The 115,343-nt window shown below is 51.5% G+C and carries 104 protein-coding genes and 1 pseudogene (1 of these 105 running past the window's edge); 26 read left to right on the top strand and 79 right to left on the bottom strand.

Annotation, left to right across the window (positions count from 1 at the left end):
- The 7 genes from GOM71_RS13115 to GOM71_RS13085 form a co-directional block, all read right to left on the bottom strand.
- Positions 1 to 901 carry the 5' portion of an ABC transporter permease gene (locus GOM71_RS13115; RefSeq protein WP_156281740.1) on the bottom strand. It extends 53 nt beyond the left edge of the window, so only the first 901 of its 954 coding nucleotides appear in the window; the start codon lies at positions 899 to 901; the stop codon falls past the left edge of the window.
- Between the two features lie 21 nt (positions 902 to 922).
- Positions 923 to 1,894, bottom strand: coding sequence for an ABC transporter ATP-binding protein (locus GOM71_RS13110; RefSeq protein ID WP_156281738.1), 972 nt, complete (start codon positions 1,892 to 1,894; stop codon positions 923 to 925).
- The gene (locus tag GOM71_RS13105) at positions 1,891 to 2,901 is read right to left on the bottom strand and encodes an ABC transporter ATP-binding protein (RefSeq protein ID WP_367649589.1); all 1,011 of its coding nucleotides are present in this window, start codon (positions 2,899 to 2,901) and stop codon (positions 1,891 to 1,893) included. The genes GOM71_RS13110 and GOM71_RS13105 overlap by 4 nt, the downstream gene beginning before the upstream one ends.
- Positions 2,902 to 2,933: 32 nt before the next feature.
- A complete protein-coding gene (locus GOM71_RS13100; RefSeq protein WP_156281736.1) occupies positions 2,934 to 3,644 on the bottom strand; it encodes an amino acid ABC transporter permease in 711 nt (236 codons plus the stop codon).
- Positions 3,641 to 4,417, bottom strand: coding sequence for an amino acid ABC transporter permease (locus GOM71_RS13095; protein ID WP_156281734.1), 777 nt, complete (start codon positions 4,415 to 4,417; stop codon positions 3,641 to 3,643). The genes GOM71_RS13100 and GOM71_RS13095 overlap by 4 nt, the downstream gene beginning before the upstream one ends.
- 67 nt (positions 4,418 to 4,484) lie before the next feature.
- Positions 4,485 to 5,297: a transporter substrate-binding domain-containing protein gene (locus tag GOM71_RS13090; RefSeq protein WP_156281792.1), complete on the bottom strand. Its 813-nt coding sequence runs from the start codon at positions 5,295 to 5,297 to the stop codon at positions 4,485 to 4,487.
- 462 nt (positions 5,298 to 5,759) lie between these two features.
- Complete coding sequence (locus GOM71_RS13085; protein ID WP_156281732.1) at positions 5,760 to 6,782, bottom strand: NADH:flavin oxidoreductase/NADH oxidase; 1,023 nt, start codon at positions 6,780 to 6,782, stop codon at positions 5,760 to 5,762.
- A gap of 309 nt (positions 6,783 to 7,091) precedes the next feature.
- On the opposite strand from GOM71_RS13085, the gene GOM71_RS13080 reads away from it, so the two are divergent.
- The 4 genes from GOM71_RS13080 (at position 7,092) to GOM71_RS13065 (ending at position 9,147) form a co-directional block, all read left to right on the top strand.
- Positions 7,092 to 7,514, top strand: a complete 423-nt coding sequence (locus GOM71_RS13080; RefSeq protein ID WP_156281730.1) for a hypothetical protein — start codon at positions 7,092 to 7,094, stop codon at positions 7,512 to 7,514.
- A gap of 148 nt (positions 7,515 to 7,662) precedes the next feature.
- Positions 7,663 to 8,139, top strand: coding sequence for a DUF2975 domain-containing protein (locus GOM71_RS13075; protein WP_156281728.1), 477 nt, complete (start codon positions 7,663 to 7,665; stop codon positions 8,137 to 8,139).
- A 10-nt stretch (positions 8,140 to 8,149) separates the two neighbouring features.
- On the top strand, positions 8,150 to 8,371 hold the full coding sequence (locus GOM71_RS13070; protein WP_156281726.1) for a helix-turn-helix domain-containing protein: 222 nt from the start codon (positions 8,150 to 8,152) through the stop codon (positions 8,369 to 8,371).
- Positions 8,371 to 9,147, top strand: a complete 777-nt coding sequence (locus GOM71_RS13065; protein WP_156281724.1) for a DUF817 domain-containing protein — start codon at positions 8,371 to 8,373, stop codon at positions 9,145 to 9,147. Before GOM71_RS13070 ends, GOM71_RS13065 begins: the two co-directional genes overlap by 1 nt.
- A 64-nt stretch (positions 9,148 to 9,211) precedes the next feature.
- Here the strand turns inward: GOM71_RS13065 and GOM71_RS13060 are convergent, their stop codons facing one another.
- Positions 9,212 to 13,786 (bottom strand): nSTAND1 domain-containing NTPase, encoded by a 4,575-nt coding sequence (locus GOM71_RS13060; protein WP_173275573.1) that lies wholly within the window; start codon positions 13,784 to 13,786, stop codon positions 9,212 to 9,214.
- A gap of 31 nt (positions 13,787 to 13,817) precedes the next feature.
- Complete coding sequence (locus tag GOM71_RS13055; RefSeq protein ID WP_156281720.1) at positions 13,818 to 14,279, bottom strand: DUF6985 domain-containing protein; 462 nt, start codon at positions 14,277 to 14,279, stop codon at positions 13,818 to 13,820.
- Between the two features lie 183 nt (positions 14,280 to 14,462).
- On the opposite strand from GOM71_RS13055, the gene GOM71_RS13050 reads away from it, so the two are divergent.
- Entirely contained in the window at positions 14,463 to 15,989 is a 1,527-nt protein-coding gene (locus GOM71_RS13050) for an ABC transporter substrate-binding protein/permease (RefSeq protein WP_253944824.1), read from the top strand.
- Positions 15,982 to 16,704, top strand: a complete 723-nt coding sequence (locus GOM71_RS13045) for an amino acid ABC transporter ATP-binding protein (protein ID WP_367649588.1) — start codon at positions 15,982 to 15,984, stop codon at positions 16,702 to 16,704. Before GOM71_RS13050 ends, GOM71_RS13045 begins: the two co-directional genes overlap by 8 nt.
- A gap of 72 nt (positions 16,705 to 16,776) precedes the next feature.
- Here GOM71_RS13045 and GOM71_RS13040 read toward each other — a convergent pair whose 3' ends face one another.
- Positions 16,777 to 17,361: a TetR/AcrR family transcriptional regulator gene (locus GOM71_RS13040; RefSeq protein WP_156281716.1), complete on the bottom strand. Its 585-nt coding sequence runs from the start codon at positions 17,359 to 17,361 to the stop codon at positions 16,777 to 16,779.
- A gap of 204 nt (positions 17,362 to 17,565) precedes the next feature.
- Here GOM71_RS13040 and GOM71_RS13035 point away from each other — a divergent pair, with 204 nt between their 5' ends.
- Positions 17,566 to 19,059 carry a DHA2 family efflux MFS transporter permease subunit gene (locus GOM71_RS13035; RefSeq protein ID WP_156281714.1) on the top strand — a complete coding sequence of 498 codons (1,494 nt, stop codon included), beginning with the start codon at positions 17,566 to 17,568 and terminating at the stop codon, positions 19,057 to 19,059.
- A 195-nt stretch (positions 19,060 to 19,254) separates the two neighbouring features.
- On the opposite strand, the gene GOM71_RS13030 is transcribed toward GOM71_RS13035, so the two are convergent.
- The 7 genes from GOM71_RS13030 to GOM71_RS13005 all read right to left on the bottom strand — a co-directional run bounded on the left by GOM71_RS13030 (position 19,255) and on the right by GOM71_RS13005 (position 28,418).
- Entirely contained in the window at positions 19,255 to 24,054 is a 4,800-nt protein-coding gene (locus GOM71_RS13030; RefSeq protein WP_156281712.1) for an AAA family ATPase, read from the bottom strand.
- Positions 24,055 to 24,180: 126 nt separating this feature from the next.
- On the bottom strand, positions 24,181 to 24,393 hold the full coding sequence (locus GOM71_RS23895) for a hypothetical protein (protein WP_173275570.1): 213 nt from the start codon (positions 24,391 to 24,393) through the stop codon (positions 24,181 to 24,183).
- Between the two features lie 169 nt (positions 24,394 to 24,562).
- Positions 24,563 to 25,330 carry an ABC transporter permease gene (locus GOM71_RS13025; protein WP_156281710.1) on the bottom strand — a complete coding sequence of 256 codons (768 nt, stop codon included), beginning with the start codon at positions 25,328 to 25,330 and terminating at the stop codon, positions 24,563 to 24,565.
- The gene (locus GOM71_RS13020) at positions 25,327 to 26,100 is read right to left on the bottom strand and encodes an ABC transporter ATP-binding protein (protein ID WP_156281708.1); all 774 of its coding nucleotides are present in this window, start codon (positions 26,098 to 26,100) and stop codon (positions 25,327 to 25,329) included. The genes GOM71_RS13025 and GOM71_RS13020 overlap by 4 nt, the downstream gene beginning before the upstream one ends.
- 20 nt (positions 26,101 to 26,120) lie before the next feature.
- A complete protein-coding gene (locus tag GOM71_RS13015) occupies positions 26,121 to 26,987 on the bottom strand; it encodes a pentapeptide repeat-containing protein (RefSeq protein ID WP_156281788.1) in 867 nt (288 codons plus the stop codon).
- A gap of 14 nt (positions 26,988 to 27,001) precedes the next feature.
- Positions 27,002 to 27,331 carry a PadR family transcriptional regulator gene (locus GOM71_RS13010; protein ID WP_156281704.1) on the bottom strand — a complete coding sequence of 110 codons (330 nt, stop codon included), beginning with the start codon at positions 27,329 to 27,331 and terminating at the stop codon, positions 27,002 to 27,004.
- Between the two features lie 376 nt (positions 27,332 to 27,707).
- Positions 27,708 to 28,418 (bottom strand): YHYH domain-containing protein, encoded by a 711-nt coding sequence (locus GOM71_RS13005; RefSeq protein WP_156281702.1) that lies wholly within the window; start codon positions 28,416 to 28,418, stop codon positions 27,708 to 27,710.
- A 161-nt stretch (positions 28,419 to 28,579) separates the two neighbouring features.
- On the opposite strand from GOM71_RS13005, the gene GOM71_RS13000 reads away from it, so the two are divergent.
- The 3 genes from GOM71_RS13000 to GOM71_RS12990 all read left to right on the top strand — a co-directional run bounded on the left by GOM71_RS13000 (position 28,580) and on the right by GOM71_RS12990 (position 32,490).
- Complete coding sequence (locus tag GOM71_RS13000) at positions 28,580 to 30,040, top strand: stalk domain-containing protein (RefSeq protein ID WP_156281700.1); 1,461 nt, start codon at positions 28,580 to 28,582, stop codon at positions 30,038 to 30,040.
- Positions 30,041 to 30,766: 726 nt separating this feature from the next.
- The gene (locus GOM71_RS12995) at positions 30,767 to 32,020 is read left to right on the top strand and encodes a DNA polymerase IV (protein WP_367649587.1); all 1,254 of its coding nucleotides are present in this window, start codon (positions 30,767 to 30,769) and stop codon (positions 32,018 to 32,020) included.
- Entirely contained in the window at positions 32,017 to 32,490 is a 474-nt protein-coding gene (locus GOM71_RS12990; RefSeq protein WP_156281698.1) for a YhjD family protein, read from the top strand. Before GOM71_RS12995 ends, GOM71_RS12990 begins: the two co-directional genes overlap by 4 nt.
- A gap of 3 nt (positions 32,491 to 32,493) precedes the next feature.
- Here GOM71_RS12990 and GOM71_RS12985 read toward each other — a convergent pair whose 3' ends face one another.
- Positions 32,494 to 33,783: a DUF2515 domain-containing protein gene (locus tag GOM71_RS12985; RefSeq protein ID WP_253944823.1), complete on the bottom strand. Its 1,290-nt coding sequence runs from the start codon at positions 33,781 to 33,783 to the stop codon at positions 32,494 to 32,496.
- Positions 33,784 to 34,089: 306 nt separating this feature from the next.
- Between GOM71_RS12985 and GOM71_RS12980 the strand changes: the two genes are divergently transcribed.
- A complete protein-coding gene (locus tag GOM71_RS12980) occupies positions 34,090 to 34,812 on the top strand; it encodes an SOS response-associated peptidase (protein WP_156281696.1) in 723 nt (240 codons plus the stop codon).
- A 527-nt stretch (positions 34,813 to 35,339) separates the two neighbouring features.
- Here GOM71_RS12980 and GOM71_RS12975 read toward each other — a convergent pair.
- From GOM71_RS12975 to GOM71_RS12955, 5 genes are all read right to left on the bottom strand, one after another.
- On the bottom strand, positions 35,340 to 35,627 hold the full coding sequence (locus GOM71_RS12975) for a stage VI sporulation protein F (protein WP_156281694.1): 288 nt from the start codon (positions 35,625 to 35,627) through the stop codon (positions 35,340 to 35,342).
- Between the two features lie 69 nt (positions 35,628 to 35,696).
- A complete protein-coding gene (gene recG, locus GOM71_RS12970; protein WP_156281692.1) occupies positions 35,697 to 37,757 on the bottom strand; it encodes an ATP-dependent DNA helicase RecG in 2,061 nt (686 codons plus the stop codon).
- An 11-nt stretch (positions 37,758 to 37,768) separates the two neighbouring features.
- Positions 37,769 to 38,623: a DegV family protein gene (locus GOM71_RS12965; RefSeq protein ID WP_156281690.1), complete on the bottom strand. Its 855-nt coding sequence runs from the start codon at positions 38,621 to 38,623 to the stop codon at positions 37,769 to 37,771.
- Between the two features lie 39 nt (positions 38,624 to 38,662).
- On the bottom strand, positions 38,663 to 40,465 hold the full coding sequence (locus GOM71_RS12960) for a DAK2 domain-containing protein (protein WP_156281688.1): 1,803 nt from the start codon (positions 40,463 to 40,465) through the stop codon (positions 38,663 to 38,665).
- 27 nt (positions 40,466 to 40,492) lie between these two features.
- Positions 40,493 to 40,849, bottom strand: a complete 357-nt coding sequence (locus tag GOM71_RS12955; RefSeq protein ID WP_156281686.1) for an Asp23/Gls24 family envelope stress response protein — start codon at positions 40,847 to 40,849, stop codon at positions 40,493 to 40,495.
- Positions 40,850 to 41,267: 418 nt separating this feature from the next.
- Between GOM71_RS12955 and rpmB the strand changes: the two genes are divergently transcribed.
- A complete protein-coding gene (rpmB, locus tag GOM71_RS12950) occupies positions 41,268 to 41,456 on the top strand; it encodes a 50S ribosomal protein L28 (protein ID WP_015845317.1) in 189 nt (62 codons plus the stop codon).
- A 119-nt stretch (positions 41,457 to 41,575) separates the two neighbouring features.
- Here rpmB and spoVM read toward each other — a convergent pair whose 3' ends face one another.
- The 12 genes from spoVM to coaBC form a co-directional block, all read right to left on the bottom strand.
- Complete coding sequence (spoVM, locus tag GOM71_RS12945) at positions 41,576 to 41,656, bottom strand: stage V sporulation protein SpoVM (RefSeq protein WP_010345573.1); 81 nt, start codon at positions 41,654 to 41,656, stop codon at positions 41,576 to 41,578.
- A gap of 204 nt (positions 41,657 to 41,860) precedes the next feature.
- On the bottom strand, positions 41,861 to 42,172 hold the full coding sequence (locus GOM71_RS12940) for a hypothetical protein (RefSeq protein WP_483311042.1): 312 nt from the start codon (positions 42,170 to 42,172) through the stop codon (positions 41,861 to 41,863).
- 12 nt (positions 42,173 to 42,184) lie between these two features.
- Complete coding sequence (gene rpe, locus GOM71_RS12935) at positions 42,185 to 42,829, bottom strand: ribulose-phosphate 3-epimerase (RefSeq protein ID WP_156281684.1); 645 nt, start codon at positions 42,827 to 42,829, stop codon at positions 42,185 to 42,187.
- 5 nt (positions 42,830 to 42,834) lie between these two features.
- Positions 42,835 to 43,776 carry a ribosome small subunit-dependent GTPase A gene (gene rsgA, locus GOM71_RS12930; RefSeq protein ID WP_156281682.1) on the bottom strand — a complete coding sequence of 314 codons (942 nt, stop codon included), beginning with the start codon at positions 43,774 to 43,776 and terminating at the stop codon, positions 42,835 to 42,837.
- Positions 43,763 to 45,922 carry a Stk1 family PASTA domain-containing Ser/Thr kinase gene (gene pknB / locus GOM71_RS12925; protein ID WP_156281680.1) on the bottom strand — a complete coding sequence of 720 codons (2,160 nt, stop codon included), beginning with the start codon at positions 45,920 to 45,922 and terminating at the stop codon, positions 43,763 to 43,765. The genes rsgA and pknB overlap by 14 nt, the downstream gene beginning before the upstream one ends.
- Complete coding sequence (locus tag GOM71_RS12920; RefSeq protein WP_156281678.1) at positions 45,909 to 46,691, bottom strand: Stp1/IreP family PP2C-type Ser/Thr phosphatase; 783 nt, start codon at positions 46,689 to 46,691, stop codon at positions 45,909 to 45,911. Before GOM71_RS12920 ends, pknB begins: the two co-directional genes overlap by 14 nt.
- 6 nt (positions 46,692 to 46,697) lie before the next feature.
- Complete coding sequence (rlmN, locus tag GOM71_RS12915) at positions 46,698 to 47,744, bottom strand: dual-specificity RNA methyltransferase RlmN (protein WP_156281676.1); 1,047 nt, start codon at positions 47,742 to 47,744, stop codon at positions 46,698 to 46,700.
- A gap of 94 nt (positions 47,745 to 47,838) precedes the next feature.
- Positions 47,839 to 49,356 (bottom strand): 16S rRNA (cytosine(967)-C(5))-methyltransferase RsmB, encoded by a 1,518-nt coding sequence (gene rsmB, locus GOM71_RS12910; RefSeq protein WP_156281674.1) that lies wholly within the window; start codon positions 49,354 to 49,356, stop codon positions 47,839 to 47,841.
- Positions 49,353 to 50,309 (bottom strand): methionyl-tRNA formyltransferase, encoded by a 957-nt coding sequence (gene fmt, locus GOM71_RS12905; RefSeq protein WP_156281672.1) that lies wholly within the window; start codon positions 50,307 to 50,309, stop codon positions 49,353 to 49,355. Before fmt ends, rsmB begins: the two co-directional genes overlap by 4 nt.
- A 4-nt stretch (positions 50,310 to 50,313) precedes the next feature.
- Positions 50,314 to 50,799 carry a peptide deformylase gene (gene def, locus GOM71_RS12900; protein WP_156281670.1) on the bottom strand — a complete coding sequence of 162 codons (486 nt, stop codon included), beginning with the start codon at positions 50,797 to 50,799 and terminating at the stop codon, positions 50,314 to 50,316.
- A 338-nt stretch (positions 50,800 to 51,137) separates the two neighbouring features.
- A complete protein-coding gene (gene priA / locus GOM71_RS12895) occupies positions 51,138 to 53,642 on the bottom strand; it encodes a primosomal protein N' (RefSeq protein ID WP_156281668.1) in 2,505 nt (834 codons plus the stop codon).
- A complete protein-coding gene (coaBC, locus tag GOM71_RS12890; protein ID WP_156281666.1) occupies positions 53,639 to 54,859 on the bottom strand; it encodes a bifunctional phosphopantothenoylcysteine decarboxylase/phosphopantothenate--cysteine ligase CoaBC in 1,221 nt (406 codons plus the stop codon). Before coaBC ends, priA begins: the two co-directional genes overlap by 4 nt.
- Before the next feature lie 231 nt (positions 54,860 to 55,090).
- Between coaBC and GOM71_RS12885 the strand changes: the two genes are divergently transcribed.
- On the top strand, positions 55,091 to 56,014 hold the full coding sequence (locus GOM71_RS12885; RefSeq protein WP_156281664.1) for a J domain-containing protein: 924 nt from the start codon (positions 55,091 to 55,093) through the stop codon (positions 56,012 to 56,014).
- 206 nt (positions 56,015 to 56,220) lie between these two features.
- Here the strand turns inward: GOM71_RS12885 and GOM71_RS12880 are convergent, their stop codons facing one another.
- From GOM71_RS12880 to GOM71_RS12840, 9 genes are all read right to left on the bottom strand, one after another.
- Positions 56,221 to 56,928: a FadR/GntR family transcriptional regulator gene (locus tag GOM71_RS12880; protein WP_156281662.1), complete on the bottom strand. Its 708-nt coding sequence runs from the start codon at positions 56,926 to 56,928 to the stop codon at positions 56,221 to 56,223.
- Positions 56,929 to 56,942: 14 nt separating this feature from the next.
- A complete protein-coding gene (locus GOM71_RS12875; protein ID WP_156281660.1) occupies positions 56,943 to 57,668 on the bottom strand; it encodes a LutC/YkgG family protein in 726 nt (241 codons plus the stop codon).
- Complete coding sequence (locus GOM71_RS12870) at positions 57,661 to 59,184, bottom strand: LutB/LldF family L-lactate oxidation iron-sulfur protein (protein ID WP_156281658.1); 1,524 nt, start codon at positions 59,182 to 59,184, stop codon at positions 57,661 to 57,663. Before GOM71_RS12870 ends, GOM71_RS12875 begins: the two co-directional genes overlap by 8 nt.
- On the bottom strand, positions 59,181 to 59,909 hold the full coding sequence (locus GOM71_RS12865; protein WP_367649586.1) for a (Fe-S)-binding protein: 729 nt from the start codon (positions 59,907 to 59,909) through the stop codon (positions 59,181 to 59,183). The genes GOM71_RS12870 and GOM71_RS12865 overlap by 4 nt, the downstream gene beginning before the upstream one ends.
- A gap of 142 nt (positions 59,910 to 60,051) precedes the next feature.
- Positions 60,052 to 60,813 (bottom strand): DeoR/GlpR family DNA-binding transcription regulator, encoded by a 762-nt coding sequence (locus tag GOM71_RS12860; protein WP_156281656.1) that lies wholly within the window; start codon positions 60,811 to 60,813, stop codon positions 60,052 to 60,054.
- 26 nt (positions 60,814 to 60,839) lie between these two features.
- Positions 60,840 to 62,312: a rhamnulokinase gene (locus GOM71_RS12855; RefSeq protein ID WP_367649585.1), complete on the bottom strand. Its 1,473-nt coding sequence runs from the start codon at positions 62,310 to 62,312 to the stop codon at positions 60,840 to 60,842.
- Positions 62,309 to 63,529 (bottom strand): L-rhamnose isomerase, encoded by a 1,221-nt coding sequence (rhaI, locus tag GOM71_RS12850; RefSeq protein WP_367649593.1) that lies wholly within the window; start codon positions 63,527 to 63,529, stop codon positions 62,309 to 62,311. The genes GOM71_RS12855 and rhaI overlap by 4 nt, the downstream gene beginning before the upstream one ends.
- Positions 63,530 to 63,555: 26 nt before the next feature.
- Positions 63,556 to 63,927 carry a sensory rhodopsin transducer gene (locus GOM71_RS12845; protein WP_156281650.1) on the bottom strand — a complete coding sequence of 124 codons (372 nt, stop codon included), beginning with the start codon at positions 63,925 to 63,927 and terminating at the stop codon, positions 63,556 to 63,558.
- Between the two features lie 63 nt (positions 63,928 to 63,990).
- Positions 63,991 to 66,060, bottom strand: a complete 2,070-nt coding sequence (locus tag GOM71_RS12840) for a bifunctional aldolase/short-chain dehydrogenase (protein WP_156281648.1) — start codon at positions 66,058 to 66,060, stop codon at positions 63,991 to 63,993.
- A gap of 486 nt (positions 66,061 to 66,546) precedes the next feature.
- Between GOM71_RS12840 and GOM71_RS12835 the strand changes: the two genes are divergently transcribed.
- Both GOM71_RS12835 and GOM71_RS12830 read left to right on the top strand, forming a co-directional pair.
- Positions 66,547 to 67,644 (top strand): glycosyltransferase family 2 protein, encoded by a 1,098-nt coding sequence (locus GOM71_RS12835; RefSeq protein ID WP_156281646.1) that lies wholly within the window; start codon positions 66,547 to 66,549, stop codon positions 67,642 to 67,644.
- A gap of 86 nt (positions 67,645 to 67,730) precedes the next feature.
- Positions 67,731 to 68,336 carry a hypothetical protein gene (locus GOM71_RS12830; protein ID WP_156281644.1) on the top strand — a complete coding sequence of 202 codons (606 nt, stop codon included), beginning with the start codon at positions 67,731 to 67,733 and terminating at the stop codon, positions 68,334 to 68,336.
- A 199-nt stretch (positions 68,337 to 68,535) separates the two neighbouring features.
- On the opposite strand, the gene GOM71_RS24970 is transcribed toward GOM71_RS12830, so the two are convergent.
- The 4 genes from GOM71_RS24970 to remA form a co-directional block, all read right to left on the bottom strand.
- Complete coding sequence (locus GOM71_RS24970; protein WP_367649592.1) at positions 68,536 to 68,619, bottom strand: putative holin-like toxin; 84 nt, start codon at positions 68,617 to 68,619, stop codon at positions 68,536 to 68,538.
- 169 nt (positions 68,620 to 68,788) lie between these two features.
- Positions 68,789 to 68,995, bottom strand: coding sequence for a DNA-directed RNA polymerase subunit omega (rpoZ, locus tag GOM71_RS12825; protein ID WP_156281642.1), 207 nt, complete (start codon positions 68,993 to 68,995; stop codon positions 68,789 to 68,791).
- Positions 68,996 to 69,010: 15 nt separating this feature from the next.
- Complete coding sequence (gmk, locus tag GOM71_RS12820) at positions 69,011 to 69,628, bottom strand: guanylate kinase (RefSeq protein ID WP_156281640.1); 618 nt, start codon at positions 69,626 to 69,628, stop codon at positions 69,011 to 69,013.
- 13 nt (positions 69,629 to 69,641) lie between these two features.
- Entirely contained in the window at positions 69,642 to 69,902 is a 261-nt protein-coding gene (remA, locus tag GOM71_RS12815; protein WP_005548256.1) for an extracellular matrix/biofilm regulator RemA, read from the bottom strand.
- Between the two features lie 50 nt (positions 69,903 to 69,952).
- Here remA and GOM71_RS23890 point away from each other — a divergent pair, with 50 nt between their 5' ends.
- Positions 69,953 to 70,225, top strand: coding sequence for a hypothetical protein (locus tag GOM71_RS23890; RefSeq protein ID WP_173275567.1), 273 nt, complete (start codon positions 69,953 to 69,955; stop codon positions 70,223 to 70,225).
- 7 nt (positions 70,226 to 70,232) lie between these two features.
- Here the strand turns inward: GOM71_RS23890 and GOM71_RS12810 are convergent, their stop codons facing one another.
- The 3 genes from GOM71_RS12810 to GOM71_RS12800 form a co-directional block, all read right to left on the bottom strand.
- Positions 70,233 to 72,167, bottom strand: coding sequence for a bifunctional homocysteine S-methyltransferase/methylenetetrahydrofolate reductase (locus GOM71_RS12810; RefSeq protein WP_156281638.1), 1,935 nt, complete (start codon positions 72,165 to 72,167; stop codon positions 70,233 to 70,235).
- 13 nt (positions 72,168 to 72,180) lie between these two features.
- Positions 72,181 to 73,011, bottom strand: a complete 831-nt coding sequence (dapF, locus tag GOM71_RS12805) for a diaminopimelate epimerase (RefSeq protein WP_156281636.1) — start codon at positions 73,009 to 73,011, stop codon at positions 72,181 to 72,183.
- 221 nt (positions 73,012 to 73,232) lie between these two features.
- Positions 73,233 to 76,025, bottom strand: a complete 2,793-nt coding sequence (locus GOM71_RS12800; RefSeq protein ID WP_156281634.1) for a calcium-translocating P-type ATPase, SERCA-type — start codon at positions 76,023 to 76,025, stop codon at positions 73,233 to 73,235.
- A 214-nt stretch (positions 76,026 to 76,239) separates the two neighbouring features.
- Here GOM71_RS12800 and GOM71_RS12795 point away from each other — a divergent pair, with 214 nt between their 5' ends.
- Positions 76,240 to 77,994, top strand: a complete 1,755-nt coding sequence (locus tag GOM71_RS12795) for an Rqc2 family fibronectin-binding protein (RefSeq protein ID WP_156281632.1) — start codon at positions 76,240 to 76,242, stop codon at positions 77,992 to 77,994.
- Positions 77,995 to 78,164: 170 nt separating this feature from the next.
- Here the strand turns inward: GOM71_RS12795 and GOM71_RS12790 are convergent, their stop codons facing one another.
- The 11 genes from GOM71_RS12790 to GOM71_RS12740 all read right to left on the bottom strand — a co-directional run bounded on the left by GOM71_RS12790 (position 78,165) and on the right by GOM71_RS12740 (position 88,194).
- Positions 78,165 to 78,704, bottom strand: a complete 540-nt coding sequence (locus GOM71_RS12790) for a YfiT family bacillithiol transferase (protein WP_173275564.1) — start codon at positions 78,702 to 78,704, stop codon at positions 78,165 to 78,167.
- A 111-nt stretch (positions 78,705 to 78,815) separates the two neighbouring features.
- Positions 78,816 to 79,406, bottom strand: a complete 591-nt coding sequence (locus tag GOM71_RS12785) for a kinase (RefSeq protein WP_253944822.1) — start codon at positions 79,404 to 79,406, stop codon at positions 78,816 to 78,818.
- A 21-nt stretch (positions 79,407 to 79,427) separates the two neighbouring features.
- Positions 79,428 to 80,300, bottom strand: a complete 873-nt coding sequence (locus GOM71_RS12780) for a PHP domain-containing protein (protein ID WP_156281630.1) — start codon at positions 80,298 to 80,300, stop codon at positions 79,428 to 79,430.
- Entirely contained in the window at positions 80,291 to 81,202 is a 912-nt protein-coding gene (locus tag GOM71_RS12775) for a selenium metabolism-associated LysR family transcriptional regulator (protein ID WP_156281628.1), read from the bottom strand. Before GOM71_RS12775 ends, GOM71_RS12780 begins: the two co-directional genes overlap by 10 nt.
- Positions 81,203 to 81,307: 105 nt before the next feature.
- The gene (locus GOM71_RS12770) at positions 81,308 to 81,745 is read right to left on the bottom strand and encodes a hypothetical protein (protein ID WP_156281777.1); all 438 of its coding nucleotides are present in this window, start codon (positions 81,743 to 81,745) and stop codon (positions 81,308 to 81,310) included.
- A 198-nt stretch (positions 81,746 to 81,943) separates the two neighbouring features.
- Positions 81,944 to 82,207 (bottom strand): YlbG family protein, encoded by a 264-nt coding sequence (locus GOM71_RS12765; protein WP_156281775.1) that lies wholly within the window; start codon positions 82,205 to 82,207, stop codon positions 81,944 to 81,946.
- 32 nt (positions 82,208 to 82,239) lie between these two features.
- Positions 82,240 to 82,662, bottom strand: a complete 423-nt coding sequence (locus tag GOM71_RS12760; protein ID WP_253944828.1) for a YlbF/YmcA family competence regulator — start codon at positions 82,660 to 82,662, stop codon at positions 82,240 to 82,242.
- A gap of 167 nt (positions 82,663 to 82,829) precedes the next feature.
- Positions 82,830 to 84,659, bottom strand: coding sequence for a helicase-associated domain-containing protein (locus GOM71_RS24965; protein WP_156281624.1), 1,830 nt, complete (start codon positions 84,657 to 84,659; stop codon positions 82,830 to 82,832).
- Positions 84,660 to 84,682: 23 nt separating this feature from the next.
- Positions 84,683 to 86,356 (bottom strand): DNA repair helicase XPB, encoded by a 1,674-nt coding sequence (locus GOM71_RS12750; RefSeq protein WP_156281622.1) that lies wholly within the window; start codon positions 86,354 to 86,356, stop codon positions 84,683 to 84,685.
- A 148-nt stretch (positions 86,357 to 86,504) separates the two neighbouring features.
- A complete protein-coding gene (locus GOM71_RS12745) occupies positions 86,505 to 86,927 on the bottom strand; it encodes a CBS domain-containing protein (protein WP_253944826.1) in 423 nt (140 codons plus the stop codon).
- Positions 86,928 to 87,003: 76 nt separating this feature from the next.
- The gene (locus GOM71_RS12740; RefSeq protein WP_156281620.1) at positions 87,004 to 88,194 is read right to left on the bottom strand and encodes an amidohydrolase; all 1,191 of its coding nucleotides are present in this window, start codon (positions 88,192 to 88,194) and stop codon (positions 87,004 to 87,006) included.
- Positions 88,195 to 88,469: 275 nt separating this feature from the next.
- On the opposite strand from GOM71_RS12740, the gene GOM71_RS12735 reads away from it, so the two are divergent.
- Positions 88,470 to 88,814, top strand: coding sequence for a YugN family protein (locus GOM71_RS12735; RefSeq protein WP_156281618.1), 345 nt, complete (start codon positions 88,470 to 88,472; stop codon positions 88,812 to 88,814).
- A 1-nt stretch (position 88,815) separates the two neighbouring features.
- Entirely contained in the window at positions 88,816 to 89,976 is a 1,161-nt protein-coding gene (ftsW, locus tag GOM71_RS12730; protein WP_156281616.1) for a putative lipid II flippase FtsW, read from the top strand.
- Between the two features lie 59 nt (positions 89,977 to 90,035).
- Here ftsW and GOM71_RS12725 read toward each other — a convergent pair whose 3' ends face one another.
- Positions 90,036 to 90,416, bottom strand: coding sequence for an Asp23/Gls24 family envelope stress response protein (locus GOM71_RS12725; protein ID WP_156281614.1), 381 nt, complete (start codon positions 90,414 to 90,416; stop codon positions 90,036 to 90,038).
- Between the two features lie 170 nt (positions 90,417 to 90,586).
- Here GOM71_RS12725 and cax point away from each other — a divergent pair, with 170 nt between their 5' ends.
- Positions 90,587 to 91,645, top strand: coding sequence for a calcium/proton exchanger (gene cax / locus GOM71_RS12720; protein WP_367649584.1), 1,059 nt, complete (start codon positions 90,587 to 90,589; stop codon positions 91,643 to 91,645).
- Between the two features lie 53 nt (positions 91,646 to 91,698).
- On the opposite strand, the gene GOM71_RS12715 is transcribed toward cax, so the two are convergent.
- The 5 genes from GOM71_RS12715 to GOM71_RS12695 form a co-directional block, all read right to left on the bottom strand.
- Entirely contained in the window at positions 91,699 to 91,986 is a 288-nt protein-coding gene (locus GOM71_RS12715; RefSeq protein ID WP_156281612.1) for an Fpa/YlaN family protein, read from the bottom strand.
- A gap of 168 nt (positions 91,987 to 92,154) precedes the next feature.
- On the bottom strand, positions 92,155 to 92,397 hold the full coding sequence (locus GOM71_RS12710; protein WP_156281610.1) for an HPr family phosphocarrier protein: 243 nt from the start codon (positions 92,395 to 92,397) through the stop codon (positions 92,155 to 92,157).
- A gap of 103 nt (positions 92,398 to 92,500) precedes the next feature.
- Positions 92,501 to 93,616 carry an aminopeptidase gene (locus tag GOM71_RS12705; protein WP_156281608.1) on the bottom strand — a complete coding sequence of 372 codons (1,116 nt, stop codon included), beginning with the start codon at positions 93,614 to 93,616 and terminating at the stop codon, positions 92,501 to 92,503.
- Positions 93,617 to 93,675: 59 nt separating this feature from the next.
- Positions 93,676 to 94,413, bottom strand: a complete 738-nt coding sequence (locus GOM71_RS12700; protein ID WP_156281606.1) for a hypothetical protein — start codon at positions 94,411 to 94,413, stop codon at positions 93,676 to 93,678.
- A 125-nt stretch (positions 94,414 to 94,538) separates the two neighbouring features.
- Entirely contained in the window at positions 94,539 to 96,482 is a 1,944-nt protein-coding gene (locus GOM71_RS12695; RefSeq protein WP_156281604.1) for a sensor domain-containing diguanylate cyclase, read from the bottom strand.
- Positions 96,483 to 96,858: 376 nt separating this feature from the next.
- On the opposite strand from GOM71_RS12695, the gene rpsD reads away from it, so the two are divergent.
- The gene (rpsD, locus tag GOM71_RS12690; RefSeq protein ID WP_156281602.1) at positions 96,859 to 97,461 is read left to right on the top strand and encodes a 30S ribosomal protein S4; all 603 of its coding nucleotides are present in this window, start codon (positions 96,859 to 96,861) and stop codon (positions 97,459 to 97,461) included.
- Between the two features lie 304 nt (positions 97,462 to 97,765).
- Positions 97,766 to 100,882, top strand: a complete 3,117-nt coding sequence (locus GOM71_RS12685) for a transglycosylase domain-containing protein (RefSeq protein WP_156281600.1) — start codon at positions 97,766 to 97,768, stop codon at positions 100,880 to 100,882.
- Positions 100,883 to 100,982: 100 nt separating this feature from the next.
- Here the strand turns inward: GOM71_RS12685 and acsA are convergent, their stop codons facing one another.
- Entirely contained in the window at positions 100,983 to 102,707 is a 1,725-nt protein-coding gene (gene acsA / locus GOM71_RS12680) for an acetate--CoA ligase (RefSeq protein ID WP_156281598.1), read from the bottom strand.
- 247 nt (positions 102,708 to 102,954) lie between these two features.
- Here acsA and GOM71_RS12675 point away from each other — a divergent pair, with 247 nt between their 5' ends.
- Together GOM71_RS12675 and GOM71_RS12670 are read left to right on the top strand one after the other, a co-directional pair.
- A complete protein-coding gene (locus GOM71_RS12675; protein ID WP_301539628.1) occupies positions 102,955 to 103,590 on the top strand; it encodes a GNAT family N-acetyltransferase in 636 nt (211 codons plus the stop codon).
- A 64-nt stretch (positions 103,591 to 103,654) separates the two neighbouring features.
- The gene (locus GOM71_RS12670) at positions 103,655 to 104,842 is read left to right on the top strand and encodes an acetoin utilization protein AcuC (protein ID WP_156281596.1); all 1,188 of its coding nucleotides are present in this window, start codon (positions 103,655 to 103,657) and stop codon (positions 104,840 to 104,842) included.
- Positions 104,843 to 104,925: 83 nt separating this feature from the next.
- Here GOM71_RS12670 and GOM71_RS12665 read toward each other — a convergent pair whose 3' ends face one another.
- The 4 genes from GOM71_RS12665 to GOM71_RS12650 form a co-directional block, all read right to left on the bottom strand.
- Positions 104,926 to 105,624 (bottom strand): 5'-methylthioadenosine/adenosylhomocysteine nucleosidase, encoded by a 699-nt coding sequence (locus tag GOM71_RS12665; RefSeq protein WP_156281594.1) that lies wholly within the window; start codon positions 105,622 to 105,624, stop codon positions 104,926 to 104,928.
- Between the two features lie 5 nt (positions 105,625 to 105,629).
- Positions 105,630 to 106,634, bottom strand: coding sequence for a catabolite control protein A (gene ccpA, locus GOM71_RS12660; RefSeq protein ID WP_367649583.1), 1,005 nt, complete (start codon positions 106,632 to 106,634; stop codon positions 105,630 to 105,632).
- A gap of 174 nt (positions 106,635 to 106,808) precedes the next feature.
- Entirely contained in the window at positions 106,809 to 107,183 is a 375-nt protein-coding gene (locus GOM71_RS12655) for a hypothetical protein (protein ID WP_483311041.1), read from the bottom strand.
- A 159-nt stretch (positions 107,184 to 107,342) separates the two neighbouring features.
- A complete protein-coding gene (locus GOM71_RS12650; RefSeq protein ID WP_156281588.1) occupies positions 107,343 to 107,765 on the bottom strand; it encodes a VanZ family protein in 423 nt (140 codons plus the stop codon).
- A gap of 78 nt (positions 107,766 to 107,843) precedes the next feature.
- On the opposite strand from GOM71_RS12650, the gene GOM71_RS12645 reads away from it, so the two are divergent.
- Positions 107,844 to 108,371: a type 1 glutamine amidotransferase domain-containing protein gene (locus GOM71_RS12645; protein ID WP_156281586.1), complete on the top strand. Its 528-nt coding sequence runs from the start codon at positions 107,844 to 107,846 to the stop codon at positions 108,369 to 108,371.
- Between the two features lie 6 nt (positions 108,372 to 108,377).
- Here the strand turns inward: GOM71_RS12645 and ptsP are convergent, their stop codons facing one another.
- The 5 genes from ptsP to GOM71_RS12620 all read right to left on the bottom strand — a co-directional run bounded on the left by ptsP (position 108,378) and on the right by GOM71_RS12620 (position 114,638).
- Positions 108,378 to 110,126: a phosphoenolpyruvate--protein phosphotransferase gene (gene ptsP, locus GOM71_RS12640; RefSeq protein WP_156281584.1), complete on the bottom strand. Its 1,749-nt coding sequence runs from the start codon at positions 110,124 to 110,126 to the stop codon at positions 108,378 to 108,380.
- Entirely contained in the window at positions 110,123 to 112,009 is a 1,887-nt protein-coding gene (locus GOM71_RS12635; protein ID WP_156281582.1) for a glucose PTS transporter subunit IIA, read from the bottom strand. The genes ptsP and GOM71_RS12635 overlap by 4 nt, the downstream gene beginning before the upstream one ends.
- Positions 112,010 to 112,276: 267 nt before the next feature.
- On the bottom strand, positions 112,277 to 112,708 hold the full coding sequence (locus tag GOM71_RS12630) for a CoA-binding protein (protein WP_156281580.1): 432 nt from the start codon (positions 112,706 to 112,708) through the stop codon (positions 112,277 to 112,279).
- A 46-nt stretch (positions 112,709 to 112,754) separates the two neighbouring features.
- Entirely contained in the window at positions 112,755 to 114,047 is a 1,293-nt protein-coding gene (aroA, locus tag GOM71_RS12625; RefSeq protein WP_156281578.1) for a 3-phosphoshikimate 1-carboxyvinyltransferase, read from the bottom strand.
- Between the two features lie 63 nt (positions 114,048 to 114,110).
- A complete protein-coding gene (locus tag GOM71_RS12620; protein WP_301539627.1) occupies positions 114,111 to 114,638 on the bottom strand; it encodes a shikimate kinase in 528 nt (175 codons plus the stop codon).
- A 224-nt stretch (positions 114,639 to 114,862) separates the two neighbouring features.
- Between GOM71_RS12620 and GOM71_RS12615 the strand changes: the two genes are divergently transcribed.
- Positions 114,863 to 115,201 carry a hypothetical protein gene (locus GOM71_RS12615; protein ID WP_156281576.1) on the top strand — a complete coding sequence of 113 codons (339 nt, stop codon included), beginning with the start codon at positions 114,863 to 114,865 and terminating at the stop codon, positions 115,199 to 115,201.
- Here the strand turns inward: GOM71_RS12615 and GOM71_RS12610 are convergent.
- Positions 115,198 to 115,343, bottom strand: a pseudogene (locus GOM71_RS12610) (NADP-dependent phosphogluconate dehydrogenase); the annotation flags it as partial. The gene GOM71_RS12615 and the pseudogene GOM71_RS12610 sit on opposite strands and share 4 nt — an antisense overlap.

Raw genomic sequence — 115,343 nt, 5'->3', positions numbered from 1 at the left:
GCATAGTGGTCATCAGAACGACGCAAGCGGCAACCAGATTCAAGCCCATTAAGGTCGGATAGTCCCTCGCCAGTATCGCTTCCATCGTCAATTGCCCGATTCCCGGCCATTGAAACACTTGCTCGATAATGATGCTTCCGCCCAGCAGAAGCGGGATCTCCGTCCCGACAATCGTAATAATCGGGATTAACGCATTGCGCAGCGCATGCTTATACGTGACAACATGTCGTTTTAGCCCCTTAGCCCTGGCCGTCCGCAAATAATCATGCTGCAGCACATCCAGCATGCTCGCCCGAACATACCTCACCTTCTTGCCCGCAATCGTTACGCCTAGCACCGTCACCGGAAGAATGAGATGCCGGATAACGTCTGCTGCTCCTCCGTTTCCGCCTAGCGTGGACATGCCTCCGGTAGGCAGCCATTTCAACTCGATGCCGGCAATGTAAATCAAGCCGAGACCGAGAAAAAACGGCGGAATCGACGTACCGAGAAAAGAAAGCCCCGTCAGCGCATAATCCAGCTTCGAGTTCTGATGAATCGCGCTAATAACCCCGGCTGGAATAGCGATCAGCAATCCGACCGCAAGCGCCAGCGAGGCAAGCAGCAGCGTCGGCCCGATTCGTTCGCCGATCATATGAGCGACGGGAGCATAGGTGCTGTAGGAATAGCCGAGGTCCCCCTGCAGCAGACCAAGCAGCCACTTTCCATACTGGATATACAGCGGATCGTTAAGTCCCAGCAGTTCCTTTCTCAGATCCAGCATTTCTTTCGGGATATTCGGATTGATCATCATATCGACCGGGTTGCCCGGGGCCATGTTCATCAGGAGAAAGCTCAATACCGTAATGCCGAAAAAGACCGGAATCGCGATAATCAGCCTCCGTAAAATGAAGCGGCTCATGAAACCCTCCTTTTCCCGCTTTTAATCCAGCGGATAATGACATGCGGCTGCATGCAAGCCTTCCGTTAATTGAGGCTCTTCCTTGCGGCATCTTTCCTGAGCAAAAGGACACCTCGTATGAAAGCGGCAGCCGTCCGGCGGATTGGCGGGACTTGGCACATCGCCGTGAACGATGAGCTTTTTCTCTGCGCGAAGCGTCGGATCAGGCGGAGGATATGCGTTCAGCAGCAGCCTCGTATACGGATGCTTCGGTTTGCGCAGCAATGCTTCGGAAGGCGCAATCTCCACGATTTTGCCTAAATACATAACTGCAATGCGGCTGCTGATCTGCTTGACCGCTCCCATGCCGTGTGAAATGAACAAATAAGTCAGCTTCAGCTCATCCTGAAGGTCCTGAAGCAGACCGATAATTTGCGCTTGTATTGATACGTCGAGCGCAGATACAGGCTCATCGCATACGATCAGCTTCGGCCGGAAAGCGATCGCCCTGGCGATGCCGATTCGCTGCCGCTGTCCTCCGGAAAATTCATGCGGCAGCCGCTGGCCGGCCGAACGCGGCAGCCCGACCAAATGAAGCAGTCGTTCAACCTCGCGCTGAACCTCGCTGCGACTGACACGTTTATGTACGATAAGCGGTTCCGCCAGCGCGTCGTAAATGCGAAGCTTCGGGTTCAAAGAGGCATATGGATCTTGAAAAATGATTTGCATGTTAGACCGTACTCGCCGAAGCTTTCGCTGGGAGTGGTCTGTAATGTCCTCATCCTGAAACAGAATGCGTCCCTCTTGCGCTTTCTCCAGCCTTAGAATCGTCCGGCCAATCGTTGATTTGCCGCAGCCCGACTCGCCGACCAGCCCGACGGTTTCTCCTTCATGAAGCGTGAAGCTGACGCCGTCCACGGCCTTAACACTTCCCGATGACCGCGAGAAAATACCGCTTCGCGTCGGATAGTAAGTTTTAAGCCGTTCAACCCGAAGCAAAGGCTGCTGCGTCATACGCTAACCTCCTCCTTACGGACCGCTATGGAAGCGCCAATATCGCCGGCCAGCCAACATCGAACCCGTTGGCCGTCTCCTGCAGCTTCCAGTTCCGGCTGCTCTTTCCTGCACCGATCCACCGCATACGTGCAGCGGGGGTGAAAGCGGCAGCCTGCAGGCATTTCATGCGGCGAGGGCACCGCTCCTGGAATGGCAGGCAATCGCTCGCGCTTCCATTCGTCAAGAAGCGGAACGGATTTCAACAATCCTTGCGTATAGGGGTGCTTCGGCGCTCGGAATAACGCGAATACGTCGCCTTCCTCTACAACTTGCCCCGCATACATAACAAGCACTTGATCCGCCATTTGGGCGACAACTCCCAAATCATGAGTGACAAGCAAAATCGCAGCTCCGCTCTCCGCCTGCAACTCCTTCATCAGGTCCAAAATTTGCGCCTGTATCGTCACATCAAGAGCCGTCGTAGGCTCATCTGCAATGAGCAGTTTTGGGCCGCAAGCCAGCGCCATCGCGATCATGACCCGCTGGCGCATGCCTCCCGACAAAGCATGCGGATATTCTTTAACGATCGCTTCCGGCCGAGGGATGCCCGCTTTCTTCAGCATGCCGACCGTTAGCTCTCTCGCTTCCTTGCGTGTCTTTCCCAAATGCAGCCGAATCGCTTCTTCGATCTGCTCGCCGATCGGCAGGACCGGATTCAGCGAAGTCATCGGCTCTTGAAAAATCATCGCGATCTCGCTGCCTCTCAGCTTTCGAAGCTGTTCCTCGGAAAGCTCGCTCAACACGGTTTCCTCAAATCGGATTTGTCCATGCGTGACAGCCCCGTTCGCTCCTAGCAATCCTATAATGGACAGGGAGGTTACGCTTTTTCCGCAGCCCGACTCTCCTACAATCGCGACCGTGCGCCCGGAATCGATTTTAAAGCTTACATCGTCTACCGCGATCAGCCCGTTTCCGCCGCTCCGAAAGGCAATTCGCAGTCTTTCGATTTCCAACAACGATCCCACTCGTTCACCCGCTTCCTGTTCGCCGCGGTCTCTTAAGAGACGCCGCCTCGGCTATGCACTTGCATCCGTTTCTCCATCACGGAAGCCAGCCGTTCGATTACGATCGTAAGTCCCCAATACAAAATCGCAGCCGCTATGTAGGATTCAAGAAACTTCCAATTCGCTGAAGCTACGATCTGAGACTTGGCATTCATATCGACTACCGATACGGTGAATGCCAGCGTCGATCCGTGCAGCATGCTGATCGTACTGTTCGATAAATTCGGCAAAACGATAGCGAATGCTTGCGGGAATACGATTCTGAGCATCGCTTGCCTCGTCGTCATCCCGATCGAGTACGCCGCCTCCAGTTGCCCCTTGTTTACCGCCAGCAAGCCTGCCCGAACCACTTCCGACAAATAAGCGCCGGCTGTAATGGAGAACGCCGTATAAGCAAAGCCAATCATCGGAATGGACACCGAGTTGAATGACCACCCGTATCGTGAAGATAAACTGTCGAGCACGAATGATAGGCCGAAGTAGATAAGCAGCAAATGGGTAAGCATCGGCGTGCCTCGAATGAAGGTGACATAAGCATTAGCCGCTCTGTGCAGCACCGGCACCTTGTAAATTCGGATTAACGCGACAGCCGTTCCGATAACCAAACCGCAAAGCATAGATACAGCGGTAATCGCTAGCGTTGTCGGGATAGCGGACAGCAGCATCGTCAGCGCAGTCCATATAAAGGTCGGATCGAGCCTCATTGCCCCGTCTCCTCCTTTCGAATCGCCGCGTCAAGGCGGAATTTCGACGCACGCCTGCGCGGAGCTTTACGGACCGCTGTTGTTACCGACTCTCCCCACATCAGTCTTCGTTCAATGAAGGCAAACAGCTTTTGAAGCCCGTAGCTCAACAAGAAATAAATAAGTGTAAGCGCGATATAAATTTCCACGAACTGCTGTGTGAGAGCGCCGACTGTCCGAGCTTTGCCCGTAATATCCATAATGCCGACCGAGAACGCTAAGGAAGTATCCTTTAGATTGCCGGTAACAACATTGGCAAAGACTGGGATAGAGATCGCCAGCGCCTGAGGCAGCACGATCCGGACAAAAGCCTGATAGCTGTTCATCCCGATCGCATACGCCGCTTCCACTTGCCCGCGGTCGACAGCCTCCACCGCGCCTCTGATTACTTCCGAGATGTAGGCTCCGCTGTGCAGAGCATACGTTAAAATAACGAAATAAATGGCTGATGTCCGCGAGGCGTCAATCTGAAACAGTTTTAAAAACTCAGGCACGCCATAATAGAATAGAAAAAGCTGAATGAGAATCGGCGTGCCTCTGAAAAAGGATACATAGATTTGCGACAGCTGCTTGAGCAATGGAATGCGATAGAGCCGCGGCAAGGCGACAATGAGTCCGATGAACAATCCGATTAGAATGGAACCGCCAACGATCAGCAAAGTCATTCGAAGGAACGGAAGCAGTTGTATGATATAACCGAATATGGCGGTAGGATCAAACGCTTGTTGCCCCATTAATTGCTCCGCTCCTCCCGTTTTTCGTTTCCATTCCGGCAGCCATTCGACCGGCTGCTTCTAGCGTCTATTTGGAAAAATCCAGTCCGAGCCATTCTTCACTCAACTTTTTAAGCGTGCCGTCCGCCTTCAGTTCTTTAATCGTTTGGTCCACCGCATCCGCCAGCTTTTTCGATTCCGGATCGTCCTTGCGGAATACATACTGAATATGGCCTTCGTTCAGCGCATCGCCGACCGTCTTCAGCTTCCCTTGCGGATCTTTAATCGGAAGCAGGAAATCCGCGCCTAGCGTTGCGTCTACGCGGCCCGAAGAAACTTGCTGCACTTCGTCGTTTGCGTCATCCTGCTGGTACACGATTTTGATGGCGTCATTATGATCCTTATTATAGTTTTCAAGAATTTGTGCTTGTGCGCTTGTCGGTCCGATCAGCACCTTTTTCCCTTTCAAATCATCCAGTGACTTAATCGGGTCATTGTTGGACGAAGCGACAATAATTTTATTTCTCCAGTAAGCGTAAGGCTCTTGGTTAAAATAAAACTTTTGCTCTCTCTCCGGATTTTTCTCGAACAGGTGTGCGGCAAGATCGATTTTTCCCGCTTCCAGACTGAGCAAAATATTCGAGAAGTCAAATGTTTGGAACTCGAATTCATACTCTTCCAAGCGCCTGTCAATCTCGCGGATGACCTCAACGTCGTAGCCTGTCAGCTTTCCGTCCTTATCCAGGAACGCGACTTGCTCGAAATCGCTGCCTGTACCTACGATCACTTTCTTAACATCCTTGCTGGATGCTCCATTCGCCCCTGTCGAAGCTTCCTTCTCCCCTCCGTTGCCGCAAGCAGTAACGAGGAGCGTTAAAATAAAAATAGATGCAATACTCATTTTTTTGTTCAAATTAATCAAGACCTCCGTTTGTTCACTATTAAACTCATAATTCCTAGCGGTTAAGTTAGGATTAAGAATTGAGTTTACTTTAGCATCTGTTTTACTTTCAGTCAATTACTTCCATAATAGATAAATTTTATAAGTATATAGTGTTTTCAATACAAACGCTTCCAACATCGATTTAAAAGGGAGCTATACGAATTTCGTATCTAGAGGAATACTTCATGAAACGAGGAATGGGGAAGAGAAAATCCGCCTAATAAAAAAGAGACCTCCAATCTTATCGAAAGATTAGAAGTCTCCGGTGTTCCGGCGAACTTGTATAGCCGGGACCGCACGCATAAATCGATGCGATCGCCGGATATTGCTATCACTTGCTTCTGATTGCATATATTACCATTAGTTTCTTTTTATTGTCAATCGAAATTATATACGCAAATCGTTGCTTGTCTGTTCCGCTTAAAACGCTCTCGAATATGGTTTAGGAATCGCCGTTTCTTTCTTCAGCTTCACTGCGGCATCCAGCGCCCAATATGGATTTCTTAACAGCTCTCTTCCGATTGCTGCAAGATCCGCATCCTCGTTGCCGATCACAGCATTTGCTAAAACTGGATCTTCGAGTCTGCCTACGGCTATGACCGGAACATCAAGCGCTTGCTTGATTTCGCGAGCGAGCGGCACCTGATACCCAGCATGACTTCCTGGTCCGCCGTCTGCCGGAAAATGTCCTTCGCCGCCCGAAGAAACATCAAACAGATCCACGCCTGCTTGCTGATATTGTCTAGCGAAGACTAAGCTTTCTTCAATTCCATAGCCGCCTTCAACGTATTCTTTCGCGGAAATGCGCATCATTAGCGGCATATCCTCAGGCATTTCCGCTTTCACCGCTTCAATAACCTCCCGGCCAAATTTGGTGAGGTCCTTTCCGTACTCATCTTCCCTTTTGTTGGTTAGCGGCGAATGGAATTGATGAAGCAAGTATCCATGGGCGCCATGAAGTTCAATCGCATCAAACCCCGCTTTGACAGCTCGCGCCGCTGCGCTGCGGAATTTTTCAACCAGACTTTTTACTTCTTCCGTTGAAAGCGCTCTTGGCTGCTTGTATTGATTGCTAAAGGCGATGGACGATGGAGCCACAGGCACTTCTGCATCCTCCGCCTTGCGTCCGGCATGGGCAATTTGAATGCCTACTTTTGCGCCATAGCTATGGCAGGCGTCTACAATTTTTTTCAATGGAGCAATTTGCTCATCCGACCATAAGCCAAGATCGAAGTTGGATATGCGTCCGTCCGGCTCTACGTCCGTCATTTCGATAATAATAAATCCAGTCCCGCCGATTGCGCGGCTAACGTAATGCAAATAATGCCAATCGGCAGCTATGCCGTCCTGATTTGCAACCGAGTATTGGCACATCGGAGACATCACGATCCGGTTTTTCAGTTCCAAACCTTTTATTTTAAAAGGGCTAAACAGATCTTTCATGCAGAAAGACTCCTTTCGATTTTAAAAATTTATTGCATGCGCAACTCGTGCATTTAAATTGCATGCGCATGCATATATCCGCTCCAGCTCGTCGTTTATTCTCGACTGGATATGGGTCAAGGACAGCCATAGCTCCAGCAGCTCATTTCCATTATGTTTTCCCATTGAATTCACCTGATCTATTGTAAGGTAGAAGTAAATTTGCAGTGTTGTGTTAGGCTCATTTTATCAAGGTTCAGTTGAAGGGTCAAAATAAATTACGCGTGTAACCTTTGAGACATCACTTCCGTCTATTTTGAAGAATTTCAATTGATTACTAAGGCGGGAATTGAAAATGAACAAATATTTCAGACCCATTCTAATTATCGTTGTCCTAACTTGCCCTTGCGTTATGAACTTATAAAGGCAAAATCGTATTCGGATATTATCGATCAGGCAACTGACACTAATTTTGCAGAATCAATTACTGATGATTTTATAACGGCATCAGACAAGCTCATAAGCAGATATAACGAAAATCAATCTTTCAATGACGCGGATTATAATGTGTACAAACAGTTATTAATGTTTATCTCTAAAACACAAGGCCTCTTAACTGATACATATTACAAACATGAGGCCAACCCGCATAAAGAACATCAAGTCGAATTAAAGCCAAAACTAAGCGATCGGCAGAAACTGTTCGAGCTTCAAAAAGATATCAAAAACTTCTTAGAAAATTTGGGTATCTAGCTGCTTAAAAGCATTGCCAGCCTGGCTTACAACTATTTACACTATCTTTCAAAACAATCTATATTGATCTTAAAACAATTAAAATTTATTGCAAAACGATAAATCATATGATAAATTCATATTGACACTAACGAAGTGAGGTGCTTCAATGGAACGCGGAACAACACTCTTTCTAAAGCTGACTGTCATTCTGATGGCGATCCCGGTTGTGGCATTATGCGTAATTGGGCTGCCTTCGATTGCCAAAGAAGGCGCAGCATACTTTTCGGGCTATTTGTTTTATCCGGCTTTGATATGCCTGTATGCATCAGCGATCCCCTATTTCATCGCTTTGTATCAATCGTGGAAACTGCTAAGCTACATCGATAACAATATCGCCTTCTCGGATCTCTCCGTCAGCGCTTTAAAGAAGATCAAGCTTTGCGCGATTACAATCAGCGCTTTATTTGCGGCGTGCTCACCGGTCTTCTACATCATGGCGGAGAATGACGATGCCCCGGGTCTTTTAGCAATCGTACTGGTTATTGTTTTTGCTTCTATGGTCATTGCCTTCTTTGCTGCTGTGCTCCAAAGGCTATTGAAACAAGCCATAGAAATTAAAACAGAAAATGACTTAACGGTCTGAGGTGAATGATATGGCGATTATTATTAATATTGACGTCATGCTGGCTAAGCGGAAAATGAGCGTTACCGAGCTGACGGAGAAGGTTGGCATAACGATGGCTAATCTATCCATATTGAAAAACGGAAAGGCGAAAGCCGTCCGTCTATCGACTTTAGATGCGATTTGCAAAGCTTTAGATTGCCAGCCCGGAGATATTCTGGAATACAAGCTGGACGAAGACGGTCCGCAATAATGAAATCCGTCATTCAACTGCTTCACTTCGGCTATCATCAGGCGATGAGCTGCATCTTTCCTGTCGCCATCTTTGGCACTTTAGCTCTTTCAAGCGCAATTGAAATACCGTTCATTTACCGGTATGACGCCATTCTGCTCATCCTGCTTGCCGTACAGTACCTCATGTACCGATGCGGGTTAGAGACGATCGATGAAATTAAAGTCATCTGCGTGTTTCATATCATCGGCTTGCTGCTGGAAATTTATAAAGTCAGCATGGGCTCATGGGCATACCCGGAGCCCGGTTATACGAAGGTGCTCGGCGTCCCGCTGTACAGCGGATTTATGTACGCAAGCGTAGCGAGCTTTATGTGCCAAATATGGCGAAGGCTGCGGATGGATATGACAGGCTGGCCGGGGCTTGTTCCTGCGGGGCTGCTGGGAGGCGCCATTTATTTGAACTTCTTCACCCACCACTTCATTCCTGATTTTCGCTGGTGGCTGAAAGCGCTTGTGCTTATCGTCTTCTGGAGAACGTGGATCATCTATCGGGTTCGGGGTACTACTTATCGAATGCCTTTGACGCTTGCTTTTTTCATTGTCGGTTTTTTTATATGGCTGGCCGAAAATATAGCTACGTTTTTCAACGCCTGGAAATATCCAGACCAGCATCAGGCCTGGCAGCTGGTTGGCTTCAGCAAGATCAGCTCATGGTTTCTTCTGGTCATCATTAGCGTCATTATTGTCGCTCAGCTCAAGCATGTAAAGGCCGGACGGATCGAACAGGCCCGATAAACAAAGCAGAAGGGTCCGCAGATGGTGATAACCGATCTGCGGACCCTTTCTGGCTGCCTGACATTTAATATCGCGCTGCAATTTGTTCAAATTCTTCACGTGATAATTTTTGCTTCTCTACCTGGCGCTTCAACAGCAGCAAATATTCCTTGTCATCTTCATCGTCAATGGAAGCAATCCATTGTTCAAATTGGTCATACCTGGACTGTTGAGCCGGCTTTATCGAGCTGATAAGCATGCCGATCTGCTCCGTTCCTCCCCGTTCGCCGTCTTCCAGATGAGCAAAGATTGCAAGCGTATATTGAAGCAGCATTTTATCGCCCATAACCGCTTTTAGAATCTGCTTAATTAGCATTGTATCCGGCATTTCGGCAACGATTCTCATGTAAAACTTTCGATGATCGGCGTGATAGGCTAGCAGCGGTTCCAGCGCTTGCAGAAAGGCGAGGCGAGCCGCCGGCTCAATCGTTTCCCATACGCCAAAAAGCAGGAAGCGAAACTCCGATTTCCCTGAAAACGCGCGAACCTTCTCCATCCATTGTTCATAGGTGAATCGGTTAACGATATGCTGACCATAGGCATAAAAAATGCCCTGACGCAGCCGTGCATTTTCAATATGACGCGTTACCGTTGTTTCTCCCTCTTTTAACATTTCAAACTGAATTTTTGCGATCGCTTCCTGCGGTTGATTACACGCTGTCGCATACCGTAAGCTAGCTCCCAGATCGCCTTGCTGAAAATAGGCGAGCACCATTTCCGATTCCAATTGATCCGCCAGAGCAAACCGCAGCGTTGAGCCGCTTCGGTTAAATTTATTGCCTCTTAGAGCAGCGATAAGCTTTTGTGCGGCAGAAACTTCAAATTGGATTAAATAGGCTTTCGCCACAAGATAGATCGCGGCCGCTTTATAATCCGAAAGCGACAATCGAACGGCAAGCGCCCTTGCCCGCTCCAGGTCTCCCGATTGGATAAAGTACTGCACAATTTTGTACAAATATTTCATCCGCATTTCTAAAGCGTGCAACTCCGCAGTGTTCAGACGGCTATCGTCATAGCTTTCTCTATACTGGAACACTTTCAGCACCTTCGTTGAATTTCGGATAACGCTTAATCCCAATTCGATATTTCCTTGTAAAAACAGCTGGTATCCATATTGAGAGATTTGGGAAATGGGATCCTTCGATTGACTGCTCAAAGCGCTGACCTGTTCCCGAGCTTCCTTCTCCGTAACCGGAACGGCCTCCGCCATTTCAATTTTTTCATTAGGCACGATGTCGCTCTGTATATCAAGATATGGCGCCAATGAATCGGCAAACGCAGGAAGCTTGGACAGGTCGTCCATTCCGCCTCTTGCCTTCGCCTGAAAAGCTTCCAATGTATCATCGTTAATGTCTTGATAATTCAGAAGCGCAACAGCCTTTCCTGTCGCGGACGGCGTTTGCAGAAATACCTCTTCTTCCACATTGTCTTCCAAGGAAAGGTCTGGAGGCGCGATTAAATCTCGCGACAGCCGGTACTTTAGTATCCTCAAGAAATGGTTCGGCACCTTTCTGATTTCCTCATGCGCTCTGCTGCTTGCCGCTCTGCATAAGGAAAAATACTGGCGCCCATAGGCCAACTGCGCGATCCGATTCAAATAATACGGGCGTGCAATCTCATAGCTCACAGAACCGCTGGATGTGCCGACAAAAAAGACGTGGCTCTTGTCTTGCGATAAATACATATTGGGCAGACGATCCGCCCAATAAAACGCTTCATCCAACAGATTTTTAATCAGACTGCCTTCGACCTGCCGTTCATGAAGCAATTCCATTATTCCGCGCAAAAATGCCGTAATGACCGGTACGGACGGCTTCGCATTCATTGCAAACGAATAAGCCAGCTTGGCCGTCTCCGTGCAGCCTTGCATCAACAAATCCGCTATGATGTCGCATAAATATTCATAACGCGCTCCGTCATAACGCAAGTTCCGCAACAGCGCGGCAAATTGTTTTCGAGCGCTTACGGTCCATACGGTCGTTTGCTCCATCATTGCCGCGCATTGCGGCTCAGGGACAAGAATGCGCGATAGCAGCGGACCGCTGTCTGCTCCGCTCTCCTCCAGCGCAAACACGAATTGGCTCAAATCGGCTAAGTCATAGAAGTCCAGCAGATTCACTTCCGTGCCTCGGGGAATTTGCCTGTCCAAAGCGATGATCAGCTCGGAAGCCTCCTCCGGCGAAGCAAGCGCTCTCCGAATCGCTTCCATGTACACCTGAATCCGGCTGGCAACCGACAGTCCATTTACCGTATCCGCCAGAACTCGCTCGGACAGCGGAAGGGATGCGAGAATATCCTCAATTTTCCCCTCAACGCGTTCATGCAGCGCGAGTACATGAAATGCCATATCAAGCGCTGCAGCCTCATCCATTAGCAGATACGTCCGGATCATTTCCAGGCTATACTTGATAGATACCTTATCGATTTGTTCATTGCTGAAAGATTTGTCTTGAATGAATGCTTTCAGCGTTTCTGCATCCGTTAATTCGTATAAATGCAAATGCGCATAGCGAAACGCATAAGTCGCAAGCGGTCCTTCATAACGCGTGAAGTTGTGCCACTGTTTACAAACCGCTATGATTCGCAGCTGCATTTCCAGACAGCGGTTCGAATAAGTCGCCTTCATATAGGTGCGGAAGGAGTCGTGGAACAATTGAAAATGTCCGGCATATTCATCGCTTTCCACCAGATACGCGCTTAAGCGCCGGATACACTGCTGCGCCGATTCATAGGAAATCTCCAGCATAGGATGAAGCATTTCCGGGCTGACAACATCCTTCAAACTCGCAATCAGAATCAAACTGTCAACTAGCGGCAGCTCTTTCGCTTCCAATGACAACTGGCTGACAATGCCCTCGTAAAATTCCTCGATCTTCTTCTTCGGCAGCTGTTCAACCGTCTGCTCGTCCCACGGCTTTTCCTCAAGCGTCAAGCAAAACAGTTTGATATATAGCGGATTGCCCTCCGACTTGTCCATGATTCGATCGATAAGCGGATCTTCACGGCTAAGCTCATATTTGTTGATCGTTCCGTACAGCATCGAACGCAAGTAAGCCTTGTTTAAGCCTTCCAGCTTCAACAGCTTTCGCTTCGTAATTTCCAGTGCGTAATAAAACGACTGAGACGCAATGCTCTGGCGGGCTCCATATACAAAAATAATATTGGCGATCGTTTCCGCAAACAATAGATCGCCCAGATTGTTATGAAGATGGATCTCTTCAAATTCATCGATGCCGTCGATAATGATGACGCATTTTTTCTGCTGCTTCGCAAGCGACGCCGAAACGAACAACAGCCTCGTTTGCAGCAGCTGGACTTGCTCCCCTAACGTAGGGCCGGCGTTTATTTTGGTATGGAAAATTTCCTCGATTTGAGCATTCAGCTGATGGACGAAGCAGCTGTAGTCGGCGAGGCGCGTTCCGCTTCGCACAAAGTAAGGAATGCAATAAAGAGACTCTTCCTTGCTCAGCCTAACGGAAGCAGCTGCCAGCAACGCCGACTTTCCGATTCCCGCAATTCCCGTCACATAATAAAAACCGTTATTATGGTTCTCAATATAGGCATAGAGCTCTTCGAGCTCTTCTTTCCGTCCATGAAAGTTTGACGTTAGCTCTTGAATTCGTTCATTAAAAATCGAGCTCTTAAACCTCTTCCAGTTGTCATAGTCAATGACCGACAGGAAATCATGATAGATCGAGTCCGTATGGATATGTTCGGCATAAGGGTAGTTTAGGTACGATATTTTGGATTCGTGATACTTCTTCAAATCATTGAAAAAGATGAGATGATACTCCGGCTCATCCTGCTTCTGCTTCGTATAGAGCAGCGGGAAAAGCGAGTAAGCCCCGCCCTCTTTCGTCGCAATATACGGATGATACGGAATCAACGTCATATCCATTGGGTTCGCTTCCGCGCCAAATATCGCATTGCCTTCTGCATCGGCCGCTGCAATTTTCGTTTCATGGAGCCATTGTTCTTCCAACCAGCTTGTTAAAATTTGCTCAAGCTTCGCAATATCCTTTAAACACTCTTCATCATTTGGCGTAGCCCCGTGCGCATATTGATTTCGGGTGCCGATGACCGCTTGAACCGTATTTTCCCATTCAATAAAAGTATCGAGGAACGATGGCACGATATAGGGATTCAGGAACAACGGATGCCCCTCTTTTATTTGCTTGACCATCAAGGTCTTCAAAAAGCCATGCAGTTTTTTGCGTGCCGTCCCCTTCCGAATGACATAATACTGCTCATGCTTTTCGTAAATATCGGCTAGTCCCTGCTTCTGATCCGCGCTTAAAGCTGCTTGCATCAAATGCTCGTACTGCTGCTCCGTTAAAAAGTTAAACAGGAGATCATCCGCAATGACCCGGCTAAATTCATGCCAATGTCCAAGAGAAGGGGTTCGCAGGCAGCCCGCTATTAAACTTTTAATATCGTCCGATAGTGCTTTGCGATGCAAAAAATTCGAAACCAAAACGACCGTGTGCGTCTTAATGATCGTCTCAAGCAAGTCAATAAGCCGGTGAACCTTGCGGAACGGCTCCGATTCGCTCTCATATAAAGCAATCATTTGATTAATATGAATATGACCCGTTTTCAATAGCTTACCCCTATGAATGTTCTTATTTATTTTACGCATAATTCCAATTCTTCTTTACCGCATAATCGCCCCAAGGATTTTCTCCATAGTACGGACCAACATATAACACTTCATTTTCTCTTACAATCCACTCCATGCCATGTTCGATTTCCCACTCACAATTTAATTCCAAATCAAGCACGGGAATATCCCTTCCTTCTGGATCTGGAACACACAACATAATAGGCTCTATTTTAGAAAGGACATCCATTGGTTTGAGAAAAACGAGTTGCTCCTCCCCTACCTCCTCAAGAAATTCATTGCAATATCGAATGGAGGCTTCGCAAAGTTTTACAATGACTGACTCACTCAACGAATTTATATATGTAACACATTGCTCGACATAACTGATTCCTACATTATCTTCCACCGTAAATCGTATATCCCTTTTGAACAATTCAAAATAAAATTCACCTTCAATAGAATTTCCTGTTTGGATGATGTTTTTTAACAACGATAATAACCTCCTTTTGCTTCTGCCTAGTTCGCTCGTAATAAGGAAAATATATCCTTTAGTATAACATAGGACAAAAGCATTATCCGCAGAAGGAAACATTTCCCCATTGAGAAATCGGTTGGATTTGGGTATGCTAAGATGCGCATATTTTACACTTTATAAGGAAGAGGACAACTAGAGATGCACAAATGGTTCAAATGGGCGCTCTCGTCGCTCGCTGCGCTCCTGATCCTGCTTGGCATTGCGAATGGAACAGGCACAAGCCTGCTTTCAGCCTGGACCGGTCAGACCGGTATCGCAATTGCTGCTGGCGAAGGCGGCGCAGAATCAATAGGCGGCGGGAAGACGATTGTGATGGGGACATCGCCCGACTACCCCCCTTATGAAAATACGGATGCGAAGAACGGCGGAAAGATCGTCGGGATTGACATCGATATCGCACGAGCCATAGCGGATAAGCTCGGCTATAAGCTGGAGATATCAGGCATGGATTTTAACGGCTTGGTTGCCGCCTTGCAGACACAACGGGTCGATTTCGTCATGTCGTCGATGTCGATTACCGATGAGCGCAAGCAAAGCATCGATTTCACAGAGCCTTATTATGCAGCCCGCAATACGATCGTAGCCAAGAAAGACAGCGGCCTTGAGACGATGGAGCAGCTTGAAGGCAAGCATGTCGGCGTTCAGTTGGGCTCCACACAAGAGGCAGCGGTCGAAGGGCTGCAAAGCAGCTCCAAGATTACGAAGCTCGACAAAATTCCGAATCTTATTCAAGAGATCAAATCGGGCCGCATGGACGCTGCAATCGTCGAGGATGCCGTCGCTTGGGGCTATACGGACGCCAATCCGGATCTGCAATTCACGCTCCTCGAAGCGAGTCCCGACGATCAAGGGTTAGGCATTGCCTTCCCGAAAGGCTCCGAGCTGACCGAACAGTTCAATGCCGAGCTGCAGAAGATGAAGGAAAGCGGCGAGCTGCAAGCGATCATCGACAAATGGTTCGGCGCTATGTCTACCGGCGGCGGAGCGGATAGCGGCCGGTCGAAGTCCGGTCTTGATTTTAGCGTGCTGGATGGCTATATGGGCTATATCTTCCGCGGCATCTTCGTGACGCTGCTGTTCACGCTCGTATCGGCTTTATTCGGCTTTATCTGGGGCGGCATTCTGTCCCTGTTTAAAATTTCAAACATCGCGCCGCTGCGCTGGTTCGCGACCGTCTACACCTCGGTGTTCCGCGGTACGCCGCTCCTGCTGCAGCTGCTCTTGATTTATTACGCTACGCCGCAGCTGTTCAACTATGATATCCCGGCGCTGCTCGCAGCAGGCCTTGCCTTCGGCTTGAACTCGGCCGCCTACTTGTCCGAGACGATCCGCGGCGGCATTATGGCTGTCGACAAAGGCCAGCGTGAAGCTGCCTTGTCGCTAGGCATTCCGTACAAAACGATGATGATCCGCATCATCCTGCCGCAAGCGATCAAGAACATTCTGCCTGCCCTCGTCAACGAATGCGTAGCGCTCGTGAAGGAATCCTCGCTCGTATCGGTCATCGGCGTCGCCGATCTGATGCGCCGGGCAAGCGTTGTCCAAGCGAACACGTTCAAAGCGTTCGAGGCGCTGCTCATTGTCGGCGCCATCTACTATGTGCTTGTTCTGCTGCTGACCTCGCTGGCTGGACTGCTCGAAAGGAGGATGCGTCGCAGTGATTAAAGTTGAACACTTAAACAAATCATTCGGCAAGCTGGACGTTTTGCATGACATATCGACAACGGTCGAGCGCGGCGAGGTTGTCGCGATTATCGGTCCATCGGGCTCCGGGAAGTCCACCTTCCTGCGCTGCCTCAACCTGCTGGAGGTGCCGACGAGCGGCACGATTACAATCGACGGCACGGAGCTGACTCATCCGAAGACGGATATGATGCAGGTCCGCCAGCGGATAGGCATGGTGTTCCAGCATTTTCACCTGTTCCCGCATATGACGGTCATCGACAACATTACGTTTGCTCCGATGCAGGTGAAAGGCCTCTCCAAGGAAGCGGCGCGCGCCAAAGGCTTGCAGCTGCTTGAGCGTGTCGGCCTTGCGGCGAAAGCCGATGTGTATCCGTCCAAGCTGTCCGGCGGCCAGAAACAGCGTGTCGCCATTGCACGGTCGCTTGCTATGGACCCGGAGATTATGCTGTTCGACGAGCCTACATCGGCGCTTGACCCGGAGATGGTTAAAGAGGTGCTCGCGGTTATCCGTGACCTCGCCTCCTCCGGCATGACGATGCTGATTGTGACGCACGAGATGAAGTTCGCCCGCGAAGCAGCGGACACAATCTATTTCCTGGACGGCGGCCGCTTGATCGAGCGCGCTGCTCCGGAAGCCTTCTTCGCCAGCCCGCAGAGCGAGCGCGCCGCGCGCTTCCTCGAGCAGGTGCTGTAAATAGCAAAAGCGGTTTCCCAGATCGTTCAAGGGGAACCGCTTTTTTTTACAAGGACAGAAGATGGCATACGCTCATACCTGGTGCGATCGCAATAGTGAAAATTGTTGCGCTAAGTATTCAGGCGTGTAGGGCATGTCGTGCCGGAGCCAAGACACAATCGTGCCAATCAATGCTGCAGAACTGTACCATATAAAAATGTCTTTCTGAATGCCTGCTCTTGAGATCGAGGTTTCTTTTTCATGCTCAAGTTTTTGCAAAATGGTTTCCGACATCATTTTGAGCAAACGCTCCGTAAAAATTGGCGTCCGTCTCGAGCCTAACACCACTTTATAAAATTTGGCGTTTTGCGCAATGTGTTCAAGAATGCCGACCATAATCCGATAATCGACTCTTTCCGTCGCGTTTGGCTGCATCATGCTGCTGTCCAATGCAGTGCGGATCTCCTCGCTCATCTCATCCGCCAGCTTCTCCAGCATATCCGGAATATCCCGATAATGCAGATAGAAGGTTACCCGATTAACGGTTGCCCGTTCTGCGATACGATTAACCGTTATTTTCTCAATATCCATCTCCTGCAACAGCTCAACAAAAGCATCCTTCAGCAATTGGCGTGTGCGAATGATTCTCGGGTCGATGCGAGGCTTATCCTTATTCATGTCCTTTCAACTCCCAAATTTACAATTCCAACGTTTTTGTCTAATATGTTGCACTTAAACGACAAATCATACGCCGTTAGTTTACTAATTTACATATCCACTTTTATCGTCGCTTGTAACATACAACTTTCTTCATGTAATCTATTTTATACAGTGTTAATTATCTAACACATTGTAAATTAAGTCTAGAGAGAGATGGAGAGGATGAGAAAATTGAGCAATAACAGCAATTCAATTAAAAGAGGACCCATACTGCTTGTTATGATTTTGGGCGCCTTTCTTGCGACGTTGAATCAGACGATCATGAGCGTTGCGACCCCTGAGTTAATGAAGGACTTTGACATTTTAGCCACAACCGCCCAATGGCTGACTACAGGCTATATGCTGGTAAACGGCGTGCTCATTCCGATTACCGCTTATTTCATGCAGCGCTTCAGCACAAGACAGCTATTCCAGGCTTCCATGATTATTTTTCTTGTCGGCACGATTGTTTCGGCTCTTGCTGCGGATTTCCCCGTTTTGTTAACCGGACGATTGATTCAAGCAGCCGGCGCCGGCATTATTATGCCGCTGCTCACTAATGTCATATTGGCGCTGTTCCCTCCGGAAAAAAGAGGCGCCGCCATGGGGATGATGGGACTTGCCATTATTTTCGCCCCTGCGATAGGCCCGACGCTTGCCGGTTACATTCTGGAAAACTACGCATGGGAGACGATGTTTTATGGCATGATTCCGCTCGCCCTCATCGTCATTGCTTGCGGCTTCATTTTTTTGAGAAATGTATCGGAACGGGTTCCAACGAAATTCGATACCCTTAGCGTCGTTCTTTCAACGATTGGTTTCGGCACACTGTTATATGGATTTAGCCGGGCGGGGAGCTTGGGCTGGTCAAACACTGAAGTTATTGTTTCCATTATTGTCGGCATCGCAGCCCTCATCTTGTTTGCATGGCGTCAGTTGATTTCCAGCAATCCATTGCTGGATCTGCGGGCATTCAAATATAATATGTTCTCCTTGACGACGGTCATCAACATTGCGGTAACGATGGTCATGTATGCGGATATGATGCTGCTGCCGCTTTACTTGCAAAGCGCTCGCGGTTATACCGCTTTAGAGTCCGGTTTGCTGATGCTGCCAGGCGCGCTTGTCATGGGTTTTCTGATGCCGGTTACCGGCAAACTGTTCGATCGCTTTGGCGCCAAGTGGCTGTCCGTCATTGGCATGCTTATTACGATCGTTACAACGCTTGGCTTTGTTGACTTAACCGATTCGACCAGCTTCACCTACTTGCTGCTCATGTCCACTGCGCGCCGTATTGGCATGGCGTTGCTTCTGATGCCGATTCAAACCTTAGGCTTGAATCAATTGCCGAAACAACTGAGCGCGCATGGCACAGCCATCTCGAATACGATCCGGCAAGTTGCCGGCGCTGTGGGCACCTCGCTGCTCGTAACCGTGATGACCGACCGGACGAAAACGCATATGCAGGATATCATGGCGTCCGGCGGAATAGCGGGCGCTACGAAGGAGCAATTGATCGCGGAAGCAAGCATACAGGGAATCAACGACGCCTATTTCGTTATTGTCGGAATCGGTGTCATCGGCTTGGTGCTCACGTTCTTCCTCAAACGTGTCAAACAACCGTCCGAGGCGCCGGCCGCGGCCGAATTGAAACAGCCTGTCCCGAAAAGAGCTTAATATGATCAGCCGAACCGGGGCTGTCTCAATCGTCATTAAATTGATGATGAGACGGCCTCTTTTTTATTCAGGTGAAACAGCAGCCTCCGAATTCGAATGTTCTTCCGATCGCCATTGCTCGTAGATTCCTTGAATGGATGCAGTAAGGAAATAGCGGTGCTGGGATAGCCCCAACACCGCTATTTTATTGAACTCTTATTTGTTGAGCAACTTGACGTAAGGGGCAATTGACTGGTTGAACTGTTCCGTCGTCATTTTCCCATTCGCTGTTCTCCGTGCCCAAATTTCGATTTCACTGCGATCATCCTCGTCCGCTATTGCCGGCAGCCATTCCGCCAAATTATGCAAGGTATGCTGCGGCCCGATCGTTTTCGTTAAAGGAGCTGGAATCGTCAACGACGCTTCGATCGTTTCAATGATTTCTCTGTAATCCAATCGCCCTTCATTGGCAAAACGAGTGTAATACACAATCATAATGAGCATCTCCGTTAACAAGTCGCGGTAATGAGAAACGATCGGCGCCAGCGTAAGCAGAAATTCCAAGGAGTCAACTTCTGGATCATAAGCTCTTTCTAATGAGGAACTGTAAATTTTCCAACTTAAGCTGCCTGACATCCCGGATTGCGCAACGTTTTGCAAAAATTCCAAGACGGTTCCCTTTTGCATATATTTGAATATGCAATCGATTAGCTGTCCCGGACCAAGCGTCAAATGCTCCGTTTGAATAAACCAAATCAATTCATCCCATCTCTTCGCTTGCGCCAGTTGCTCAATCCATTGGACTGTAAAATGCCTTTTGTACAAGTAGTCTTCTGCATCATGCTCATGCAATTGAAGCAGCGGAGCAGACAGCTTAACCAAATCAAATGCCCGTTCTTTATGACCCTTCCGATATAAAACGGCTGAGAGATCCAGAAGCGCGCCTGCCTTGTGATTAAAGTCTGGAATGGCAAGCGCCCGCTCAATGCTTTGATCTACGTCAATGAGCGCTGCCGCGCTGCTCATCTCCTCGTTCGCGTCAAACTCGCTTTCGAGCTCAACTGACGGGATGAACTTTTTGCTGCCAGCCGGAGCATTGCCTGTCTCTATCGTGCTGCGAGCTTTGTTGCGGCACTCCAGATCAGCGATTGTTTCCGTCACCTCTGACGCTTGCTCCATGCGCCCGTTCCGGATCAGTTTTTCAACAAACATAAATTGATATCTGGATCGTTGGTTCACATCCTGCAAATAAGAAATGCGTTCCGTCAACGACGGAATGTGTTCTGCCTTCATCGGTTTGCTTAGCAGCGGTGCTACCGTATCGATCTGCTTGTAATGGTCTTTAACGCGAAGCGCCATAGCGTTAGACTCGGAAGGCTCGCCAATGCTCCACAACAGATTCGAAAACTTCACGTAAAAGTCATCCCTCTGCCAATGATCGCTCATCGTTTCTAAATATTCGGCAGCGACCGCAATCGCTTCCTTAGCTTCCGCACCCTTGCTCTGACTTACAAAACTGTGTGCCGTCTCCAATAGACGCAACAAAAACGATTTATTATCCGACAGCTTATTGTCCTTACGGATAGATGAACTTAGCACCGTTAATGCCTCTTTATTTTTCCCCAGATTGGCATACGCTTCGGACACCGTGCGGATCATAAGACGGAGCTCGTCTTTCCGTTTTCCTTTATCCTTCATCCAATCGAGCCTGGATATAGTTTCACTTAGAACAGCTTCTGCCCGCTCATTCAATCCAAGCTTGATCATCTGGACAATCGTTCTGGTTAGAGGCGGGATACGGAAGCGGATATCCGGGATTTGATCAATCATGCTCAAGCACGAATCGAATTCGCCTGCATCCGCCAAATGAAGCGCAATCCCCCTGACCAGTTCCGATCGCGAGAGGTTCAATTCGTCCATGCCGTTGGCCAATTGAATTGCTTTCTCGTACTGGCCGTGATGAATCAAGGAGCCTGCGATATGGATTAGGCCGACTACGATTAGCTCGTTTTCCGGAACTTCATTTGGTATCCAAGATACGATTTCAATAGCTTCGTTCCATCTCTGAAGCCCGCAGAGCGCTCCGGCCCACCGGTAGGCGATTGTCTGATGCTTATCCCAGTCATTGGGAATTTGCTTGATCGTCAGCATTGCTCCGGAAATGTCGCCATCCTTTATTTTTCGGTTCGCCTCTGCATACAGGCTGTCTTCTTGTTCCTCTTCATCGACGCCGTTCGTATATGCATCACCTCTCCGTCGAGGTCGAGGGCTGCCATCATTTGCATTCCATAAGCCGCTTATGGCTTGCTTCAAATGCGGATGCTCCGTCAGAACGCTGTTCAGCAACGCCTCTGCTTCGCTCCCCTCGTAATGATCGAGCCTGATTCCTTGAACAAATGGACTCGGATCGCTGCCGGCTGCAAGAATGCCCTCCAGGATTGGCACCAGCATGGCAAGCGAACTATATAGGGACCAGCCTAAATTTTCGGCAGCCTTCGCTCGCGTCTCCTCAACCTGACCCAGTATCTTGTCCAGCATTTTCCGTTTCTGATCGTCTGATTGATTAGACACAACGGAAGCCATCAGCTGCAAATAAAGAACCGTTTGCTCGTGATCCTCGTAATTTTTGATTTGCTGCAAAATGACGTCTATGTCTTCGAATCCCGGCCTGTCGATTCGATCCAACAGCATACCGATCCGATTGGAAAGCGCCACATGCAAGGTTCCCAGTTCCGACAACAGACGGATCGCTTTAGCAATTTCTCTGCCTTCATCCTCCATCGTCGCTTGCAAAGCTTGCCGCAGCAGTTGGAAGCTATGATCATACCGCTTGGTCACTTGAATTTGCTTGTTGATGTACTGCCGATTTGTTGCGATCTCATACAAGTCGGACTTCTTGTTCAACTGAAGCAAATGAGTTGAATAATGAAGCAGCGGATAGCGCAGCAGCTCTTCCTCATAAGCTTCAAAGGCGTCCCAATTGGCGCAATAATTGACAAGCTGCAATTGGGCCCAAACCAGCTTTTGCGGCCGATATTGTTTAAGAAAGTCTCTTAAGCTTTCGTGGAATAGCTGGTAATAATATTTCCGTTCCGCATGCTCGGTTAGAATCTCTTGCAGGACATTGAACACAGTGGCAGATAGCACGGTGTCCATGCCCAAGATCCGTTCCATATGGGTTGGCGATAAGTTGTCATTCGCCGCGGCAATCACATACAAGGCGTCAAGAATGGCGGCTCCGTGCTCTTTCATACCGATCCGATCCAAAATATCTTGATAAAAATCTTCGATTTTTTGCGGCAGGCTGTCGATTTGGTTCAGCTTCAGATGCCCGCTGGAAACCGCATCGCACAATAGTTTGAGAAACAGCGGATTGCCTGCGGATTTGACTGCTATGGTATCGATGTATTGCTGGCGGATTTCATATTTATTGGTCACTTCATAGAGGAGAGCCCTAATATCCTCCTGATTCAGCCCTCCAATTTCTTCTTTCCATTTGTGTTCGATCGGCAATAGGCTGTAAAACTTCTGAAACTCGGCTGTGTATCTCGAAGCGTATACAACAATGACATTGGGGTAGGCGGACGTTAATAGCCCCCCTAACCCGTCTAATTCATCCAGACCGTCTATGAAAATGGCCAGCTTCTTTTCTTTCAGCTGCTCGGATACATGCAAAAGCCGCTTATGCAATTGCTCCTGCTTTTCCTCTATCGAAACAGCAGCCGGCCACGATAGAGGGCAAATCCGTTCTAACGCGGCATGAAGATAATCTAACAAATATGAGATTTTGGACTGCGTTCCACGGCGAATGAAATACTTCACAATGTAATACTGTTCGGGATCCGCTAATTGCGTTGCGCGCGCCAGAATCGCGGATTTGCCAAAACCGGGATTGCCAACGATTGCAACATATCCCGCGGTTTTATTCGCAAGATAGGATAACAGGCTGTCGATCTCGGCCTTTCTCCCTTTAAACGTTTCCGTTAACTGATCGATTCTTTCTTTAAACTCCTCCGTCACCTTGCTCCGCCAAGCTTCAATCTGAAAATAGCTTTGAAATATCGGATAAATAGCCTTATCTTTATGATGTCTGGCGCTAGGATAGTTAAGAAAGGCGACCTCATGCTTCTTCTTCAAATCATTAAAGAACGAAATCGACTGCATCGTGTCGCCTTCCAGCCGTTTCGCAACCATAATCGGAAACAAGTTCAAGACTTCTCCAGTCGCCTTGACTAGATATGGAACTCCCTCCACGATTGGCGTATCGCCAGCCGATAAATTGTCCCATACTGGGAGCTTGAAGCTGTTCTCCGCGGAATTCCCCTCAAGCGGTACCGCTTCTATACATGTGCCGTTATTCGCAAATACGGCGATCGTCGTTTCCTTTAGCCACTCCGCATCCAGCCATTTTCTCAAAATAGGCAACAGCGATTGTACATTTTGCTCGCACACATGATCTCCGGGGGTCGCTCCATGGGCATAGTGGTTGCGGGTTGAAATCACCTTGTCTACCTCTTGATTATCCCATTCTCTAAAATAGCTATAAAAATGGCGAATGAAGAACCGGTCGTTGGCAGCATAATTGCCGTGTTCCAATTGCGAGTAAATCTTCCTCATCCAAGACAGATCCGAGGCTGGAATCACATATCGTTCATCAAGCTTTAGGTAGACGCGTTTGAACTTTTCCTTTTGCTCCTTATGCGGCAATGCTCCAAATAAAGATTCCCATTGTTCTTCGGTTATATAATTGAGCGCCAATTCATCGGCAACGGTTCTGCTGAAATCCTGCCACAGCCCTAATGACGGGGTGCGCAGACCATTGGCGAGATAGCCTTTTATCGCATCCGAAATATGCGCATAGTGAAAATAGTTGCCTATAAGCACAGCGGTATGCGTCTTGATGATCGTTTCGAACAAATCGATCATGCGGTGAATTTTTCTAAACGGCTGTTTTTCCTGTTCGAACAAACGAATCATGGCATTAATATGAGGATGACTGGTTAAGCGCAGCTCCAAGCAACTCACTCCTAGACTTCTTCGATTATTTCATTGGTAACGTGATTTCGACACCGTCCAACAAATATCCTACTTTCTTCTTATTATTTGGGGAAATCAGACGGGGGGGGGGGCGGTTGGGCAGTCCTAACAGTCCTTCCCCCTTTTGTCCATCGCAGCGACCTGCTGCTGTCTCGCATCCGAAAAAATAGCGCTGCCCCGCAGCGTTATTTGACCGTACAGGCGCACAATCGAGGAAATAGCACTGTCCCGCAGCGTTATTTCGTCGGAAAACCAGTTTGGGCGGAGATTCTCGAGAATAACGCTGTCCCACAGCGCTATTTGATCGCACAGGCGCACAATCGAGGAAATAGCGCTGCCCCGCAGCGTTATTTCGTCGGAAAAGCGGTTTGGGTATCGTCAGCAATATGTCCAGGATCGCCAATGCGCGAATGGAACGAAGAAAAAAAAAGCCCCCTTCGGGACTTTTCGTAATTTCATAATGATACCTTCTGTATGGTGAATCACATCAACCCCGCCTTTTATACGCTCTCATCGCAAAGAAATATGCCACTAGCATAATGCCTGCGCACCAGGCAAGCGCGATCCATATCTCATGACCTAACGGCTGGCCGGACAGCAGCGCGCGAACGGCTTCGACGATCGAGGTCACCGGCTGGTTTTCGGCAAAGACGCGAACGGCCGTCGGCATCGACTCGGTCGGAACAAATGCCGAGCTGATAAATGGCAGGAAAATAATCGGGTAAGAAAACGCGCTGGCGCCATCAACCGTTTTTGCGGACAGTCCGGCAATTGCTGCAACCCAAGTCAATGCCAGCGTAAACAGCGCGAGTATACCGGCCACTGCAAGCCATGACAGTATACCTGCGGACGAACGAAAGCCCATAATTAACGCTACAAGAATGATGATGAACACCGATATGGCGTTGGATACAAGCGAAGTCAGTACATGCCCCCAAAGCAAAGCGGAACGGGAAATCGGCATCGTGTGAAAACGTTCAAAAATGCCCCGTTGCACATCGGTAAAAAGGCGGTAAGCCGTGTAAGAAATGCCGCTGGCAATGGCCATGAGCAGGATGCCGGGCAGCAGGTAATTGACATAGTTATCCGTTCCGGACTGGATTGCGCCACCGAACACATAGACGAACAGCAGCATCATCGCGATCGGCATGATGGTCACCGTAATGATCGTGTCCATACTGCGGAAAATATGACGCATGGAGCGTCCCAGCATCACGCTGACGTCAATGAAAAAATGTTTTTTTACCGTGTTCATTTCCGTTCCTCCTTTTTGCCAACGATGGCGAGGAAGATTTCCTCTAATGTCGGCTGTTTTTCAACATACTCCACCTTTGCGGACGGGAGCAGCTTTTTCAGCTCCGAAAGTGTACCGCTCGCAATAATTCTGCCTTCATGCAAAATGGCAATCCGGTCGGCAAGCTGCTCTGCTTCTTCCAAATATTGCGTGGTTAACACAACGGTCATCCCCGTGTCGGCAAGCTCTTTAACTACCTTCCATACTTCGATGCGCGCCTCAGGATCCAAACCCGTGGTCGGCTCGTCGAGGAATAGAATTTGCGGATTGCCGACAAGGCTTAAGGCGATGTCCAGCCTGCGGCGCATTCCTCCCGAGTACGTGGACGCCCTGCGGTCAGCCGCTTCTGTAAGGCCGAATCGTTTAAGCAAATCGTCTGCTACCTGACTCGGGTTTTTGAGATAACGCAGCTTGGCAATCATGATCAGATTTTCCCGGCCGGTCAATATTTCGTCCACCGCGGCAAATTGTCCGGTCAGACTGATCGCTTGCCGCACATGGTCGGGTTTTGCAGCAACATCAAATCCGTTTACGATGGCGGTTCCGCTGTCAGGCCTGAGCAGCGTGGTGAGGATTTTGACCAGCGTCGTTTTGCCCGCCCCGTTGGAACCTAGGAGAGCGAAAATGCTCCCCTTCTCCACTTCAAAATCCACGCCCTTCAGCACTTGAAGCTGCCTGTAGGATTTATGCAGTCCTTTAACTTGAATGGGTTTGGTTTGCACGCTTTGCATCGGATTCCCTCCCTTAAAAATTAAATAACTGTCACTTTCGACAAATTGGCTTCCATGCCTTTGAGCAATGCATAGGTCAGTTTATCCATCGTTGCGCCGTCAAAGCAGACGGTTTTGATCATCCGATAGTACTTCTTCGTTAAAGTAAACCCAGGGTGGAAAGAAACATTATTCAATGTAGCGCCCTTGAACGAAGCTTCTGTTAACGCCGCTTTTTCAAATTTAACGCCGATAAACGTCTGTCCGTCAAAACGCTTCCCGCTCAGATCGGAGTACTTGAAGTCAACCCCTTCAAATGTACAGCCTTCAAAATTCGTTTTTCGAAGATCGGTCAGCGTCAACGTGACATCGGTCAACCTTACGCCTGTGAAATGAACGCCGTCGAGCCCCGATTTGCTGAAATTGGTTCGTACAAGAATCGACTTATTAAAGCTTGCATTGGTCAGGTCAAGCGCCTGAAAGCTGCAGTCTGTCAAATTCGCGCCGTCAAAATTAGCTTCGCGTACGTCGCTGCTCTTGAACGAACTGCCGGTCAAATCCGCGCCCGAAAAGTCGGAACCGTGCAGCGCGCTGCCTTTAAACTGACCTTTACGGGCCGTTACGCCTGCAAAGTCGCTTTGCGCCAGATTGCTTGCGTTAAAGTTTGTCAGTACTTGCCGTTCCAGCGAGCGGGAAAGATTGGCAACCTCCAATATCGTTTGCTCAATGTCGCCGATGCTCTCAACCGTCAACTTAAACGCTGTTTCCTCATCTTTGCCCTCGGCTTTGAGCTCACTGTACCGTTCCTGCAAATCGGAAAGCAGGTCAGCCTTTAATTCGTTGACGCTTTTTACTCCCTCATATGGTGTAAAAACGCCGTTCACATAGTTCGTCAATTTCTGATTCATCATTTCACATCTCCTTATAGTAAGTTTTCAAGCACTCGTTTGGCATACTCCCAGTTGCTTTTGTTGCGGGCGTACGTATCCTTGCCTTTTTCGGTGATCTTAAAATACTTACGCCGACCACCCTGCGATTCATCACCCCAATACCATTCGATATCGCCGTCTGCTTCGAGCCGCCGGAAGCTGGAATACATCGTCGCTTCCTTCAGTTCATATTCGCCGCCCGAGCGCTCGGCAATTAGCTTGACGATTTCGTAGCCGTAGCGGTCAGCTTCGGATAAGAGCCTTAGTATCATCGTATCTGTATGTCCGCGAAGCAGGTCTGATGTGATTTTGTTTTCGCTCATTTTATCACCCCCACATCAGCATCATACGATATATTACTGTGACAGTCAAGGTAATGTGCATGTTGAAATACCATATTTGAAAAAATATTTTTCACCGCCGGCTAGTTGAGGCAGTGATTTATGCTAAATAGCGCTGTCTCACAGCGTTATTTCTCGAAAAAAGCAGTGAAGACGGGGCGTTTTACGCTAAATAGCGCTGCCGTACAGCGATGCACTAATGAAATAGGGCCGCCCTTTAGGACAGCCCCTATTGTACATTTATAAAACAATTTCCTTACCAATTCACAACTGTATGCTAGTCTCTAAGAAAAACGGATACTGCCAACAATAAAAGGTCAGACCTATTAGCAGGCCTGACCTTTTATTAAAGCTTCTTTTAATTTGTTATATATACAGCAGTGTTGTCGATCGACTGTATTTTACCTTCAGCCCATTTAACCGATGCCCGGAACGGAAGGTAATAATTACCATCAACTTTGACGGCATTAAATCCTGTATATTTCCCGTCCAAATAAATTTTTCTACTTTCTGCATAGATCTTAATGGTATGATCGGTAGATTTTAAAATTACATTTTTAGAGTCATCGATTTCCAACTCATAATCGAATGCTTTTTTTAGATCTCGAATGTAAATATAGCTCGAGTTCTTAATGCTGATGAAATTTTGTTGAAGGCTTTGATAGGTATCATTAACATACAAGCTCAAATCAAGCTCAGTATAAACCGAACCGCTCTCTGTGTATCTTGTGCAATCCCATACTCGTTCATAGTAGATGTAATACTCGTCACTGGATTGGTATACATCTTTTACCTTTTTACAATACGGATAAGGTGCGCTCTCGTTATAAATGACTTTTTCTTTTGTGACCGAAGAGGAAGATGAACTGCTGCTATCTGAGCTCGAGCTGCTAGATCCACCGCCATTATGATAATGGTACCCCGAACATAAGCCTTTGCTTACCGATTTCGCAGAACAATTATGTCCTCCACTGCCATCTGTTCTGCCAGAATGTGCAGATACTCCGAATGGCAACATAATTGTGATTAAAACAGCTAAAACAATCGTACTGCTTAATAATTTTCTCATCTCTGACTCTCCTTAAATATGATTGTAAATTGTACCAAAACATATAATAAATATAAAGAGGAAGTGCAGCGGGTTATTTTCAGGAATAAGGATAACATTACCAATAATCCCATGATACAATAAAGACGTATTCTCATTTTAAATATGTAGGTGAATCATTTATGAAATCTAGCTCCGTTTGCTTTTTGAAAATATGTATCTTAGTTTCATTCGTGACTATCATTCTTGGATCCCCTAGCGTTCAAGCGCAATCGGCTGCCGCCAACTCTTGGGGTTGGAAAGAAATTGCCGTAGGTGTTACCCACAGTCTGGGCATTAAAAATGACGGAACCGTGTGGCAGTGGGGAGATACGACAACCTACCGTGGATCTGCAGGTTCAGAAACCAATTTATCTGCCCTCATCCCTGAAAAAGCACCTGGTTTAACTGATATCGTTCAAGTAGCTGGCGGGCAGGTACACTCTTTAGCGCTTGAAAGAGACGGAACCGTTTGGACATGGGGCGGCAATCACTCCGGCCAATTAGGTGATGGAACTACGGTCAGCCGAACTACTCCTCAAAAGGTGAGCGGCTTAACGGACGTCGTTTCCATCGAAGCGGATTGGACTCGAAGCTACGCAGTCAAGAAAGACGGAACCGTATGGGGATGGGGTGAATTTACCGATACCCCTGCACAGTTAATAGGTTTCGAAAACATTGTTTATATTTCCGCCGGTTACGGAAGTTTCATGGCTCTAATGTCGGATGGAACCGTTTGGTATTTATCCGATAAAGCAACCCAAGTAGCTGGGGTGAAAGATATCGTACAAATCGCTGTAGGAGCCGAGTATACTTACGGTTTGAAAACCGACGGGACCGTCTGGTTTTGGGGATCGAATGGCGATACCTTTTCTCGTATTAATGGGGTCTCCACAGCTAATGCATCTGATCCCCAATCTCTTCAAGGCGTCACAGATGTCGTTTCCGTTCAAGCGTCGGCTGGCGGACCTCTGCTGCTTAAAAAAGATGGGACCGTGTGGGCGAGCGGTGTCAATGCAGCCGGGCAATTGGGTAACGGCACTTATGATTCAAGCGATATACTTGTTCAGGTAATTGGATTGAAAAAAATCAATCGAATTGCAGCTCACGGGATCGGATATCGTTCGATGGCTATTCGATCGGATGGGATTTTATGGTCATGGGGTAAAGGATACACAGGCGACGGAACAACTGTGAATCGACGAACTCCGGTTGCAGTTCCAAGTTTCATTAACCAAATCATTGAAAAGGATCCTATATTCGTTGAAGTTGACGGAACGATTTTGCAATTCGAACAACCGCCCATCGCGCGCAATAATCGGACATTAGTGCCGCTAAGAACGATTTTCGAAGCATTGGGAGCGGATGTTCAATGGAACTCGGCAACCTCGACCATCAAGGCTGCGAAAGGCGATATTTCTGCCGTACTGGTTATTGGCGATTCCATTGCGATCGTGAATGGAAAGAACGTCGTTTTGGATACACCTCCGACGATCGAAAACAACTATACGCTTGTCCCTGTTCGCTTTATTAGCGAGGTCTTCGGAGCAAACGTCACTTGGGAAAAGAATAACAAGACTATTGTCATCAAATCGATGCAATGATGATGCTATCAAACAATAAAAAGCTGACTTCCTTTATACAGAAGTCAGCTTGTTCCATATCATGAAGGCTAGATATAGCGGCAGTTCCCGCTCCCGGTCTGTACTGCTCCCCCGCTATAAAACGGTACCTCTTCAAACGGGACCGCAAAATTATGCGGTCATGAACTAGTTATTTGCTAATTGCTATACAAGATGAAGGTTATACACTCATAACACCGCATGTCCCACAATGAGGACAGCATTTATTTTCAATCTTACTGCACGCAAGACAATAAATTTTACCGCAGCCGATACAGCGGCCTGGTTTTTGAATGTCGTATTTGTTTTGGCAGTTAGGGCAAAGTTCTTGACTCATATTGATTACCTCCTAGTTGGTTTAATCTGTATATTCGACAACAACCTATAAAATCCCTTTTCGTTTCATAGTACATGCTGTCCAGCCGTATTACCGATCAGTTTGTTAGTAGGAATTGGATTCGTGATACTGCTAACATCAATGGGTTGAATGTGAAACAAAAGCTCCTGACCGAAGTGGTCAGGAGCTTTTGGTTTTTTGACGTTCCACGGATCTTATTTTTAAATCTTCACCTTGATCGCGATCATACAAATAGTCTTCTCTGCCACACTCTCCCCTGTCTAAAATTCCCTTCATCCCCCTATTGCATACCGAACATACATTCGGTATATAATAAACAAGAACATACATTCGTATCGAAGGTGGGAATAGTGGAACGAACCATTATGCTGATCGACTGCCAGTCCTTTTACGCGTCGGTTGAGAAGGCGGCGCACCCGGAGCATCTGAACGATCCGGTTGTCGTAGCCGGGGATCCGACCCGCCGATCCGGCATTATTTTGGCCGCTTGCCCGATTGCCAAGAACTACGGCGTCGTGACGGCCGAGACGCTCGGTCAGGCGCTGGCCAAATGTCCGAACCTCGTCGTCATTAAACCGCGCATGCAATTGTACATCGATGTTTCTCTTATGATTACCGGCATTTTCAAAGGCTACACCGATTTGGTCGAGCCCTTCTCGATCGACGAGCAGTTTCTTGACGTCACCGGTTCTGCCGCCTACTTCGGCACGCCGGAGCAGATCGCGGTCCAGATTCAGACGAAAATCATGCTGTATACCGGCGTTTGGTCGCGGGTCGGCATCGGCCCGAACAAAATTTTGGCCAAAATGGCAACAGATATTTGGGCGAAAAAGAACGCCGAAGGCATTTTTACGCTGCCGAAGCCGGATATTGAGCGGCTGCTGTGGCCGCTGCCAGTGAACAAAATGTTCGGCGTCGGCTCGCGCATGACCGCCCACTTCCAGCGGATGGGCATCCATACGATCGGCGATATCGGCAGCATGCCGCTCGCTGAGCTGAAGCGCCGGATGCACGCCCGCATGGGCCGGAACAGCGACATTCAAGCCGAGCTGTACTGGCAAACGGCCAACGGCATCGATCCGAGCCCCGTGAAGCCCGACACGCACGACGCTCAGCAAGCGGTCGGGCATCAGATGACGCTGCCGCGCGACTACGCCGAGCCGCATGAGATCGATGTCATCCTGCTGGAGCTAAGCGAAGAAGTGTGCCGCCGCTGCCGGGCCAAAGGCTACATGGGGCAAGTCGTTGCAGCCGGCGCGCAAGGCGCCGACTTCGACCGGCCTACCGGCTTTTTCCGCCAGATGACAGTGCCCGATCCGACGAACATTGCAAGAGAAGTATTCGCCGCCGCCAAGTCGCTTTTTTACGCGCATTGGGATCGGCTGCCCGTCCGCAAGCTCGGCGTCACGCTCTCGAAGCTTGTTCCGGACGATCAGTACCAGCTTACGCTGTTCGGCAACCGAGAGAGAGAACGGCGATTGGAGCGAACAACCGACGCCATCCGCAATAAATTCGGAACGACCTCGATTTTACGAGCTTCTTCACTGCTGGATGCCGCGCAAGCCCGCGAGCGCAGCATTAAAATTGGAGGGCATTATAAATGAGCAAAAAATTAGAAGGAAACGGCCGCTGGGAATCCAGCCGCATGATGCTGCCTGAACATCGGGAGCAATATTTGCATCAGCGCGAGCCGAAGGTCGCCAAGCCCGTCCCGGTTCCCGTCAAAGAGGAACTGGAACTCATTCGCGACTTCGTGCTGCTGCCGATGATGCTGAACATCGTAGACAAAAACTGCAGGGACATCGAGTTATCCTTCTATTCCATGAAGGCGTTGTATATGAAAGCCTCCCAGGTGCTGATGAATCGAATCGAAACCGACTTGGCTTCAGTTCGCAGACAGCTGAAGGAACGGAATATTCGCGTGTTTCAGGACGAAATGGAAAGCGAAGGCGGCGCGATTCATTACCGCTTCGTATGCCGCGGCTACGAAGACCGCTTCTCGATGATCCGCGACGCGGCGCGCGCGGAGATCAGCGTGCGCATCGCGAAATATATTGCGAGGATGTTTCGGTAGCCTCTACGGCTGCCGCTCCTTCCCTCCGTTCAGAAGGACGGTCAGCTCGATCCGCTTTAACAGCAGGCTGTACTCGCTTGTCAATTCGAAGGACGGAGGAAGCGGCAGCTCGCAAAAATACGGCTCGACATCCTCAGCCCGCTCGAACCAATCGCCCGGCTCGGAAGGCGCAAACGGCTGATCCGGCCACGCATCGGCAAGCTCAGGGCTATAAATAGCCGGAGCGCCGGGGCGAAGCTGCGCGCCGGCGAGCCGCTCGGAATAAGGCTGCTGTTCCGGTTGCCGGAGCGTACTGAACAAATCCGGCAAATAATCCGAGCGCGAGCCGCTATGCGGGATAGCGCCCGCGAAAGCAAGCGCGCCTTCCGCAACGCGGGGAACGCCGAATAGCACTGCATACAGCCTTTTGCCGAATTCAATCCGCTCGTGAAGGCTTTGAAACCGCTCGATGACGAGGCCGGCCAGGCGGGTCTCTCCGCAATACTGATAAGGAAGCAGAACGGCGTTCAGTTGAAGCCATGGCAGCACATTAAAAAAGAGCGTGTCGATGACCCGCTTGCGGAAATACGGCTGCTGCACGACCCGCTTCTCAATGTAATTTTGCTCGTTGACGATGAGCGCAACCGTTAACGGCACAGGGTCCCTCTCACGCCAGAAGGCGGTCCACACCGGAGCCATAAAGCGCGAAACCCCAAACGCCGGCAGCAGATGAAACAGCGGCTGCTGTTGCTTCAAGCTATGCTCATACAAGAGCAGCTGCGGATAGGCATCGTGGAAAATTAAAGCGTTCGACCGCTCTAAAAAATGAAACAAATCGCGCCGTTGTTGTTCATTCAACAAGCGCGGCAGCCAATCGCCTTGAATGTCCGTCATATTCCAGCCGCCGTTGCGCGAGACGAAATGGGCCAGCATCGCCCACTCCAGCTCCGGATAACGGTTAAACAGGAGCCGGTAAGCTTCGGCGCGCGTCACATTGTTCCGGTTCAAGCTGGAAGTTTCACTCTGAATTCGCTCAATGAGAGCGAGCTCCTCCCCGCTTAATTCGGCATGCTGCTGCGGCGAAGTCTGCGGAAGCTGCCGCCAGGCGGCGGACAGCGAAGAAACCGCTTCCGGCATAAGCCGAAGCCCGAGCTGCCGATGCGGCGCGGCGAAAGCTTCGGCAGCCATTTTTCGCGAAAGCGCAAGCTCCCGCCTCCTGCTTGCCGCCAAGCGGATGGCGGCGATTGGCCATTGCAGCAGCCGCAGCAGCCAAACGCCGCTTTTTCGCACAGCGATCGGCAGGCGCCTCTTCATGCTTACCCCATATCCCGCCCCTCCTGTCGTCCAGTCGTCCAGCCTCTTCTGCATAGGATATCCAATGTTGCGCAAGGAATGTACAGCAGGGCGTCGAATAGGAAAACTAGAGCAAAGAAATGACAAGCTCGTTAAGCGAGAGGACAATGCTTATGATTAATTTTCGAATTAATTTGTATATAGCTGGCGACAGGAAAGTAATTGTGCATGCTTTGCAAGATAATAATTACACGGAGTGGCTGTCCGTCTCCATGGGGATCACATCATGTAAACAGCTTAGCAGCCGCCCGGAAAGGAGCGCATTCCATGTGCGGAAGATATACAATTACTGTCTCGCTTGAGGAGCTGATGCTCCGCTACATGATTGGAGCCGTCTCGGTCCCCTATCATAGGCCGAAATATAATGTCGCGCCCGGACAAATGGTGCTCGCCGTCGTCAACGACGGTGAACAGAATCGCCTTGGCGAGCTCAAATGGGGACTTATCCCGCCTTGGGCGGACAGCCCGAAGGTCGGCAATATGATGCTGAACGCCCGTGCCGAGACTGCGGCTGCAAAGCCGGCTTTCCTAACGCCGCTGCGGCGCAAGCGCTGCCTCATCCCTGCCGACGGCTTTTACGAGTGGAAGAAGGAAGCCGGCGGCAAAACGAAGCAGCCGATGCGCATCGTCCGCAAGGATCGCTCGATTTTCAGCATGGCTGGCCTTTACGAAACGTGGAAAGCGGCCGACGGCACGACGATTAACAGCTGCACCATTATGACGACGGCTCCCAATTCGCTTATGGCTCCCATCCACGACCGAATGCCGGTCATACTCCGACCGGAGGACGAGCCCTTCTGGCTTGACCGATCCGTGCAGGAACCGTCGGCGCTAGAGAGACTGCTGCGCCCTTACGCCTCGGAAGAGCTCGAAGCTTACCCGGTAACCTCATCGGTCGGCAGCGTCCGCTATGACGAGCCCGACTGCATCGAGCCTATCACACTGACAGCAACAGATCCTGACGAAAACGAGCAGCTCGGGTTATGGTAACCTGGACTGCTCGTTTTTGTAGTATTGGCGGCGACTTTGCCGCCTCGGTCTCATGAAGAGCGAACAGCGAACCCGCTTCGCTGTATTGCGAAGCCAAGTTCGCTGTTGAGATTACTTTGGCGCAGATTTCTACGGACAACGAACCCAGTTACGCTATTGGTGAAACAACTTTCGCTAATAGCGAAATATCGTTCGCTATTGGCTCACGAGCTCCAATAAACTGCCCAATAACGAACCTCGTTTCGCTATACTGCGAATCAGCTTCGCTAATCCGGATACCACACCGCATAACGAACCTCGTTTCGCTATACTGCGAATCAGCTTCGCTAATCCGGATACCACACCGCATAACGAACCTCGTTTCGCTATACTGCGAATCAGGTTCGCTAATCCGGATACCACACCGCATAACGAACCTCGTTTCGCTATACCGCGAATCAGCTTCGCTAATTCGCCCCTCCCAGCACCGCTTAACCGCCAATTCAACTAAACAAACGGCGAGCCCGAAATCGGGCTCGCCGTTTAAGCTATCGGAACATGCTCCATAGCTTCAGCAGATGGAACGTATTGTTCGGATCTATTTTTTGCGCCAATATAAAAGTAATGATCTGATCTTCCTGCGTATCCGTCAGCTGCTCCGACAAAATCGAAGCTGCCGATTTGACCAGCTTCTTCACCTTCGAGCGATCCTGCAAATCATACTTTGTTACGTTGCCCAGCAGCAGCCGCATCCGGTCCTTTATGACCGGATTTTTCATTTTGAGCTTGACGCGTTCGACCAGTTGCGGCCGAATGCCGTACTTTTGATAACTCATGGGCGGGCACACACCTCCATCCGGCATTCCTAATCGTTAAACTATATGCCGTAAAGGAGAAGATGTTGCTTAATCCAGCTGCTCGCCCTGAAAAATTTGATCCTTCTGCAAATAGGCCCGGACACGCGCATAAGCGGGATTCGTCCAAAAATCGTCCAGAGCGCACAGCTCCGCGGCATCGTCGCGAGCCATCTCCAGCTCCTCGAAATCCGACGCCATGTCGGCGATCCGAAACTCCGGCAGACCGCTCTGCTTCGTACCGAAAAAGTCGCCCGGCCCGCGCAGCTCCAAATCCCGCCGCGCGACCTCGAAGCCGTCGTCGGTCTCCGTCATCACCTTCATCCGCTCGCGCCCTGTCTCCGACTTCGGATCGGCGACGAGAATACAATGCGACTGGTGCGCGCCGCGTCCGACGCGTCCGCGCAGCTGATGAAGCTGCGACAAGCCGAATCGTTCCGCGTCCATAATAATCATGAGCGTCGCATTCGGCACATCAACGCCAACCTCGACGACCGTCGTCGCAATGAGCAGCTGCGTTTCATTCGCGCCGAAGCTGCTCATCACCGCATCCTTCTCCGCCGCGGACAGCCGGCCGTGCAGCAAGCCGACCTTCAAATCGGGAAAAGCCTGCTGCATTTGCACGAACAGGTCAATCGCGTTTTGCACATCCAGCTTGTCCGATTCCTCGATCAGCGGACAAATGACGTATGCCTGCCTTCCCTCGTCGACCTCGCGGCGAATAAAGCCAAGCACGCGGTCCATCATCCCGTGCTTCACCCAATATGTCTTGATCGGCTTGCGCCCATGCGGCCGCTCGCGAATCGTCGATACGTCCATATCGCCAAACGCCGTAATCGCAAGCGTGCGCGGAATCGGCGTCGCCGTCATCGTCAGCACGTCGGGATTAAGCCCTTTGCGGCGCAGCACGCTTCGCTGATTGACGCCAAAGCGATGCTGCTCGTCCGTTACGACAAGACCTAGGCTGCGAAAAAACACGTCGTCTTGAATAAGCGCATGCGTGCCGACGACGATATCAATCATCCCCATTTGCAGCCCGGCAAGCAAATCCCGGCGCTTCCGCTCCGTCAGGCTGCCAGTCAGCAGCCCAACCTCGATGCCGGTGCCGTCGAACAGCTTCTGCAGCGAGCGCAAATGCTGCTCCGCCAAAATTTCCGTCGGCACCATAAGCGCTCCCTGATGCCCCGCTTTAACGGTGCAGTACAACGCGATGGCAGCTACAACCGTCTTGCCCGAGCCGACATCGCCCTGCAGCAGCCGGTTCATCGCCGCAGGATGGCGCATATCGGTCATAATTTCATTGACGACCTTCTTCTGCGCATCCGTCAGCTCGAAAGGAAGCGTAGCGGCAAACTGCCGAATCGTCTCGCCGTTTACTTTATGTACAATGCCGTCTCCCCGCTTGCGATTGAGCGCCCGGTACGCCTGCAGCTTCACCTGAAACAGAAACAGCTCCTCGTAGACCATGCGCCGCCGCGCCTCTTGCCCCTCGCGAATATCGCCAGGCTGGTGAATCTGCAGCACAGCGTCCCGCCGCGGCATTAACCGGTGCCGCTCCGTCAGCTCATGCGGCAGCGCTTCCTCGAGCATCGCTCCGAATTGCGCCAGCGCTTGTCCGATCGTCTTGCGCATCCATGACTGCGTAATGCTGCCTCCGACCGAATAAATCGGCTGCAGCGTTCCTGATTTGGAAGCCTTCCCGGTTCCCTCTTTATCGAGAAATTCCGATTCCGAGACCGTCATCTGCAGCCGATGCTGCTCCCACTTGCCCGTAATCATAATTTCCCGGCCCGGAACCATATGGCTTTGCAAAAAAGGCCGATTGAACCATACGCCCGTCACCAGTGCGTGTTCCACTTCAATTTTGCACGTAAGCCGTGACTTGCCTTTACCGTAACGCTGCAGAATGCCGTTGCCGCGTATAATGCCCTGCACCGTTATTTTCTCGCCATCCTTGGCCTCGCCAAGCTCGCGAATCCGATAATCCTCATATCGATATGGAAAATAGTCCAGCAAATCGGCGACCGTCTGAACGCCAAAGGCGTGAAGCTCCTGTTCCTTCTGAGCGCTCACGCCTTTAATTTGCCGGACCGAAATTTCATCCAGCTTCATCGTAATCTACCTCACACTCTGCTCATAAACACGGCGGATGTGCCAGGGCCGACATGCACACCTACGACCGCTCCGATGGTTGTAAAATCGACCGACTGCACGTTGAACCGGCTCTTCACCTGCTCGCACAGCTCCATAGCGATTGCATCGCCATGGGTCCATGCGATCGTTACGTTTACAGGATCGTTGCCGAACGCCTGATCCAGCATCTCTAAAATGCGGGCCATCGCTTTTTTCGTGCCGCGCTGCTTATCGACCGAATACACCGTGCCTTCCTTGTCTAAGGACAAGATCGGCTTAATATTAAGAATAGAGCCAATCAGCGCCGAAGCTCTGCCGATACGGCCGCCCTTCTGCAAATATTCCAGCGTATCTACCAGAAAGAAAAGCTCCGTATCTGTTGACATCCGCGCAATTTCCGCCAGTATGTCTGCTTTCGAACGGCCTTCCGCCGCCATTCGAGCCGCAGCAACTGCCCGCATGCCCGCGCCGTACGAAGCCGACTTGCTGTCGATGACCGTAATATCGGCCTCTTCCTCCAACATCGACTTTCCGATCAATGCCGATTGGTACGTGCCGCTAACCGCTCCCGACAGCGTAATTACGATAATAGACGCGCCTGGATCCTGCTCTAACACCCGCTCATACGCTTCCTGAAATTCGGAAGGCGTAGGCTGCGAAGTCGTCGGCATAACCGGTGAGACCGCCAGCTTCTCGTAAAACTGCTCGGAGCTGATCGTCACGGCGTCCATATACGTTTCTTCGCCAAACAGCACCTTAAGGGATACCATCTCGATGCCTAGCTCTGCGCGTACGTTAGCCGGAATATCGCTAGTGCTGTCGACGACTACTCGAACCTTCCCCATACGTTCTACCTCCCCCACATCATTCCAAACCCGCAATCGTTACTCGACTGCAAACAAATAAGGGTAAAGCGGCTGTCCGCCGTCATGCACCTCAAGCTCCGCATCCGGATACGTCTCGGCAACCCATGCGCACAGCGCTTCCGTCTCGCCATCCTCCGCGTCTTCTCCGGTCAGAACCGTTACCAGGTCGCCGCCAGACTCCAGCATGCTGGCAAGCAGCAGACGGCAAGCGTCCTGCAGCTCCTTCGATGAAGCAACGATCGCTTTCTCCTTAATGCCGATATAGTCGCCTTCGCGAATATCGATGCCGTCAATCGACGTATCGCGCACCGCGTGCGTTACTTGTCCAGACAGCACCTGCTCGGCCGCATTTTTCATCCATGCGGCGTTGCGCTCGGCGCTCTCGTCTTCCTTGAAAGCAAGCAATGCCGCAAGCCCCTGCGGAATCGTCTTCGTTGGAATGACGGTTACGTTGCGCTCGCTGAGCTCCGCAGCTTGTTCAGCTGCAAGAATAATGTTGCCGTTGTTCGGGAGCAAGTAAATATGCTCCGCAGGAAGCGACTCAATCGCCTTCACGAAATCTTCCGTGCTCGGATTCATCGTTTGACCGCCGGAGAGCACAATATCAACCTCGTTGCCGAGGAAAATGTTCGAAATGCCCTCGCCCATCGCTACCGCGATGATGCCAAACGGCGCCCACTCATGAACCTGCTCCGGCGGAACGCCTTGCGCAGACGAGCCTGCCAGCAGCTCAGCCGACGAAATATCGCCAGTCAGCGCGTATTCGGCAACAGGAGCAAACGGCTCAGCAGAAGGCTCGTGTTCCAGCAGATCGCGATGCTGCTCGCGCATGTTCAATATATGCATATCCGTCAACTCGCCGTACGGCAGCGCCAAGTTAAGCACATCGCCGGGACGGCGGGAATGGACATGCACTTTGATAATATCGTCATCCACTATGACGAGAATGGAATCGCCGTCCTTTTCCAACGCTTTTTTGAAAGCGGATTCATCAAAAAACGGCACAGCTTTCCCGCCTAATTTGCGGTTGATGAAGAACTCCATATCGTATAAAAACTCAATCGCTTCCGTCGACAGGCGCGATTGCGCAGAAGTTGGCGACGCTGTCAGCCTCGGCTCTACAATCGGTTGGGCAACTGCCACTTCCTCAGGAGCCGCCGCCTCCGATTGAATCGGATAAGCATCTTGCAGCATTCCGTTCTCAGCTTCGTTCAAGCTATGGACAAAGCCTTCATAAATGAAGACCAGCCCTTGGCCGCCCGAATCGACAACTCCGACTTGTTTCAAGATCGGAAGCTGCTCTGGCGTGCGTTGCAGCGCTTCGTTCGCCTTCGCATGCACCTCGCGCATCAATTCGACGACGTCGTTCGTGCGGCGGGCGAATTGCACCGCATGCTTGGCCGCTTCTTTTGCAACGGTAAGTATAGTCCCTTCAACCGGCTTGACGACTGCCTTGTAGGCCATATCGACACCATTCTGAAGCGCTGCGGCAATTTGAACCGGTCCGGCTTCTTCATGAGCAGCCAGCGCTTTGGAGAAGCCCCGGAACAGCTGGGACAAAATAACGCCGGAATTGCCTCTTGCACCCATCAGCAATCCTTTGGACAAAGCTTCAGTCGCCTTGCCAAGATGCGCCGAAGGCTTGCTCCGAAGCTCGCGAACCCCCGATACAATCGTAAGATTCATATTCGTTCCCGTATCTCCGTCAGGCACCGGGAACACATTCAATGCATTCACCCGGTCTACATTTCGTTGTAAATAATCCGCACCGAGCAGTGCCATGGCGGTAAAATCAGATCCGTTAATGGAGCGCTTACTCAACGACAATTCCCCTTCCTGCTACTATGACTATGATACCCTTACGTCTTGAACAAATATATGAACCTGATCGACTTGCAGGCCAATGACTTCGTTAAGCACATACTTCACTTTTGACTGAATGTTATGAGCGACTTCGGAAATTTTCGTTCCGTAGCTAACGATGATGTGCAAATCAATTTGCAGCTTGTCATTTTCTCTTCGCACTTCAACGCCCCTGGACATATTATCTCTTCCAAGCAGCTCGGCAATGCCGTCCTTCAGCTGCTTGCGGGACGCCATCCCGACCAATCCATAACAATCCATGGCTGCGGAGCCTGCTATGACGGCAATGCAATTATCGGTTACGAAAATTTGTCCAAGTTCAGTGCTTAATTGCAGTGGCATGGAAGATAACACTCCTTACATCAGGATCTTTGAGTGGAACTCAAAGTCACTCCTTATTGTGTATATTATGGACTATATACCATTGTACTATAAACCTTGCTTATAGAGAAGTGCGCCTGCAAAAACGTTTATTCGCCTATCTGAAAATGTTCCGGTCTCCGGCACTTTTTAAGTTGCTGTACCGAGACAATTGTGATACGATATTCAAGTGTGTTTATGTGCAGGCTTTTCTCTCGGTTCATACAAGCCATGGTTGCTTTCTTAAAGTTCTTTTCGAAATTGAATGCAGCACGCACAAACTTTATCGCTCATGCAACCATGCCGTTTTGCGCTGGAGCCGCTTCGGCTGAAGCGCAGCTCCGAGACGCAAAACTTAAAGCGCATGCTAACGAAGTAGGCTTTTGAAGGAGGTGTACACATGTCCCGCAAATGTTTCATTACTGGCAAATCGCCTGGTACAGGCAACCACGTATCCCACGCTAACAACAAAAACCGTCGTTCTTGGGGTGTAAACGTGCAGAAGGTTCGCATCTTGGTTGACGGCAAACCGAAACGCGTTTACGTCAGCACTCGCGCGCTGAAATCCGGCAAAGTTACTCGCGTATAATTTTTATGGCCTTCCCCTGGAGCAATCCGGCGGCGAGCGGCCAACGTAAAAAAGCACCTGAGCCTTCAGGTGCTTTTTTTTCGTATAAACCACGATCTTTGCCGAAGGCTGCTGCAGTCCTAATTTTTTTGGAACGTATTCAATATAGCTTTGACGAACCCGCCCAAAAATTTCGGCAGCTTGATCGTGTAAAATTTCATGCCCCATCCCTCCCCAGACAACTCGTCGTACGTTGATCTAATCCTTTTGAATGTCGCGGCCATCCTCGCGATCGTCACACGCCAGCGGCTAACGCCTTCCATTAGCGGTGTAAAAAAAAATGGCTACACGAACCTTCGTTCATGTAACCATCCTATGCGCCATATAGTCGTCCTATTCCATTGCAAACGCCCACAAAACCGCGGTTATACGGATGGAGAAGCGACGCTTGGATCATTTGTTGTCATGTAGAAGTAGGCAGAGTAACAAACAAGAAAAATAAAAAAGAACACCAGCGCGGTTGCAATGAATGCTCCCCTTGCGCCCCATCGCTCATACCGTTTGAAAAAGCGGAGAACGAGGAACAGCGCCAGCAGCGAGAAAATAAACTTCACAACCGCAGTCAAGATCGAAAACAGGCCAAGCAGCACGCCGGAAGCAGCCGCATACAAAATGACCCATATCGCCGTCTTCCATTTCGGCTCTTCGAATTGCTCTGACGGGTCCTTCATAGCCAAAGGACGTCCCTCCTATCGGAGCGCGGCGATTGCCGCTGCGCGATCTTTCTCCCCGAACACGGCATTGCCGGCAACGAGCACGTTCGCGCCAGCTTCAACGACGAGCTTGGCTGTTTCGCTGTTAATGCCGCCGTCCACTTGCACATGCACATGGCCAAGGCCGCGAACATTTAGCATTTGACGAAGCTGACGAAGCTTCTCCAGCGATTGCCGGATAAACGATTGTCCGCCAAAGCCGGGGTTAACCGTCATAATAAGAACGAGATCCAGATCGTCTACAATGTTCTCGATCGCCGATAACGGAGTTGCCGGATTAAGCGCGACCCCCGCCGGCAGGCCCAGCTCTTTAATCTGATGAACCGTCCGGTGCAGGTGAAGGCATGCTTCCGCGTGAACTGTAATCCGGTCCGCTCCCGCAGCCGCATAGCTGGCGATCGAAAGCTCAGGGCGCTCGATCATCAAATGCACGTCAAACGGCAGCTTTGTCGCCGAACGTACCGCGCCGATGACAGGCGGTCCGAAAGTCAGATTCGGCACGAATTGCCCGTCCATGACGTCGACATGAATCCAATCCGCTCCGGCACGGTCCGCCTCTTTAATTTCTTCTCCAAGCTTGGCGAAATCCGCCGATAAAATCGATGGTGCGATAATAGCCATTACAGTCAGTACCTCCGCTTTTTCTCTTTCATTTCGGTTAAAAAGGCAACATAATGCTGATGTCTGCTGCTTGCGATCGAGCCATCCTCGACCGCTTTCAGCACGGCGCAGCCCGGCTCATGCACATGGGTGCAGGCGCGGAATTTGCAGTCTGGCGACAGCTCCCGCATTTCGCGGAAGCAATAGCCGAGATCCTCAATGCCCAGCTCGGCAAAATCAAGCTGGCTGAAGCCAGGCGTATCGGCAACATAAGCGCCGCCAATCTCGATCAATTCAACATGGCGCGTCGTATGCTTGCCGCGGCCCAGCCTGTTGCTGATCTCGTTCGTCTCCAGCGTCAAGCCCGGCACGATCGCATTTAACAATGACGATTTGCCTACGCCCGACTGGCCGGCGAAAACAGCAGTATGGCCCTTAAGCCGCTCGTGAAACGATTCGATTCCTTCTCCGCGCCGCGAGCTCGTTCCGTATACTTCGTAGCCGATAGCCCGATAGATCCGGTTGACCGCAGCAGCCGCTTCGGAAGCTTCCTCGGTCCATTCGCCGTCCCGTTCCAAGTCCTGCTTGCTGAGACAAAGCACAGCCTCGATTCCGGAATGCTCGATATGAACGAGAAACTTGTCCAGCAGCTGCAAATTCAAGGTCGGCTCCGTTACGGAGAACACAAGAATTGCCAGATCGATATTGGCAACAGGCGGACGGATAAGCTCGGAGGAACGGGGCAGTATTTGCTCCACCGTTCCTTCTCCGTTCTCCGTCAAGCTGTATACCACATCGTCGCCGACAAGCGGCGTAATGCCCCGCTTCTTAAACACGCCGCGCGCGCGGCATTGCACAGTTGCTTGCCCCTCGTTCTCGGAATCCCCCGCATCGGCGTCCGGCAGCACATAATAATAACCGCTAAGCGCCTTCACGATCCGTCCCTTTAGCTCATTATTGCTGGACATCTGTTGTCTCTCCGTCGCCATCTGTCTGTCCTTCCTGATCAGGTTCCGTTGTGGCAGGCTCCGCCTCTTCTTTCGGAGAAGGAGGCGGAGTCGCTATTTCCGTGCCAGGTATCGACAGTGTTGAGGAGCCTGCGCCCTGCACGATTTCTTCATAGGTGATCGTCTTCGAATCGACAAATTGCCCGTCGCGGTATACCGTCACCCTTGCTTCGGTATCCGGCGACAAAATGACTTTTACAGGGAACGTCTGCATCTCTTGAATCTGCCTTTTGCCCCACTCGATATTGTCGCCTCGCGCATCGGTGTAAACAATTCTCACTTCGCTCGTCTTGCCGGCTTCGGCAGGGGATATCGAGATATTGAACTGATGCTCCCTCGCATCCTCCGGCGGACCGGAGCTAACGCGAATCGACACCTTCGCTCCCTTCGACACCGGATCTTTAGGCTCATAAGGATCGGACTCGATGACAATCCCTTTTTTCACAACATAGCTTGGTTCGTACAAAATATCATCCTCGTTCAGCACCAGCTCGTGCGCCTTCAGCTCATCCTTCGCCTCGGCGACTGTCTTGCCGATCAAATTCGGCATTTCGATCTTTTCCCGACCTTTGCTGACCATAAACTTCAGCTCGACCGCTTTCGGATCGAATTCCGTGCCGGCGTCTGGCGATTGCGAAATGATCGTGCCCGGCTCTTCCTCGCTGAATACCTCTTCCACTTCAAAAACGAGCGAATCGTCCACATTGACGCCAAGCGCGGATAATTCGTCCTTCGCCGCCTGCAGCATCTTGCCTTTATAATTGGCGAGCTTCTCAAGCACAGCGCCGTCGCTCACCGACAAATGAATAAACGAACCTTGCTTCACCCGCATATTCGCTTTCGTCTGCTCATAGACCTCACCGGCCGGTATATCGCCCATAAATTCGCGAGTCACGGGATCTTCGACCTTCAGCCCCTTCGCTTCAATCGCGGCGCGGGCATCCGATTCCTGCATGCCTACGACATAAGGCACGTCCACTTCGGGAACGTCAAGCTTCTTCAGCACAGCGGAAAAACCCCAAACAAGCAAAGCGAGCGCAACCAGCGTAACGAGCACAATCGTCGTCGGGCGCTTCCAGCCCTTTTGCTTTTGCTCAGCCAGCCCTTCTTCCTTCCATTGAACGTCGTTCTTCTGGGAAGAGGACGAGCGTTCCCGCTCCAGCCGTTCCACAGGAGGCGGCGGCACAGCCGGCGATACCGGACGGAAATCGCCCCGGATTGCCGGCATAACGCGCGTCTCATCCATATCGCTGTCGCTGACAAACGTCGCTTTCGGCTCGTTCAATCGTTCCGGCTTAAGGCAACTGTCGAGATCAATCAGCATCTCGTGCGCGGAATCGTAACGCTCCGACTGGTTTTTTCGCGTTGCTTTTAAAATAATATTTTCGACGCTTTGCGGAATATGCGGATTCACGAGTCTAGGCGCCTCAAACTCCTCTTGCAAATGCTTGAGCGCTACGCTGATCGGGCTTTCGCCGAGAAACGGCAGCTTGCCCGTCAGCATCTGATAAATAACGATGCCAAGCGAATACAGGTCGGATTTCTCCCCCATGCTTACGCCCTTCGCATGCTCCGGCGAAAAATAATGCACGGAACCGACGACAGAGCCCGTCTGCGTAATCGTCGAAGAAGTAACCGCGCGGGCAATGCCGAAGTCGGTTACTTTGACTCTGCCGTTCTTCCCGATCAAAATATTGTGCGGCTTAATGTCGCGGTGAATAATATGGTTATGATGCGCGTGATCAAGCGCATCGCAAATTTGCACGGCGATACGCACCGCCTCATCGGTCTGCAGCGGCGCCCGTTCTTGTATAATTTCATTTAAATTATTGCCTTCGATATATTCCATGACGATATAATGCGTATCGTCCTCTTGCCCGACATCATAGATGCTCACGACATTGGGATGAGAGAGCGATGCCGCCGACTGCGCTTCGCGCCGGAAACGGCGAATAAACTCCTCATCGTGAACAAATTGCTGGCGCAGCACTTTGACTGCAACGTTCCTGTTAAGCAAAATATCATGCGCTTTGTAAACGAGAGCCATGCCGCCCCCGCCAATGCGTGTTAAAATCTCATAACGTCCGCCAAGATCATGTCCGATCATCTGTTGTCACCCCCTCGGTTGTGACGTTATTATCCGCTTGAATAAGCACGACCGTTATATTGTCGTCCCCTCCGGCATGAAGCGCCAGCTGGATCAAATGCTCCGCTTTGTCGCTAAGCTTCGGCCCATCCTCTTGAACGGTGCGCAGCAGCTGCTCGTCGCTAACCATATTCGTCAAGCCGTCGCTGCAGAGCAGCAGCACGTCGCCTGCCGCAAGATCCGTCGTCAAAATATCGACCGTCACTTGAGCGTCGGTTCCCACCGCGCGGGTAATGACGTTGCGGCGCGGATGGTGAGCCGCCTCCTCCGCGCTCACTTGGCCGGATTTGACGAGCTCATTGACAAGGGTATGATCCTCGGTGAGCTGCACGATGCCGTTCTCCGCAATCTGATAAACCCGGCTGTCTCCGATATGGCCGATAATCGCCCGCTCATCCAATAGCAGCGCAGCGACGATCGTCGTTCCCATATTGTAATATTGCTCGTTGCGGGAAGCCATGTCGTAAACGACGTCATTCGCTCCGACGATCGCCTGTCGAATGAGCATTTTTCCCTCTTCGACCGTCAATCCGGCTTTTGCTGCAGACTTCTCCATCCGGTCGCGGAACGTATTGACCGCGATTTGGCTCGCGACGTCTCCCGCCTGATGACCGCCCATACCGTCGGCAACGATGGCTAGCGTCGCGCCGTTCTCAAGCGTTCCCGCCCAGTGGCGGTCTTCATTTATTTGACGAATTCGTCCAATGTCACTTCGGCTTGCCGTTATCAACCGTCATCACCTCGTAGTGGACTCCATATGTTTCGCCCTCAATTGGCCGCAAGCGGCTGCAATGTCGTGGCCTTGCTCCCTGCGAATCGTCGCGTTGATTTTGTTGCGTTCCAGAATGCGCTGGAATTCAAAGATATCCTCGCGCGGCGTGCGCACGTAATTGCGTTCCGGCACATGGTTGACCGGAATCAGATTGACGTGGCACAGCATCCCCTTCAATACGTCAGCAAGCTCTTGCGCATGCTCGGGACGGTCGTTGACGCCGCCGATCAAAGCGTATTCGAACGTAATGCGGCGGCCGGTCTTCGCGATATGGTTGCGGCAAGCCGCCATAACGTCCTCGAACGGGAAGCGGCGGTTGACCGGCATCAGCTTGGAACGAAGCTTGTCGTTCGGCGCGTGAATCGAAATCGCGAGGTTGATCTGCGTATTTTCTTCCGTAAATTTATACATGCTCGGCACGATGCCGCTTGTCGAGACGGTAATATGGCGCTGGCCGATATTCAAGCCCTTCTCGTGAATCATAATGCGAAGGAACGCCATCGTCGCGTCATAATTTTCGAATGGCTCGCCCGAGCCCATAATAACGATGCTGGATACGCGCTCGTTAGTGGCGTCGAGCATCTGCTGCGCGGTTACGACCTGAGCGACGATCTCGCCGGCCGTCAGGTTCCGCTTCAAGCCGCCAAGCGTCGATGCGCAGAACGTGCAGCCGATCCGGCAGCCGACCTGCGTCGTAACGCAAATGCTGTTGCCGTAATCGTGGCGCATAATAACGGTCTCGATCGCATGGTTGTCATGCAGGCCGAACAGAAACTTCACGGTTCCGTCCTTCGATTCAAACTTCGTAATTTCCGTCAGCGTCACGAATTGGAAATGATCCTCCAGCTTGTCGCGCAGCGCTTTCGGCAAGTTCGACATATCCTCGAAGCTTTTCACGCGCTTAACGTACAGCCAGTCGAACAGCTGGCCGCCGCGAAACGCCGGCTCGCCGTTCTCCTTCATCCAATCCTGAAGCTGTTCAAGCGTATAGTCATAAATAATAGGTTTCATCGTTTTTTATCACACCTGACTCTAATATAGCGCGGACTTTCGCTCCGCTGATGATTTATTTTACCACAAACGCCCATGCACAGCTACAAGCTGGCTACGGGCGTTTGCGCATGCGCGCGATGAAGAAGCCGTCGCTGTCAAAATGATGCGGGAGCAGCTGCGCTTGGCCGTCAAACCGCTCGTCCAGCACGCCCGCTTGCCGCAGCGGCTGAAGCACCGCTTCCGGCCATTCGGCGTCGAGCTGAAACTCCGGATGATCGGCTAGAAAGGCAGCGACCTGCTGCTCGTTCTCCGCCTTCTCGATCGTACAGGTGCTGTAAACGAGCACGCCGCCCGGCTTAACCAAGCCGGCTGCGGATTGCAGCAGCTTGCGCTGGATCGCTGCGATTTCAGTGACATCGCCCGCCGTCTTCGTCCATTTGATTTCCGGCTTGCGGCGAATAACGCCAAAGCCGGAGCAAGGCGCATCCAGCAGGACGACGTCCAACGACTCTGCTGCAAATCGCTCGCCGAGCGCCGAAGCGTCGCCGGTTATAGCTTCGATATTGGCAAGTCCAAGCCGATCGGCCTGGGATTCAATAAGCTGACGCTTGTGCGGATGCAGGTCGTTTGCCCACACCTTTCCTTTGCCGCCCATCAATTCGGCCAGATGGGTCGACTTGCCGCCCGGCGCTGCGCAGCAATCGAGCACCGCCATACCCGGCTGCGGCGAAGCGACTTCGGCGACGAGCATCGAGCTCTCGTCCTGGACGGTCCAGCGGCCTTCGCGGAAGCCTTCGGTATCGGCAAGATTGCCGCCGCGCCGAACGGCGATACCCGCTGGAGCGAGCGGGGAAGGCGCCGCGTCGATGCCCTGTTCCGCCAACTGGCGAAGCGCCTCTTCCCGCGATTCTCGCAATGGATTGACGCGAATGCTCGCATGCGGCGGCTCATTGCCCGCCGCGCACATCGCTTCGGCCGTTTGTTCGCCGTAAGCGTCAATCCAGCGCTTCACGAGCCATTCGGGATAAGAGTGGCGAAGCGCGATTCTCGCGACCGGATCGTTATCGTTTATTGCCTTAACGGTCAGCTCGGCGCGATTGCGGTCGATGCTGCGCAGAATGCCGTTGACCATTCCCGAGATGCCTTGATGGCCGCGCCGTTTGGCGATCGTCACCGCTTCATTCACCGCCGCATGGGCCGGTATCCGGTCGAGGTACAGCAGCTGATACGCGCTCATGCGCAGCAGCTGATGCACCCACGGCTCCAGCTTGCGCAATCCTTTGGCGGCAAATTTGCCAAGCCAATGGTCGAGCGTGAGCTGCCGCTGAATCGTGCCGTATACAAGTTCAGTAGCAAGGGCCGCGTCCGCCCGCTGAAGCTGCGCGTCCTGCAAGGCGCGGTTAAGCTGCAAGTTGCTGTAAGCGCCCGTCTCCGCCACTCGGACTAGCGTGTCGAGCGCAAGCTCTCGCGGCGTCAACGCCCGTTTCGCGCGCGGCGCTTGGCTAGGCGCGCCGGAAGCGCGTCCGCCTTTGGCTTGTCCGCCGTTACCCCCGCCTTTGCGGGCTTGGCTGTTGTTTCCGCCGTTGCGGGCCGCGGTTTTGTTTGCTTTACCGTTTATCTGCTCACTCATTGCGGTTCGCTCCCAAGCATCGTTCCGGCAGGAAGCTTCGACCCCGCGAGCCATTCCGCCGCAGTCATCATACGCTTGCCGGACGGCTGAATGTCGAGCAGCGTCAGCACGCCGTCTCCGGTTTGCACCGCAATGCCGCGCGCGCTTGCTTCAAGCACCGTTCCTGGAGTTGCAGCGGATGAACCAGCCGCAGATCCGGCATTCGGATTTTCGCATTTCCATATTTTAAACACTTCGCCCTGGAGTGTCGTGAAAGCGCCCGCCATCGGAGACAATCCGCGCACCTGGTCGTAAATTTGACGCGCCGACCGGCTCCAGTCGATCCGTTCGTCGTCGCGGGTCAAGTTAGGCGCGTAAGTCGCCTGCTCGTCCGCTTGCGGCACCGCCGTAATCTCCCCGGCGATAAGCGCAGGCAGCGTTCTGCCGAGCAGCTCGGCGCCCGCTGCGCTAAGCTTCTCAAACAGCGTGCCCGAAGTATCCTCGTCTGTGATCGACACTTCTACCTTGCTGATCATATCGCCGGTGTCGAGACCTTCCGCCATATACATAATGGTGACGCCCGTCACCTTCTCGCCGTTCATAATCGATCGCTGAATCGGCGCGCCGCCGCGATATTTCGGCAACAGCGAGCCGTGCACGTTAATGCAGCCGAGCCGCGGCAGCTCAAGCACCGCCTTCGGCAATATTTGGCCGTAGGCGGCAGTAACGATCAAATCTGGCTGAAGCTCGGCAATAGCGGCAACCGCTTCCGGACTGCGCATCCGTTCCGGCTGCAGCACCGGCAGTCCGAGCGCAAGCGCCGCTTCCTTCACAGGCGGCGGCGTCAACGTCCGCTTGCGGCCTTTCGGCCGGTCCGGCTGCGAGACGACTGCGGCGATTTCATAACCTTGCTCGAGCAGCAAATGCAGGGACGGCACGGCAAATTCCGGCGTCCCCATAAATACGATACGCATTTCGTTATTCGCCGCCTTTACGTGTTCTCTCCGAAATGTCATAGACGCTTTCGGCCAGGTCGGTAAACAGAATGCCGTTCAAATGGTCGACTTCATGCTGGAAAGCGCGCGCCATAAAGCCTTTCGCTTCTACCGTAAAAGGCGTTCCGTCCGCACGTTGGCCGCTTACGACAACACGGTCGGCGCGGCGTACATCGCCGTTCAAATTCGGAATGCTGAGGCAGCCTTCCGGACCGAACTGCTCTCCGTCCTGCTCGACAATGACAGGATTGACCATCTCGATCAAGCCGGTCTCATCGCCGATATCGACAACGATTACCCGCTTCGAAATGCCAACCTGAGGCGCAGCGAGGCCGACGCCTTCTGCGTCATACATCGTTTCCGCCATATCTTTGAGCAGCTTAGCGAGGTTGGCATTAAATTTAGTTACCTCTTTTGCCGGCTCGCGCAATACCGGATCCGGATCTTTTACAATCAGTCGAATAGCCATAATATAGTTCCCTTCCTTTATTACCTCACGGGTATTTGGTGTTTGTTAGCTTAGTAGTTCTAGAGAAAATAACGCTTCGCGAAAGTGTTATTTTTACGAAATCTGCAAAATAAGCAGTAATAGCACGTCGACACAGCGTTATGAGACCGATTAAACCGAAAAACACGCTGCATGTCGTGATATAACGCGGCTCCGCAGCTCTATTCAGCCCTCAACGGAAGAATGTGGCGAAATAACGCTTCGCGAAAGCGTTATTGATAATAGGGCAATCCTTGCCGTTGCCGTTTGCATTTACAGGCCAATCTGTCATTACCTCCGCTGCAAATCGCGCAACGTGCTTATAAAATAACCTGCGGGTCGATATCGACGCTGAACTGCGCTTGCTTCTGCTGCGGACCTTCCGTAAACGGAGCGATTGCTTCGCGGAGAAGCGCAGGAACATCAATGTTTCCACGATATTTTAACACAACTTGAAAACGGTAGCGATCTTTCATTCTTGAGATCGGCGAAGAGACCGGTCCCAGCACGTCAAGCGAACGCGCCGATCCGCCCTCGAGCGGGCCAAGCACGCCTTCCGCAGCGGCCAGATCCCGCAGCCTCGCAGCGAATTGCTCGCTGACCGAAGCAAGAAGCGGCAGCTGCTCATGCGACAGCGTCACAAGCGCCAGCCGGCAAAACGGCGGATATCCCATAACGCTCCGATGCTTCAGCTCCTCGCGTACGAAGGCGTCGTAATCATGATGCTGCGCCGTCACGATCGCATAATGCTCCGGGGTGTACGTCTGCACGACGACCTCGCCAGGCAGCTGATGCCGTCCGGCTCGTCCGGCCACCTGCGTCAGCAGCTGGAACGTCCGCTCGGCAGAGCGAAAGTCCGGCAAATTAAGCGATGTGTCCGCCGCAATAACGCCAACAAGCGTCACGTAAGGGAAATCAAGCCCTTTGGCTACCATCTGCGTGCCCAGCAGCACATCGGCTTTCCGCTCGCCGAACTGCCCGAGCAGCTTTTCATGGGCGTTTTTCTCAGACGTCGTATCGACATCCATCCGGATGACGCGAATGCCGGGAAACAGCTTCGCCAGCTCTTCCTCAACGCGCTGCGTCCCTGTCCCGAAGTAGCGGATATGCTCGCTTTCGCACGACGGGCAAGCTTTTGGCGCCTGCTCCGCATGGCCGCAATAATGGCAGCGCAGCGCCCGCGTTTTCTGATGATACGTAAGCGAAATGTCGCAATGCGGACAAGCGGCGGTGTAACCGCAGGAGCGGCACATAACGAACGTCGAATACCCGCGCCGGTTCAAAAGCAGCACCGATTGCTCGCCGCGCTCCAGCCGCTCGGCCAGCGCCGCATGCAAGCGGCGGCTGAACATCGAGCGGTTGCCCTCCTGCAGCTCGGCGCGCATGTCGATGACGTCGACCGGCGGCAACGGCCGTCCGCCGACCCGGCCAGGCATCGGCAGCAGCCCGGACTCCTTGCCGGGAGCAGGCGGGCGGCTCGCCGCCGCGAACGATTCCAGCGACGGCGTCGCCGAGCCGAGCACAACAGCCGCTCCATGCTGGCGGGCGCGTTTGACCGCTACGTCGCGGGCATGATATTTCGGGCTTTCCTCCTGCTTATAAGAGGATTCATGCTCTTCATCAATTATGATAAGCCCAATCTGCTCAAAAGGTGCGAAAATGGCCGAACGCGCGCCTATTGCGACCTGCACGTTGCGGCTGCGAATTTTACGCCATTCATCATAGCGTTCGCCATTTGACAGCCGGCTGTGCATGACGGCAACCGCGTCGCCGAAACGTCCTTTGAACCGTTCTACCATTTGCGGCGTCAGCGAAATTTCCGGCACAAGCACAATGGCCTGCTTGCCCAGCTCCAGACAATGCTGGATCGACTGCAGGTACACTTCCGTCTTGCCGCTTCCCGTCACGCCGTGGAGCAGCATCACTTGCGGCTCGCCGCGGCTTACCGTGGCGGCGATGCGCTCATATACGGCCCGCTGCCCTTCCATCAGCGGCAGCGGCTCCGTGCGCTTGAAATCGCGGCCGGCGTACGGATCGCGCTGCTGCTCGACCTCATGTAGTCCGAGCAGCCCCTTGTCCGCAAGCGCGCGCACGCTCGCCGGCGAGCCTCCCGCCTCTGCCAGCATCGCGGCCAGCGGCATCGGTTCGCCCCGCTCCAGCATGAACGCCAGCAGCTCGCGCTGCTTCGCCGCCCGGGCCGGAAAAGCCGCCAGCGCTTCTTCCGCAGCGATGCGGTCCTCCGGCTCCGGCGGAAATACGGTCAGCACCTTGCGAACCGCAAGCCGGTCGCGGATCGACGACTGCTCCAGCAGTGCGCCTTCGCGCAGCGCCGCTTTTATTGCCGTCGAGTAGAGCGGAAAACGCTGCTGAACCGTCTCCAGCTTCGCTTGCTGCTGCTTGCCGAGCCATTCCGCAAATTCAGGCGGAAGCGACGAGACCAATCCTTCCGTTCCTTCACGTTCATATTCCGGGTTTAAGCTGATGACCCTTTCCGCCTTCCCTTTCAACGCCGCAGGAATCATCGCCTGCAGCGCCGTCGTCCACGAGCAGCAATATTTATCGCTAATCCATTGCGCCAGCTCGATCAAATCCGGCAACAGCGGCGGGACCGGATCAAGCAGCTCGGCAACCGGCTTCAGCCGCTTCGCGTCGATATCGGCTGTATCCGCCAAGGCAATGACGAAGCCTTGCAGCACGCGGCCGCCGAACGGAACGCCGACCCGGCTGCCGACCTCAATCCAATCCTCCATATCGGCAGGAACGCTGTAATCAAACGGCCGATCCGTCTGACGGCTCGGAACGTCAACGATCACTTTGGCAATCATTCGCCCCGCCCCCGAGCGCAAGCGCTTTTCAGCCGATCAGACGCAATTTCCATAATCCGCCGGCCGACCTCTCGCTTCGACAGCATCGGAAGCGATTCGATCAGTCCTTCCGGACCGAATAGCTGAACGATATTCGTATCGCCGTTAAAGCCGGCGCCTTCCGCGCTTACGTCGTTCGCTACGACTAAATCGCAGTTTTTGCGCTTCAGCTTGTCCATCGCGTAATGCTCCACCTGCTCCGTCTCGGCCGCAAAGCCAATAAGCAGCTGGCCCTTTTTCCGCTGGCCAAGCGTCTGCAAAATATCCGTCGTCCGCTCCAGCTCAAGCGTTAAACTTTCGCCGTTTTTCTTCAGCTTCTTGTCATGCTGCTTGACCGGCCGGTAATCGGCGACGGCTGCCGCTTTGACAACAATATCGACCGCATCGAAGCGTGACGTTACCGCCTCGAGCATTTGCTCGGCCGATTCGACCCGGACCAATTCGACGCCAGCCGGCGGCTGCGCTGCGGTGCGTCCCGCGATCAGCGTCACCTGGGCGCCCATCGCTCTTGCCGCCTCCGCAATGGCGAAGCCCATTTTGCCCGAAGAATCATTCGTCAAATAACGAACCGGGTCGAGACGTTCGATCGTCCCGCCCGCTGTGACCAGCACTTTTTTGCCGGCCAGCAGATCGCCCTGTGCAAAAAAAGCTTCCACCGCAAGAACAATATCCTCGGGTTCCGCAAGCCGCCCCTTCGCAACGTAACCGCATGCCAATTGTCCGGTTCCCGGTTCTACGAACATTGCGCCCCGCTCCGCGAGCAGCTCCAGGTTGCGGACAACGGCCGGATGCTCGTACATATGAACGTTCATCGCCGGAGCGATCAGCACCGGACACGTCGCCGCCAGCATCGTCGTGCTGAGCATATCGTCGGCAAGGCCGTTTGCGATCTTCCCGATCGTATTGGCCGTCGCCGGGGCTATGACGATCAAATCGGCCTGGTCCGCCAGATTGATGTGCGCGACGACCGAAGGGTCACGCTCCTCAAACGTATCTATGTAAACCGGGTGCCGCGAAAGCGTCTGCAGCGTCAACGGCGCAATAAACTTGGCGGCCGATTCCGTCATAATGACCTTAACGTCCGCGCCCGCCTGAACGAGCTTGCTGCATAACGCCGCCCCTTTGTAGGCTGCGATTCCGCCGGTGATGCCTAACACGATCGATTTGCCTTTTAACATAATAAATTTCCCCCGTTATTAAGCTGTTAATCTATGTATTGACTGATTGTTGCCAGCCCATTCGCGCTTTTTCCTATCATACCATACGAGCAATTGTTTTGGAGCCTGCACGCAGTCTGCGCCATGCAAATTATAACTTCCGCGCGAGGATTGGAAATCTCTCATTTAAATTTGTATACTAGAGGATAGACATGATTGATCTTCTCAAACATAGACTGAGGTGAAACTTTCTTGAACGAGTTGCAGCAAGCGTACCAAACTTTAGGCCTTCCCGATCAAGCTCCCAGAGAGGAAGTTGAAAAGCGCTATACGACGCTGATGCGGCAATCTCGCTCCCGGCGGATGCAGCAAAGCTCCGGAAGCGAAACGGTCAGCGAAGGCAACGATTTTGAAGCGGTAACGAAAGCGTACCGGTATATTTTGGAGTATGAGGATAAGCTGGCAGCGGAGCAATTCAACGAGCAGGAATACGGCAAATATAAAAAAATGGCCGGTACGGCTGCCAAAGCCGACCACTTCTGGCGCTATTATAAGCTCCACGTATTTGGCGGCATTGTTTTGCTCGCGCTGATTATTTACGGCATTAATGCGTATACGGATCACCGCGCAGAGCAAGCCCGTCTCGCCAAGCTGCCGCCGATCGACCTGTCCGTCATGTATCTTGGCGAATATTTTATTAATGACGGCAATGGCGGCAACGGTACCGAAGAGCAGTTGGAAGCCGCGATGCTCGCTCAATTGCCCGATTGGAAGCGTTTCAAAGTCAAATTGATCTATGTTCCGCAAGATCCCAAGGATCAAATGGACATGGCCTCCCAGCAAAAAGCGATGGTCGTGCTGGCGACCGAGAAGCCGGACGTTTATATTGTTGACAAGGCGACGTTCAACTGGATCGCGCCGCAAGGCATCTTTATGAGCCTGGATGATTTGGCTACGGGAAAAGTGAAGGAAGCGATCGATAGCGGAGTCGGCTACAAGCAAAAAACCGAAGATGATCCGACGGAGCATGTATACGGCGTAGAAGTAAGCGAAAGCGCGCTGATCGGCAAGCTGCCGGTTGTCGCGAAAGACAATTACATCATCGGCATTCGCGTCACAAGCGAGAACACCGACAAAGCGCTCAAGTATATCGAGGAATTTCTTGCAGCCAAATAAGCGGTAAAAAAAGTAAGGGCAAAGCTGCAAGTTACAGCTTTGCCCTTTGCAATTTTATAAAATCGTGGTCAGCATGCCTATTTGAGAAGCTTATCGCCGGGGCACGTTTTTTTTGAACACAATGAAAAACTGCAATTTTAGCAGGTTTGGCGTGACAATTGGACGACCAACCACACGGATCGTCCGGCAGTTGGTCTGCATCCGCATTATACATATTTCATCAAGATGCTCTCCACATGATGCAAATGCCGTTTCATGCATAGCGCAGCTGCGTCCGCATCACCGGCGGAAACGGCTTCGAAGATCGCCAAATGCTCCTCGTACAGCCGCTCCGCAACGGAACGGTTGGCGTACAGCTCGACGCGGCGGATTTCGTGGATCGCTGTCTCCATCTGGCTTGTAATGGAATCGAACAATCGGATCATAATGGAATTTTGCGTCGCTTTCGCGAGCGCTGCATGGAACAGAAAATCGGTGCGCTCGCCTTCGACGTCATCGCCGATCGAGTTTTTCATTTCGGTCACAGTATCTCGCAGCTGCGACAAATCCTCCTCAGTCCGCTTCACGGCGGCAATTGAAGCGTTCGATACCTCGAACGATTGTCTCGCCTCCAGCAATTCCAGCAGCGTCTTCCGATTCATCCGCAGCGAATCCAGCTCCGGCAGTCCGATCTCGGAGGCGACGGCGCTGATGACCGTACACCCGCCGCCTTGCTTGATTTCAATAAGTCCCATCGCTTTCAGCGCGCTTAAAGCTTCCCTGGTCGTCGAGCGTCCGACGCCGAAGCGTTCGGACATCTCTTTCGTGGAGGGCAGCTTATCGCCAATGCGCAAATTGCCCTCCGCAATTAGCTGCTTTATCTGCTCCGTAATTTCTTCATAGTGATTCCGCTTCGTCAGCTTGGATACTTGCATCGTGCCGCCACCGCCTATCCGACAATGAGCGCATACACAACGCCCGGACCGTGAACGCCGATCGTAAGCGCGTTCTCGATATCGGACGAGCGGCTAGGCCCGGAAATAAAGTGAATGCCTGCTGGAAGCTGCTCTCTGCCTGCTTCGTCGAAGCCGAGCAAAATTTCGCCGAGCCTCGTTTTCAGCCGCTCCAGCGGAATGACGACAAACAGCACGGTAGGCAGCAGGCTGACCGATCTGCCTTTATCCTTGGAAGACAGCACCGTTACAGAGCCAGTATAAGCTGCCGCATGGTCGGCAATAACGATGCCGAAATCCGCTTCCGCAGCGCGCGCTTTCCAATGCTCTTCCGAATCGCTGTTCCACACCGATACCTTGGCATCTGGCAGGGCCTGCTCAAGCGCCATCTCATTCAGTTCCGGCTGATTTTGCCGGATCATGTAATGCGCGCTCAACTCCGCCGCCTTATCGGCAATGAATCGTTTGGCTGCCTCCATATCCGAAAGCCGCTCGACGAAGCCGCTGGCCGCCTTGAAATTGGCCGTAAACCGTTCGACGCGCTCTTCCTCCGTCAGCTCGTACGCTTTCCAGAAATCGGGGGCGCCGCGGAAAGGATGCTTAGGCGCTTCCGTCACGCGAGGACGCTTCAGCTTGTTCGCGATATCGTTCATGAAGTCATTTTGCTTTGCGCGCGACTGCGCTTCCATCTGCTTTAACCAAGCTTCATAGGTTTCAGCCATGACCGTGACCGCCTCCGTTTCCTTTATTGCGCTGCTCAACGATCGCTTCCATCCGCGCCTTCGCGGCCGGATCGATCTCGCGCAGTCCGTGTCTCAGCTCTTCTTCAAGCGTCTTCCAGCTCTGACGGAAAGTCTGCTTCGGCAAGCTTGGCGTTACGCGATAGCTGTTCCAGCCTTTCAGCGGACCCAGCTTCGTCCGAATCTCTCCATTGCGGACGACGAGCTTCTGGCCGAGCTGACCGATGCGCAACAGTCCTCTGAACCGCTTCGAATCGCCAAGCGCAGCAGCAAAGCCCTTCATCCCCGCCGATTCAACCGCATTGCCTTGTCCGCCCTCTTGTTTGCGTCTGCGCAAGTAAACGAGCATATCATGCAGCGGAATTTTGACCGGACAAGCCTCATAGCATGCGCCGCACAAGCTCGAAGCGTTCGCGATATCGTCCCATTCCGCGACATTGCTCTTCAATGCCGGCGTCAGAACAGCGCCGATCGGACCGCTGTACGTTCCGCCGTAAGCATGACCGCCAATATGGCGGTATACCGGACATGCGTTCAAGCAAGCGCCGCAGCGGATGCAGTTGAGCAGCTCCTGAAATTCCGGATCGCCCAACTGATTGGAGCGGCCGTTGTCGACGATAATGATGTGCATTTCGTCCGGGCCGTCTGCGTCCGCATCGCGCCGCGGTCCTGTAATGCCCGACATATAGGCGGTCAGCTTTTGTCCCGTTGCCGAACGCGGCAGCAGCGTCGCCATGACTTCAAGATCAGCCCAGGAAGGAATAATCCGCTCCATGCCCATGAGCGTAATTTGCGTTTTTGGCACAGTCGTAACCATACGCGCATTGCCTTCATTTTCGAACAGCACCATTGAGCCCGTCTCGGCTATCGCAAAGTTGCAGCCGGTCATGCCGATATCGGCTTCCAGAAACTTTTCACGCAGCTTTTTACGGACAAAGCCCGCCAGCACCGACGTCTCCGGCTCGAGCGCCTCGCCCGCTTCCTTCGACAGCAAATCGGCAATTTGAAACCGGTTTTTATGAATAGCCGGAATAATAATATGCGAAGGCGCTTCTCCGGCAAGCTGAATAATATATTCGCCAAGGTCTGTCTCAATGGCTTCGACGCCGATCTCTTCCAGCTTCTGATTCAAATGCAGCTCTTCGGTCACCATCGATTTCGATTTAACGACCGTTTTCGCTTGCTTATGCTGGGCGATTTCAAGCGCCACTTTGACCGCATCGGCGGACGACGAGGCAAAATGGACATGAACGCCGTTCGCACGCGCGTTGTCGGCAAACAAGTTCAAATAATAATCGAGATGGGCGATCGTATGCAGACGGATCTGCCTGCCGCGCTCGCGCCATTCCTCCCAATTGCCGTGCTCCGCTGTCGCCGCTTTTTTACCGTTGCGCAGCCGCTCTGTCGTGAACTTGACCGCTTTAATTAGAAATTCGTCATTCAGCGCCAAATTCGCGCGCTCCTTCACCGTCTTCAGATTCGTACCGGCCGTGCTCATGACTGCGTCACCCCTTCGTATAAAAGCTCAGCAAGATGCATGACTCGTACCGGCTCGTTGCGGTAGCGCAAATTGCCTGCGATGTTCATCATGCAAGCCATATCGAGACCGACGAGCACTTCCGCTTCCGTCTCAAGCACATGGTCGACCTTCTCCGTCACCATCGCTCCGGAAATGTCGGCCATCTTCACGGCAAAGGTGCCCCCGAAGCCGCAGCAGTCTTCCGCATAAGGCAGCGGAACGAACTCAAGGCCCTTCACGTTGCGCATCAGCTCCATCGGTTCCTCCTTAACCCCCAGCAGCCTTGTGCCGTGACAGGAAGGATGGTAGGTCACTTTATGTGGGAACTTCGCTCCGACATCCGTTACGCCAAGCACTTGCACGAGAAATTGCGTGAACTCATACGATTTCCGCTGCAGCTTCTCGGCGCGGGCTAACATGACAGGGTCATCCTCGAACAGCTTCGGATAGTGATGGATCATCCCCGTACAAGAACCGGATGGCGAAATGACAAAATCGCTGTCCTCGAACGCATCGAGAATCGTCGCCGCCGTCGCCCGCGCTTCCTTCCAATAGCCGCTGTTGAAGGCCGGCTGTCCGCAGCAGGTTTGCACGTTCGGAAAGTCAAGCTGCACGCCGTAGCGCGCCAGCAATCTGACCATCGCTTCGCCGACTTTCGGATAGATCGCATCACTGAGACAGGTGATAAACAACGATACCTTCACCTCTATGCACCTCGCATTATTATCAGGTTATCAGACAAGTTGAGCTATAAGAATGGAGCAGCCCTGCCGCTGCAATTACTCGCAAACAAGCCGAACTGCCCGTTAATCATGAATGCTATTTTATATGATTGAAGTAAGCCCGTTAAACCGCCGTCACCGAAATGTCCCGCTCCGCAAGCTGGTCAGCGACCGCCTTCGGAATGCGCCGATCGGTAATGATCGCATTCACATCGGTCAGATCCGCGACATGCGTAAACGCTTGAACGCCGAATTTGCTCGCATCGGCCAGCAAAATCACTTGATCGGCTATGCCGATCATTTTATGCTTAATCCGCGCTTGCAGCTCGTTCGACTCGCTGATCCCTTTGTCCAGATGAACGCCTTTGCAGGAAAGAAACAGTTTGTTGACGTAATAGGCGTCCAGCGACCGCTCGGCGAGCGGACCGACATAGGATAGCGAGCGGGAAGCCAGCAAGCCTCCGGTTGAAATCACTTGAATTTTTTCCTTGCCGCTCAGCTCGACAGCTACTTTAATCGAGTTGGTCAGCACAGTTAATGGAATATCCGGCAGGTTCGAGGCCATATACCAAGCGGTCGAGCTCGCGTCAAGCAAAATGCGGTCATTCGGCTGAATGAGCTTGATTGCTTCCTGCGCAATCCGCTTTTTCTCATCCGCATGCGTAATCTCACGCTCGGCATAAGGCGTTTCCGGCTGCTGCTGCTCTTTCACGCTGACGGCTCCGCCATGCGAGCGGCGAAGCTTACCCGTTTGCTCCAGACGGTCAAGATCGCGCCTGATCGTTTCCTCTGTCACTCCGCATAGCTCGCTAAGCTCGGAGACCCGTATGCTGCCTCTCTCATTGACCAGTTGAACAATTTTTTCGTAACGCTCCGCTACCAGCATCGCAAAGTCACTCCATCACCTATATATTAAAGCTCTAAACCGGCTGTCGCGACGAATCGTCCATACGCCTCTTCCCAAGCCGCTTTCTCCTCGGGCTCGTATGTCTCGATCAGGAAGGATTCGCGAATCACTTTGCGCGCTTCCCAAATATCCGCAAGCTCGCCGTTTGCAATCCACTGCACGGCCATATTGCCGATCGCGCTTCCCTCTGTAGGTCCCGCCCATACCGGCTTGCCGATCGCATTCGCCGTCCACTGGCAAAGCAGCTTGTTTTGAATGCCGCCGCCGACCATGTGCAATCCGCCGAATAGCTGACCGGACAGCTGCTCGGTCATTTCCAATACATACCGATATTTTAATGCCAAGCTCTCCAATATACAACGGACAATTGCGCCCGGACTCTCCGGCGCCTTCTGTCCCGTGCGCTCGCAATAGCTGCGGATGCGGACGCTCATCTCGCCGGGAGCGAGGAACAGCTCGTCATCCGGGTCGATAAATGCGGCGTTAGGCGCTGCCTCGCCAGCCAATGCAACGAGCTCAGAGAAGGTGTAATCCTCACCTGCGCGATCCCATTCACGTTTAAGCTCCTGCAAAATCCATAGGCCCATAATGTTTTTGAGCAGCCGGAACGTACCGTCTACGCCGCCCTCGTTCGTAAAATTAAGCTCGAACGCCTTCTCGTTAATGACGGGACGATCAACTTCCGTCCCCATCAACGACCAGGTCCCGCAGCTTAAATAGGCGAACTGGCGATCCAGCGCCGGTACCGCCGCAACGGCAGATCCGGTGTCATGCTCGGCTACGGCAATAACCGAAATCGAATCGACGCCAAGCTCCGAGCTGACGGATGCGCGAAGGCGGCCAGCCTGCGCGCCTGGCTGTACGACCGTACCGAACATGGATGCCGGCAGCCCAAGCTTCGCGATCAGCTCCGAGTCCCAGCCCTCGGTGATCGGATTGTACAGCTGAGTCGTCGTTGCGTTGGAAAATTCGTTGAGCATCTCGCCCGTCAAATAATAGCGGAGCAAATCCGGAATCATCAGAAACCGTTCTGCGCCGCTCAGAAACGGCGAACCGGCCTCCTTCAATGCCGCGAGCTGATAAATCGTATTAAACGGCAAAAACTGAATGCCGGTGCGTTCAAAAATATAAGACTGCGGAACGGAAGCGAAAACCTTCTCCATCATCCCTTCCGTATGCCGGTCGCGGTAATGGTACGGGTTGCCCAGCAGCTCGCCCTTCGCAGTCAAAAGGCCAAAATCGACCGCCCAGGTATCGATGCCGATGCTTTGCGGTCGAGCGCCCTGATGCTTCGCCTTGAGCAGTCCTTGCTTCAGCTCATGATACAGGCGAAGAACGTCCCAATGGAGACGTTCCCCGATCTGTACCGGATCGTTGGAAAATCGGTGGATTTCCTCCACTTCGATTTTCCCGCCGGTTAAGCGGCCGAGCAGCGCTCTGCCGCTGCTCGCGCCTAAATCATACGCGAGAATGGTCACCAGCTGGCACCGCCCTTGCCGCGCACTGCAATTTCTTTGGCATAGCCGCTTGTCAAATACGTTTTCATCGGATCAACCGGCAGCCCTTGCTCCTCGCGGATCGCATGCAGAAGCGGCGTTACGTCGAATTCGAACGCGCGGCGCACGGCGTCTTCCGCGCCCAGCACGTCGCCTTGCGCTTGCGCTTCGGCAACTTCTTCATGATTGATAAGCAGCGCCTTCGCAAATTGCGTTTGCACGTTCAGCACGGAACGGAGCATCGCCGGAATTTTTTGCTCGATGTTGTGCGATTGGTCGATCATGTATGCGATATTGTTGACCGTGTTGCGAACGCCAGCGTCCGAATCTTTGCCGGCGAGCAAAATTTGATAGAAGATCAGGTACAGCTCATAAGGGTTAATCGAGCCGACGATCAAATCGTCATCCGCATATTTGCGGCTATTGAAATGGAAGCCGCCGAGACGCTGCTCGTCGATCAAGTAAGCGACGATATGCTCGATGTTCGCGCCCGGCAAATGGTGGCCGGTATCGACGAGCACCTCCGCTTGAGGACCAAGCTTTTGCGCCAGGTTGAACGCCATGCCCCAATCCGCCAGATCCGTATGGTAGAACGCCGGCTCAAAGCATTTGTACTCAATAAGCATGCGCATTTGCGGCGTCATTGCGTTGTACATTTCGGTCAGCGCTTCCTGCATCCAGCGTTTGCGGCTGCGGATATCGCCTTGGCCCGGATAGTTCGTGCCGTCCGCGAACCAAAGGCTAATGTCCTTCGATCCCGTTTCTTTGGCAATATCAACGCACTCGAGCAAATGATCCGTCGCTTTGCGGCGAATCGCCGCGTTTGCGTTCGTCACGCTGCCAAGCATATAGTCTTCCTCTTGGAACAGATTCGGATTGACTGCGCCAATTGCCAGGCCAAGGCTTTCCGCATGGCCTCTCAGCTTGCCGTAATCTTCAACTTTATCCCAAGGAATATGGATTGCAACTGACGGAGCAAGGCCGGTCAGCTTATGCACCTGCGCCGCGTCGTCGAATTTTTCGAACGGGTTGCGCGGGACGCCTACCTTTTGGAATGTTTTGAACCGAGTGCCGGAATCGCCGTAGCCCCAGGACGGTGTCTCGATTTTGAGCGCTTTCAATTGCTGCTTCACTTGCTCCAAGTTAATGCCTCTTGCTTGCTGCTGCTCCTCGAACAGTGCGTATGCGCGGTCCGTCACGGTCAACACCCTTTCTATTTCAAACATTATTTCACTGGAAAAGCCATCGTCGACATGAGCGCGTTTTCCGCTTGCGTCGAATCCAGGCGGCTGTATTGCACAACAATCGGAATGTCGCTGCTTACCTCGATGGCGTAGGGGACGCCGATCGGAATCGACACCCCGTCTTTAGACAGCGAGCTCGTGCGGACATGTTTCGTGCGTCTTGCGGGAATGACAACCAATATATCTTCGATCGGGTCGCGATCCTCAAAGAAGATCGAGAACTTCAGGAGCGCCTCTTCGGACGATGTGTTCAGGACGCATACCGATTCATGGCTGAGCAACGCTCCCGAGCTCGTCTCCGGAATGTAGCCGTCCGGAATGACCCAATGCTTCTCTCCGCGTGCTTTGTACATATCCGCACCTCATTTCTGACATCAGGATCTTTGAATGCAAGTTCAAAGTCACAAATTATTGAATTATCGCGTAAACGCAGCCGGTACGCCGCCGTCGATCGTCAGCATGCAGCCCGTCGTTTTATCCGATTTGGACGATGCGAAGAACGCAATGCCCTCAGCAATGTCTTTCGGGTAAATGTTCACGAGCAGCGTCGTCCGTTTGCGATAGTATTCTTCCAATTGGTCAGGCTCGATGCCGTAAGCGGCTGCCCGCTCGTTACGCCAGCTGCCGTTCCAGATCGCGGAGCCTTGCAGGATCGCATCCGGCAAAATCGTGTTGACGCGAATGCCGAACTCGCCGCCTTCAGCCGCGATACAGCGCGCAAGATGCGCTTCCAGCGCTTTAGCTGCGCTATACGCGGTTGCGTTCTTGCCGGCGTATACCGAGTTTTTGGAGCCGATGAACACCATGTTGCCGCCGATGCCTTGCGTTTTCATCAGCTTGAACGCTTCGCGGGCAACGAGGAAATAACCTGTGCCAAGCACGTTCATGTTCAGGTTCCATTCTTTCAGCGACGTTTCATCGAATGGGCTCGATGTTGCGAGACCTGCGTTGTTGACGATAATGTCAACACCGCCGTAAGCAAGCGCCGTTTCCGCATAAGCGGCTGTTACCTGCTCTTCGCTCGTTACGTCCATTTTAACCGCAATCGCACGGTTTTCACCGTATTTCTCATTAATTTCCGCAGCGACCTTTTGCGCCCCCTCAAGATTGAGGTCCGCAAGCACGACATGCGCGCCCTCGGATACGAGACGGCGTGCCGTTTCGCTGCCGATGCCGCCCGCTCCGCCCGTAATAAACGCGACTTTGCGGGAGAATTCCGCTTCAGCCGGCGCAAGGCTCAGCTTGTAAAGCTCGAGCGGCCAATATTCAACGTTGTACGATTCGTTCTCGGAAAGCGATACGAAATCGCCCAGCGCTGTTGCGCCTTTCATCACTGCAATCGCACGATGGTAAAGCGCGCCGCTCACTTTCGACATCGCCCAGTTTTTGCCGGTATTGATCATGCCGACGCCTGGAATGAGAATAACGCGCGGAGCCGCTTCGAACATCACGTCTCCTTCGTTCTTGTTGCGCTCAAAGTAGGCTTGGTATTGCTCTTTATATGCTTCGACGGCTGTTTTCAGCTTCGCTTTCAAGCCTTCAACGTCATCAACGTTAGGCGTCCAATCGATGAACAAAGGAACGACTTTTGTATGCACAAGATGGTCCGGGCAAGCCGCTCCGACTTGGGACAGCTCTGGCGATTTGCTGCCTCCGACAAATTGCAGTACATCCGCTTCATCGTCAAACGTAAGAATCATTTTCTTAGCGTCGCTTACTGCGCCGCGAATCGTTGGCATGACTTGCGCTGCGATGCTTCTGCGCACGTCCGCTGGAAGAGCTTCGTGCTTCACGCCGCCGAACAGCTTCGCTTCATCAACGCGGGCTTCGATATAAGCTTCCGCTTCGCTGATGATTTGAATCGTTTTTGCATAGCACTCTTCTTGCGTTTCGCCCCAAGTAACCAGGCCGTGTTTCTCCATCAGCACGAGTTCTGCATTCGGGTTAGCCAGTACGCCTTCAGCGATCATTTTGGAAAGCGTGAAGCCAGGGCGTACATATGGCACCCATACGAAACGGTCGCCGAAAATTTCACGTGCAACTGCTTTGCCGTTATCTGCGCAGCAAAGGCTGATGATCGAGTCCGGATGCGTGTGATCCACATGCTTGAACGGCAGGAACGCATGCAGCAGCGTTTCGATGGAAGCGCGCGGATGCTTGGAATCGATCATACAGTTTACGAGATAAGCAACCATCTCTTCGTCAGGCATTTCCGAACGCTCGAACAGCGGGCGAATATCATCCATGCGAAGACCGGTAAAATTGCCCGCTTTCATCGAGGCAAGGTCGGAACCGCTGCCTTTCACATACATCACTTCTACGTCGCGGCCGCGGAAATCTTTCACTACGACTTTGCTGGAAGTGTTGCCGCCGCCCCAGTTGCAAACGCGGCGATCCGCGCCGATGATGTTGGAGCGATATACGAGCTGCTCGAGTCCTGCGTCAAGCTGCGATGCTTTTGATTGTTCCCACAAACTTTGTACCATGTTTATTAGTCCTCCGGTTTCATGTTTGATTTTAAAATATAGGAAAGTATAAGTTTATTTTTATACTACGCCTACATTTCTGCGCGAAACAGAACTTGCCGCCAAAGGACGGCGCTGCCGTTTCTGTTTGATTGAATCTATCATTTCTTTTGTTTGTTTTTGCTTGATTGTAGTTTATCACAGTTGTTTATGTTTGAATATATGTATTTCAAAAATAAACGGACATTTGATTTCGTGGTTTTAGTGTCCAAACAGCGCCATACAAGCTTCCATATACTGAAATATAAGTTTTGAGATGACATATCCGAGTAAGGAGCCGCGGTGAGAAAGGTGGAGCTGTAGGAACGTTAGCGTTCGCCTTTGTTTTCGGTTTTCTTCAACGAATTCAATTGAATCCAAGAAAACAGAAAACAACAGCGACCGAAAGCCAACCTTTCTTGCAGCGGCGCAAACATACTCGGAGCTTGTTTCGGAGGTAGAAATCTTATGATCACAATCAGCCTATGCATGATTGTCAAAAACGAGGAGCAAGTGCTGGACAGATGCTTAAACTCCGTTAAAGCGTTAGTCGATGAGGTCATCATCGTCGATACCGGATCGACCGACAACACAAAGGCGGTAGCGGCCAAATACACCGATCGGATTTTTCATTTCGATTGGATCGACGATTTTTCCGCCGCCCGGAACGTTTCCTTTTCCTATGCCGCCTGCGATTACATTTTGTGGCTGGATGCCGACGACTGGCTTCAAGAGCGTGATGTCCAAAAATTCAAACGGTTAAAAGAAACACTGGACCCGAAGGTCGATTCCGTATGTATGGACTACTATGTCGCATTCGACACTCTCGGTCAGCCAACCTCCGTGTACAAACGAAACCGGCTGGTTAAGCGTGCCCGCAATTTTCAATGGATTGATCCTGTACATGAAAGTATTGAAGTGAACGGAGAGGTTTTATTGTCAGATATAGCGGTGTGCCACGGCCGTACGCATGCCGGCACGGGCCGCAATTTGCGCATTTATGAAGGTCTGCTGGAGAGAGGTGCCGTACTCTCGGGACGGCAATTGTTCCAATATGCAACGGAACTGACGACAAACGGCAATTTAGAAAAAGCGATTGCAGCTTATCAAACGATCATTGACGATCCGACAGCCTATTTTGAACTTAAGCTGGAATGCTGCGACCGGATGGCCCATTGTCACCGCGAGCTTGGCCGCAAAGAACAGGAGCTGCACGCTTTGCTCATGACGTTCAGCTGCGATGTTCCGCGCGCCGACTACGTGTGCCGGATCGCATACTATTTTCAAGAAAATGGCGATTATGAAAAAGCGGTCAACTGGTATCAGCTGGCGATCAAGCTGGAAAAACCGGAAAAACGTTTATTGGGCGTCAATCAAATGGCCTGGACCTGGTTCCCCCATTTGCAGCTCGCAGCATGTTACGGCAAACTCGGGCGGTTAAAAGAAGCCTATGCGCATAACGAGACCGCGTTGTCGTACGCGCCTAATGATCCGAACCTTTTGAACAATAAAAAATTGCTAAAAGCCGCTTTAAAAAATACGAAAACCATAGGAAAGCAAGCCTAATTAAGCTTGTGCGGGCTCGTACCGTCTCTATTAAATTTCACTTTTCATAGATTATACAAGCCTCATACATGAAAGGTGGAACATGGATGAACAACAAAAAAGCGACGGTGAAAAGATGCAGCGCCAAAAAGCCCGTATCCCGAAAGCTGGTCAACAAAAAAAGCGTCTGCAGCACAGCTAAAAAAAGCGTCTGCCGGCAAACCGTCATCAAAAAGCGCATTTGCAAAACAACCATCGTAAAAAAACGGGTTTTCAAAAAAGCGCTCTGCAAACCAACCGCAAAAACGAGATCCGCATTTAGAGCCGTATCCGGCATGAACCAGCAATTGCCCGACAGCGAGCTTACGCAAGTCGATTATCAAGTACAAGAATTGGACCTGAACAATGAATACAACCCCGCAACCTCGACATTCCGCCCTAAAAAAAGCGGCGTTTACGCCCTCTTCGCAAGCGTGTTCTTCACCTCGACAACCGTTACCAACTTCAGCTTAAATTTGCAGATTCGCGTTAACGGCGTCCCGCGAATTACCGATCAAGAGGATTACTTCAATACGGGGGGCATTATTGACGCCGGCGGCATTATCGATCTGGAGGCCCGCGACATCGTAGAAGTATTTGCAACCGCGATCGATAAAAATCTGACCGCGCTTAGCGGCATAAATACCCGCTTCGAAGGCGCCCGCATTAGTTAGCTGCTGCAGATGCTAATGTTACGGTAATAAATAAGGTCACGGGCGAATATGATTCTTTTGTGTAAGTCGTTCAGCCCGGCGGCGCGAAAATAAGGAGCCGGTGGCCGCCGACTCCTTCCCTTTATTCCAACAGCCAGCCATTAAGGGCGGTTGCTCGATTAACAAGAAAATAGACCGGTGCTAACGGAAAGAGCGGGGTCTATTTCTTATGACGAAAAGCCAGCATTGAAACAACCAAGGTGGCGAACGAAATCATTAGCATTAACGCTTCATTCACGCTCATTACCTCACCTCCATCCCGCCACCCCTATTAAGCTGTCTATTGTACTAAATCATATGCCGTTTGCTTACAATAAAAGACCTGTTTTTTGAAAGCGATTACAAATATTGGGGGACGAAGCGCAAAAAAAAAGAATGCCCTCTTCGGGCATTCTTCCGATCGCTCATTACCGTTATTGTTTGTCGCCGTTCGACTCAACCTGTACGATATCGTGAAAAATCTCTTCCAGCGCTACGCCTACGAATTTACGCGATTTCGGGCTGCGAAGCTCCGACTTATCGCCATTGCGCAGCATGCGCGCGCGTCTCGAAGCAGCGACAACCAGCGAATATTTGCTGTCAACTTTTTTAACCATTTCATCAATAGATGGATATAACATTAACTTTCACCTCGCTCAAGCTTTTTCAATTGCAGTCGGAAGCTCCGCCAAATTGGACAAGAAACGGTCCTTGCGGCAATGCTCGGCTGTAATAATACTTTGAATCCGATGACAAGCGGCTTCGATTTCATCATTCACGACCGCATAATCATAATGGCTGAGCAGGTTAATCTCTTCCACCGCAACCGTCATCCGGTGATTGATCGTATCCTGCGTCTCCGTCCCTCTGCCGGTAATGCGCTGCTTAAGCTCGTCAAGCGACGGCGGCATCAGAAATACGAATACGCCCTCCGGAAACTTCTCCTTCACCTTTAGCGCGCCTTGTACTTCAATTTCAAGAATAACGTCCTTGCCGCTCGCAATTGTGCGCTCGACAAAATCACGCGGCGTGCCGTAACAGTTGCCTACATATTCCGCATGCTCAAGCAAAGCGTCACGCGCAATCATGTCCTGAAACTGCTCTTTCGTTTTAAAGAAATAATTGACCCCGTCTACCTCTCCCTGTCTTGGCGTCCGCGTCGTAGCAGACACCGAGTAAACGAGCTCAGGCATTTTGCCCCGCAAAACAGAGCATACTGTTCCTTTGCCTACGCCGGAAGGTCCCGACAGTACAATTAACAATCCCTTTTCCATATGACTCCCCGTATTATTCGTCGTTATCGTCATCCTTGGTCGACAAACGATGCGCTACCGTCTCCGGCTGCACCGCCGACAAGATGACGTGATCGCTGTCCGTAATGATGACAGCGCGAGTGCGTCTGCCGTATGTTGCGTCAATCAACATATGACGGTCGCGCGCCTCTTGAATGATTCGTTTAATTGGAGCCGATTCCGGACTCACAATTGAAATAATTCGATTAGCTGAGACAATATTGCCAAAGCCGATATTAATTAGTTTTATAGCCAAGTAAGGTCCTCCTCCGGTCTTCCTCGTACAACTTCTCGAATAAGATTAAGATGAACATCGGTTTGGACGATGAAGCCGAATCTTCTGCCAATATAAGACAGAACCATTGCACTATTGTTGACGAAAAAAGTCCGGAGCATACGCTCCCGGCAACGCTAGCCGCGCATGCCGAATCCGAACCGCGGCTAAAAGCGGCATTTGTTCCCAAAAGCGCAGCCGACAGCCGTCCATTGGTAACTATTTTAATTGATTTTAGAGCTGCGAACAAGAGAAAAAGCGCAAACCCGCGAAAAATGGCTATTTTCTCCCGCTCGCAGCTCTAGTGAGCCGTTATTTGCCAACTCCTGTTTTTGCCCATACATACTCGGTCAGTTGAACCGCCATATCATAGAACATAAACGGCGTCATGAAATAAATGCCTTTGAAATGCTTAATCGCCACGTCGAGCAGCTCTTGGGAAATACGGACGCCTTCCGCTCTGCCCGCTTCGCCTTCAAGTCCCGCCATACGCTGGCGAACGGAATCGGAAAGCTGGATGCCCGGAACCTCGTTATGCAAATATTCCGCGTTACGACCGCTTGCAAGGGGCATAATGCCGATAAATACCGGCACGTCCAAATGCTTCGTCGCTACCGCAATTTGCTCGATCAAAGCGGGATCGTACACCGGCTGAGTCATAATGTAGTCGGCGCCCGACTTGATTTTGCGCTCCAGCCGTTGTACAGCTTTATCCAAATGCTTAACGTTCGGGTTGAATGCCGCGCCAACAACGAACTTCGCTTTCTGCTTCAGCGGCTTGCCGGAGAAAGCAATGCCTTCGTTCAATTGCTTGATCATTTTGATCATCTCAAACGAAGTCAGATCGTAAACGGAGCTGGAATCCGGCAGATCTCCGAAACGAGCCGGGTCGCCCGTTACGGCAAGAACGTGATCAATGCCGAGCGCATCGAGTCCCATCATATGCGATTGCGTACCGATCAAATTGCGGTCGCGGCAGGCGATGTGCACAAGCGGACGAAGTCCGATTTTTTCCTGCACAAGGGCGCCAAGCGCCAGGTTGCTCATCCGCGTTACGGCCAGCGAGTTGTCGGCCATCGTAATCGCGTCTGCACCGCAAGCCTTCAGCGCGGCAGCGCCGTCCATAAACTTGCGGATATCGAGATCGCGCGGCGGGTCAAGCTCAACGATAACGGTATGGCGCTGTTTAACCAAATCGACAATATTCGGATCAACCGGCTGTCCGTTTGCAGCGTCGTTTGCGCCTCTGTCTGCAACGGTTGATACAACAGCCACTTCCGGCTTCCCTGCGACTGTAATCGTCTCCGATTTCGGCGCAGCAGACGCTGCTACTGCAACTGCTTGGCCATTCTGCACAGCCGGTACGTAATCCTTCAGCGCCTCGGCCATCGCCTTTACATGCTCAGGCGTCGTTCCGCAGCAGCCGCCGATAATGCGCGCTCCGCGGTCAGCGAACCGCCGCGCGGTTTCAGCGAAATAGTCCGGGCCTGCCGAGTACGAATATTTGCCGTCCACATAATCCGGGATGCCGGCATTCGGGAATACCGAAAGCGGCAATGCTACCGGACCGTCTATCGCGTCAATCGCACGTAAAATGCCGTTAGGGCCGCTTCGGCAGTTGAAGCCGACAACATCCGCTCCGACAAGCTGAAGCTGGTCGAACGCGTCTTTCAATGCGGTGCCGTCCTGCGTGCGGCCAACGTCTTCCGCAGCGAATTGGCAGATGACGGGCACGTCAGGCGTCAGCTTGCGCGCGATGCGCAAGGCAAGCATCATTTCATCGAAATCGTAAAACGTTTCAAGCAGCAAGCCGTCTACGCCTTCGCTTAACATCGCTTCCATCTGACGCTCATAAGCTTCGCTTACTTTCGCCGTACGAATATTTTTCAGTTTTCCCGCCCGGATCGAACCGACAGCCCCGACAACATAAGCATCAGAGCCGGCGGCTGCTCTTGCGATTCTAACGCCTGCGCGGTTGATCGCTTCCATTTCCGCATCCAGTCCATAAATCGCAAGCTTCTCAAGGTTCGCCGAGAATGTGTTCGTTTCGATGACACGCGCTCCCGCTTCATAATAACGGCGATGTACATTTTCGATAACATCCGGGCGAAGCAAGTTAAATTCTTCGTAAGAAACGCCGACAGGGAACCCCATCTGATACAGATAGGTTCCCATCGCGCCGTCTCCGGTCAATATGCGCTGGCCAAGCGCTTCTTTTAAGCTAAGCTTTTCCGTCGCATTGCTCATAGCCGCTGCCGCCTTACAGCGAGCCGCGGAATACTTCCGCAGCAGGCCCTGTCATATAGACATGGTTATCGGCTTCATTCCACTCGATCAGAAGGTCTCCGCCTTTGAGCGATACCGTAGCCGTACGGTCAGTCAAGCCGTTAAGAACGGAAGAAACGACCGTTGCGCAAGCGCCTGTGCCGCAAGCAAGCGTCGGGCCTGCGCCGCGCTCCCAAACGCGCATGTCGGTGTGCGCGCGGGAGTTGACCGTTACGAACTCGACATTGATTTTACGAGGGAAAAGCGGATGCGTTTCAAGCTTTGGTCCCCAAGCTGCAAGATCAAAGTTTACAGCATCGTCGACGTAAATGACGCAATGCGGGTTGCCCATCGACACAGCCGTGAAACGGAACTCGCGTCCGTCAACCGTAATCGGATGCTCGACCACTTGCTCAGCGTCGATCGTTGTCGGCACTTGAAGGCCGTTCAGAATCGGCTGGCCCATGTCGACGCGGACGGTTTTCACTTTACCGCCTTCAACGGTCAGCTGCACCTTTTGCGCGCCCGCGCCGATCGTTTCGATCGTAATTTCTTCTTTATCGGTCATGCCGTTGTCAAACACGTATTTCGCGACGCAACGGATCGCGTTGCCGCATTGTTCGGCCTCCGAACCGTCGGAGTTAATAATGCGCATTTTGAAATCAGCGATTTCCGATGGCAAAATATATACGAGGCCGTCTGCGCCGATGCCGAAAAACCGGTTGCACAGGTCGATTGCAAGCTGATCGACATTTTCCGGAAGCTGCTGTTCACCGGCAACTACGATAAAATCATTACCCAGGCCATGCATTTTAGTAAATTTCATATGAAATTGCACTCCCTTAATTGCGGCTTTCATTGAAATATAAGAAAGTATAAGTTTCAGCATGATACTTCGCTTATATTTCAGCGCGAAACTTAGCTCCGCCGCCAATAGACGGCGAAGCTGTTTCTGCTTGTGGAAAGCTATCATTTTTTCCTATTAGCATACCGCAAAGCAGGGAGAAACGCTATTCACAATTTACATCATCATTTGTATTTGTTTGATTATCGGAGCGGAGAATTCGGTTTAAGCGACATCTTTGCTCCCTTGTTCTTCGGCTTGCTTGTGCCGAGCACGCTGCCAATACCCATCAAGAACGTCGGAATTCCTGCAGCGACGAACACCAGGCACCATTCGCGGAAGCCGAGCGGTACAGTTTTGAAAATCGGCTGCAGCGCTTCGATATAGACAACCCCCAGCATGAGTACGAGCGAGGACAGCACCGCAAGCACGAGATATTTGTTTTGCAGCGGATTGCGGTGGAAGATGGAGCGCGAGCTGCGGCAGTCGAACACATGGATCAGCTGCGCAAGCACGAGCGTCGCGAATGCGACCGTCTGCGCCTTCACCAATTGCTGCGCGCTGTCCGGAGCTTCGTGCAGCGTAATCCAGAATGCGCCTAGCGTGCAAATGCCGATCAGCAGGCCGCGGCTAATGATTTTCCAGCCAAGCCTTCTTGCGAAAATGCTCTCCCTGGCCGAACGGGGCTTTTGCTGCATCAAGTCCTTTTCGGCCTGGTCAACGCCAAGCGCCATCGCCGGCAAGCCGTCGGTCACGAGGTTGACCCATAAAATTTGAATCGGCACGAGCGGCAGCGGCAAACCTGCCATCATCGCAAGGAACATCGTTAAAATTTCGCCGACGTTCGAAGCGAGCAAATACCGGATGAATTTGCGAATATTTTCGTAGATGCTGCGCCCTTCCTCAATCGCCGAGACGATGGTCGAGAAATTGTCGTCGCTCAGCACGAGCGCCGAGGCTTCTTTCGACACGTCGGTGCCGGTAATGCCCATCGCAATGCCGATATCGGCCGCTTTAATTGCCGGAGCGTCATTGACGCCGTCTCCAGTCATTGCAACGACGTGGCCTTGCCGCTGCAGCGACTTGACGATACGCAGCTTGTGCTCTGGCGATACTCGCGCGTAAACATAAACATTGTCGACCTGGCGGTCCAATTGATCATCGGTCATTGCCTCGAGCTGCCGCCCGGTCAGCGCGATGCCGCCTCGCGGCATAATGCCAAGCTGTCCTGCAATTGCTTCGGCGGTCAGTTGATGGTCGCCGGTAATCATTACCGTCTTAATGCCGGCGCGGCGGCAGGTTGCGATCGCGTCGCGCGCTTCCTTGCGCGGAGGATCGATCATGCCCGTCAAACCGACGAAAATGAGTTGATTTTCCGCATCGGATTCGCTTTCGCAAGCATCGCCGCTCCGCAAATCTCGGTATGCAAGGCCGAGCACGCGAAGCGCGGATTGCGCCATCTCTTCCGCCGCTTCGGCGCATTTGCGCTTCAGCGTCGCCGTGAACGGCACTACTTTGCCGTCCCACAGCACGTAGCTGCAATGATCCATCAGCACGTCGGAGGCGCCCTTCGTATAAATAAGCCTGCCGCCTTGATGCGAGACGATGACCGACATTCTTTTACGCTCCGAATCGAAAGGAAACTCTCTTTCCCGCTTATAGAGGCCTTCCAGCGACTTCGCCGCTTGGCCCAGCTTAGCGGAGAGCACCGCGAGCGCGCCCTCTGTAGGATCGCCCTTGAGTACCCATTCCTCTTTAGGCTCTTTGCGGTTTTTTCGTTTGCCGCCCGAATCCTCTTCGATTTCCTCTCGCGACAGCACCGCATTGTTGCAAAGCGCGGAAATGTGCAGCAACCGCCTTAACGATGTATCATGTTTAATGTCAACAGGCGCGCCGCCTTCAAAAATGCCGCCCGAGATGTCATACCCTTCACCCGTAACATTCAAGTTCCGTCCGCCCATCCAAATGTGGGTGACGGTCATTTTGTTTTGGGTCAGCGTGCCTGTCTTATCCGAGCAAATGACCGATGCGCAGCCTAACGTCTCAACCGAAGGCAGCTTGCGCACGATCGCTTTTCGCTTGATCATCCGCTGGACGCCAAGTGCGAGCGCAATCGTAACGATAGCCGGCAAGCCTTCCGGAATTGCTGCAACCGCAAGGCTGACTCCCGCGAGGAACATGCCGTAAGCTGGCTGGCCGTGCAAAATGCCTGCAACGACAACCATGATCGTCAAACCGACGGCTACGGCTATGAGGATTTTTCCCAGCTGCTCCAGACGGTGCTGAAGCGGCGTTTCCATCGTCTCCGTCTGTTGGATGAGTCCTGCAATTTTGCCCATTTCCGTATTCATGCCCGTCCGTACGACAATCCCTTTCGCCGTCCCGCGCGTCACCATTGTGCCCATGAACCCGAGATTTCGCTGGTCGCCAAGCGGAAGCTCTTCGTCGTTAATAACCGCCGCGTGCTTCCCGACCGGAACCGATTCTCCCGTCAGCGCCGATTCTTCAATATAGCAGCTATTCGCTTCCAAGAGCCGAATATCGGCCGGAATCCGGTCGCCGCTTTCCAGCAAAATGACGTCGCCGGCAACGAGATCCTTGGCCGCAATCGACAGCAGCTCTCCTCCGCGCAGCACCTTTGCGAGAGGAGCAGACAACTCTTTCAGCGCATGGAGCGATTTCTCGGCGCGAAACTCTTGAACGAACCCGAGCACCGCATTAATGACGATGATCGCTACAATCGTAATGGCATCCAAGTATTCGCCCAGCAACCCCGATATGAGGGTAGCTCCCATCAGCACCAGCACCATGAAATCTTTGAATTGGTTTAAAAATAGAATGATCGGCGATACCCGCTTGCCTTCGGCGAGCTCATTCCTCCCGTGGTTGGCAAGCCGATCCGCCGCTTCCGCCGCAGACAATCCCTGCTCGGGCGAGCTGCCCAGCGTTTCCGCAAGCTCGCTCTTCCCTAATTGATGCCATTTCTTTTGTTCCATCCTGACTCCCTCCCGTTATTGCCGAGCGCCCTCGGACAGCCTCTCAAGCCTAAATGTATTCGGACAGCCCGTGAAATATCCCAACAGGACTTAAGTTTTTGGCGCAACTATGGCATGATAGGAGGGGGAACCTGTTTTGATATGCAGCAAACTTTTGATCGTGAGTGATATTGAGCTTCTCTTAAAACCTTGATGTAAGGAGTTTACATAACCAATGGCTTTAGACGGTATTGTAGTACACGCAATTGTAAAAGAACTGGAGCGCTGTGTCGGCGCACGCATTCATAAAATTCACCAGCCTACCGACAATGATCTTGTTTTTAGCATCCGCGGCTCCGGCGCGCAAGGCAAGCTTCTGCTTTCCGCCAACCCGACCTATCCGCGTGTTCATTGGACAAACGCCTCGTACATGAATCCGCTGGAGGCGCCGATGTTCTGCATGCTGATGCGGAAGCATTGCGAAGGTGCGGTCATTGAAGCAGTCCGTCAAGTCGGCCGCGAGCGGATCATCCACATTGACGTTCGCCACCGGGACGAGCTTGGCGATGTGTCTTCCAAGACAATCGTCATTGAAATTATGGGACGTCACAGCAATATCATTTTGCTTGATTCGTCGACGGGCACGATCCATGACGGCATCCATCATGTAACGCCGGCAATAAGCAGCTACCGAATTGTTATGCCGGGAAGCCGATACACAGCGCCGCCTGACCAGGGCAAGCGCGACCCGCTTGAGATTGCATCGGAAGAGGCATTCTGGGAAGCTTACAACGCTAATGACCGTGAGGGATCCGAAGAAGGAACCGTCAAGGAAGCCGCGCCGCATCAGCGGCTTGTTCAAGCGTTCAGCGGTTTAAGCCCGCTGCTTGCGAAAGAGATTGTCCACCGCGCCGACTCGAACGGCGGAAGCTTATGGAGCAGCTTTAACCGTTTTACTGAGCAGGTTCGTTCCGGCAGCTTCGAGCCGAACATCGTCACCGATGCGAAAGGCAAGCCCTTTTTCTCTGTTTTGAATTTAACGCATATTGACGGAAAATCGGAGAGCTTCGATTCGATTAGCGAATGTCTGGAAGCCTATTACGGCGACAAGGCCGAGCGGGATACGGTCAAGCAGCGGGCCGCCGATCTGATCCGTTTTGTACAGAACGAGAAATCAAAAAATGCGAAAAAAATCGAGAAGCTGCAAGAAACGCTGGAAGAAGCGAAGGACGCCGATAAATTCCGCGTACTCGGCGAGCTGTTGACCGCTTATATGCATCAAATAGAGCGCGGCGACAAATCGATCGAGCTCATTAACTTCTACGACGAAGAGCAAGCGTCTGTGCGGATCGAGTTGGATCCGCAGCTCACACCGTCCGATAACGCGCAGCGTTATTTCCGCCGGTACACGAAGCATAAGAACAGTATCGCAATCGTCGGCGAACAGATGGAGCTTGCGGAAGCCGAGATCGGCTACCTGGAGTCGCTGCTTCAACAGCTGGACAACGCTTCGCTGTCAGACATTGAGGAGATTCGCGAGGAGCTTGTCGAGCAAGGCTATCTTCGCGACCGCGCCAAACGGGGACCGAAACGGAAGAAGGCTTCCCGTCCGACGCTGCTTTGCTACACGTCCTCGGAAGGCGTGCAAATTTACGTGGGCAAAAACAATACGCAAAACGAATATTTGACCAACCGACTTGCCGCGCCTTCGGACACTTGGCTGCATACAAAAGACATTCCCGGCTCCCACGTCGTCATTCGAGGCGGTGATTTCGGCGATGCGACGCTGGAGGAAGCCGCGATGCTGTCGGCGCACTACAGCCAGGCGAGATCGTCAAGCCTCGTTCCGGTCGACTATACGTATATCCGGCATGTCCGCAAGCCAAGCGGCGCCAAACCGGGGTTCGTCATCTACGACCACCAAAAAACACTATTCATCACACCGGATGATGACCGCCTGAAACAGCTGCCTTCCCGAAGCGTGAACTAAGTGACAAAAGCAATCTATTCATCGCCTGCCCATACTTGAAGAAATAACGCTGTCTCGTAGCGTTATTTCTTCAGATTGGCCGTTTGGACGGTGATTTACGTGTTGCACTAATGAAAAAAGGCTGTCCCCGAGAGCACTGGACAGCCTTTTTTCATTAGTGCAACTGCGATTTACCAGCCCATTCGCTCTTTGAGCATCGTGACGTGAGCCAGATGATGATTGCCGTGCCAAGCGTAGAGTCCCAAATTTGTATCGAGGCGCACTGTCTGCTGTGAGCCAGGATGGAAAAAGGTACGGCTGTACTGCTCTTCCGTCATCGACGTGAGCAGCTCCACCCATCTCTCATGCAGCGATGCCAGCAGCGAGAGCGAGTTGCCAATTGCGCTCGTTTTCGCATCCGACAACTCGGCCCAACTCACTTCGTCATAAGGGCGTATCGTCGGATGATCTTCGGTCAGCGCAAGCCTGAACCGGAACACGCTGTTCATATGGCTGTCCGCCACATGATGTACGACCTGCCGTACTGTCCAGCCGCCTTCCCGATAAGGCGTGTCCAGCTGCTCGTTCGAAAGTCCGTTTGCCGCTTCAGCCAACCGACGAGGGAGCGAGGCGACTTGGGCAATCCATTGCACTCTTTGCTCCGCCGTAATTTGATCAGGAGACTCAAATTTACCGATTGGATATTTCAGCTTTTCCAATTCAAACTCCATGTCGAATTATCCCCCTTATTCTAACGGACACAGGAATCCCTATTTACTTATAGGCTTTTTTCGTAAAGATTGTTGCTATTGACCGCAATTGCTGGATCATTTAGACATTCTTCAGGAACTAATAATCATACCGGCGTTGGCTAACGGAGCTACCGAATCCAAATAGAAGTCTTCCGCTTTCCAATACCTTGACTTGAATTTTTCAATATTGTCCTTTGCAGATGCAGATTCACGTTCGAATCGTTTATCTCTTGGGCAATCCAAATACACGATGAAGTCAAAAAAATCCCGCCACTCTGGTCGTTGAAGAAACACACCTTCAACAATCAGAATGCAGTTACCGGGTATAGCAACGGTCTTTATTTCTAACTTATCTAAAGCGGAGTTGTAGAAGGGAAGGCTTATGACTTCTGCATGGTTTAACTTTGAAAATAACTGTTTCCGCAACAGTCCAACATCCCATTGAAGGTTGTAATACTCGTACCATTGCTCATATTCAGTGTCGTATCTTTTCTTGCGTTCCACAATGTGGTCATCAATGTGGAAGATGCAAACAGGTTTTTGGTATTGAATCAACCTTTTCATCAATTCCGCTACAAATGTAGTCTTTCCAGAACGACTCAGCCCGTCAATCCCGAGGATGAGTCGGTTGTGAACATAGCGGCTCAAAATGGTATCCATTACCTTGTCATAATCGACCATGTTTTCACCTCTCCGCCATGTCTAAACGAATTGCCTCAGCCGCGCAAGCACCGAAACGTCCACCGTCCGGCTGCCGATTGCGCCGTGGAACACTTTGCCTTGCCGTTCTCCGTGATAGTCGGAGCCGCCGGTCACGATCAGCTCATACTTATGAGCCATCGCTAAATAGCGCTCTTCCTCGTCTGTCCCGTGGTCGGAGTGATACACTTCGATGCCCTGAATGCCGCGGCGGATAATAGCTTCCGCGAGCTCGTCATTGCCGTACAGCCCCGGATGCGCCAGCACGCTCGTTCCGCCCGCTTCCTTTATCCACTCTATCGCCTCAAAGGGATGCAGCCGAGGCGGATTCATATATGCTGCTCCTCCTTCGGCAAGGTAGCGATCGAAAGCTTCCTTCATCGTCGCAACGACGCCCTTCCGAATGAGAAGCTCTGCAATATGCGGCCGGCCTACCGTCTTATCGCCCTTGCTCTCAGCGCCCGCTTTCTCCATTGCGACAGCAACGACTTCGTCCAGCGTAATCGGAACGCCTAAACGTACAAGCTGTTCTACGATCATCGCATTGCGCCGGTCCCGGATCGTTCGCTGGCTCGCCAGTCTTTGCTGCCACAACGCATTGCGCCAATCCGGATAGTAAGCAAGAATATGAATGTCGCTGCCTTCCGCCGACGTGCTAAGCTCAACTCCCGGCACAACTTCAATGCCCAGCTTCTCCCCTTCGGCAATCGCTTCCTCGACTCCGGCCATCGTATCGTGGTCGGTTATCGCAACGGCGGACAGGCCCGCCGCTTTCGCAAGCCGCACATTTACTGCCGGACAATTGGTTCCGTCAGAAGCTGTCGTGTGAGTATGCAGATCCGCCTTGCCGTTTCCGGCACCATTTCCTACAGCCATTGCTGCAAATCCCTCTCTCTCAAAAACGACAAAAACGTCACAGCTGAAATCGGCAGCACAGACGATTTCAAATAAACCGAATAAAACTGGCGTTTGAACCGCACGCCTTCGATCGGCGCAATGTGAAGCAGCCCGAGCGCCACTTCATGCTTAACCGAGGAAGACGATAAAAACGAAATGCCGAGTCCCGCTTCAACCGCCGATTTGACGGCGCCGGTGCTGCCTAGCTCCATTACGATTTTCAATCGGCTCGGATCGATATCTTTCCGTCTCAGCTCCTCTTCCATAACAAGCCGTGTCCCCGACCCTTGCTCTCGCAGCACGAACGGGTACTCCGCCACCTCATCCAGCGTAACTTCCTCACGGCTGGCGAGCGGATGATCTTTCGGCACGATCAGCTTAAGCTCGTCACTCATGACAGCCTCCGTATGCGTATCGGGATGGCTGATCGGCGCTTCCACGAGGCCGAAATTGAGCTGATGATTGAGAATATCCTCTAATATTTGCGCAGTATTAATGACTTTCATGCTGATGGAAATGTGTGGAAACTCTTTGCCAAAAGGTCCAAGCAGCCGCGGCAATATATATTCGCCTATCGTTAAGCTTGCGCCAAGCTGCAATCTGCCTTTAAGCTGCTGGGTGAATGTAGACATCGCTTGGTCCGTATCGCGAATCAGCTCGATACTGCGCCGTGCGTAAGGCATAAGCGCCCTGCCCGCTTCAGTCAGCTCAATCCGCTTCGTCGAACGCTGCAGCAGTTTCGTGCCAAAGTAGTCCTCAAGCGACTGAACCTGCATCGTAACCGCTGGCTGTGTCATGTGAAGCGCTCCCGCGGCAGCCGAAAAGCTGCCTCTCTCCGCAACCGTATAAAAAATATGCAGCTGATGAAAATTTAACGCCATCTGTCCGACCACCCTTTCTTCTGATCGTTATTATACTACATCGTAAAACATATTCGTAACAAAAAAGCGCGGCCCGTAGAGCGGACAGCGCTTTCGATCATGCAACTATTTACGTTTTCTGCTGTTTTTAACGAGCGTCATCCGCCTGGAATGGCGCAGCCATGAGTAGTAGGACTTAAGGTCCCGCAGCTCGATGGTTTCTGACATACGTCCCAAAAACGTAACAACAATCATCTTATGTAACGGATTGCCGAGCAGATCGGTGTCATGCTCCGATACGTTGAACTCAGCGACAAACACCAGGTCGTCATCAATCAAATAGACGTCCTGCTCATTGCGGTAATAAGACTTTACCCGATTTTGCTTTAAACATTCCCATAAAAATGCTGCAATATCCTCAAAACCGGTCTTCTCGCTTTCGACACGATCCGACCAGCGGCTCCTTGCGTGGTTCGTTATGACGATGTCCGCTACTTTTTTATCGCCCAAATCGATATAAAATGTTTCGTAAGTGCTCCATCTCTTAGTCACTTTGTCCTTCATCACAAACCACACCCCTTCCCTAGGAACCAGGCCTTATTTACTATGTACTCATTATTTTACCATGGCTGTCCGATTTTTCAACATTAAATTAAACACACTCCATAAATGTAAATTTATGTTAAATAATTAAAAAATTGAAGGCGGCTTGCCGGTAATTTATCTCCTGCAAACCGCCTTCATCAATTTTATTACAGATTATTACATACTGTATGCTCTTGTCTTATCTTCATTATCCTTGCTGTATTCCGTCTTTAATTCATTGCGATAGGACCGTTCTATCTTTCGCACAAAAGGCAATCGTCCGATGGTCCGCACTGCCTCTTCGGCACGATCCGCATTCATGTACATGACGACATAATGCATTTTGCGGGACATGTAGTGAACCGTACCGTATTTATCTAAATTTCTAGCCGCTTTTAAATCGCTGACCCAAATAATATATCCTGTTCGTTCCGGTAACAACATCTCTTCCCCCCGTGCGCCATATGGGCTGATTAACCGCAGCCGCCGCTTCCGCAGCCGCAAGAACCGCCGCTTCCGCAGCCGCCTGCAGCAGTTCCTTCATTGCTCGGCACCTTAATCGTCTCCGACACCGATTCGGCAATAACTCGCGATACTTCATACAGCATCGTATCGACTTTTTGCTCCGCTGCCTTGAATTTTGCTACCGGCTCCAAGCCGTCAAGCTCGCGCTGGAGGCTTCTCACCTTATCCTTAGCGGCGTGATAATCGGGATGATACCTTCCAAACCGCTGGCATTCCTCGAACAGCTCCTTTGCCTTCGCAAAGCCTTTCATCATTTGCTGCACCTGTTCGTCTTGCTTGACCGCTTCTTTCCAATATAAATAGTCGGCTACCTCCGCCGATTGATTGATCCAGTCACCCAGCTCGTAAGCACAAAGCAGCAGCGACGACATATCGAGCGAAGAAACGCCGCTTGCATCGTACGAATGTTCCAGCGCATGCGCAGAAACGTTTACAGCAGTAGGCATTCGTTCATCTCATCTCCTTAACGCATACTTCATTACTATCATAGCATACTACCTGAATGAATAGATACCATTTTAGAGACAGGCTTTCCATTTTACCGATCACCGTTCATACCGGGCATAACGAGACGCATTTCTTCCCACATGCCAGGCGTCAGCCGCACCTGCCGGCATTCGCCCGACTCGCGCAGCACGCCTCTCACCGCCCATCCGTCGCCGTCTGCTTCAAGCAAGGCCGGTACAAAAGCTACAATTCCCGCTTCCATTTGCAGTTGAACCGGCGATTGCCATTTCAATGCCCTCTCTATCATCTCTCGCCTTGTGGTGTAATGGTAGGCGCGAAGCTGACGCATCCAACTGACAGGAACAGTTTCCATCTCGGGAAAAACACTCTGCTGCGCCGCCCTGTCCTCCTGAAGCAGCTCAAGCCGCTGTTCCCAGTCATCAACGCTCAACATTCCGGCTGGCGGCGACAAAGGGATCGTATCGCTGAACGGCAACGCTATCGAGCCGGTGCCAGCAATGGCCAGCAGCGGATGTTTGGCCGAATCCGGCAATTCCTTTAAATCAAGCCGATCCGCTTGCGCGGACCAATCATCCACTAAAGTCACTACAAGCGCGGAAAGCGGCATGCCGGAGGCCTGCTTCAAAAACGCTGCCATACCGGCTGCCGTGCGGCCATGCTTAACAGCTCGAGCAATCGATGCCGCGTTTAGGCGATATACGGTCATTCGATCTGCGGATATGCGGTCAGCAATCAGCTCCAGCTCCCAAAGCATTCGATAATCGGCATTCGGAAAAGCGATCAGCTCGCCGTTCGGCTCAACAACAATCGGCTCTATTCGCCGCGCAGCATACGCGTTAAAGTCGTGCCGCTTCGGATCGATTCGCCAGCGCAGCAATACGCCCGAAGACGAATCTGCCAGCTCAAGCCAGCCGCAGGCTTGCAGAAATCGGAACCATTCGAGTATAGCAGCAGCCCGTTCTCCCCTGCCATCAATTCCGTTCGCGCCTATCTGCTCTACATATGCAGCAACCCGTCGCTCTTCAGTCCATCCGCCAGGCGCTATTTGCTCGGCAAGTATGGCAGCGTGCGCAACGCTCGGCATCCCGCTAAGCAATTGCAGCCTGCACCATTGATAGAGCTGCGCTTCCCGCAGCTGCGCAGGAAGCGCAAGCCATTCCGACAGCGCGGTTTCATTCCATTTAAACCGCTCCTGCCGCCGTTCCATTAAACCAAGCCGAAGCGCCAACTCAAGCGCGAAAGCAAGGCCCGGCGTCTGTTCTTGATCGGCTGGCAATACCCCGAGCGAATGCAGCCCTTTTCCAACTGCGGCAAGCATGGCTTCCGCTTTGTTCGCCGCTTTTTTAGGCAGCTTCCCTTTGGCAGTAAACGAAAGCCCGCCGCTTCTCGACAGCTCGGCCCAAGCGGCAAGCAATTGACTTCCCAGCGGCGGAACGGACGCTTGGACTATTGACCGATCCGTCTGCCCGGGCAAGCGCTCGTCCGCAATCCCAGCTTCCGAGAAGGAGAAAAGCTGGCGATGCCATAACGGAAACGTGTCCTTCGCTACAAAATAATAACGCTCCCCCCATCCTCTGCGGGCGGCGAACAATATGCCCGCTTCCAGAAGCTCGTTCATGCCGCCCCGAAATTCGGCTCCTGAAAGCATCACATCCGGCGGCCCATTCCGCAGCAGCTTTTCCTCAGAAACCGGCGCGTAACCGAAGCGGGAAAGCATAGCCTGCAGCACTGATTTGCCGCAGTTTCCCATCAGGCTGAAAGCGGCTTTCACATGACACAGGCTTAGAGCAGCCTCCAGCCAGGAAAGCTGCTCCGCCGCCGCTTGGCGCCATATAGGAGAAGACGCAAATTTCTGCTGTTTGCTTTCCGATAGTAATTGCGCCAACTGCTTGACTTCCACCAGTTCGTTCCCCTTCCTGTTTTTTACCCTTTTTCGAGCTCATAATGATAGCCTTGCTCGACCATAAACAGCTGTCTTCTCGCAGCAAACTCCGTCTCATTCGTCCCGTCGCTTACAATCGTATAGAACCAGGCTTCGTTCTTCCCCTGCTTCGGCCTCAAAATCCGGCCAATACGCTGCGCCTCCTCTTGCCTGGAGCCATAGCTGCCGGATATTTGAATGGCAACCGCCGCATCGGGCAAATCCACCGCAAAATTGGCTACTTTAGAGACGGCTAGCACGGGCACTTCGCCCGATTTAAAACGATCATACAGCCGCTGGCGATCTTGATTCGGCAGCTCTCCGGTAATGACAGGAACCTGCAGCGAATCGGCAAGCTGATGCAGCTGTTGCAAATATTGGCCGATAATAAGCGTCGGCGTACCCGTATGCCGCTGAAGCAGCCGCTTGACGATATCCAGCTTGCTTGGGTTTTCAGCGGCAAGCCTTAGCTTCGCTTTATTTTCAGCGCTATGGTACAGCTCGGATATGCCTTGATCCAGCGGCACTCGAATTTCCGTGCAAGTAACAGTTGCGATATGTCCGTCAGCCTCTACCGTTTTCCATAACAGATCATATTGCTTGGGACCAACGAGCGAGAATACATCTTCTGCACAGCCGTCCTCTCGGATCAGCGTGGCGGTTAAACCCAGCCGCCTTGTTGCCTGAAGTTCTGCCGTCATCCGAAATACCGGAGCCGGCAGCAAATGCACTTCGTCGTATATAATGAGGCCCCAGTCGCGCTCCGAGAACAGCTTCATATGCCGGAACGGCTCGTCCTTCGCTTTGCGATGCGTCAAAATTTGATAGGTAGCGATCGTAATCGGGCGAACTTGCTTCGTCGTCCCTGTATATTCTCCGACTTCTGACGGCTCCAGCGTCGTTTTGTCCAGAAGCTCGGACTTCCATTGCTTGACTGACGTTGCGTTGGAGGTCAAAATAAGCGCTGCGCTTCCATGTTTGACGAGCGCAGCCAGGCCAACAATCGTTTTACCTGATCCGCAGGGAAGCACAATAACGCCGCTCCCTCCTTGTACAGTGCCTTCTCGATAAAATCGTTCAACCGCTTCGCGCTGATAATCCCGAAGCACGAACGGTTTCCCTTGAAGCATCGTATCGCGAAGCTCCATATTTAACGACTCGCCGGCATGGTAGCCTGCCAGATCGACGACTGGATAGCCAAGCCGCGTCAGTTCTTGTTTCAACATGCCGCGATATTCCGGGCGAATCGCGATTTCCGTCTCGGCAGCGGCTTCGGCATCCTCCAAAGCTTCGCGAATCGCCTCCGATTGTCGAAGCTCGCTCAAAAGCTCGGCTGATTCGCTTCTGAGCAAGAGCCGTCCTTCCCGATACGCAAGGCTCAATTTTCCGTAACGATCCATAAGCCGGCGAACCGTTGATTCAACAAAGGACGGCAAGCCGTACCTTGCGTATTTGACCAAATTTTCAATAATCGAGCTGGAGGTCACCCCTCCCGCCGCCGCATTCCATAACGTCAACGGCGTCAGTCGATACGTATGCCAATTGCCCGGTCTTTTCATCATTTCGGCAAACAGGGACAGCTGCCCCCTCGCCGCCTCCGATAACGGGTGATCGTTATCCAGCAATATCGTCATATCCGATTGGATAATAAGCGGTCCATCCTGACTTTCCAGCAATGCTATCCCCCCGTTTCCCCCCAGTATTGTTCCACTTCTCAGTATGAAGTTTTACGGCCCGTTTTATGCTCTTTGGGCAATAAAAAAACAAGAGCATCCCGACGAACGTGTTCGGAATGCTCTTGCTTCGTTATTATATGGGTAAATATTAATGATGTGTTACAGGCTGCTCCGCGAATGCTGATTCCGAGATGTGGCTCAGCGCTTCGCCGGCTTCTTGGACCAGCACATTGCGGACTGCCAAATCGCCGATCGCCAGCACGCCCGCCAAATGCCCGTTCTCGACAACGACAAGGCGGCGGATCTGATGAGAGGCCATTCGTTTAACGGCCTCGTCTGCCGATGCATCCGGACTAATCGTCTCGACATCGCTGGTCATAACCGTTTCTACTGATGTCGAGCCGGAATGCTTCTCCGCATAACCTCTCACGACCAAATCTCTGTCCGTCACGACGCCGATTAGCTTTGTCCCTTCAACAATCGGAATAAAACCGATATCATGCTTCTTCATCAGTACAGCAAGCTCATAAATATTGTCTTTCAACGTTGCGGTGACGCAGTCAGTGGACATAATTTGCCTAACGGTTCTATTGCTCAAGCTCGGTCCCCTCCTAAAAAGCATTTTACGCTTTATAGCATTGCCAAGCTTAAGCTTTCCATTGCGCGGCAAAACTTTCCGCCATGCCGATAAGCAGCCTCGCAGAATGAAGCATAGCCCGTTCATCAATATCGAACTTGGGATGATGATGCGCATAGGCCGCGCCGGCTTCCTCGTTGCGAGCGCCGACAAACATAAAGCAGCCCGGTCTTTCCTTCAAATAATAAGCAAAGTCCTCCGCCGCCATAACCGGGTTCGCGGCAACGACTGCCTCAGCTCCGAATAAAGCTGCAGCGACTTCGTTAAAACGTTCCGCCTCATGCTCATCGTTGACAACAGGCGGATAGCCGAGCCGAAAATCAAAGTCGTATTTCGCGCCGTACATTTCACAGACGGAATGGATAATGGCCGTCATTCGATCCTGAACGAGCTTTCTGGTCGCTTCGTCAAAGGCGCGAACCGTACCCTTAAGCTGGCAGCGTTCGGCAATAACGTTATTTGCCGAGCCCGCCTGGAACGAGCCGATTGTGAGCACTGCCGGCTCCAGCGGATTGACGCTGCGGCTCACGATCGATTGAAGCGCTTGAACGAGCGCGGAACCGACCACAATGGTATCGACAGTATGATGCGGCAAGCCGCCGTGTCCTCCGACGCCGATAATATCGAGCGTAAACTCGTCGGCTGACGCCATGAACGCTCCAGGCTTGGTTGATACTTGTCCATAAGGAAGCGGAGACCATAGATGAACGCCGTATATCGCATCCACGCCTTCAAGCGCGCCGTCTCTTATCATTTGAAGCGCGCCGCCAGGCGTGACCTCCTCTGCCGGCTGGAACAACAGCCTGCGTTCGCCGGCCAAGCTTCCTTTGTTTTGCATATAATAGCTTGCCGCCGCCAACAGGGCAGCCGTATGTCCGTCATGTCCGCATGCGTGCATGACGCCGGGAACGGAAGAAGCGTATTCGCACTGCTTCTCATCTTGTATAGGCAGCGCATCTATATCTGCGCGAAGCGCTATGACGGGACCTGGCAATTCGCCTGTTATCGCAGCAATTATGCCGTAGCCGCCGACGCCTTCACGTACTTTGCAGCCCATCGCTCGCAGCTGTTTGGCAATCCATTTGGAGGTTTCCGATTCTTTAAAGGATAACTCCGGGTATTGATGGAGATATCTGCGCCACCGGACCATGTCCGGATAAAGACGCTGCAGCAGTTCGATTGTTTCGCCGCTTGTCTTCATTGTTGCATACCTCCTGACTTAAGGCTGTCGAAGCGATAACGCTTCGATACCGGGTTTTTCTTATCATTTTAACAGAATTAAGACTAAAAGAGAACGCGTCATTGCTGTCGATGCATCCCTTCTCACATTTCGTTATTCTGTCACGAATGTTGTGGAATATAGGGTGGAGTAAGGGTTGCGCAGACTGGGGAAACATACTATCATGGGAAAAGAATGTACAAGCAATCGGTACGTCAAACACCTAGCTTACGAAATTTAAGGAGGAACTGAAAACAATGATTATTGAAAATACAGGCCTGAACGGAATGCAAAGCGATCTCGCTCATCTGGACGATTCCGCTGAGCAGCTTGGTTTTGTCCGCTGGCAATGGGAATATTACCGCGCTACATACGATTTGAAGCTTGTAGATCAAACAACTAATTCGGAATACTTCCTGCGCATCAATACGCGCGCTGTGGAAGGCAAGCTGGAATCCGCTCATGCGATTTTGGCGATTGAAGCCGTCTACATCGGAAGAGCTACTTTCCCGCACGGCATGGAATACGAATCTCCGGTTCCTCAACCGATTATGAGCATTGCTAATCAAAAACTCGAACAGCTGAAACAGTTGTTGGCTTAGTATGGGAACGCCGCAGAACGGAAGTCGCGGACGACCGGATTTTCTGCTGCTCCTTCTAACGCTGCTGCTCGTCGGCTTTGGGCTCGTGATGGTGTTCAGCGCGAGCTCCAACGTCGCGCTCGTCACGGAGAAATTTAATTACGACGCCTTCTACTTTTTGAAGAAGCAGCTTCAATGGGCTGTTATCGGCCTTGTTGCGATGCTGTTTCTGATGAATCTGCCATATAAGTTTTATAAGAAGGGCTTCGTTTTTTATTTCATTCCGGTACTGATCATGCTGATCATCGTACCGTTCACCGAGCCGATTAACGGCGCAAGCAGCTGGCTTCCTGTCGGGCCGCTTCAAGTACAGCCAACTGAGCTGGCCAAGTTAGGACTCATCCTATACCTCGGCTCGCTGATCGCGAAGAAAGACGAGAAGTTCCGAGATTTCAAAAAAGGGCTGCTGCCCGTTCTGATCATCGTTGGCGTCGTCTGCGGACTCATCATGGCGCAGCCGGATCTTGGCTCCTGTATGGTTATCGCTACAGCAGCGGCCATTATGATCGTTGTCGGCGGCGCAAACCTAAAGCATATTATGATGGCCGGCTCTATATTAGGCGTCATATTGGTTGTCATCGTAAGTCTCTCAATGGCTTTTGATCCTGACGCTTGGGGTTATCGGATTGCCAGGTTCACTTCTTACAGCGACCCGCTTGCCGATAAGGAAAACAGCGGGCTGCAGCTCGTGTCCTCCTTGCAGGCGCTTGGGCACGGCGGCTTGACTGGAGCAGGCTTCGGAGAAAGCGTACAGAAGCTGCACTACTTAACTTATCCGTACAATGATTTTATATTTTCCATTATCGCCGAGGAGTTTGGCTTCTTGGGCGCCGGACTCTTTTTATTTATTTACTTGCTGTTTCTATGGAGAGGCCTGATCGTCGCATTGCGCTGTCCAGATCAGTACGGAACGATCGTTGGCGTCGGCATCGTCGGTATAATCGGCTTGCAAGCCTTTATTAACATCGGCGGCGTTACCGGCACTATTCCGTTAACCGGGGTTACGCTACCGTTCATTAGCGCCGGAGGCACTTCGCTTCTCGTCTGCTTAATGAGCATTGGCGTATTGCTCAGCATATCGCGCGAATCGAACAAGCAAGACCGAGGCAAACGGCGAACATAGCAACAAAAAAGGTACTTCCAATTCATAATTGGGAGTACCTTTTTTCCTACCGCGCTAGTTTATTTCAGCCGTTGCGCCTCTTCTGCCGGCTCATCTTCCTTGAAGGCAACGCCTTCGACTTTCACATTCACTTCAACCACATGGAGTCCTGTCATATTTTCAACGGATTCACGCACATTTAATTGCAACTGGCGGCAAACCTCTTGAATCGGGATACCGTAATGTACGATAATGCGCAGGTCAATTGCAGCTTCAAGCTGGCCAACCTCCACCGATACGCCTTTTTGCACATTTTTCCCGCTAAGCCGTTTGGCCAATCCTTCGGAAATCCCGCCCGACATTGCGGCAATGCCTGGAGTCTCTAGCGCGGCGAGTCCCGCAATCGTTGCAACTACATCGTCTGAAATACGGATAATGCCGGTTTGAAGGTCCTCGGTCATGTCACTCACTCCTCAATTTGCCATATATATTTATTGTACTGGAAGGCAAGCGCGGAAGCAACAATTGTCAGTTCAAATCCCATTTTCCGGCATGGAAAAGTTTACATGAATGTCAATTTCAGATATAGTAAATACAGGTTTCAGCACAAATATGAAAAGGTGGCTTTTTTGTGAGACAGAAAATATTTTTCGGCGGATTGATCGTCATGTTTGCGCTCAGCGCGATCGGCCATTTCCTGCACTGGGACATGACGCTTCAATTCATCCTCTCTGCGATAGCAATCGTATTTGTAGCCGGTTTTCTCGGCAAGGCTACCGAGAGCGTCGCCCATTATGCGGGACAGCGGCTTGGCGGTTTTCTGAACGCAACATTCGGCAATGCAGCTGAGCTGATCATTGCGATTTTTCTCGTTAAAGAAGGATTGTTCGATATGGTTAAAGCGAGCATTACCGGCTCGATTATCGGCAATCTGCTGCTCGTGCTCGGTTTGAGCTTATTCGCCGGCGGCTTGAGATATAAACAGCAGAAGTTCAACAATCAGCTGGCAGAGCATAATTCGACGCTGATGGTTATGGCTGTTATCGGCTTATTCGTCCCTGCAGTATTCGTCGGTTCGCAGCACTTCTCTGTTGCTAAAGACCATTTCTTGAGCATTACGGTCGCCTGCATCTTGATCGTGTCTTATTTGCTCTGGCTTGTGTTCTCCATGATTACGCACAAAGATATGCTTGCAGATAAAGAGATGATCGCCGATCACGGCGAGGAACCGGCTTGGTCGAAGGGCGTTTCGATTATTATGCTTATCGTCGCAACCGTAATGGTCGCGTTCGTCAGTGAATGGCTCGTTCACACGTTGGATAGCTTCTCCGAAAAATTTGGCCTCTCCGAGCTGTTCATCGGCGCATTCGTCATCGCGATTGTCGGCAACGCGGCAGAGCACAGCGCGGCAATTATGCTCGCGATGAAGAACAAAATCGGCGCGGCCGTCGAAATCGCAATCGGAAGCAGCTTGCAGATCGCGTTGTTTGTCGCTCCGGTGCTTATCCTCGTAAGCACACTGTTTGGCAATACGATGGATATCATCTTTACGCCTATCGAATTGACGGCAATCGGCGTATCCGTATTTATTGCCAAATCGGTATCGCGCGACGGCAATACGAACTGGTATGAAGGCGTTCTGCTGCTGATGGTATACATTATTCTCGGTTTTGCTTTCTACCTTGTATAGTGCGTTTCAGCAAATAAATGAGCAAAAAAAAGGAGTAGGCTTCCGAAAGGAGCCTACTCTTTTCTATTCAACGCCTCATACAGTTGAGCCAGGTTGCGCTCCAGTCTGCTCAGCATTTCTTTTCCGCTTTGCTCGACAATGAGTCCCGCACGCACTGCAAAATCAATTTCACGCGAGAATCCGTACATCTGCGTGTCCAAAACTTCCTCGTACAGCGGACATTGACGGGTCGTCAAGTTCTCCATCTGAACTTCGATCAGTTTCTCGATTTTGCTGGCATCCTCCGTAAGGAGACGCAGCGCCTTCTCATGCAATTGAATCGTGACTTCCGGTGAAGACATCGTTTTCCCCCCTGTGCGTGTACCCGCCGTCGTCTATACCTTTCTTTTATATTAGACGAAAAAGAGCCAATACACAAGGACAAAACAGAAAAGCGCTTTTTCAATTTGAAAAAGCGCTCCGCTTGGAAAATGGGTGACTTTGAGTTTCACTCAAAGTCACCTATTTCATTATTCCGAAACAACATTTACATTCAAGTTATGTTTAGCAAATACAGCAGACATCGCTGCTTTAGCTTCTTCAGCGTCCGGGCCATGTACATGAAGCTCATACGAATGTCCGCCTATGAGCGTTGTAAACAGTCCAAGAATGCTTTTTACGTCGATATATTTGTTGTCGGCTTGCAAGACGATTGACGAGCGGAATTGGCTTGCCGCTTGTGAAATTTCTACGATAGCTGCGTTGTTGGACATGGGGAATCCCTCCAAAAAATTTAGTAAAGCTTACCTTTGAACTCATGATAACCCGAAATATCGTATCCATCAAGAGGAAATATAAAAAACGCTTCTATTTCATTTATTTCAAATTTTCGGGATTTAACGCTTCAAGCTCCGGCAAAACGAAAATTCCGTCTTTACGGATAAGCACATCGTCGAAATAAATTTCGCCGCCGCCATATTCCGGCCGTTGAATGAGCACAAGATCCCAGTGGATCGACGAGCGATTGCCGTTGTCGGTATCCTCATACGCTTGCCCGGGCGTAAAATGCAAGCTGCCGGCAATTTTCTCATCAAACAAAATATCGTTCATCGGATGCAAGATATACGGGTTGAAGCCGATCGCAAATTCGCCGACATAACGCGCGCCTTCGTCCGCATCGAGTATTTCATTCAAACGCTGCGTATTGTTGCTTGTCGCCTCCACGATTTTCCCGTTCTCGAACGTAAAGGATATGTTCTGGAAGCTGACTCCCGAATAGACGCTAGGCGCATTATAAGTAATCTTCCCTTGAACGGAATCGCGAACCGGAGCAGAATACACTTCCCCGTCCGGAATATTGCGGTGGCCTGAACATTTTTTGGCGCCGATATTTTGAATCGAAAACGTCAAGTCTGTTCCAGGCGAAACGATACGCACCCGATCGGTGCGTTTCATCAACGCGTGCAGCGAATCCATAGCGCGATCCATCTTGGCATAATCCAAATTGCAAACATCGAAGTAGAAGTTTTCGAACGATTCCGTGCTCATTTGGGCAAGCTGCGCCATGGATGGCGTCGGATAACGAAGCACAACCCATTTCGTCCTTTTTACCCGTTCCTCCATATGTACCGGATTCATGTAAATTTGATCATACAGCTTCATTTTATCGTCCGGCACATCGGAAAGCTCGTTGGCGTTGTCGCCCGAACGAACCGCAATGTAGCCTTGCATTTGCTTCATCCGCGCGAGATCCCGCTCCGCCCACAGCTCAAGCTGCTCCTTGGTTGCATTTTTGAGCATCGTCCGAAGCACCGAACGGTCGCTCAATTCAACGAAAGGGCGGCCTCCGCGCTTCGTTACTTCTTCAATCAAACATTTAGCCAGTTCTTTCTCGGAGCCGATCATATCAATAAGGACATTGTCTCCCGGTTGAACATCAATCGAATATCCTGCCAAATTTGCAGCCAGCTTCTGCAATCTTGGATCACGCATAAGAATACCTCCTTTAGGTTTGCGTAACTTACATGGTATCACGCAAAGTCCGGACTCGTCTATCGAACATCGCTCATGCTGGCTGAACCGTCGAATGAACTGAACTCGACAATCGTATTTCTTGACTCCTTCCTTTCCTTCTGTCCATTCCGATACGTAAAGACAGTATGCTCCTTCATCGAAAGCGGAATCAATTTGCTTTGATCGATTATGAGATCGTAATTCGAGCTCACTTGCAGCGTGTCAAGCCAGCGCTTAAGCTGTTTTTGCGAATGCTCCAATTGTTGCAGCCACTCCTTTCGAATGGCAGTATCGCCAGCGGGCGCATCCGTCTTTAGAGCTTCCAGCTCCTCTTTCAATCGGCGGCTCCAACGCTCTTTGGCCTCCGTTCCATCCTCTAGAATATGAAGCATAATTTGAACACCCGGCGTTTTTGCATCTGCATCCGAATTTCCAATGTCATTGGCAAATTGAATATGCTTTTTGCCGTTTTGAAAGTCCTCCAGCTGTTTAACCGGACTCCAATCGAAGCTGTCGTCACTGAATTGCGCCTTGAGCTGTTCATGGCCGACTATTTTGCCTTCAAAGCTGCTTGGCGCATACGACCAGCCGTCTGCTGTCGAAACCGTCGTTTGCCCCTTATATATAAAATTGTCTGTCGCCGTCAATCCGGCAATGGACAACTTCAACCACTCTTCAGGCGTACGATTCGGAGCTAGGCTTGCGCATCCGGCCAAAAGCGTTGCCGTCATCAGCAATCCAAACGCCAAAGCCAATCGATATCCCCGTCTTCCCATCAAGCGTTGCCTCCTCTTTATTTTTCATTTAGTACTATCGTCTCCTTTGCCGGTCATTCCTTATTCGGCGCATACGAAAAAGGACAGCAATGCGCCGCTGCGCTGCTGTCCTCCAAAATCAGCTGTTAATTCGCTTGCCCGACAAAGATTCGGTTTCGTCCGTTGTGCTTCGCTTCGTAAAGCGCCATATCCGCCCGATAAAATAAAGATTCGACGCTTATTTTCTCATTCTCGAATGTCCATTCCGAAACTCCGCAGGATACGGTTACGACAGGGTCGGTCTCCTTTTCAACATGCGAGCGAATACGCTCGGCTATGCGATAAGCCTGCTCTGCTTGAATGCCCGGCAAGTAAACAGCCAGCTCTTCTCCGCCCCATCTTGCGGCAATATCGCCTTGCCGAATCGCCGCCCGTATAATATTGCTTACTTGAACCAAAATCCGATCGCCGACTTGATGACCGAATGTGTCATTAATCCGTTTGAAATGGTCAATATCGACGAGAATGAGCGCTCCAAGCGGATCTTTCCGCTGCCGATTCTGAATTTGTTCATTTAAATAATGGCGGGCGTGAAGTCCGGTCAAATTGTCCGTAATGACCATCCGGCGAACTTCCGCATGCAGCGAAGCGTTCTTAATGGCAAGCCCGATATGCGTTGACATGACTTGCAGCAGCTTATAATTATCATAACTGAAAAAGTTAGGCGACTTATGAGTAACGAGAATAACGCCCGCCACTTCGCCGTCTACCAAAATCGGCGAAGCAATCAGCGAGCGCGAACCGGTATTATCCATCAGCTTGGACGTAACGACTCGCGTGTTCCAGTAATCCGAAATGATTAGCGGCTCTTTCGTCCGATGCACAATTCCGCAAAAACCGTATTCGGGCGAAAAATGCTCGCTCGACATAGTCGGAATGTTGCTCGACATGACGATAAATTGATTTTTTTCTTTATTGAGCTGCAACACGCAGCAATGATCCGCTTCAAATATGTTAAGCAGTTCCATCGTCACAAACTGAAAAATCTCTTTCAATCTAAGCGATTGGTTCAGCCGCTTCGCGAGTTCGTTAATGAGCCTGAGCTCGTTTATTAACAAATTAGACTGCTCATACAGCTTCGCATTCTCGAATGCCGAACCTGCCGTATCGGCCAACAGCAAAAATGCTGGCAAATCGGAAGCGTCCCAACGTTCCGAACCCATCTTGATACAAAGTACGCCGTAGGCAGCCTGCTTGCCGGTCATCGGCATCGCAATGCGCATCATCCCGTTGCGATCCTGCTCATTTACCGGCCGCCCCTCAAGAAACGCTTTGGCAACCAGATCATGAGCCGTATTTTTAAATACAAGCGGCTTAACGCGCGGATCGCCGTTCAAGTGATCCTGAGTCAAATAAAGATGAACTTCAGAAGTCGGATAAAGCTTCTCCAGACTCGCTAACATTTCAGACAATACGGACGATACGTCGATTTGGTCATACAGCCTTTTCGCTGCTTGAAAAAGCGCATCCCGGCGGACAAGCTCTTTCTCGATTTGCTGCTGTTGACTAATCATATCCTTTATAAATAACTGCTCAAACCGTTTATAAAAACAGCTGCGGAAATGATGCGAGCATAATTGGGCTATCGTTTGGCCTTGCGCTTCTTCTGCGGCAATATAAATAAAAACACAAAATGGACGCTCTTCCGAACGCTTCATTACAGGAAGCGCATTCCCGTAAAGCGAACCGTAGGAATACGCCTCAGCTCTGCCAGACTTCTCGACTGCCGCAGCCAAATGATCCGAAATTGCCCGGACATCAGCATGCTGCTCCATATGTAAATGATCGGAAGACACTATAAAATTCAAGCTCAAATCGTAGAGAGCAAACCAGCCGTTTGCGAACGACTGCTTGTCCAGTTCGTTTTGCCACAGCACAAAGCTGTCGAGCAGCAATGGAGACAGATACGGCCCGTCGGCGTTTGTCATATCCTCATTCTCGAACCAAATTAACTCGTTTGATTTGTCCGCCAGATGAGCCGCCGCAGCAGACTCATCTTTCAATTGACTTTTATTACGAAAATCTGCCATAAGCAACACCCAGCCCTTCCGTACATATTACAAGGAGATGAGCATCCAACTGTCTATTAAAATGAATATAATTATCATACTTTATTTTTAAGAATATTGCACTAGTCAATCCAATATTTTGTAGGCCTTTAGACACTCTGAGCGCCGTGAGCTTTCTGATCGGCTCGTAATCTTGACAAGAGAGATGGTTTTCATTTAATATTTATTGTTGAATGCATGGGCGTACGGTTTTGTGTCACCCTCAGAAATACGTTCGCTGATATTCCAGCGGCTGAACTGATTATCAGGCTCCGGACTCGATCGGGCATAGAGCGTATTCGGCGAAACACAACCCCATACTCAAAAATCCCATTTGATGAAGGAGTTAACACGACACATGTCACGTTATACTGGTCCTAAATTTAAATTGAGCCGCCGCCTTGGCATTTCCCTGAGCGGAACTGGCAAAGAACTTGCAAAACGCCCATTCCCTCCAGGTCAACACGGCCCGAACCAACGCAAAAAAATGAGCGGATACGGCATCCAATTGGCTGAGAAACAAAAGCTCCGCCACATGTACGGCTTGAACGAAAAACAATTCCGCAACTTGTTCGACAAAGCGGCTAAACTGAAAGGTATTTCCGGCGAAAACTTCATGATCCTTCTTGAAAGCCGTCTGGACAACCTCGTTTACCGTCTTGGTCTTTCGAACTCCCGTGCTGGCGCTCGTCAGCTGGTTGCTCACGGACACGTTACGGTTAACGGCAAAAAAGTCGACATCGCTTCCTACACTGTATCGACAGGCGACGTTATCGGTTTGCGCGAGCGCAGCCGCGGCCTGAAAACGATCAAAGAAGCACTCGAAGGCCGTAACCACCTGCCTAACTACTTGGAATTCAACGATCAAGCACTGGAAGGCAAATACGTTCGCCTGCCAGAGCGCGCTGAACTTTCCCAAGATATCGACGAAAAACAAATCGTCGAGTTCTACAGCCGTTAATAGTAGCTTAACAGCTGCAAAAAAACGCCAAGCCCTTACGGGTTTGGCGTTTTTTTTCGTCTGTGAGCCACTTACCTCGTCTCTGATCCGTCCTTTTCGGCAGAGGATACTCGAGCCGAGAAGAGACCGCAAATGGCCTTCCAGCAGTTCTTGCGCTTCGCCCTTCAACGCCGCAAAATGACGAACGGCAAAACATTTTTGTCTAAATATGCGTCTATTCTTTATCTATTGTCCTCTCGTGCTTCCTCTGCTGGTGTTTTATGTTATAATAGTGTTTGGTTATTTGGAGGAGGAGTCTATTTATATGCAGGAAGACCGCAAAGAAACGTCATCCCATAGCGGCTGGCGCACCTTCGGAATCGTAACTTTTTTGACAATCAAATGGATGATTTACTTCGCCATTTTTATCGGGTTGTTAGCGGGGGGAGCTGTAACCGGATATGTGTCCGCTCTCGTAAAGGGAGAAGAAGTACGACCGAGAACGCTAATCGAAGAAAAAGTAAGCGAAAACTCGATTACCGGCTTTGTCTATTTCAATGACGAGTCGCTCGTCGGACAGCTGCGCACGGAAGAAGACCGTATTCTGGTTGAATATGACGACTTGCCGGATCAAGTCATTAATGCCGTGCTCGCGATTGAAGACAACAACTTCTTTACGCACTACGGCGTTGATATTAACGGACTCGGTCGCGCCGTCAAACAGAAGCTGTTAAATGAAGAAACACAGACTGGCGGAAGCACGCTCACACAGCAGCTTGCAAGGCGTGTGTTTCTGAGCTTAGACAAAACAGACAGCCGCAAAATAAAAGAGATATTCCTTTCGCTGCGCATGGAACGCTATTTGACGAAAGAGGAAATATTAGCCGCTTACTTGAACAAAGTGCCTTTCGGCAACGGTTCAAGCGGGTACAATTTGTACGGTATTAAAGCGGCGGCCAAAGGCATTTTTAACGTTACCGAATTGAATGATTTGAATATTGCGCAATCGGCTTATTTGGCCGGTTTGCCGCAGCGTCCTTCCGCTTATCGCGCTTTCAACGGCAAAGGTGAGTTCGACCAAGACGGCTTTGACCTTTCGATGGAACGGCAAGCGAACGTTCTGATGCGGATGCTTGAAACCGGACGCATTACCCAGCAGCAATACGATGAAGCGAAAGCTTTCGACATTAAAAAGTCGCTTGCGCCGCCTAGTGAAAAAGCATATTCGACCTACCCGTATTTAATGCTTGAAGCCGAGCGTCAAGCGGCTGAGGTTCTGCTCATGATGCAGGATCCGAATTTGACAAAGGCCGACCTCCGCAAGAAGGAGAACGCCGCCCTCATCGAGGACGCGCGCGCCCAATTGCTTCGCGGCGGCTACCATGTTTACACGACGATCGACAAAGACGTCTATCAGATCATGCGCGAGATTGGCACCAATGAGAAAAACTTTACGCCATTCAGCAAAACCAAAGGCCTCGAACAAACGGCCGCGGTCATGATCGACCATAAAACAGGAGCGATTCTCGGCATGCTCGAGGGACGCGACTTTTACGAAGAGCAAATGAACTTTGCTACGCAAATGACGCGTCAGCCTGGTTCGACGATGAAGACGATTGCGGCCTATTTGCCAGCTATCGACAAAGGCCTCGTACAGCCGGCCAGCATTTTGGACGATGCGCCTATGGTGCTGAAGGACGGACAAAAGGGATTCCATATTCCGAAAAATGCGAACAACAAATATTCCGGTCTTGTAACGGCGCGCGAAGCGCTTAACCGCTCGCTTAACTTGCCGGCCCTGAAGGTATTTCTTGAGGATGTTCAAATTAAAAACGCGTGGGAATTCGCTCGCAACTTGGGCATTACAACGTTGCAGCCGGCTGACGACACTGCGCAAACCGGCGTAATTGGCGGCCTGAGCATCGGCGTATCCGTTGAGGAACTGACGAACGCTTACGGCGCAATTCCGAACAACGGCGAATTCAACGACGCATACATGATAGCCAAAATTACAGATGCGAACGGCAAAGCGGTCTATGAGCATAAAGCGGCGCCTAAGCAAGTGTTCTCGGAACAAACCGCGTTTCTCGTCACAGATATGCTGAAAACGGTCATTTCAAGCAGCGGCGGTACCGCTCATGCGCTTACGTCGCAATTTAAAAACTACGGCAAAATTCCGATTGCCGGCAAAACCGGATCGACGCAAAGTTACGGCGACGTATGGTTCATGGGCTTCTCCCCGGATATTACGCTTGGCGTATGGGCCGGTTATGAGAAGCAGGCTTATACCCTTTCGAATGACGGAAAAAAACGCGCTCGTTCGATATGGGCGCTCATTATGAACGAAGTTACAGAGAAAAAGCCGGAGCTTTTCCCGACCAAGGAATTTGCAAGGCCTGACGGCATTGTGAAAGCGACCGTGTCAAGCGCGAGCGGCAAGCTTCCAAGCCAATTGACCAAAGAAGCCGGAATGCTCGTCACGGATTGGTTTAACAAAAAGTTTTTGCCTAAGGAACTTGATGATGCGCTTGTGAAAATGGCCTTCATCTCCTACGATGGCGTCAACTACGTGCCGCATCCGGAAACGCCTGCAGATATGCTGCAAGAGAAAATCGTCATTAAGCGTAAACGTCCGCTGGACGCGCTTATGGACGAGATTGCGAAAGCGCAGGCGAAGCTGCCTGCTTCAAGCAGAAGATCGATCTCTTACTATTTGCCTGCTGATGCAGGAAATGACGCTCCGTCGAAAACCGATCCGCGCGTCGATGACGGCAAAGCGCCTGCAGCTCCGTCAAATGTCAGACTGCAATCGGTCGCGTCAGGCGTTGTCATGGTCACGTTTACTCCAAACAGCGAGAAGGATGTTGTCGGCTATCGGGTTTACCAATCGCTTGATGGAATTAAATACGAAAAGGTTGGCGATTCCATCCTTACCGGCGAAGAGCTGAAAATGAAGCTGCAACTTGCCAGCGGTCAAGGCTACAGCTTCTACGTTACGGCGGTCGACGTGGCAGGCAAGGAATCCGCTCCAAGCTTACACGTTACTTTCGGCAATATCATTGATGTCATCCCAGGAATGCCTGGCGAAGAAGGAGGCGAAACAGACGGCGGAATTACGTCGCCTAGTCCGAGTCCATCTCCATCTTCTCCGTCTCCGTCTCCATCGCCTGAATTGCCGCCTCCTGCGTCTCCAACAGGCTTGAGCGGGGAGCGGACCGACCTTAGCGTAGTGCTATCCTGGGCGCCAAATGCGGTCTCTGATCAGGTATTTACCTATCATGTCTTTTATAGCGCGAACAACGATTCGAACTTTGTAGAAATCGGAATGACATCGGACACTAGCTTCGAATATCCGGTTACGATCGTATCGGGCACCTTCTATGTAACGGCGGAGAATGATACCGGCAGCTCTATGCCTTCCAGTACATTTAAAGTCGAATAGTTTATTCAAACAACAAATAAGCCCCCGGGTAAGACGATGAACGATCATCGGCTGGCCCGGGGGCTTTTACGTTATGCTGCTAGAGAAACCATACGTTTAGTTAGTCTTCAATCGTGGACAAATCGCCGGTTGGCAGATTTAATTCCCAAGCCTTCAGCACGCGGCGCATAATTTTACCGCTGCGCGTTTTCGGAAGTTTGTCTTTGAATTCAATTTCACGCGGCGCGGCGTGGGCAGACAATCCGACTTTAACGAACTGAGCGATTTCTTGTTTCAGCTCGTCGGATGCTTCGTAGCCCTCGCGCAAGGCGATGAACGCTTTAATTATTTCGCCGCGCATCGGATCAGGCTTGCCGATAACGCCGGCTTCCGCTACAGCCGGATGCTCGACTAGCTTGCTCTCGACTTCGAACGGTCCAACCCGCTCGCCTGCTGTATTAATGACGTCGTCGATACGGCCTTGAAACCAGAAATAGCCGTCCTCGTCCATGTACGCGGAATCGCCCGATACATACCAGCCTTCCAGTCGGAAATACTCTTCGTATTTCGCTGGATTATTCCATATCTTACGCATCATTGAAGGCCAAGGCGTCTGCACAGCCAGATTGCCCATGCGATATGGCGGCAATACATTGCCCTGATCGTCAATAATCGCGGCTTTTACGCCGGGAATCGGTTTGCCCATCGAGCCGGGCTTAATGTCCATAGACGGATAATTGCAAATGAGCTGTCCGCCGGTTTCCGTCATCCACCACGTATCGTGAATGCGTTGATTATAAACCTTTAAGCCCCAACGCACGACCTCTGGATTTAATGGTTCACCAACGCTGAGCACATGACGAAGGCTCGATAAATCATATTGCTTCACAACCTCGTCGCCCGCCCCCATCAGCATGCGGAAAGCGGTAGGCGCGCTGTACCAAACTGTTACACCGTATTTCTGCACGGTGCTGTACCAGTCGCCAGGGCTAAAGCGGCCGCCGCGAATGACGTTTGTAGCGCCGTTCAGCCATGGCGCAAAAATGCCGTAGGATGTGCCGGTAACCCAGCCCGGATCGGCTGTACACCAGTAAATATCGTTCTCTTTCAAATCCAGAACGATCTTGCCTGTGTAGTAATGCTGAATCATTGCATTTTGTACATGGAGGACGCCCTTCGGCTTGCCGGTCGATCCCGATGTGTAATGCAAGATCAATCCATCCTCGCGATCAAGCCATTCGATAGCCGCTACCTCGGACGCATTCGCCATCGCAGCGGAGAAATCTACGATGACATCATCCTGCTGCACATCATCGCCGAATACGAAAATATGTTTCAATCCCGGCAGCTCATCGCGTTTAATACGCGGAAGCAATGCCGGAGTCGTCACGATAGCGGTCGCTTCGCTGTCCAGCAGCCGGTCTTTGACCGCCGTTTCCATGAATGCTTCGAATAGCGGCCCGACAACTGCCCCCACTTTAAATGCGCCAAGCACACTGAAATAAAGCTCTGGCGTCCGAGGCATAAATATAAATACCCGTTCGCCCTTCGTGATGCCGCGGCTGCGCAAAACGTTTGCGAATCGGTTTGACTGTATGCTTAATTGTTCATAGGTGTAAGATTCGTCTCGCGTATTGTCGCTGTAATGCAAAGCGATCTTTGAGCCTTTGCCAGACTCCACATGACGCTCGATCGCTTCATACGCCATATTCACTTTGCCGGTCTCATACCAGCTGAATTGGCGCTCAATGTCTTCCCATTTAAATGAGGCGGCCGCCTCTTCATAATTAACGAGGTTTGAATTCAATGCCACTGCTGGAACGCGTTCTTGGTGCAAGTTTGTCATGCAAGATCACTCTCCCATCAAATCTCTTAAAATACGAACCCTAAAGAATACGCTTACAAACTCAGCCGAACATGCAGGCAAACAAGCCGGCAACATCATATGCGATTCTAGGGCTCCTCAACCGCCACAACAATTATAGCATAACCGCTTTCTGTTCGACTACGCTTTTCAATATCGCAAAACTTTGCTATAACCATTCTAGAGCTACTTGCTCTGCTGGATTCGCAGCGAGAAAGGAGAACATGCCTTGGAGCACCGAAAAATAGCGCAGCAAACGCGAATCGCATTGCCTGACAATCGGGAACTGCTCGTTGCAGGACCAATGGCGCCGGAGGAACTGCGCCAGTTAACGATGCATCCCGACTTGGATGCCTTCCGCAGGCCGAAGGATCAGCATTTGGCGCTCATCGAAATTGCTGAGCTCGAAGAAGGAAGAATTATAGCCGCAAGAGAAGGCGATACCATCGTCGGCTATGTGACGTTCCACTATCCGGACGAGCTTGAGCGATGGTCGGAAGGCGGTATGATCGATTTAATCGAGCTTGGCGCAATAGAGGTCGCCGACGCTTATCGCGGTGCAAGCTTAGGCAAGAAAATGATCGAGCTGGCTTTCTCGATGGAGCAGCTTGAGAATGTGATTGTATATACGACCGAATATTATTGGCACTGGGATCTGGAAGGCACTAAATTAAACGTCTGGGAGTATCGCAACATGATGGAGAAACTGATGAAATCGGTCGGGATGGTCTGGTTTGCTACAGACGATCCGGAAATATGCTCTCATCCCGCAAACTGTCTAATGGTGCGAATCGGCAAAGAGGTGCCGTTGCAATCCGTTGAACAGTTCGACCGGGTGCGATTCCGCCAACGTTTCATGTACTGACAGCCAATTCATGCGAATGCGGTCCATATTCCGCTCAGAACGCTAAGGGAGGACTCGGAAGACTATGTCTTCGAATGCTGTATTTGTTCATCATCCAGAATCGGCATCCTATAATTTCGGTGAAGACCACCCGTTCAATCCGATCCGGCTAACTTTATCAATGGAGTTGCTTATGGCAACTAACGCGCTTCGAATCGAAGATATTATTGCCCCTGCCGGCTCCGCTGACAATAAACAGCTTACACTCGTTCATCGCCCTGACTACGTAGAAGCCGTCAAACGGCTAAGCGCCGATCGGCCTTTAGCGGCCGATTGCAGCAACGCCGGCACATACGGGCTCGATACGGAAGACACACCGTATTTCCCCGGCATGCATCAAGCAGCGGCAGCGATCGTAGCCGGCTCTATTGAAGCAGCCGATCAAGTCATGAGCGGCAAGACGCTCCACGCTTATCATATGGCCGGCGGTTTGCATCATGCCTTCCCGGAACGCGGCGCCGGCTTCTGCGTCTATAATGACGCTGCGGTCGCAATACGCTACATAAGTCAAAAATACGGCGCTCGCGTTCTCTATATCGATACCGACGTCCACCACGGCGACGGGGTCCAATGGACATTCTACGACGATCCTAACGTTTGCACTTATTCCATTCATGAGACTGGCAAGTTTTTGTTTCCCGGCACCGGGTTTGTACAGGAAAAAGGCATGGACGCCGGGTTTGGATCATGCTTTAATGTGCCGTTAGAGCCATATACGGAGGACGATTCCTGGCTGGAATGCTTTCAAGCCTCCATCGAGAAAGTGGCTGCTGCGTTTAAGCCCGACATCATCATCAGCCAGCATGGCTGCGATGCGCATGCTTACGATCCGCTCTCGCATATTCATTGCAGCATGCGGATTTACAGCGAAATGCCGGCTATCATTCACAGGCTCGCGCACCGCTTTACGGATGGCCGATGGGTCGCCCTTGGCGGCGGAGGCTACGACCTGTGGCGAGTCGTTCCGCGAGCTTGGTCGCTCGTCTGGCTGACCATGATTGATCACCCGATTGCCGCTGCGCTGACAGAAGACGGCGGACGGAACGAGCGCTTGCCCGAGCAATGGCTGAACAAATGGTCGAAGGATAGCCCGGCAGCGCTGCCTGCATGGTGGCTCGACGATTTGACGCTTATCCCACCTATCCCGCGGCGTCAGGATATAGAAGCAAAAAATCGTGCCATTCAACAAATTGCCGTTCAAGATTTGGTTTGACGGCCGAACTAAAAAAGAGGCTGCTGCGAAAGGTTCGAGTCGATTAAACTCAAACATACCGCATACAGCCTCTTTTATTTTCATTACATTTGCTTCAGCATCTCGTCAATAATTTGATAAGAATTATTCGACGCTGTAACTGTAAATTCAGCAAAGTTCACATGCGCCGAGCCGTCTGCCTTGTCCGACATCGAGCGGATAATAACAAACGGAGTGTCGTTCATGTCGCATACTTGTGCGACCGAAGCGCCTTCCATTTCCGCGCAAGCGCCCTGGAACTGCTCATAAAGCTCTTTAACCGCTTCGCGGCTGGCGATGAACTGATCGCCGGACAACACTTTGCCAGTCAGGCTGCGGCCCTCAAACAGCTTGGAAGCCGCATCGGAAGCCAAACGGACTAGACGCTCATCCGCCGTAAACTCGGAACGCGCATTGAACGGAATAACACCGCGCGCAAAGCCAAGCGGCGAGCAATCCATGTCATGCTGCAAGCAGCTGGACGAAACGACGATATCGCCAATGTTCAATTGCGGATCGACAGCACCTGCTACTCCGGTAAACAATACGCAGTCAGCGCCCAGGTCAAGCAACACTTGCGTGCAAACCGCAGCGTTCACTTTGCCAACGCCCGATTTGCAATAAATGACCGGCTTGCCGTGCAAATTGCCTTCGTAATACGTAATGCCTGCCTTTACGGACTTCTGCGATAATTCAACATGCTGATGGAGCAGCTCAATTTCTTCAACCATCGCTCCGATAATGCCAATCTTGCTAAAACCCATTATACTTACAAACCTCCAACCGATTGACGCACAATAATTTCATGCGGCAAAATAACCTTTGATTGATCGACTGTCTCTTTCTTCATCAGCTTCGTCAGCAAACGCATCGAAACGGCGCCGATGTCATACATTGGCTGCGCAACCGTTGTCAGCTGCGGACGAACCATGGAAGCCATGCGGCTGTTGTCAACGCTAATAACCGAGAAATCTTCCGGCACTTTCAAACCGTTGTCTTGAATGGAATGAATGGCGCCAATGGCCATCTCATCGGTTGCCGCGAATACGGCAGTCGGACGCTCGGACAATTCGAGGAAATATTTCATCGCGTCCGCTCCGGATTCATAACGATAGTTGCCAACGCGAACGAGCGATTCGTTATGACCGATTCCCGCTTCTTCAAGCGCGCGTTTGTAGCCTTGGAAACGGGCATAGCCGTTCGCCGGATCTTGCAGCGTGCCGCTGATCATCGCAATGCGCTTATGGCCAAGATCAATCAGCTTGCGAACTGCATCGTAAGCTGCATTTTCATGATTAATATCAACGGACGGAATTTCTCCGTTCTCGTCTGTCGTTGCGCAAAGCACGATTGGAACGTTCGCCGTCTTAAACGCTTGCATATGCTCGTCCGTTACGGCGCCGCCCATAAACAAAAGCCCGTCTACCTGCTTCTCGAGCAATGTATTGATTACGCGAATCTCTTTATCTTTTCGTTTATCGGCATTGCACAAAATAATATTATAATGATACATATTTGCAATGTCCTCGATGCCTCGAGCCACTTCTGCGAAGATCGCATTAGAAATGTCAGGAATCACGACGCCGACTGTAGTTGTTTTCTTGCTTGCAAGCCCTCTCGCTACCGCATTAGGACGATATCCGAGCCGTTCAATAGCTTCGAACACCTTCTTGCGGGTTGCCGGCTTCACATTCGGGTTATTGTTCACAACCCGGGAAACTGTAGCCATCGATACTCCTGCTTCTCTTGCTACATCATAAATGGTTACCGTCACGGTGCTTCTCTCCATTATCTCAAATTTTTACTTGAACCAATATTTGTAATTCGTTCACGGCATATTAAGGTAATCATACGACAAAATACTGCTTTTCGCAATGTTCGCACCTGTTCTGCAGCAATCATGGCAAGTAAAATGACAATGGTCGGCGCATTATTATGTAAGCAGCAACTAATGGCGACGGCTTATTTGCCCGAGTCTTTTCGTTATGTCAGCCGTCCACTCTTGATCGTCAAGCGACTGAGCGAGCAGCAGCAAATCAAGCAGCGAATTGATTCGCTCCTGTATAAGCTTCTCTACCGCATTTGTATCCGGTTGTTTATTTTCTGCGCTCGCTTCCACGAGCAAATTAGCCCATTCGTTGCGCTCGTTAAACAAAAAGGTTTGTTTAATCGGCTGCGCTCCGAGTTGAGCGATTAGTCCGGTAAGATCCGGTTTTACTTCAGGAAAAACTTCGCTGCGGTTGCACGTCGAACAGGAATAGATCGGAACGTTGTCAATTTCGACTTTACCCGAGTAAATTACCGTTCGAAGCTTCATCTTCATGATGTCACCGCAATGACACCGCTTTTGCAAATTAGTCCACTCCTTCACGCTGGCGATGTTCCCGCCATTCCTCACGATCCGTAAATTGCATAATGAGATGCGTAAAATTATTCGACCTTTTTCGCAAAAATTCCTGCTGCTTTTCCTATGTAATTTTTACTATCCGAGTTTTCGCCATTTGCGGCGAAGCGGCGGAATCGCAATAAACGCCGTCCATACGGCCGAACCGATCATATCGTTGCGGATATCATGCCAATCTGTCATTCTGCCCCCGACAAACGATTGATGATATTCGTCCGTTACGCCATATAATCCGCATATCAGCACGATACCGATTTTCCATCCGAGCTTGTCGGCTTTGCGCCCCAACCCGAAGTCTAGCGCAGCTGCCAAAATAAAGTATGACACATAATGGCCCCAATCGAAACTGGTCATCGCAGGGAAAAACCGTTGAAAAAAAGGAAGCAGCGTGCTTACCTCGTCGCCCGTTTGCGAAGACAGCGAGTAAATAACTGCCATCCAAACAGCTGCCGGAATAAAGCGCAACACGCTGCTGAGCTTAATTGTATTGGATTGCTTCATCTGAACTCCTTCGTTACAATGAGAATGAAATCGGAATGAAACGGCGAATGAATCGCCTAGTTTCTGGGAGGGTATATTATGTCATTGCATAACCAAACCGTCATTTGCTTGCTCGATGACGAGTTCGAAGATCTCGAGCTATGGTACCCGGTTTATCGTGTCCGTGAAGCCGGAGCGACGGTGCTGTTTGCTGGACCAGAAAAAGGAAAGAAGCACATCGGCAAATACGGCGTCCCTGCAGTCGCCGATATGAGCTTCGATGAAATGGTCAGCAGTGAAATCGCCGGATTGCTTGTGCCGGGCGGCTGGGCGCCGGACAAGCTGCGCCGCTACCCGAAAGTGCTGCAGCTCGTTCAGGAGCTCGATGCGGCTGACAAGCCAATCGGCCAAATTTGCCATGCCGGCTGGGTGCTCGTGTCCGCCAAAATATTGCAAGGCCGCAAAGTCACCTCGACGCCCGGCATTCGCGACGATATGGAGAACGCCGGAGCCGAATGGTTCGATGAAGCTGTCGTCGTAGACCGCAATATCGTTTCCGCACGGCGTCCGCCGGACTTGCCGCCCTATGCAAAAGCATTCGTCGAAGCGTTAGAGGAGCGCTCCTAACGAAAGTTACTGAGCGGTAGCCTTTCCGTCTGTTGGAACGCTGTCCGCAAATTGCCGCAGCAGATTGTATATGTCGCTGCTTGTGCGGCATTCCAGAAGCTTCGGCAGCAGCGCGCGGCTGTCCTCCTGCTTCGTGCAGAGCAGCCGCTCCTTCACCTGCAAAATCGAATGGGAAGACATGCTAAGCTCATCTACATCAAGCGCCAGCCAGATCGGCAGCGCGTTCAAATCCCCCGCAAGCTCACCGCATACCCCTATTTTTATGCCGTTTCGTTTCGCCGCATCCACAGTCAAGGTAAGCATTCTCAATATTGCAGGATGCAACGGCTCATACAAATGCGATATTTCTTCATTCATCCGGTCGACAGCCAGCGTAAATTGCACCAAATCATTCGTTCCAATGCTGAAAAAATCAACCTCTTGCGCCAGCAAATCGGCTATCATAACCGCAGCGGGAACTTCAATCATAATGCCGACTTTCATTTCCGGATCGAACTCCAGTCCCTCCTGCTCCAGCTCGAGCTTGGCCTCGGCCAAAATCGCATTGGCGGCGCGAACCTCCTCAACCGATGAGATGAGCGGATACATCAGCTTCACCTGACCGAAGCGGCTTGCGCGAAGAATTGCGCGAAGCTGCGTTTTGAACAGCTCCTTATGATCCAGCGATATCCGTATCGCACGGTAGCCGAGAAACGGATTATCTTCCTCCGCGAGATTGAAATAATCGAGCTGCTTGTCGCCGCCGATATCCAGCGTGCGTATAATGAGCGGCTCGCCTTCCAGACGCTCCGCTACGCTGCGGTACACCTCAAACTGCTCCTCTTCCCGCGGAAAACGATTTCGATCCATATAAAGAAATTCAGTGCGGAACAAACCAACGCCATGAGCGCCGCTAGACAAAGCGACTTCAAGCTCTTTATAGGAGCTGATGTTTGCCGCAAGCTCCAGCATTTTGCCGTCCGGCGTCACCGGCCGGTGCCCGGCGATGCTATGCAGTTGATGAAGGGCTTCCGTCTGGACCTTTTGCAAATCGGCATATCTCGCTATAAGATGCTGACCCGGATCCAAATAGAGCGAGCCGTCCGAGCCGTCGATAATAATCGTCTGGCCCGTTTGAATCGGCTCCTCCAGCTTAGCCTCGACGCCGACAACAAGCGGAATGCCCAGCGCTCGCGCCATAATGGCGGAATGAGAAGTCGCGCTGCCGACAAGCGTCACGATGCCCAGCACATTTTGCGGATTAATATGCGCAAGCTGTGAAGGAGAAAGCTCTTTGGCGATTAGAATGAAAGGAAGCGTATCCGAAGGCAGCGTAATTTCCGGCGCGCCGAGCAAATGCTTGAGCAGACGATTGCCGACATCTTTAATGTCGAGCGCCCGCTCTTTCATATAGTCGTCGTCCAGCAGATCGAACATCGTCACGAAATGGTCGATCGCTTCTTTAACTGCAACTTCGGCTGCTTTATATTGTCGCTGAATAATGCCTTGAATCTCATTCATAAAAACCGGATCATCCAAAATGGCGATATGCGCATCGAAAATATGCGTCTCTTCCGATCCGACAACGTCTCGCAGCTCGTCCTTCATCAGCTCGATTTCATGCTTAGACGTACGGATGCCTTCATACACCCGCTCGAATTCGCGGGCAAAATCAGCGACGTCAACGCGCTGCTCCGGAAGCTCCCACTCCCAGCTTGGCAAAACAAAGGACTTGCCAATCGCAATGCCGGCCGACGCTCCAATCCCTTGAATCATGGTCTTTCCCCTCCACTGTTTCTCTCTTTAAGTACAACAGACATGACCGAAGACTGTCCTTTTTTAACCGCTTTAAAAGGCGCGAATCGCCAAGAGCGCACAAGATCGGAATTCGTAATGACCATTGGCGTCGCGATCGATTTGCTTTCCTTCCGAATGCGATTTAAATCGAAACGAACAAGCAGCGCGCCTGGAAGCACTTCGTCGCCTTCCTTTACAACGGCATTGAAGTAGCCTTTGCCGCCGAGCTGCGAGGTGTCGATGCCGATATGAAGCAGCACATCGAGCCCTTCAGGCGTTCGAATGCCAACCGCATGCATTGTCGGATATAGATGGACGATAACGCCTTTAACCGGCGAGACGAGCTCGCCTTTCTCCGGCATGAATGCAACGCCTTCACCGACAAGCTTGCCCGAGAAAATCGGATCAGGCACTTCTTCAAGCGGGATCATTCGGCCTTGCATTGGAGAACTGAACAGCACTTGCTCCTGATCGCGCTGAATCGATTTAATCATTTCGCCGCGAATTAATTCAGAATAGGTGCCGAATACAACTTGCACATTCCCCCCGCCAAGGCGAATGACGCCGGCGGCGCCCAAATTGCGCAAAGCGTTAATATCGAGCAGTCGCTCGTTATTTACTTTCAGACGCAGACGCGTAATGCACGATTCCATCTGAATAATGTTGTCCTTGCCGCCAATCGCTTGCAAAATAAGCGGCGCGCGATAAGGAATATCGCCAGCCCACTCATCGAGCTGCGAGCCTTCCTCCCGGCCCGGCGTCGGAATGCGGAACCGGTTGATTGCCCATCGAAACAGCACGTAATAGACGATGCCGACAACGATGCCGATCGGAATGAGCAGCCAGCCGCGCGTAGCCAGATGCTCGTTAATGAGAAAATCGATGGCCCCGCCCGAGAACGAGAAGCCATGCCGTATGCCGAGCTCGTACGTAATCCACATAATAACGCCGGAAAGCAAGGCATGCACGACAAACAAGTATGGCGCGACGAACAAAAAGGCAAACTCGACAGGCTCGGTTACCCCCGTCAGAAAGGAAGCTAAAGCTGCCGAAAGAAACGTTTTGCGAATTTTCGGCTTTAAGTCTTCGCGCGCCTCATGAATAATAGCAAACGCGATGGCCGGCAACGCGAACATCATCGTCGGATACATGCCGCCCATAAAATACCCTGCCGTCGGATCGCCGGCGAAGAAACGCGGCAAATCCCCGAATACCATCGAGCCGTCCGCTGTCTCATAGCCGCCGATCTGAAACCAGAAAACGTGGCTCACAAGATGATGCAGACCGAAAACGACAAGTATGCGGTGAACGAAGCCGTACAGAAATACGCCAAACCCCCCGCCGGATGCGACAATCTCTCCAAGCTCGATAAGCAGCTTCTCGATAAACGGGGCAATCCCGATCATCGCGATGGAGAACAGCACCGATACAGCGCTTACGAATAGAGGAACAAATCTTGGTCCGCCGAAAAACTGAATATATTCCGGCAATCGCAAGTTTTTAAACCGTTCATAGCTGAGCCCCGAAATCATCCCGATAACTGAACCGATAAATACGGTTGGCTCGATCCGGGCATCTACCTCTCCGGTTATGCCGACATAAATAAACATGCCGACAAGCGCCGCCATTCCCGCCGCGAGCGCATTCCCGGTTAAACCTAGCGAGACGCCTAAGGCGAAAAAATACGGCAAATATGTAAATATCGCTTCGCTTGCCGCCTGCAAATACTGAGACATCGCAGGCAATCCTACATATCCCCAAGGAAGCTGGCCTAAAAATAAAAAAATCGCAGCTCCCGGAAGCACGATCATCGGCAGCATAAACGCTCTGCCAAGCTGCTGAAAGCTTCCCAAGAAATTCAAGCTTGCACCTCCTTGCTCATTATTGCTCAAAGCCACTCCTAATCCCCTGCATTATCTATTACCGATGGTAAGGGTTCATGTTGTTTTTGTCAAAGACGGAGTCAGCTCATTTTTTCTCCATAGCAGCTGATCGTTGCTTTATTTTCCAACAAGCCATGAATGGATGAAATAAGACCCTGCGAAGGTCTTATTTAACGAAAATCAGCTTATAAAGAAGAAATAAGACCCTCGCAGGGTCTTATTTCGGTTAAAAATGTGACGCAGTTGTTATTTTTGTTTGCCTTGCGGGAGCAGGATGGAATCCTCTACTTTAATGCAGCGGTCCATAATGACATTCAACCCGCCTTCCGACGCGATGCGCGCCGTCTCGTCGTTTGCAATGCCGAGCTGGAGCCAAAGCGTCTTTGCGCCAATCGCCACCGCTTCCACGGCAACAGGAGGCGTATGCTCCGGACGGCGGAATACGTTGACGATATCCACCTTCTCCGGAATATCGGCGAGCGAACTGTAGCTCTTCTCGCCTAAAATCGTTTCCGCATTCGGATTAACCGGAATGATCCGGTATCCTTTCGCCTGCATCGCTTCCGACACCATGTAAGATACGCGGTCCGGCTTCTCGGACAGTCCGACGACCGCAATCGTCTCGCTGCCCTGCAACAGCACTTTGATTTGTTCCCTGGACGGATTTTCGAATGTCATATTAACCCTCCTCAAAGCATAGCTTCACAAAAATCGCCTGCAGTTGTTATTCTACCCACTCTACGTTAGCGCCTAACGCTTTAAGATGGTCAAAATAGATCGGATAAGACTTCGCTACATGGTGAGCGTCGCGAATGCGAAGCGGCTGCTTCGAGCGCAAGCCGACAATCGTCAGCGCCATAATGACGCGATGATCATAATGGGCATTGATTTCAACGCCGCCCTCCACGCCTTCAGGACGACCATGAACGATAATTTCGTCGCGGCGTTCTTCCACGTTAGCGCCTGCTTTGCGGAGCTCGTTCAAATAATCGGTAATCCGGTCGCATTCTTTGTAGCGCAAGTTTTCGACGTCGTAGAAACGCGAAGTGCCTTCGGCAAATACGGCTGCAGCAACCATCGCAAGAACCGCATCGGTTGCTTTGTCGCCATTGAACTCGACCGCTTTCAGCTTGCCGTTGCCTTTAACATGGACGATGCCGTTCTCATGCGTCATCGGAACCTCCATCATTCGAAGCACGTCAACGACGGCGCGCTCTCCTTGCTTGCTTTTCTCTTCCAGGCGATGAACAATAACGTCGGATTGCGTTACAGCAGCGGCTGCCAGAATAGCTGCCGAGCCCGGGTAGTCGCCTTGAACGGAGTACGTTTTTGCCGCATAACGCTGATTGCCCGGCACGCGGTAATGCATCAAATCTTCGCTGGCGTGAATGACGATTCCCGCTTGCTCAAGCACTTCAAGCGTCTGGCCGACTACGACCTTCGATTTCAAATCATGCAGCACTTCGATCTCGCTGTCCTCTTCCAGAAGCGGAGTAAGGAACAGCAGCGCGCTCAAAAACTGCGAGCTGACGTTGCCCGACACTTGAATTTTGCCGCCTTTTGCCTTGCCGCCTTGAATTCGGATCGGCAGCTTGCCCTCATTATGTTCAACTGAAACGCCGATTTGACCGAGCGCGTCAATCAGATCGTTATGCGGACGCTTGCCGAGCGAATCCGGATAGCGGTTAATAAACGTAACGTCCGGGCAAAGCGCAGCAATCGCCATCAGAAAACGAAGAACAGCGCCGGCATTGCCCACATCAAGCTGATCAACCGCTTTCGGATTGCGGCCAAAGCCGGTAATGACGATTTTCTCATCATCTTCTTCCACAATAGCGCCCAAATCGCGAATGCAACGGCGCATCGCATCGCTGTCTTCGCTGTGTGCCGGGAAGTAGATCGTGCTCGTGCCTTCGGCAAGCGCTGCCACGAGCAGGTAGCGGGTTGTATAGTTTTTCGAGGAAAGCGCTTGAATCTCGCCCTTCAGGCTGGGCGTAGGGGTTACAATAACGTCCATTTTGCAGCAATTCTCCCTTGTCCATATAATATGCGGGCTGCTAGCCCGTGTTGCAAACATTTGTTACGAATTGCGGTTTTCCACAAAACGAATGATGGCTTCAGCCGCTTCGACTGCAGATAATGCGTTCGTATCCAGCTTCAAATGAGCGAAATCGTATGCGTGCTTGCGCTCATCCAATATTCGGCGCACATTGGCAGCAACGTCTCCTTTAAGAAGCGGTCGCGACGTGTCGGACTTCACTCTTTCGATAATATGCTCTGCATCCGCCATTAGAGCAATGACGGAACTGTGTGACAGCATGGCATCGCGATTGCGCTCAAGCAGAACAGCTCCGCCGCCGGTCGCAATGACCGCATTGTTGTCTGCATCTAATAGTTTTGCAAGGACAGAGCTTTCAATCTGACGAAACGCTTGCTCGCCTTCCGACTGAAAAATGCTTGAGATTTTCCGGCCTTCGCTTCGTTCGATCTCTTCATCCGAATCGAAACGCAGCCAGCCGAGCTTGTCCGCAAGCAATCTGCTGACCGTCGATTTGCCCGTGCCCATAAAGCCAACCAGCACAATTTTGTTGTTTGCTCGTTCAATCAATGCCAAACGCCCCACTTTTGTTCATTCACTTTAACACGCAGATTACCATTTTCCACAACATCATAACATTTTTTATAAGGTATAGGGTATAAAAAACTTGCATATGCCGTATGGATGATAATGATGCTTTAATACAGAAGCCGTGACTTAACAATATCCCGATGTAGCCAATGAGTGACTTTGAACTTCGTTCAAAGATCCTGATGTAAGGAAGTGACAATGGCATGACCAGTGGCCGCGATTTGCCCCCTAATCACCTAACGGATTCCCGAATTCACCGCATTCTTGATACTAACCATCCGTTATGCCGTGAAGATGTCGTTTGGATGCTCGAATATATTAAAAAAAAGGTGGCTGACGAAGATCCCGCCTTGGCGGAACTTTCGCAGCCACGATTATTAAAAAGCTTTCACTGCTTCGCCGAGGCGGCGATGTCGCTCGTCCATCGCAGGCATTGTTCCGCGCAGGAAGCAAGCCGTTTGCGAGGCTGGCTATCCGAAGCCGCATTCGGCCTTACATCGCAACCGCCCAAATTAGGCGGTCAACGACGTATCGGCGACTAGTTTTGCATCCAGTTGTAGTGGAACGTGCCTTCTTTGTCCAGACGTTTGAACGTATGAGCGCCGAAGTAGTCGCGCTGCGCTTGCAGCAGGTTTGCCGGCAGACGCTCCGAACGGTAGCTGTCGAAGTAAGCCAGCGCGGAGG

The sequence above is a fragment of the Paenibacillus sp. NEAU-GSW1 genome (assembly GCF_009737085.1).
Classification (GTDB): domain Bacteria; phylum Bacillota; class Bacilli; order Paenibacillales; family Paenibacillaceae; genus Pristimantibacillus.
This window is presented reverse-complemented; position numbering and strand designations above follow the sequence as displayed.

Excerpts from the sequence above, each read along its gene's own strand:
- GOM71_RS13110 (WP_156281738.1), bottom strand. The coding sequence starts at position 1,894 with ATGACGCAGCAGCCTTTGCTTCGGGTTGAACGGCTTAAAACTTACTAT.
- GOM71_RS13100 (WP_156281736.1), bottom strand. The coding sequence starts at position 3,644 with ATGAGGCTCGATCCGACCTTTATATGGACTGCGCTGACGATGCTGCTG.
- GOM71_RS13095 (WP_156281734.1), bottom strand. The coding sequence starts at position 4,417 with ATGGGGCAACAAGCGTTTGATCCTACCGCCATATTCGGTTATATCATA.
- GOM71_RS13090 (WP_156281792.1), bottom strand. The coding sequence starts at position 5,297 with ATGAGTATTGCATCTATTTTTATTTTAACGCTCCTCGTTACTGCTTGC.
- GOM71_RS13085 (WP_156281732.1), bottom strand. The coding sequence starts at position 6,782 with ATGAAAGATCTGTTTAGCCCTTTTAAAATAAAAGGTTTGGAACTGAAA.
- GOM71_RS13075 (WP_156281728.1), top strand. The coding sequence starts at position 7,663 with ATGGAACGCGGAACAACACTCTTTCTAAAGCTGACTGTCATTCTGATG.
- GOM71_RS13070 (WP_156281726.1), top strand. The coding sequence starts at position 8,150 with ATGGCGATTATTATTAATATTGACGTCATGCTGGCTAAGCGGAAAATG.
- GOM71_RS13065 (WP_156281724.1), top strand. The coding sequence starts at position 8,371 with ATGAAATCCGTCATTCAACTGCTTCACTTCGGCTATCATCAGGCGATG.
- GOM71_RS13050 (WP_253944824.1), top strand. The coding sequence starts at position 14,463 with ATGCACAAATGGTTCAAATGGGCGCTCTCGTCGCTCGCTGCGCTCCTG.
- GOM71_RS13040 (WP_156281716.1), bottom strand. The coding sequence starts at position 17,361 with ATGAATAAGGATAAGCCTCGCATCGACCCGAGAATCATTCGCACACGC.
- GOM71_RS13035 (WP_156281714.1), top strand. The coding sequence starts at position 17,566 with ATGAGAAAATTGAGCAATAACAGCAATTCAATTAAAAGAGGACCCATA.
- GOM71_RS13025 (WP_156281710.1), bottom strand. The coding sequence starts at position 25,330 with ATGAACACGGTAAAAAAACATTTTTTCATTGACGTCAGCGTGATGCTG.
- GOM71_RS13020 (WP_156281708.1), bottom strand. The coding sequence starts at position 26,100 with ATGCAAAGCGTGCAAACCAAACCCATTCAAGTTAAAGGACTGCATAAA.
- GOM71_RS13015 (WP_156281788.1), bottom strand. The coding sequence starts at position 26,987 with ATGAATCAGAAATTGACGAACTATGTGAACGGCGTTTTTACACCATAT.
- GOM71_RS13010 (WP_156281704.1), bottom strand. The coding sequence starts at position 27,331 with ATGAGCGAAAACAAAATCACATCAGACCTGCTTCGCGGACATACAGAT.
- GOM71_RS13005 (WP_156281702.1), bottom strand. The coding sequence starts at position 28,418 with ATGAGAAAATTATTAAGCAGTACGATTGTTTTAGCTGTTTTAATCACA.
- GOM71_RS13000 (WP_156281700.1), top strand. The coding sequence starts at position 28,580 with ATGAAATCTAGCTCCGTTTGCTTTTTGAAAATATGTATCTTAGTTTCA.
- GOM71_RS12990 (WP_156281698.1), top strand. The coding sequence starts at position 32,017 with ATGAGCAAAAAATTAGAAGGAAACGGCCGCTGGGAATCCAGCCGCATG.
- GOM71_RS12985 (WP_253944823.1), bottom strand. The coding sequence starts at position 33,783 with ATGAAGAGGCGCCTGCCGATCGCTGTGCGAAAAAGCGGCGTTTGGCTG.
- GOM71_RS12980 (WP_156281696.1), top strand. The coding sequence starts at position 34,090 with ATGTGCGGAAGATATACAATTACTGTCTCGCTTGAGGAGCTGATGCTC.
- GOM71_RS12975 (WP_156281694.1), bottom strand. The coding sequence starts at position 35,627 with ATGAGTTATCAAAAGTACGGCATTCGGCCGCAACTGGTCGAACGCGTC.
- recG (WP_156281692.1), bottom strand. The coding sequence starts at position 37,757 with ATGAAGCTGGATGAAATTTCGGTCCGGCAAATTAAAGGCGTGAGCGCT.
- GOM71_RS12965 (WP_156281690.1), bottom strand. The coding sequence starts at position 38,623 with ATGGGGAAGGTTCGAGTAGTCGTCGACAGCACTAGCGATATTCCGGCT.
- GOM71_RS12955 (WP_156281686.1), bottom strand. The coding sequence starts at position 40,849 with ATGCCACTGCAATTAAGCACTGAACTTGGACAAATTTTCGTAACCGAT.
- rpmB (WP_015845317.1), top strand. The coding sequence starts at position 41,268 with ATGTCCCGCAAATGTTTCATTACTGGCAAATCGCCTGGTACAGGCAAC.
- spoVM (WP_010345573.1), bottom strand. The coding sequence starts at position 41,656 with ATGAAATTTTACACGATCAAGCTGCCGAAATTTTTGGGCGGGTTCGTC.
- rpe (WP_156281684.1), bottom strand. The coding sequence starts at position 42,829 with ATGGCTATTATCGCACCATCGATTTTATCGGCGGATTTCGCCAAGCTT.
- rsgA (WP_156281682.1), bottom strand. The coding sequence starts at position 43,776 with ATGTCCAGCAATAATGAGCTAAAGGGACGGATCGTGAAGGCGCTTAGC.
- pknB (WP_156281680.1), bottom strand. The coding sequence starts at position 45,922 with ATGATCGGACATGATCTTGGCGGACGTTATGAGATTTTAACACGCATT.
- rlmN (WP_156281676.1), bottom strand. The coding sequence starts at position 47,744 with ATGAAACCTATTATTTATGACTATACGCTTGAACAGCTTCAGGATTGG.
- rsmB (WP_156281674.1), bottom strand. The coding sequence starts at position 49,356 with ATGAGTGAGCAGATAAACGGTAAAGCAAACAAAACCGCGGCCCGCAAC.
- fmt (WP_156281672.1), bottom strand. The coding sequence starts at position 50,309 with ATGCGTATCGTATTTATGGGGACGCCGGAATTTGCCGTGCCGTCCCTG.
- def (WP_156281670.1), bottom strand. The coding sequence starts at position 50,799 with ATGGCTATTCGACTGATTGTAAAAGATCCGGATCCGGTATTGCGCGAG.
- priA (WP_156281668.1), bottom strand. The coding sequence starts at position 53,642 with ATGATTGCCAAAGTGATCGTTGACGTTCCGAGCCGTCAGACGGATCGG.
- coaBC (WP_156281666.1), bottom strand. The coding sequence starts at position 54,859 with ATGTTAAAAGGCAAATCGATCGTGTTAGGCATCACCGGCGGAATCGCA.
- GOM71_RS12880 (WP_156281662.1), bottom strand. The coding sequence starts at position 56,928 with ATGCAAGTATCCAAGCTGACGAAGCGGAATCACTATGAAGAAATTACG.
- GOM71_RS12875 (WP_156281660.1), bottom strand. The coding sequence starts at position 57,668 with ATGGCTGAAACCTATGAAGCTTGGTTAAAGCAGATGGAAGCGCAGTCG.
- GOM71_RS12870 (WP_156281658.1), bottom strand. The coding sequence starts at position 59,184 with ATGAGCACGGCCGGTACGAATCTGAAGACGGTGAAGGAGCGCGCGAAT.
- GOM71_RS12860 (WP_156281656.1), bottom strand. The coding sequence starts at position 60,813 with ATGCTGGTAGCGGAGCGTTACGAAAAAATTGTTCAACTGGTCAATGAG.
- GOM71_RS12845 (WP_156281650.1), bottom strand. The coding sequence starts at position 63,927 with ATGTACAAAGCACGCGGAGAGAAGCATTGGGTCATTCCGGACGGCTAC.
- GOM71_RS12840 (WP_156281648.1), bottom strand. The coding sequence starts at position 66,060 with ATGGTACAAAGTTTGTGGGAACAATCAAAAGCATCGCAGCTTGACGCA.
- GOM71_RS12835 (WP_156281646.1), top strand. The coding sequence starts at position 66,547 with ATGATCACAATCAGCCTATGCATGATTGTCAAAAACGAGGAGCAAGTG.
- GOM71_RS12830 (WP_156281644.1), top strand. The coding sequence starts at position 67,731 with ATGAACAACAAAAAAGCGACGGTGAAAAGATGCAGCGCCAAAAAGCCC.
- GOM71_RS24970 (WP_367649592.1), bottom strand. The coding sequence starts at position 68,619 with ATGAGCGTGAATGAAGCGTTAATGCTAATGATTTCGTTCGCCACCTTG.
- rpoZ (WP_156281642.1), bottom strand. The coding sequence starts at position 68,995 with ATGTTATATCCATCTATTGATGAAATGGTTAAAAAAGTTGACAGCAAA.
- gmk (WP_156281640.1), bottom strand. The coding sequence starts at position 69,628 with ATGGAAAAGGGATTGTTAATTGTACTGTCGGGACCTTCCGGCGTAGGC.
- GOM71_RS23890 (WP_173275567.1), top strand. The coding sequence starts at position 69,953 with ATGAACATCGGTTTGGACGATGAAGCCGAATCTTCTGCCAATATAAGA.
- GOM71_RS12810 (WP_156281638.1), bottom strand. The coding sequence starts at position 72,167 with ATGAGCAATGCGACGGAAAAGCTTAGCTTAAAAGAAGCGCTTGGCCAG.
- dapF (WP_156281636.1), bottom strand. The coding sequence starts at position 73,011 with ATGAAATTTACTAAAATGCATGGCCTGGGTAATGATTTTATCGTAGTT.
- GOM71_RS12800 (WP_156281634.1), bottom strand. The coding sequence starts at position 76,025 with ATGGAACAAAAGAAATGGCATCAATTAGGGAAGAGCGAGCTTGCGGAA.
- GOM71_RS12795 (WP_156281632.1), top strand. The coding sequence starts at position 76,240 with ATGGCTTTAGACGGTATTGTAGTACACGCAATTGTAAAAGAACTGGAG.
- GOM71_RS12790 (WP_173275564.1), bottom strand. The coding sequence starts at position 78,704 with ATGGAGTTTGAATTGGAAAAGCTGAAATATCCAATCGGTAAATTTGAG.
- GOM71_RS12785 (WP_253944822.1), bottom strand. The coding sequence starts at position 79,406 with ATGGTCGATTATGACAAGGTAATGGATACCATTTTGAGCCGCTATGTT.
- GOM71_RS12780 (WP_156281630.1), bottom strand. The coding sequence starts at position 80,300 with ATGGCTGTAGGAAATGGTGCCGGAAACGGCAAGGCGGATCTGCATACT.
- GOM71_RS12775 (WP_156281628.1), bottom strand. The coding sequence starts at position 81,202 with ATGGCGTTAAATTTTCATCAGCTGCATATTTTTTATACGGTTGCGGAG.
- GOM71_RS12770 (WP_156281777.1), bottom strand. The coding sequence starts at position 81,745 with ATGAAGGACAAAGTGACTAAGAGATGGAGCACTTACGAAACATTTTAT.
- GOM71_RS12760 (WP_253944828.1), bottom strand. The coding sequence starts at position 82,662 with ATGTCGTCGCTGCTGCTTTGTGCTTACGAGCTGGGTGACTGGATCAAT.
- GOM71_RS12745 (WP_253944826.1), bottom strand. The coding sequence starts at position 86,927 with ATGTCCACTGACTGCGTCACCGCAACGTTGAAAGACAATATTTATGAG.
- GOM71_RS12740 (WP_156281620.1), bottom strand. The coding sequence starts at position 88,194 with ATGAAGACAAGCGGCGAAACAATCGAACTGCTGCAGCGTCTTTATCCG.
- GOM71_RS12735 (WP_156281618.1), top strand. The coding sequence starts at position 88,470 with ATGATTATTGAAAATACAGGCCTGAACGGAATGCAAAGCGATCTCGCT.
- ftsW (WP_156281616.1), top strand. The coding sequence starts at position 88,816 with ATGGGAACGCCGCAGAACGGAAGTCGCGGACGACCGGATTTTCTGCTG.
- GOM71_RS12725 (WP_156281614.1), bottom strand. The coding sequence starts at position 90,416 with ATGACCGAGGACCTTCAAACCGGCATTATCCGTATTTCAGACGATGTA.
- GOM71_RS12715 (WP_156281612.1), bottom strand. The coding sequence starts at position 91,986 with ATGTCTTCACCGGAAGTCACGATTCAATTGCATGAGAAGGCGCTGCGT.
- GOM71_RS12710 (WP_156281610.1), bottom strand. The coding sequence starts at position 92,397 with ATGTCCAACAACGCAGCTATCGTAGAAATTTCACAAGCGGCAAGCCAA.
- GOM71_RS12705 (WP_156281608.1), bottom strand. The coding sequence starts at position 93,616 with ATGCGTGATCCAAGATTGCAGAAGCTGGCTGCAAATTTGGCAGGATAT.
- GOM71_RS12700 (WP_156281606.1), bottom strand. The coding sequence starts at position 94,413 with ATGGGAAGACGGGGATATCGATTGGCTTTGGCGTTTGGATTGCTGATG.
- GOM71_RS12695 (WP_156281604.1), bottom strand. The coding sequence starts at position 96,482 with ATGGCAGATTTTCGTAATAAAAGTCAATTGAAAGATGAGTCTGCTGCG.
- rpsD (WP_156281602.1), top strand. The coding sequence starts at position 96,859 with ATGTCACGTTATACTGGTCCTAAATTTAAATTGAGCCGCCGCCTTGGC.
- GOM71_RS12685 (WP_156281600.1), top strand. The coding sequence starts at position 97,766 with ATGCAGGAAGACCGCAAAGAAACGTCATCCCATAGCGGCTGGCGCACC.
- acsA (WP_156281598.1), bottom strand. The coding sequence starts at position 102,707 with ATGACAAACTTGCACCAAGAACGCGTTCCAGCAGTGGCATTGAATTCA.
- GOM71_RS12670 (WP_156281596.1), top strand. The coding sequence starts at position 103,655 with ATGTCTTCGAATGCTGTATTTGTTCATCATCCAGAATCGGCATCCTAT.
- GOM71_RS12665 (WP_156281594.1), bottom strand. The coding sequence starts at position 105,624 with ATGGGTTTTAGCAAGATTGGCATTATCGGAGCGATGGTTGAAGAAATT.
- GOM71_RS12655 (WP_483311041.1), bottom strand. The coding sequence starts at position 107,183 with ATGAAGATGAAGCTTCGAACGGTAATTTACTCGGGTAAAGTCGAAATT.
- GOM71_RS12650 (WP_156281588.1), bottom strand. The coding sequence starts at position 107,765 with ATGAAGCAATCCAATACAATTAAGCTCAGCAGCGTGTTGCGCTTTATT.
- GOM71_RS12645 (WP_156281586.1), top strand. The coding sequence starts at position 107,844 with ATGTCATTGCATAACCAAACCGTCATTTGCTTGCTCGATGACGAGTTC.
- ptsP (WP_156281584.1), bottom strand. The coding sequence starts at position 110,126 with ATGATTCAAGGGATTGGAGCGTCGGCCGGCATTGCGATTGGCAAGTCC.
- GOM71_RS12630 (WP_156281580.1), bottom strand. The coding sequence starts at position 112,708 with ATGACATTCGAAAATCCGTCCAGGGAACAAATCAAAGTGCTGTTGCAG.
- aroA (WP_156281578.1), bottom strand. The coding sequence starts at position 114,047 with ATGGACGTTATTGTAACCCCTACGCCCAGCCTGAAGGGCGAGATTCAA.
- GOM71_RS12615 (WP_156281576.1), top strand. The coding sequence starts at position 114,863 with ATGACCAGTGGCCGCGATTTGCCCCCTAATCACCTAACGGATTCCCGA.